This is a genomic window from Colwellia sp. 12G3 (genome assembly GCF_002836775.1).
In the GTDB taxonomy this organism is placed as follows: domain Bacteria; phylum Pseudomonadota; class Gammaproteobacteria; order Enterobacterales; family Alteromonadaceae; genus Colwellia.
Map to the genome: position 1 here is coordinate 173,015 of NZ_PJAQ01000065.1, position 108,584 is coordinate 281,598.

At 37.5% G+C, this 108,584-nt stretch carries 95 protein-coding genes and 1 pseudogene (1 of these 96 cut by a window edge); 49 read left to right on the forward strand and 47 right to left on the reverse strand.

All coding sequences use genetic code 11. The features are described from left to right. From CXF71_RS13855 to CXF71_RS13865, 3 genes are all read right to left on the reverse strand, one after another. Positions 1-3: the beginning of an ATP-binding protein gene (locus tag CXF71_RS13855; RefSeq protein ID WP_101233547.1), read on the reverse strand. It extends 1,314 nt beyond the left edge of the window; 3 of the gene's 1,317 nt are visible here — the first part of the coding sequence; it begins with the start codon at positions 1-3; its stop codon lies off the left edge, out of view. Positions 4-71: 68 nt separating this feature from the next. Beyond that, a complete protein-coding gene (locus CXF71_RS13860; protein WP_101233548.1) occupies positions 72-749 on the reverse strand; it encodes a response regulator transcription factor in 678 nt (225 codons plus the stop codon). A 76-nt stretch (positions 750-825) separates the two neighbouring features. Beyond that, entirely contained in the window at positions 826-1,095 is a 270-nt protein-coding gene (locus CXF71_RS13865) for a PepSY domain-containing protein (protein ID WP_232771481.1), read from the reverse strand. 251 nt (positions 1,096-1,346) lie between these two features. Between CXF71_RS13865 and CXF71_RS13870 the strand changes: the two genes are divergently transcribed. After that, on the forward strand, positions 1,347-2,312 hold the full coding sequence (locus CXF71_RS13870; RefSeq protein WP_101233549.1) for a choice-of-anchor H family protein: 966 nt from the start codon (positions 1,347-1,349) through the stop codon (positions 2,310-2,312). Between the two features lie 512 nt (positions 2,313-2,824). Then, a complete protein-coding gene (locus CXF71_RS13875; RefSeq protein ID WP_101233550.1) occupies positions 2,825-4,489 on the forward strand; it encodes a methyl-accepting chemotaxis protein in 1,665 nt (554 codons plus the stop codon). Positions 4,490-4,616: 127 nt separating this feature from the next. Here CXF71_RS13875 and CXF71_RS13880 read toward each other — a convergent pair whose 3' ends face one another. From CXF71_RS13880 to CXF71_RS13945, 14 genes are all read right to left on the reverse strand, one after another. Further along, entirely contained in the window at positions 4,617-5,843 is a 1,227-nt protein-coding gene (locus CXF71_RS13880; protein ID WP_101233551.1) for a class I SAM-dependent methyltransferase, read from the reverse strand. A gap of 37 nt (positions 5,844-5,880) precedes the next feature. Then, positions 5,881-6,717: a DUF1365 domain-containing protein gene (locus CXF71_RS13885; protein ID WP_232771482.1), complete on the reverse strand. Its 837-nt coding sequence runs from the start codon at positions 6,715-6,717 to the stop codon at positions 5,881-5,883. Beyond that, on the reverse strand, positions 6,710-7,984 hold the full coding sequence (locus tag CXF71_RS13890) for an NAD(P)/FAD-dependent oxidoreductase (RefSeq protein ID WP_101233553.1): 1,275 nt from the start codon (positions 7,982-7,984) through the stop codon (positions 6,710-6,712). The genes CXF71_RS13885 and CXF71_RS13890 overlap by 8 nt, the downstream gene beginning before the upstream one ends. Next, on the reverse strand, positions 7,981-8,721 hold the full coding sequence (locus CXF71_RS13895; protein ID WP_101233554.1) for an SDR family NAD(P)-dependent oxidoreductase: 741 nt from the start codon (positions 8,719-8,721) through the stop codon (positions 7,981-7,983). Before CXF71_RS13895 ends, CXF71_RS13890 begins: the two co-directional genes overlap by 4 nt. Beyond that, positions 8,721-9,206 carry a nuclear transport factor 2 family protein gene (locus CXF71_RS13900; protein ID WP_101233555.1) on the reverse strand — a complete coding sequence of 162 codons (486 nt, stop codon included), beginning with the start codon at positions 9,204-9,206 and terminating at the stop codon, positions 8,721-8,723. Before CXF71_RS13900 ends, CXF71_RS13895 begins: the two co-directional genes overlap by 1 nt. 47 nt (positions 9,207-9,253) lie before the next feature. Beyond that, on the reverse strand, positions 9,254-10,651 hold the full coding sequence (phrB, locus tag CXF71_RS13905) for a deoxyribodipyrimidine photo-lyase (protein WP_101233556.1): 1,398 nt from the start codon (positions 10,649-10,651) through the stop codon (positions 9,254-9,256). A gap of 88 nt (positions 10,652-10,739) precedes the next feature. After that, entirely contained in the window at positions 10,740-11,699 is a 960-nt protein-coding gene (locus tag CXF71_RS13910; protein WP_101233557.1) for a YbgA family protein, read from the reverse strand. 49 nt (positions 11,700-11,748) lie between these two features. Beyond that, entirely contained in the window at positions 11,749-12,435 is a 687-nt protein-coding gene (locus tag CXF71_RS13915; RefSeq protein WP_101233558.1) for a ChrR family anti-sigma-E factor, read from the reverse strand. Beyond that, positions 12,428-13,045: a sigma-70 family RNA polymerase sigma factor gene (locus CXF71_RS13920; protein WP_101233559.1), complete on the reverse strand. Its 618-nt coding sequence runs from the start codon at positions 13,043-13,045 to the stop codon at positions 12,428-12,430. Before CXF71_RS13920 ends, CXF71_RS13915 begins: the two co-directional genes overlap by 8 nt. A gap of 112 nt (positions 13,046-13,157) precedes the next feature. Then, the gene (locus CXF71_RS13925) at positions 13,158-13,748 is read right to left on the reverse strand and encodes an LON peptidase substrate-binding domain-containing protein (protein WP_101233560.1); all 591 of its coding nucleotides are present in this window, start codon (positions 13,746-13,748) and stop codon (positions 13,158-13,160) included. A 186-nt stretch (positions 13,749-13,934) separates the two neighbouring features. Then, positions 13,935-15,779 (reverse strand): fasciclin domain-containing protein, encoded by a 1,845-nt coding sequence (locus CXF71_RS21830; RefSeq protein WP_101233561.1) that lies wholly within the window; start codon positions 15,777-15,779, stop codon positions 13,935-13,937. 428 nt (positions 15,780-16,207) lie between these two features. Beyond that, positions 16,208-16,774: a DUF3833 domain-containing protein gene (locus tag CXF71_RS13935; protein ID WP_101233562.1), complete on the reverse strand. Its 567-nt coding sequence runs from the start codon at positions 16,772-16,774 to the stop codon at positions 16,208-16,210. After that, positions 16,767-17,327 carry a chalcone isomerase family protein gene (locus CXF71_RS13940; protein WP_101233563.1) on the reverse strand — a complete coding sequence of 187 codons (561 nt, stop codon included), beginning with the start codon at positions 17,325-17,327 and terminating at the stop codon, positions 16,767-16,769. The genes CXF71_RS13935 and CXF71_RS13940 overlap by 8 nt, the downstream gene beginning before the upstream one ends. Further along, entirely contained in the window at positions 17,320-17,826 is a 507-nt protein-coding gene (locus CXF71_RS13945; protein ID WP_101233564.1) for a DUF2878 domain-containing protein, read from the reverse strand. Before CXF71_RS13945 ends, CXF71_RS13940 begins: the two co-directional genes overlap by 8 nt. A gap of 209 nt (positions 17,827-18,035) precedes the next feature. Between CXF71_RS13945 and CXF71_RS13950 the strand changes: the two genes are divergently transcribed. The 3 genes from CXF71_RS13950 to CXF71_RS13960 all read left to right on the forward strand — a co-directional run bounded on the left by CXF71_RS13950 (position 18,036) and on the right by CXF71_RS13960 (position 21,233). Beyond that, positions 18,036-19,427, forward strand: coding sequence for an MATE family efflux transporter (locus CXF71_RS13950; RefSeq protein ID WP_101233565.1), 1,392 nt, complete (start codon positions 18,036-18,038; stop codon positions 19,425-19,427). Positions 19,428-19,764: 337 nt separating this feature from the next. After that, a complete protein-coding gene (locus CXF71_RS13955; protein ID WP_101233566.1) occupies positions 19,765-20,628 on the forward strand; it encodes an alpha/beta hydrolase in 864 nt (287 codons plus the stop codon). Then, positions 20,628-21,233, forward strand: coding sequence for a TetR/AcrR family transcriptional regulator (locus CXF71_RS13960; RefSeq protein ID WP_101233567.1), 606 nt, complete (start codon positions 20,628-20,630; stop codon positions 21,231-21,233). The genes CXF71_RS13955 and CXF71_RS13960 overlap by 1 nt, the downstream gene beginning before the upstream one ends. A gap of 259 nt (positions 21,234-21,492) precedes the next feature. On the opposite strand, the gene CXF71_RS13965 is transcribed toward CXF71_RS13960, so the two are convergent. Continuing rightward, complete coding sequence (locus CXF71_RS13965) at positions 21,493-23,097, reverse strand: ABC-F family ATPase (protein WP_101233568.1); 1,605 nt, start codon at positions 23,095-23,097, stop codon at positions 21,493-21,495. A gap of 809 nt (positions 23,098-23,906) precedes the next feature. On the opposite strand from CXF71_RS13965, the gene CXF71_RS13970 reads away from it, so the two are divergent. Together CXF71_RS13970 and CXF71_RS13975 are read left to right on the forward strand one after the other, a co-directional pair. Continuing rightward, complete coding sequence (locus tag CXF71_RS13970) at positions 23,907-24,953, forward strand: GGDEF domain-containing protein (RefSeq protein WP_157826764.1); 1,047 nt, start codon at positions 23,907-23,909, stop codon at positions 24,951-24,953. 743 nt (positions 24,954-25,696) lie between these two features. Continuing rightward, a complete protein-coding gene (locus tag CXF71_RS13975) occupies positions 25,697-28,906 on the forward strand; it encodes an ATP-binding protein (RefSeq protein ID WP_101233570.1) in 3,210 nt (1,069 codons plus the stop codon). 127 nt (positions 28,907-29,033) lie between these two features. Here the strand turns inward: CXF71_RS13975 and CXF71_RS13980 are convergent, their stop codons facing one another. After that, positions 29,034-29,978, reverse strand: a complete 945-nt coding sequence (locus CXF71_RS13980; protein ID WP_101233571.1) for a LysR substrate-binding domain-containing protein — start codon at positions 29,976-29,978, stop codon at positions 29,034-29,036. 133 nt (positions 29,979-30,111) lie between these two features. On the opposite strand from CXF71_RS13980, the gene CXF71_RS21445 reads away from it, so the two are divergent. From CXF71_RS21445 to CXF71_RS21700, 6 genes and pseudogenes are all read left to right on the forward strand, one after another. Continuing rightward, positions 30,112-30,273, forward strand: coding sequence for a hypothetical protein (locus CXF71_RS21445; RefSeq protein ID WP_157826765.1), 162 nt, complete (start codon positions 30,112-30,114; stop codon positions 30,271-30,273). A gap of 65 nt (positions 30,274-30,338) precedes the next feature. Then, positions 30,339-31,847 carry a dipeptidase gene (locus CXF71_RS13985; RefSeq protein ID WP_232771483.1) on the forward strand — a complete coding sequence of 503 codons (1,509 nt, stop codon included), beginning with the start codon at positions 30,339-30,341 and terminating at the stop codon, positions 31,845-31,847. 335 nt (positions 31,848-32,182) lie between these two features. Continuing rightward, positions 32,183-33,139 (forward strand): hypothetical protein, encoded by a 957-nt coding sequence (locus CXF71_RS13990; RefSeq protein WP_101233573.1) that lies wholly within the window; start codon positions 32,183-32,185, stop codon positions 33,137-33,139. 8 nt (positions 33,140-33,147) lie between these two features. Beyond that, positions 33,148-34,050: a radical SAM protein gene (locus CXF71_RS13995; protein ID WP_101233574.1), complete on the forward strand. Its 903-nt coding sequence runs from the start codon at positions 33,148-33,150 to the stop codon at positions 34,048-34,050. 565 nt (positions 34,051-34,615) lie between these two features. Next, positions 34,616-34,711 (forward strand): annotated as a pseudogene (locus CXF71_RS21965) (zf-TFIIB domain-containing protein); the annotation flags it as partial. Positions 34,712-34,729: 18 nt separating this feature from the next. Next, the gene (locus CXF71_RS21700; protein WP_232771484.1) at positions 34,730-34,873 is read left to right on the forward strand and encodes a hypothetical protein; all 144 of its coding nucleotides are present in this window, start codon (positions 34,730-34,732) and stop codon (positions 34,871-34,873) included. Between the two features lie 61 nt (positions 34,874-34,934). Here the strand turns inward: CXF71_RS21700 and nhaR are convergent, their stop codons facing one another. After that, positions 34,935-35,840, reverse strand: coding sequence for a transcriptional activator NhaR (gene nhaR / locus CXF71_RS14005; protein ID WP_101233576.1), 906 nt, complete (start codon positions 35,838-35,840; stop codon positions 34,935-34,937). Positions 35,841-36,110: 270 nt separating this feature from the next. On the opposite strand from nhaR, the gene CXF71_RS14010 reads away from it, so the two are divergent. The 13 genes from CXF71_RS14010 to CXF71_RS14070 all read left to right on the forward strand — a co-directional run bounded on the left by CXF71_RS14010 (position 36,111) and on the right by CXF71_RS14070 (position 49,935). Further along, positions 36,111-36,422 carry a hypothetical protein gene (locus tag CXF71_RS14010; RefSeq protein WP_101233577.1) on the forward strand — a complete coding sequence of 104 codons (312 nt, stop codon included), beginning with the start codon at positions 36,111-36,113 and terminating at the stop codon, positions 36,420-36,422. Further along, entirely contained in the window at positions 36,422-36,895 is a 474-nt protein-coding gene (locus CXF71_RS14015) for a Na+/H+ antiporter subunit E (RefSeq protein WP_101233578.1), read from the forward strand. The genes CXF71_RS14010 and CXF71_RS14015 overlap by 1 nt, the downstream gene beginning before the upstream one ends. Continuing rightward, positions 36,895-37,188: a monovalent cation/H+ antiporter complex subunit F gene (locus CXF71_RS14020; RefSeq protein WP_101233579.1), complete on the forward strand. Its 294-nt coding sequence runs from the start codon at positions 36,895-36,897 to the stop codon at positions 37,186-37,188. Before CXF71_RS14015 ends, CXF71_RS14020 begins: the two co-directional genes overlap by 1 nt. Beyond that, positions 37,189-37,530 carry a monovalent cation/H(+) antiporter subunit G gene (gene mnhG / locus CXF71_RS14025; protein ID WP_101233580.1) on the forward strand — a complete coding sequence of 114 codons (342 nt, stop codon included), beginning with the start codon at positions 37,189-37,191 and terminating at the stop codon, positions 37,528-37,530. It abuts the gene before it with no gap. Positions 37,531-37,553: 23 nt separating this feature from the next. Beyond that, positions 37,554-38,546, forward strand: a complete 993-nt coding sequence (locus CXF71_RS14030) for a Na(+)/H(+) antiporter subunit B (protein WP_269800816.1) — start codon at positions 37,554-37,556, stop codon at positions 38,544-38,546. Next, positions 38,546-38,938, forward strand: coding sequence for a cation:proton antiporter subunit C (locus CXF71_RS14035; protein WP_101233582.1), 393 nt, complete (start codon positions 38,546-38,548; stop codon positions 38,936-38,938). Before CXF71_RS14030 ends, CXF71_RS14035 begins: the two co-directional genes overlap by 1 nt. Next, the gene (locus tag CXF71_RS14040) at positions 38,935-40,413 is read left to right on the forward strand and encodes a monovalent cation/H+ antiporter subunit D family protein (protein WP_101233583.1); all 1,479 of its coding nucleotides are present in this window, start codon (positions 38,935-38,937) and stop codon (positions 40,411-40,413) included. The genes CXF71_RS14035 and CXF71_RS14040 overlap by 4 nt, the downstream gene beginning before the upstream one ends. Further along, positions 40,410-41,942 carry a monovalent cation/H+ antiporter subunit D family protein gene (locus CXF71_RS14045; protein WP_101233584.1) on the forward strand — a complete coding sequence of 511 codons (1,533 nt, stop codon included), beginning with the start codon at positions 40,410-40,412 and terminating at the stop codon, positions 41,940-41,942. The genes CXF71_RS14040 and CXF71_RS14045 overlap by 4 nt, the downstream gene beginning before the upstream one ends. A gap of 3 nt (positions 41,943-41,945) precedes the next feature. Then, the gene (locus CXF71_RS14050) at positions 41,946-42,281 is read left to right on the forward strand and encodes a hypothetical protein (RefSeq protein WP_232771485.1); all 336 of its coding nucleotides are present in this window, start codon (positions 41,946-41,948) and stop codon (positions 42,279-42,281) included. Continuing rightward, positions 42,268-43,968, forward strand: coding sequence for a Na(+)/H(+) antiporter subunit D (locus tag CXF71_RS14055; protein WP_101233585.1), 1,701 nt, complete (start codon positions 42,268-42,270; stop codon positions 43,966-43,968). The genes CXF71_RS14050 and CXF71_RS14055 overlap by 14 nt, the downstream gene beginning before the upstream one ends. A gap of 557 nt (positions 43,969-44,525) precedes the next feature. Next, positions 44,526-45,248 carry a class I SAM-dependent methyltransferase gene (locus CXF71_RS14060; protein WP_101233586.1) on the forward strand — a complete coding sequence of 241 codons (723 nt, stop codon included), beginning with the start codon at positions 44,526-44,528 and terminating at the stop codon, positions 45,246-45,248. Positions 45,249-45,655: 407 nt separating this feature from the next. Next, positions 45,656-46,111, forward strand: a complete 456-nt coding sequence (locus tag CXF71_RS14065; protein ID WP_101233587.1) for a hypothetical protein — start codon at positions 45,656-45,658, stop codon at positions 46,109-46,111. Positions 46,112-46,758: 647 nt separating this feature from the next. After that, complete coding sequence (locus CXF71_RS14070) at positions 46,759-49,935, forward strand: bifunctional diguanylate cyclase/phosphodiesterase (RefSeq protein WP_101233588.1); 3,177 nt, start codon at positions 46,759-46,761, stop codon at positions 49,933-49,935. Positions 49,936-49,937: 2 nt separating this feature from the next. Here CXF71_RS14070 and CXF71_RS21970 read toward each other — a convergent pair whose 3' ends face one another. Beyond that, on the reverse strand, positions 49,938-50,162 hold the full coding sequence (locus CXF71_RS21970) for an ATP-binding protein (RefSeq protein WP_101233589.1): 225 nt from the start codon (positions 50,160-50,162) through the stop codon (positions 49,938-49,940). 261 nt (positions 50,163-50,423) lie between these two features. Here CXF71_RS21970 and CXF71_RS14080 point away from each other — a divergent pair, with 261 nt between their 5' ends. Further along, entirely contained in the window at positions 50,424-51,095 is a 672-nt protein-coding gene (locus CXF71_RS14080; protein WP_101233590.1) for a peptidylprolyl isomerase, read from the forward strand. A 214-nt stretch (positions 51,096-51,309) separates the two neighbouring features. On the opposite strand, the gene CXF71_RS14085 is transcribed toward CXF71_RS14080, so the two are convergent. Continuing rightward, positions 51,310-52,095 carry an oxidoreductase gene (locus CXF71_RS14085; protein WP_101233591.1) on the reverse strand — a complete coding sequence of 262 codons (786 nt, stop codon included), beginning with the start codon at positions 52,093-52,095 and terminating at the stop codon, positions 51,310-51,312. A 72-nt stretch (positions 52,096-52,167) separates the two neighbouring features. Further along, complete coding sequence (locus CXF71_RS14090) at positions 52,168-53,499, reverse strand: aldehyde dehydrogenase family protein (protein ID WP_101233643.1); 1,332 nt, start codon at positions 53,497-53,499, stop codon at positions 52,168-52,170. Between the two features lie 160 nt (positions 53,500-53,659). Here CXF71_RS14090 and CXF71_RS14095 point away from each other — a divergent pair, with 160 nt between their 5' ends. Further along, on the forward strand, positions 53,660-54,016 hold the full coding sequence (locus CXF71_RS14095; protein ID WP_101233592.1) for a winged helix-turn-helix transcriptional regulator: 357 nt from the start codon (positions 53,660-53,662) through the stop codon (positions 54,014-54,016). Between the two features lie 160 nt (positions 54,017-54,176). On the opposite strand, the gene CXF71_RS14100 is transcribed toward CXF71_RS14095, so the two are convergent. Continuing rightward, positions 54,177-56,213, reverse strand: coding sequence for a glycoside hydrolase family 97 protein (locus CXF71_RS14100; RefSeq protein ID WP_101233593.1), 2,037 nt, complete (start codon positions 56,211-56,213; stop codon positions 54,177-54,179). A gap of 225 nt (positions 56,214-56,438) precedes the next feature. On the opposite strand from CXF71_RS14100, the gene CXF71_RS14105 reads away from it, so the two are divergent. Beyond that, the gene (locus tag CXF71_RS14105; protein ID WP_101233594.1) at positions 56,439-57,722 is read left to right on the forward strand and encodes a lytic murein transglycosylase; all 1,284 of its coding nucleotides are present in this window, start codon (positions 56,439-56,441) and stop codon (positions 57,720-57,722) included. Positions 57,723-58,567: 845 nt separating this feature from the next. After that, positions 58,568-59,434, forward strand: a complete 867-nt coding sequence (locus tag CXF71_RS14115; protein WP_232771486.1) for a hypothetical protein — start codon at positions 58,568-58,570, stop codon at positions 59,432-59,434. 90 nt (positions 59,435-59,524) lie between these two features. Here CXF71_RS14115 and CXF71_RS14120 read toward each other — a convergent pair whose 3' ends face one another. Continuing rightward, on the reverse strand, positions 59,525-59,911 hold the full coding sequence (locus CXF71_RS14120) for a carboxymuconolactone decarboxylase family protein (protein ID WP_101233597.1): 387 nt from the start codon (positions 59,909-59,911) through the stop codon (positions 59,525-59,527). A 360-nt stretch (positions 59,912-60,271) separates the two neighbouring features. On the opposite strand from CXF71_RS14120, the gene CXF71_RS14125 reads away from it, so the two are divergent. Both CXF71_RS14125 and CXF71_RS14130 read left to right on the forward strand, forming a co-directional pair. Further along, positions 60,272-60,976, forward strand: a complete 705-nt coding sequence (locus tag CXF71_RS14125; RefSeq protein WP_101233598.1) for a VC0807 family protein — start codon at positions 60,272-60,274, stop codon at positions 60,974-60,976. Positions 60,977-61,228: 252 nt separating this feature from the next. Next, entirely contained in the window at positions 61,229-62,254 is a 1,026-nt protein-coding gene (locus CXF71_RS14130; protein ID WP_101233644.1) for an endonuclease/exonuclease/phosphatase family protein, read from the forward strand. 66 nt (positions 62,255-62,320) lie between these two features. On the opposite strand, the gene CXF71_RS14135 is transcribed toward CXF71_RS14130, so the two are convergent. Both CXF71_RS14135 and CXF71_RS14140 read right to left on the reverse strand, forming a co-directional pair. Continuing rightward, positions 62,321-62,968 carry a substrate-binding periplasmic protein gene (locus CXF71_RS14135; protein ID WP_157826766.1) on the reverse strand — a complete coding sequence of 216 codons (648 nt, stop codon included), beginning with the start codon at positions 62,966-62,968 and terminating at the stop codon, positions 62,321-62,323. 569 nt (positions 62,969-63,537) lie between these two features. Beyond that, positions 63,538-65,088, reverse strand: a complete 1,551-nt coding sequence (locus tag CXF71_RS14140) for a DEAD/DEAH box helicase (protein ID WP_101233600.1) — start codon at positions 65,086-65,088, stop codon at positions 63,538-63,540. Positions 65,089-65,777: 689 nt separating this feature from the next. Between CXF71_RS14140 and CXF71_RS14150 the strand changes: the two genes are divergently transcribed. The 4 genes from CXF71_RS14150 to CXF71_RS14165 all read left to right on the forward strand — a co-directional run bounded on the left by CXF71_RS14150 (position 65,778) and on the right by CXF71_RS14165 (position 69,768). Beyond that, on the forward strand, positions 65,778-66,116 hold the full coding sequence (locus CXF71_RS14150) for a GIY-YIG nuclease family protein (RefSeq protein ID WP_101233602.1): 339 nt from the start codon (positions 65,778-65,780) through the stop codon (positions 66,114-66,116). Between the two features lie 131 nt (positions 66,117-66,247). Further along, positions 66,248-67,357, forward strand: a complete 1,110-nt coding sequence (locus CXF71_RS14155; RefSeq protein WP_101233603.1) for a c-type cytochrome — start codon at positions 66,248-66,250, stop codon at positions 67,355-67,357. A gap of 498 nt (positions 67,358-67,855) precedes the next feature. Further along, complete coding sequence (locus CXF71_RS14160) at positions 67,856-68,986, forward strand: methionine aminotransferase (RefSeq protein WP_232771492.1); 1,131 nt, start codon at positions 67,856-67,858, stop codon at positions 68,984-68,986. Beyond that, positions 68,974-69,768, forward strand: a complete 795-nt coding sequence (locus tag CXF71_RS14165; protein ID WP_101233605.1) for an amidohydrolase — start codon at positions 68,974-68,976, stop codon at positions 69,766-69,768. The genes CXF71_RS14160 and CXF71_RS14165 overlap by 13 nt, the downstream gene beginning before the upstream one ends. Before the next feature lie 48 nt (positions 69,769-69,816). On the opposite strand, the gene CXF71_RS14170 is transcribed toward CXF71_RS14165, so the two are convergent. The 3 genes from CXF71_RS14170 to CXF71_RS14180 all read right to left on the reverse strand — a co-directional run bounded on the left by CXF71_RS14170 (position 69,817) and on the right by CXF71_RS14180 (position 73,353). Beyond that, positions 69,817-71,145 (reverse strand): M20/M25/M40 family metallo-hydrolase, encoded by a 1,329-nt coding sequence (locus CXF71_RS14170; RefSeq protein WP_101233606.1) that lies wholly within the window; start codon positions 71,143-71,145, stop codon positions 69,817-69,819. A gap of 381 nt (positions 71,146-71,526) precedes the next feature. Further along, entirely contained in the window at positions 71,527-72,144 is a 618-nt protein-coding gene (locus tag CXF71_RS14175; RefSeq protein WP_101233607.1) for a DUF5610 domain-containing protein, read from the reverse strand. A 426-nt stretch (positions 72,145-72,570) separates the two neighbouring features. Beyond that, positions 72,571-73,353, reverse strand: a complete 783-nt coding sequence (locus CXF71_RS14180; RefSeq protein WP_101233608.1) for a Crp/Fnr family transcriptional regulator — start codon at positions 73,351-73,353, stop codon at positions 72,571-72,573. Between the two features lie 390 nt (positions 73,354-73,743). Here CXF71_RS14180 and dnaK point away from each other — a divergent pair, with 390 nt between their 5' ends. Further along, on the forward strand, positions 73,744-75,651 hold the full coding sequence (gene dnaK, locus CXF71_RS14185; RefSeq protein ID WP_101233609.1) for a molecular chaperone DnaK: 1,908 nt from the start codon (positions 73,744-73,746) through the stop codon (positions 75,649-75,651). A gap of 363 nt (positions 75,652-76,014) precedes the next feature. On the opposite strand, the gene CXF71_RS14195 is transcribed toward dnaK, so the two are convergent. Next, positions 76,015-77,403 (reverse strand): aminotransferase-like domain-containing protein, encoded by a 1,389-nt coding sequence (locus CXF71_RS14195; protein WP_101233611.1) that lies wholly within the window; start codon positions 77,401-77,403, stop codon positions 76,015-76,017. A gap of 116 nt (positions 77,404-77,519) precedes the next feature. On the opposite strand from CXF71_RS14195, the gene CXF71_RS14200 reads away from it, so the two are divergent. The 3 genes from CXF71_RS14200 (at position 77,520) to CXF71_RS14210 (ending at position 80,629) form a co-directional block, all read left to right on the forward strand. Then, complete coding sequence (locus tag CXF71_RS14200) at positions 77,520-78,128, forward strand: LysE family translocator (RefSeq protein ID WP_101233612.1); 609 nt, start codon at positions 77,520-77,522, stop codon at positions 78,126-78,128. Position 78,129: 1 nt separating this feature from the next. Beyond that, entirely contained in the window at positions 78,130-78,606 is a 477-nt protein-coding gene (locus tag CXF71_RS14205) for a GNAT family N-acetyltransferase (protein ID WP_101233613.1), read from the forward strand. Positions 78,607-79,387: 781 nt separating this feature from the next. After that, the gene (locus tag CXF71_RS14210; protein WP_101233614.1) at positions 79,388-80,629 is read left to right on the forward strand and encodes a cation:proton antiporter; all 1,242 of its coding nucleotides are present in this window, start codon (positions 79,388-79,390) and stop codon (positions 80,627-80,629) included. Between the two features lie 167 nt (positions 80,630-80,796). On the opposite strand, the gene CXF71_RS14215 is transcribed toward CXF71_RS14210, so the two are convergent. Then, complete coding sequence (locus tag CXF71_RS14215; protein WP_101233615.1) at positions 80,797-81,870, reverse strand: type 1 glutamine amidotransferase domain-containing protein; 1,074 nt, start codon at positions 81,868-81,870, stop codon at positions 80,797-80,799. A 661-nt stretch (positions 81,871-82,531) separates the two neighbouring features. On the opposite strand from CXF71_RS14215, the gene CXF71_RS14220 reads away from it, so the two are divergent. Further along, a complete protein-coding gene (locus CXF71_RS14220) occupies positions 82,532-85,171 on the forward strand; it encodes a hypothetical protein (protein WP_101233616.1) in 2,640 nt (879 codons plus the stop codon). Between the two features lie 245 nt (positions 85,172-85,416). Here the strand turns inward: CXF71_RS14220 and CXF71_RS14225 are convergent, their stop codons facing one another. After that, positions 85,417-86,529 carry an efflux RND transporter periplasmic adaptor subunit gene (locus CXF71_RS14225; RefSeq protein WP_101233617.1) on the reverse strand — a complete coding sequence of 371 codons (1,113 nt, stop codon included), beginning with the start codon at positions 86,527-86,529 and terminating at the stop codon, positions 85,417-85,419. A 90-nt stretch (positions 86,530-86,619) separates the two neighbouring features. Beyond that, positions 86,620-89,685: an efflux RND transporter permease subunit gene (locus CXF71_RS14230; protein WP_101233618.1), complete on the reverse strand. Its 3,066-nt coding sequence runs from the start codon at positions 89,683-89,685 to the stop codon at positions 86,620-86,622. Positions 89,686-90,254: 569 nt separating this feature from the next. Between CXF71_RS14230 and CXF71_RS14235 the strand changes: the two genes are divergently transcribed. Together CXF71_RS14235 and CXF71_RS14240 are read left to right on the forward strand one after the other, a co-directional pair. After that, entirely contained in the window at positions 90,255-90,524 is a 270-nt protein-coding gene (locus tag CXF71_RS14235) for a hypothetical protein (protein WP_101233619.1), read from the forward strand. A 127-nt stretch (positions 90,525-90,651) separates the two neighbouring features. After that, a complete protein-coding gene (locus tag CXF71_RS14240) occupies positions 90,652-91,362 on the forward strand; it encodes a DUF4097 family beta strand repeat-containing protein (RefSeq protein ID WP_101233620.1) in 711 nt (236 codons plus the stop codon). A 502-nt stretch (positions 91,363-91,864) separates the two neighbouring features. Here CXF71_RS14240 and CXF71_RS14245 read toward each other — a convergent pair. The 3 genes from CXF71_RS14245 to CXF71_RS14255 form a co-directional block, all read right to left on the reverse strand. Beyond that, positions 91,865-92,347, reverse strand: a complete 483-nt coding sequence (locus CXF71_RS14245; RefSeq protein WP_101233621.1) for an FKBP-type peptidyl-prolyl cis-trans isomerase — start codon at positions 92,345-92,347, stop codon at positions 91,865-91,867. A 290-nt stretch (positions 92,348-92,637) separates the two neighbouring features. After that, positions 92,638-92,988, reverse strand: a complete 351-nt coding sequence (locus CXF71_RS14250) for a helix-turn-helix domain-containing protein (RefSeq protein ID WP_232771487.1) — start codon at positions 92,986-92,988, stop codon at positions 92,638-92,640. 94 nt (positions 92,989-93,082) lie between these two features. After that, positions 93,083-93,895, reverse strand: coding sequence for a sulfite exporter TauE/SafE family protein (locus CXF71_RS14255; RefSeq protein WP_101233622.1), 813 nt, complete (start codon positions 93,893-93,895; stop codon positions 93,083-93,085). 302 nt (positions 93,896-94,197) lie between these two features. Here CXF71_RS14255 and CXF71_RS14260 point away from each other — a divergent pair, with 302 nt between their 5' ends. Beyond that, entirely contained in the window at positions 94,198-95,187 is a 990-nt protein-coding gene (locus tag CXF71_RS14260; protein WP_101233623.1) for a DUF1852 domain-containing protein, read from the forward strand. A gap of 54 nt (positions 95,188-95,241) precedes the next feature. Then, complete coding sequence (locus CXF71_RS14265) at positions 95,242-96,285, forward strand: methionine synthase (RefSeq protein ID WP_101233624.1); 1,044 nt, start codon at positions 95,242-95,244, stop codon at positions 96,283-96,285. A gap of 317 nt (positions 96,286-96,602) precedes the next feature. On the opposite strand, the gene CXF71_RS14270 is transcribed toward CXF71_RS14265, so the two are convergent. From CXF71_RS14270 to CXF71_RS14285, 4 genes are all read right to left on the reverse strand, one after another. Continuing rightward, positions 96,603-97,682 carry a tetratricopeptide repeat protein gene (locus CXF71_RS14270; protein WP_101233625.1) on the reverse strand — a complete coding sequence of 360 codons (1,080 nt, stop codon included), beginning with the start codon at positions 97,680-97,682 and terminating at the stop codon, positions 96,603-96,605. A gap of 310 nt (positions 97,683-97,992) precedes the next feature. Beyond that, the gene (locus CXF71_RS14275) at positions 97,993-98,460 is read right to left on the reverse strand and encodes a YybH family protein (RefSeq protein ID WP_198559890.1); all 468 of its coding nucleotides are present in this window, start codon (positions 98,458-98,460) and stop codon (positions 97,993-97,995) included. 60 nt (positions 98,461-98,520) lie between these two features. Further along, on the reverse strand, positions 98,521-99,447 hold the full coding sequence (locus tag CXF71_RS14280) for a copper resistance D family protein (RefSeq protein ID WP_101233626.1): 927 nt from the start codon (positions 99,445-99,447) through the stop codon (positions 98,521-98,523). A 15-nt stretch (positions 99,448-99,462) separates the two neighbouring features. After that, complete coding sequence (locus CXF71_RS14285; protein WP_101233627.1) at positions 99,463-99,810, reverse strand: copper resistance CopC family protein; 348 nt, start codon at positions 99,808-99,810, stop codon at positions 99,463-99,465. 674 nt (positions 99,811-100,484) lie between these two features. On the opposite strand from CXF71_RS14285, the gene CXF71_RS14290 reads away from it, so the two are divergent. Then, entirely contained in the window at positions 100,485-101,414 is a 930-nt protein-coding gene (locus CXF71_RS14290) for an AEC family transporter (protein ID WP_101233628.1), read from the forward strand. A 486-nt stretch (positions 101,415-101,900) separates the two neighbouring features. Continuing rightward, positions 101,901-102,536: a sulfotransferase gene (locus CXF71_RS14295; protein WP_101233629.1), complete on the forward strand. Its 636-nt coding sequence runs from the start codon at positions 101,901-101,903 to the stop codon at positions 102,534-102,536. A 147-nt stretch (positions 102,537-102,683) separates the two neighbouring features. Here CXF71_RS14295 and CXF71_RS14300 read toward each other — a convergent pair whose 3' ends face one another. Together CXF71_RS14300 and CXF71_RS14305 are read right to left on the reverse strand one after the other, a co-directional pair. Further along, positions 102,684-103,679, reverse strand: a complete 996-nt coding sequence (locus CXF71_RS14300) for a HEAT repeat domain-containing protein (protein WP_101233630.1) — start codon at positions 103,677-103,679, stop codon at positions 102,684-102,686. A 562-nt stretch (positions 103,680-104,241) separates the two neighbouring features. Beyond that, on the reverse strand, positions 104,242-104,514 hold the full coding sequence (locus CXF71_RS14305) for a DUF4242 domain-containing protein (RefSeq protein WP_101233631.1): 273 nt from the start codon (positions 104,512-104,514) through the stop codon (positions 104,242-104,244). A 213-nt stretch (positions 104,515-104,727) separates the two neighbouring features. On the opposite strand from CXF71_RS14305, the gene CXF71_RS14310 reads away from it, so the two are divergent. Together CXF71_RS14310 and CXF71_RS14315 are read left to right on the forward strand one after the other, a co-directional pair. Next, positions 104,728-104,976: a type II toxin-antitoxin system Phd/YefM family antitoxin gene (locus CXF71_RS14310; RefSeq protein WP_101233632.1), complete on the forward strand. Its 249-nt coding sequence runs from the start codon at positions 104,728-104,730 to the stop codon at positions 104,974-104,976. Continuing rightward, a complete protein-coding gene (locus tag CXF71_RS14315) occupies positions 104,966-105,253 on the forward strand; it encodes a type II toxin-antitoxin system RelE family toxin (RefSeq protein ID WP_101228821.1) in 288 nt (95 codons plus the stop codon). The genes CXF71_RS14310 and CXF71_RS14315 overlap by 11 nt, the downstream gene beginning before the upstream one ends. Positions 105,254-105,367: 114 nt before the next feature. On the opposite strand, the gene CXF71_RS14320 is transcribed toward CXF71_RS14315, so the two are convergent. From CXF71_RS14320 to CXF71_RS14335, 4 genes are all read right to left on the reverse strand, one after another. Beyond that, positions 105,368-105,748, reverse strand: coding sequence for a hypothetical protein (locus tag CXF71_RS14320; RefSeq protein ID WP_101233633.1), 381 nt, complete (start codon positions 105,746-105,748; stop codon positions 105,368-105,370). Positions 105,749-105,880: 132 nt separating this feature from the next. Then, positions 105,881-106,186, reverse strand: a complete 306-nt coding sequence (locus tag CXF71_RS14325) for a hypothetical protein (protein WP_157826769.1) — start codon at positions 106,184-106,186, stop codon at positions 105,881-105,883. A 135-nt stretch (positions 106,187-106,321) separates the two neighbouring features. Then, positions 106,322-107,191: a hypothetical protein gene (locus CXF71_RS14330; protein ID WP_101233635.1), complete on the reverse strand. Its 870-nt coding sequence runs from the start codon at positions 107,189-107,191 to the stop codon at positions 106,322-106,324. Between the two features lie 304 nt (positions 107,192-107,495). Further along, positions 107,496-108,476, reverse strand: coding sequence for a transposase (locus CXF71_RS14335; RefSeq protein ID WP_101233636.1), 981 nt, complete (start codon positions 108,474-108,476; stop codon positions 107,496-107,498). Positions 108,477-108,584: the final 108 nt, after the last annotated feature.

Here is a 108,584-nt window from a genome sequence, read left to right on the forward strand (position 1 = left end):
CATCAAACGGAGTTTGAGGGAATTCAAAAAAGAGCGAGAAAGTACAATAAAGAAATGATTCAAAAGTAAACCTAGTTGGAGAAATTAACTAAACGATAGCCTTGGCCTCGCTTAGTTTCGATAAAATTGTGTTTACTGTCCGGATCGAGTTTTTTTCTCAAACGCCTAATAAAAACTTCAATCACATTAGAGTCTAAATCAAAGTCTTGATCATAAATGTGCTCTGTTAACGTGGTTTTTGAAATAACTTCTCCCATGTGTAACATCAAATATTTAAACACCTTAAATTCATGGGCACTTAAACTAACACTATGCTGTTCAACTAAAACCTCTGATGTTGCGGTATCTAAACTAAACGGGCCATTACTGATCAACGCACTCGCTTTGCCTGCACTACGTCTTATTAACGCATTTAAACGTGAACTGAGTTCTTCAACATGAAAAGGTTTAGTTAGGTAATCATCTGCTCCTGCATCTAACCCGGCAACTTTATCTTGCCAGCTATCACGTGCAGTTAGAATTAATATAGGAAAGTCTCGTCCATTTTCTCTTAACCTTTTAACGACGGTAGAGCCATCAATTTTAGGTAAACCTAAATCGATTACGGCAATATCATAATCATGTTCAAGACCTTGAAATAAAGCAATTTCACCATCACTGGCAACATCAACTGAATAGTTTTGTAACAGTAATTGTTGTTGAAGTTCTTTTTGTAAGGCCTGATCGTCTTCAACTAAAAGTAAGCGCATAGCTGTTTCCCTTTTTGTTAGTACCTTGCACGATAATTATTTCCAAGGTCCCTCTTATTCATTAACCCTTTTCAAATCAGTTCTTTTCTATTTTGCCCGTTTTAGCATCCACTTTTTTAGAGACAACTTGTCCATTCGGTTTAACAATTTTTACTTTGTAGCCGCCATTGTTCTTTTGTTTGTTCACTTTTAAAACCTTACCGCCATATTGTTTTTGCACTATTTTTGCCGCTTGTTTTGAGCTGGTAACTTTTTTGTTATCTTGTTTATCTGCCGGCAATGCAGTCGCTGCGCTCAAAGCACTGACATTCATTAATAGTGTTAATAACAGAACTCGTAACATCATCTCGATACCTAATAAAGATAAAACCTATATATACCCATGATACATCAAAATACGTGCTTCAGGATACCTGAGCGATTCATGTTTAACGTTTAACGTTTAACGTTTAACACGATCATACATAACGCTAGCTGAACGGAGTCTGAATACGAAAACAATTTGGTGAATGGATATTTTAGCGGTTATTAACCCGTTCAGCTTGAGTTCATCTAGCGTGCGCTTTAATAGCATTAAATCAACCTAAGAAGGATTTAATGATGAATCATTTTATCAAGAAATTAACATTAAAAATCACGTCAATAAATGCAGATGAAATCACCTCAAGGTTTTCACCCATATTACTAACCAGCTTGCAGTTGAGCTTAATGTTAACGCTCATGCTATTGACACTACCTAGCTTTGCGGAACAAGCTGACAACGCTACGAATATTGATAACACAGCTAACACTGACCTCATTCAAAGTTACTCAAGCGGACAATTAGCCAGTGCAACTAACAAGTCATCAAAAGAGAAAATATTAGAGGACATCAGTCAAAGAGTTCTATTTGATGATAGTGATCAAGCAAAACATAAAGCATTAAACATAACTCGCGACGAGGTCATTACTCAAAAATATCAACAAGCACGTAAAATCATCTCCACTAACTTATATAAAAGCATGGCTAACATACCAAATATAAGCGCTACCAGTAGAAGCTTTAGCGATGGTAGCTTTGTCATCTATGAAGGTTACTCACAGTTAATTGAGGACATAGATGCAGATGGTTATTATCAGACTTTTAGTGTCACTTTTGATGCTGATTTAATTACTGCTAGCGCCCATGATGAAGCAGTTGTTTATGCTGAGTTATATTTAAGTGAAAATGGCGGACCTTGGGAGCACTACTACACTACCGATAACTTTATTATCCATGGTGAAAGTTCTGATGATGAATTTGAAGTGTATAGCACCTTAGCTCAAGGATTTAATGCTAACAATTATAATGTCCTCATTGATCTTTACGAAGATGGTTATCCAAATATAGTGGCATCTTACAGCAGTGATGATAGCAATAGCCTATATGCCCTGCCCTTAGAGAGCAGTGATTATGACGTGGAATATATAGCGTATTACAGTGAAGAGCATATTCATGGTGGTAGTAGTTCACTGATCGCTTTATTAATCCTTGGAGTTTTTATGTTAATGCGTCAGTTCCACCAAACACATCACAATCATTAAACGCTATTAAACTAAATTAAAGCAAAAGTGAATCCCCTACTCGGCAATTTATATCCGTAATACCAGTGCCATTGAGTTTGTGCTCTTGTTGTGCCCAGTAAAAACAATTCAAGGCTAGCCACTTGATTGACCAATAGCTTGCTATTGAGATTGAGAGCAACGCCGCCTTGGAATATTTTAATCAGCACAAATACACCATAACTTAATGGCCTTGCTCTAAATTCACTTTACTACCATCTTACTAATTTACTCCTAATACTTGATTGATAGGCTATTTTTTTGAATAACGATAACTTAGCTATTAACTAACGCAAACTTGTAGAACAAAAAATCTAGCATATACTCAAATCAAATTAGTTATTATTTTATGCTACGTTATGTCAACAAATAAACACCACTACTTTATTGATTTATATCTAAATAGTTAACATTTATTTGCTGCCCATCTAATTAATAATATATACAATGAATTAAATGCGTTTGTTCAAACGTTGATAGCAGAGGAAAGATAGATGATTAAAATGGGCCTTAAAAATAAATTATTGTTATTAGCGTTATTACCACTAACTTTATTACTCGTTAGTTTAATGGTTAGTACTTACTATTTAGAGTCAAAAAACCTTGAGGAAGATTTTCAATCATTTGAAGCTAAACTTCTCGAAGGTAAAAGGAATTTATTAAAAACAGAAGTTGAAATTGCGATAAAAGTAGTCAATTACCAATTATCGTTAGGCGAAAAAGGTAATGTTAAAGACGCGTTAAGGGGGGTTACTTTCTCAAATAGTGGTTATTTTTTCATTTATGATAGTGAAGGAGTCAATATATTTCATGGTCTTAAACCTGAAGCCGAAGGTGAAAATCAAATTGATGCTACAGACCCTAATGGCAAAAAATTAATTGTTGGTTTGCTAGATCAAGCAAAAAGAGGTGGAGGCTTTTTCTCATACCACTACCAAAAACCTAATGTTAGCCAATTAGTTGAAAAAATGAGTTATGCCACCATGATTCCAAACACTAACTGGATGATAGGGACTGGTACCTACCTTGATGATGTTGAAAAAGAATTAACGAGTTATCACCAAACCATGGCTCAGCACATGCGCGATAAAGCCATAACGATAGTATCAATTGCTGCCTTTTGGTTTTTGTTAACCGTTTTTTGTGTGTTATACGCAGCGGGCTCTATGGTAAAACCTATTACTAATATGCTCGATAATTTGCAGAGTATTGCAAAAGGTGAAGGTGACTTAACTAAGCGCTTACACGTTGATGGTAATGATGAAATCAGCCAATTAGGCGTTGCTTTTAATGAGTTTATCGAAAAATTACAAAATATTATTAAAAATGTGGCGAATGTCACGCAAGATGTAAAATCCGCTTCTGCTGAAATTAATCAACAAACACAATTAATGGAAGGACAGCTTGGCCATCACAATAATGAAACAGAGCTGGTTGTCACTGCGATAACTGAAATGTCTGCTACTTCAAGTGAAGTTGCTATGAACACTACTCAGGTTGCAGAGTCGACACAATCAGCAACTGAAGATGTTGCAAAAGCCCAAGAGTGTGTTGATACCTCATTAACCGAAGTCTCAAACTTAATGACTGAAATTAATACCGCGGCAGAGCAAATAAACTCGCTTAGCGAACAATCAAAGAAAATTAATAATGTTTTAACCGTCATAGGTGGTATCGCTGAACAAACAAACTTATTAGCCCTCAATGCTGCTATTGAAGCAGCTAGAGCGGGTGAGCAAGGGCGAGGATTTGCGGTAGTTGCCGATGAAGTTAGAAACTTAGCCAGTAGAACACAAGAGAGTACATTAGAGATAAATGAAATGTTAACTGGCTTGCATAATTTAGTCTCCGCTGCAGTGAGTACTATGGATGCAAGTCAGCAAAGCTGTAACCGGTCGGTTGAATCTTCTAGAGCTATTTCTGAGAGTTTAGGTGCTGTGACTACATCGGTCACTTCGATAAATGATATGAGTACTCAAATCGCTACGGCAGCTATGGAGCAATCGAGTGTTACAGAAGAAATAAATCGCAATGTGTTTGCCATCCAAGAAATTGTCAATGAATTAACAACATCTAGCCAAAGTACTTCAGCTATTGGTCAGAAACTAGCTCAAGATGGAGACAACCTTAGTGAACTTGTTGGCCAGTTTAAAGTTTAATTAATGGCTAATCTATCAATTAAAAAAGGTTTATAGGTAGCTATAAACCTTTTTTATTTTGTGACTTAGCCCTATTAAAGTCTACGACTAAATCCCTTAACAAAGCAAAAAAATCAATAAACTGTCGTTATTTTCTAGCAACTAAATGAACTGTACTGGTTGAACGTTCTAAAAACGCACCTTCGCTGTAAGCAAAGTAATAAAGCCATAATTTTTTAAACGTTTCGTCATAGCCCAACTGAGATAGCGTAGACCATGACGCTAAAAAGTTATCTCGCCAATGCGCTAATGTTTTCGCGTAATCAAGGCCAATATCATCAAGGGACTCAACAACCAGTTCACTGTGGTCAGTAAGGTGTTGAGTAAGCACATTAATAGATGGTAAAAAACCACCAGGAAATATGTAACGTTGGATAAAATCAACATTACTCTTGTAGTAATTAAAACGCTGATCAGCAATAGTGATCGATTGAATAAGTAATTTCCCGCCTACTTTTAGTCGATCATTGCACTGCTTAAAGAAGCTAGGTAAATAATCAAAGCCAACAGCTTCTATCATCTCGATAGAAACCACTTTATCAAAGCTCCCCGTTAAATCGCGGTAATCCTCTTTAAGCAAGGTTATCTTATCACTTAACCCTAGCCCTTCTACACGCGTTTTTGCATAGGAATATTGTGCATCTGAGATAGTGGTTGTCGTTACACGACAGCCATAATGCTGAGCTGCGTAAATAGCTAAACCACCCCAGCCAGTGCCAATTTCAAGTAAATGATCATCGGCATTTAGTGATAATCGTTGGCATATTGTTGCTAACTTATGCTGTTGAGCCTCATCTAACGATGCATTTTCTGTTGGATAGATTGCAGATGAGTACATCATGTCAGGGTCTAAGAATCGCGTATATAACTCATTACCTAAATCATAATGCGCCAATATATTACGCTTTGAACCTGATTGAGTATTTCTATTTTGCCAATGGCTAAGCGTATTTTTTAACTTATTCAACCATGACTTATTACTTTCCAGTGCATCAGTTTGCTGCTGTGCTTTGGCAAAAATTCTAATGACATTGGTCAAATTAGGACTGCTCCACTTGCCATCAATAAATGCCTCGGCAGCTCCAATACTGCCGCCTTTTACAAAGTCTCGGTAAACGCTCGGATCGTGTATGTGTATTTTTCCTTTAATACTTTGCTCATCAAAACTCTGGGGGAAGTAAGAATGAACAGAGCCCTCAATGACTTCTAATTGACCATACGTAAACTTTGAAAAAAACCCCAAGACTAAACTACGGCAACGCTTATCTAACCAGTTAGCCTCTTTTAATAATGTCACATCCTCAATATTTTCCATTTTTATTCCCTATAGTTAGAGTTTTAACATCTACGAACTAATCCGCTTTTTGATAACCAATAAAAGGTACACGTTTAACGAATAGTTTGAGTGCTTGCCAATAAATACTAACGACTACTTGCACCGTCATAACCGGTAATTGACACCAAATTCGCAGTAAGCTGCTTTTAGTGAAAGGCTTTTTCCTCATCACTAAATTTACATCAAATAACTTAACTACCTTGCCACTTTTGTCATCAATACTTTTGTTTTTAATATTAATTTGTAACTTATCGTCAATATGACACGGCGGTGTTACCTGCCAAAAATAAGTCATTGCTAAGTCCATAAACGGTGAAACTTGAAACATCTTTTTTGTCGTTTTATCGACTTCTACATTTAGCAAATCGATTAAATAATAATGACGTTCATTCCACGGTGTATTACTGACTTCTGCGAGCATTTGTGTGCATTTATCATGATGGTCGTAGCAAAAATAAAAATTAGCGGGACTAAAATAAATACCAAAACATCTAACTTGTGCCAGCATAACAATTCTTTTTATATCGGCATGACCCGCTAATTCATGTACCTTACTTTTTATACGGTGCCTCAAAGGATAAGGATCACCTGCACGATTATCTTTTATAGAACCTTTTATAGAACCTTTTGGAGAATCTTTTGGGGAGCTTTTCAGATAATCTTTTTCCACAAAACGTAATGGTCGATACCAAGAAAAGCCAAAAACACCAAAGCCACCTTGAGCATTTTCGACATCAGCAACATCAAGCGCCAGCATAAATAATCGATAATCAAAACTGTGCTTTTTAGGACTAAAGCGTCGATGTATCACATTTCCGAGGTAAATATGACTATGACTAAACGAATTAGGCATCTTCATAATCTACCGCTAGATAGCAATCAAAGCGCTTAGCCACCTCAACTGCGCTTCTGACACCGTCTTCATGGAAACCACTGTGCCAATAAGCGCCAGCAAAATGGGTATGATTATGTCCACAGATGGTATGCCTTTGCTGCTGTGCTTTTATTGAGCCGGCAGAAAATACAGGATGGTGATAGGTAAACTCCCGTAATATCTCTTTGGGGTCAATGTCATCTTTTTGATTTAGGGTAACGCAAAAGGCATGTTTACTTTGAATGCCTTGCAATATATTCATGTTGTAAGTAACGCTAGCGGCCTTATTACGGTCATGGCTTAACTGATAGTTCCAACTTGCCCAAGCTTTTTTCCGTTTAGGTAACAGTTTTTTATCCGTATGTAATACCACCGTATTTTCGCTATAAGGCATTGCTGATAAAACCGAATTTTCCTCTTGGCTTGCATCCTCTAATAAGGCCAGTGCTTGATCTGAGTGACAAGCAATAACAACTTCATCAAAAGTCTGGCTAGTTGCCTTTTTAAAGTGTAAATGGACTTTATCATCACTGCGAGTAATACCTGTGATGTCGGCATTAACGTGAATATTATCCTTAAAAGGTGCACACAATGGTTTTAAATAACTACGAGAACCTTCAGGAACGACATACCACTGGGGTCTGTCTGCAATATTTAACAAGCCATGGTTATGGAAAAACTTAACGAAAAATTTAAATTCAAAATCTTCCATTTGCGCTAATGAGCTAGACCAAATGGCCGCCCCCATGGGCAAAATATAATGCTCCGCAAAAAAATCGCTAAAGTCATGTTCAGCTAAAAATGTGCCTAACGTTAAACCATCAATATATTCATCTTGTTCAAAAATACTTTTACACAGTTTATTGAAGCGTAAAATCTCTTTAACTAACTTCCAAAACGTTGGCTTGAAAATATTACGTCGCTGGGCAAATAAGGTATCCAAATTATGACCATTATATTCCAGCCCTGTTTGGCAATTGTGTACCGAGAAACTCATTTCAGTTGGGGTTTTTCCTATGCCTATTTCATCAAGTAAAGCTAAAAAGTTAGGATAGGTTTTATCATTAAAGACAATAAATCCGGTGTCTATGGCAAAATTTTCACCTTCTTTCTCAATATCGACCGTTGCCGTGTGTCCGCCAATACAGGCATTTCTCTCAAAGACGGTAACCTTATACTTTTTTGATAATAAATAAGCCGCGGTCAATCCGGAAATACCTGAGCCTATAATCGCAAAGTGCTTCATACGCTGTCCTTATTGGTGCTATGTTTTCGGGTAATAAGTGCTTGCCATAAAGACGAAGGTAAAAAAGAAAAAAACGTCATAATAAAAGTCATTCGCTTGGGGAACTGAAGGTAATTTTTACGCTTTTCAATACCAATAAAAATACGCTTTGCCGCGGCTTCGCTGGTTAATAAAAAAGGCATGGTAAAGTTGTTTTTATCGGTTAAAGGCGTACTAACAAAACCTGGGTGTACCAAGGTAACGCCAATGCCATGCTCCACTAGATCAAGTCGTAAACTATTGGCTAAATAGTCCATACCTGCCTTTGAAGCGCCATAAGCTTCACTACGTGGAAAAGGTAATATAGTGGCACTTGAACTGACAAAAACCACTTGCCCACCTTTTTGCATTTTCGGTAAAAAATATTGCAATAATGCACCTAAAGAAGAAAGATTGGTGTTGATAATATCGGAAAATAATTCACCATCGAAATTTTTTGCATCATCAATATAGCGACAATCACCCGCATTTAAAATGAGTAGGTCTAGGGCTTTAATATCTTCAGCCGCAGATGCTATTTGCGTTGGCTGAGTAATATCAAAACAAAATGTTTTAAAAGCGCTTGAGTGAAGGTCAGCAAGTTTTTCTTGGTTTCGGCCACAGGCAATCACGTTAGCACCTTCCATAGCGTACTTTTCAAACAGTGCTAGGCCAATGCCTGATGTTGCACCGGTAATCAAAACAGTTTTAGTACTCATTAGTTCGCTGCCTTGGTTTTTATCCACTTAGTTATCTTACCCAATATCGGTAATTGTTCATAAAGCATGGCACCTAAATCAAGGTAATCACGATGATAAATAACCTTATCATCTGCTCCCTTAATATGTGAGGTACCCAGAACAACTACAGGTTTTCCCTTATTCAACTTAGGGTGTTGATAAGTCATGGTCCAAAAAAGTGACGCTTGCGAATCTTGCCAAATCACACCATCAATAACAAAATCACAAGAAGACAGGTTCTGATAAAGATTTTTAAAGTACTGATATAAATTATCATAACCTTCTACTTGATGAATAGGATCAATAAATGTCACCTTGTCATGGTAAATTTCTGACAATAATTCCAAGCTATCCTTTGACAATTTTTGATAAACAACCACAAAGTTACTGAGCCAGAAAGGTGCATTTTGAAGGGTAAGTGCTAACGTATTACACTCTGTATCAAGTTCTGTATTACATTCCATTTTAATTACCTTAAAAACGGCGATTTTATCCTGTTAATAATCGCTAATTACACTTTATAAAAAGCTAACGCTTTTATTCTTGCTTCTTTATGATCAACAATAGCTGGCCAATAAATATTAAGCTTATTATCATCGATAAACTGATGAGGAAAATGAATTTTCTTATCAGGAATACTTTCAAGTTCCGGTATATATTTACGGATGAACTCGCCCTTTGGATCAAAACGTTCACTTTGTCTTATCGGATTAAATATTCGAAAATAAGGTTGAGCATCACAACCCGTGCTCGCCGCCCATTGCCAACCACCATTATTCGATGCTAAATCACCATCAATTAAGTGCTGCATAAAATATTTCTCACCTAAGCGCCAATCAATTAATAAGTGTTTGGTCAGAAAGCTGGCGACCACCATACGAAGCCTATTATGCATCCACCCTGTTTGGTTTAACTGTCTCATTGCTGCATCAACCAGTGGATAACCAGTTTTTCCCTGACACCATAAATTAAATAATTTGATGTCGTTATGCCACTGTAACCCTTGGTAATTCTCTTTATAACATTGATGTTTACATAATCGTTGCTCATGAAAAATCAGATTTCGATAAAACTCACGCCAAATAATCTCATTCAACCATGAAAATTCTTCACTGTCAGATGCCAGTAAAATATCAGGATATTTATTAAGTAATAATCTAAGTACATAACGAGGACTAATAACACCAGCAGCTAAGTATGGCGAAATACCCGATGTCCCCTTAATTGATGGAATATCTCGATGGCTTTGGTAAGTACTAATTTTTTCTTGATAGAAAGTAGGTAATATTTGCTGCTCAAAAACATGCGCTAATGGCCAAGCATCAGATATGCGTTCTGGTTTTTCACTCTCAATATCTGTATTCGTTAACGTTGAGGTGGTATTACAAACTTTGCCTAAATAGTCAAAACCGGCTTGTTGTAAATAGGTTAACCAAGCACGCTTAAATGGTGTGAAAACTTTATACATAATACCTGACTGATTAAGGACTTTACCTTTGGGTACAATCACGTCAGCTTCAAATAAGGTTAATGCAGTACCACTAGCCTTTAATTCCAAATATAGCGCATTGTCACGTTGTTGCTCATTAAATTCAACCTCGCTATTAGCCACTATTTCAGTAATGTTATGCTGTCGACAATAACGCTTTAAGTAATCTTTTTGTGTAATAAAATTATCTGCATCAATCAATTCGAGTTCAATATTGAGCAGTGCTAACTCTTTAACCAATGCGTAAGCATGACGTTTAATAAAATCTATTTTTATCGGCGACCAATCGTGTTGTTGCCATTGTTTTTCAGAGACAAAAAAAACGGCTTTACGTGATTGTTCTGAGTCAAATTGACTCAGAAAGTAGTGTAAAGCCGGATTATCATGTGTTCGAAGGTCATTACGAAACCAAAGTAGCAATTTATTTCCTTAAATATCTGACTGTTTCTAATTAACTACATAACTTGTCTTTTAATTCACCACTTTTTAAGATGATGATTAATAACTGTTAATAAGCGTATCTTAATCTTAAAACATCTGGGTACGGAGACAAATATGCTTGCTTGGTTAAGTAATCTTTCGGGTGATTCAATAAGTAATGTTTAATCAACGTTAAGGGTGCCATTAACGGGATAAGACCTTCACGATAAGCATCAATTTGTTCACATAACTCTTTTCTTTCATTGGCTTGTAAGTGCTTTGAAAAATACCCTTGGATATGCGCAAGAGTATTAGCATGCTTTTTACGTGTCGCAATAATTTTCAGTGCTGTCATTAACCCCAATATATATTGTGAAGCTTGCTCTTCAAGGGCTAAGTCGGCTCTGGCTAATAATTGTCCTAACTCTTTATAAGCGATTAAATCATGACTCATCACAGTATATTTGTAATGGCTATGAAAAGTGGTTAACTTGTGTTTAGTTAGCCCTGATTCAACGATCAATTGCCAGTGTTTATAAGCAAATACTCTGGCGACAAAGTTTTCACGAATTAATGGATCATTTAAACGACCATTTTCTTCACAAGGTAATAATGGATTAGCGTCCATAATCTCCTTCGCAAAAGCGCCTATGCCATGTGAAGGTAAAGCATTACCTTCAGGGCTATAAATCTTCACTCTTTCCATACCGCAACTAGGGCTTTTAGCACAAAAGATGTAACCCGTTAATGACTTAGTCATACTCGCTACCTTCTTGCCATAAGCCTTTAATGCCTCAGTTACATCACCACTACCATCTTTTTGAGAAACATGAATCATATCACCACGCTTTATTTGACGAATAGTGGGTCTAGGAATAGGTAAACCTACCGCAACTTCTGGACAAAATGATTTATAGGTAACATGTGCCGAAAATTCTTTAATACAAAAATGAGATGGCTTATTACTGGCATCGAAACGAACTTTTTCACCAATTAAACAAGCACTTATACCAATTTCAATATCTTTCTTATCAACTGAATAAATCATTATTATTTCCTTATCATTTCTGACTGTTAACTTTTAATAGCTTAATGAGCTAATAAATAAAAGAGCCTATCGGGTTAAGTAGTTTGTTTATACCTTGCGTGAAGTGAAGTGCATCATTAGCCACGGTATAACAAAGACAGCCATTAGTAGATACTGGGTGATGCTGATCAGAGCCATCAAGCATGATAAAATCCCCCTTAACATACTCACCACTTTCATCATGAAATGATCCGGCTAATAACACGGTAAGCTCAAAGCCTTTATGAGTATGTTCAGGAACACCACCACCGGGTTTAATATGTAATAAACTGGTGTGAATTTCATCTTCATTAAGTTGAATACGCGTTCTCGTTAACTTACCAATGTTAGCTTTTTTACTTAATACCATATTGTTTAGTACCGATGGCAACATGTATTTCACACCATTAAACTCAATCGACTTTTCAGTTTTAGGTATCGCAATATCAATATCAGAAGACTGCACAATATCATCAATCATGTGATCAAAATTTATTGCTGCGATACTTTCTAGTGCGTCATTATCATCGACAATGAATCGGTCTAAAAACTCTTCTTCAAAACTATTTTCTGCCACTTGTTCAGTAAACTGAGCAATTTTCTGCTGACAAACAGCACACATATCTGCATGAATAGCGATACCAGCGGATAAAGATGCAGGTAAGTCACCGTTAACAAATGCTTGAATTAGTTCAAATTTAGGGTGATGGTTAATCATGTTTTTCTCCTAACTGTACTTTAAGTTTACCAAGGGCTAATCGTAATCTAGATTTAACGGTACCTAGTGGTAAACGAAGATGTGTGGCAAGTTGCTCTTGTGACATCTCCCTAAAATAAAAACCTTTTACTACGTCTTGTTGAGCTTGTGGTAATGCTTCAATAACGCTTAATAGATTCTCATTTTCTAAATGATCATCAAAGGTTTCACCTTCACTGCTCATGTTTTCAGCAACAGGCCAAATATCGTCACTTAGATTATCTTCTTTATTGCCCTGTATTTTACGTAGCATATCAAAGGTAACGTTACGCATTACGGTATAAACCCAAGTGGTCGCAGCGCCTTTATCTTGATTAAAAAGGTGAGCTTTTCGCCATACGTTACTCATAGTATCTTGTACTACTTCATTGGCTTGCGCTTCATTGGGGAACTTAGCACGAGCAATACGTAAAATTTTTGGTGCGAAAAATTGAAACAAATGGGTAAAAGCTTGTTTGTCTCTAGTATGCGCAACGGAATTAAGCCATTGGCAAAGCTGTGGGTGATTTATTTTATCTGTCATACTAATAGATTTAGCATTAGTCGCTATGCTTAGCAAGTTAGTCTGCATCACTTTCGTTCCCCCTTTTATTAAACATGATTAGTTATACGTTCAATAAAAGAATAAGATCACTCTACTGATAAATAATTTAGAATAAACTTAAATTTAAGTTTAAGTTTATCTAGAGGCTAGAATCAAAAATAACAGATTCGACAAACGCTTTAGCCTCTTTGAAGTTGTTGTTGACGACAAACTTATTTTTTACTCCCAAATCCAGTGGCAATATTTCTAACCATCTTGCTAAGACCCAAGGAGTATTATTTAACGATTTTTTCGTGTATAAATCATTGAGCCTTTTATTCTCAGAAAAAACAGTCTCTAATGATTTTGAGAGCTCTGCACCAGCATTATCAATACTCGTTTCTGACCAGTGCTTAATAATACTGACTTCACCAAAATGTAGATTATCGCTATCTTGCTCTATGCTGTTAATTTCGATCAGTGACTTACATTTGACGTCAACTTCTAATACTCCGTCCTCACCTTGGTCAAAATTAATAATATCAACCCAACTTCCCCATAGGATTTGATCAACGATCGCATTGTCCTTAACTTTTTTGTCTTTTAACCAAATAACAAAACCTTGGCCTGATGAGGCAATGCTCACCATCTTTAAATAGCGAGGTTCAAATATTCTTAGTTTTGTAACCCCGCCAGGTAGTAAGAATATGGGTAACGGAAAAATAGGTAGCGTAATATTTGTCTGCTTCATCGGTATGCCACTTCTAAGTTGTATTGGTGATAACTCTATATACGCAGTGAAGGGGGAAAATGATCAGTTTTAGAATAAAAAAAGCCTCTGAAGACAGAGGCTAAAAGTTGGTCACATTAATCAAACGCTTAACAGGGTAAAAGTAAGATAATGAACCAACAAAAAGCAAACTAACTAGCAGTTGCTCTAATCAAGAATAACAGTATCAATGACGTGGATAACCCCATTAGTGGTGTAGATATCAGTAATTATCACTTTTGCACCGCCAATCATTAACATGCCAGTTTCAGCATCAATACTGACATCAATCATTGAAGAAGATGCCGTAGTTAATGAGCGACCATTAGCAGCATAGGCATCTAAAGCACTTAACGAACTTTCAGCAATAACATGCGTTAACAATACTTCAGTAAGCATCTCGGTATCAGCTAATAGCGCAGTTAAAGCATCAGCGTCAATTTTAGCAAAAGCGGCATTAGTTGGTGCAAATACAGTAAACATACTGTCTTCATCAGACAAAGTAGTCACTAAATCAGCAGCAGTAAGCGCGGTAACAAGGGTAGAGAAATTATCTGGGTCAGCTAAAGCGACTTCAACAATATTCATGGTGGGCTCAGCCATCATTCCTGGAGGCATAATCACGTTATCAATTAAATGTACAACACCATTATCGGCAATCACGTTAGCAGCACTTATTTTAGCGCCATTAATGAAAAGCATTCCATCACTAAAAGAGACTGAGGCTTTACTTTCATTAGCCATTACCGCCATATTATCCATTGATTGAGCAAGGGTAATAGCACCATCAGATAGAACTGTTCCAGCAATTACGTGATACAACAAGATATTGCTTAATTGATCGCTAGTTAAGCTTTCTACAGTACCAGCAGGTAATTTAGCAAAGGCCGCGTTAGTCGGTGCAAACACAGTGTAATCATTATCAAGGTTGGCTAAAACAGTATCCAGACCTGTTGATTGCAACGCTGAAACGAGTGTAGATAAATCACTATTGCCACTAGCCACTTCAACTAAGCTCATGCCTGGTTTAGGTAATTCCACATCACCAAGAATAACTGCGTCAATTACATGAATAATGCCGTTGGTTGTATATATATCTTTCATTACAATATTAGCACCGCCAAACAATAATGTGTCGGTTGCCATATTAATGTTAAGTGCTACTTTCGCCATAGACGCAGTGTCAACCATAGCGCCACTCAACGCGAACGCATTAACTGAATTTACAGCAGCGTCTGGTACAACATGTTGCAGCAGTACTTTTGTTAAGGTATCGGTATCAGCTAATAATGCAGCTAAAGTATCAGCTGCAATTAAGGAAAAAGCGGCATTAGTCGGAGCAAAAACAGTAAAGGTAGCGTCTTCGTTTGACAAAGTAGTCACTAGATCAGCAGCAGTGAGCGCAGCAACTAAGGTAGAGAAATTATCTGGGTCTGCTAAAGCTACTTCAACAATATTTGCTGTTGGTTCCATCATAGCTTCAGGAGGAAGCAATACCGCATCAATAACATGAATAATGCCATTGTCTGTTTGAATATCAGTAGTAATGACTGTGGCTGTATTAACCAGTAAGTTATCTCCATTCAGAGATAAACCGACTAAATCGCCATTAACCATACTAACGTTAGTTCCCGCTAGTGAAATAGCAGCTTCAGCATTAACTTCACCGCTAATAACGTGGTATGTCAAAATATCTGACAATGTATCAGTATCAGCCAATAGTGCATTTATTGTGTCTTGCCCTAAAAGAGCAAAGGCAGCATCTGTAGGTGCAAACACAGTAAAAGTAGCGCTTGTATCCGCTAATACATCATCTAACCCTGTCGCTTGCAGTGCGGCAACGAGTGTAGTGAAATTTCCATCAGCTACAGCAACATCGACAATGGTAGTAGGCATCACAACCTCTTCGACTGTTTCGATCACTTCAGTAATCACTTCCTTATCGTCATCATTACAACCTTGCAATAAAACTACACTTAATATGGTTACACTTAGTATTTTAAAATATTTCACTTTGCTACCCTCATTAATTAATTAATTACACATAAACTTACGGCTAAAAAACAAACAAGGATCAATCTTTATTAATAAAAAATTTAAATTTTAATCAGTGATCTTTAGATAGATAACGTCGTATTGATTAGGTTAATTGAAGAACAGATATGGTGAATTCGGAGGGAGTACTATTACCGATAAATCTCATTCTCTGAACTTATATAATGTTAACGAGTAGTGATTATCGCCTTTAAAAGACAACAAATAACCTTCCTATATTTTTACGTTAAGGAATATTTTGCACATGGGGAATTGGTTTTACACTAAAAACTTTGAGGAGTTACTTAAGGTGCGACCATCATGAGGATATTACTTCAGCTGTTATAAATGCATTAATTTAAGGTAAAGTGTCGCTTATTTTCCAGTGAAGCATTAAGTGATAGTGCTTATATCGCATCGGCAGTTGGACATTCCTGTACTTGCGTCTGCTTATCAAAAAACAATGTTACTTCTGCTACTTTAACACCAAGCTTACTCATTGAGGTCTTATTCATTACTCGATGTTCATCAAGTTGATACATCCAATCGTCCATAGAAACTTGATAAGTATCCTCTTCAACAACAAGCGACAACTGATATTGAAACTGAAAGGCAAAACCTTGATGCTTCCCTATAGCTGTACCCACAACATCTTCAGCTTGTCCTTCATAGCTACCATCAGATTTTTTAGAGAGTTGCCAATTTCGGTAAGTAATTTCGCCATCATTAAAATAGAACTTTTCAGCAAGCACTCCCTGGTCTCCCTGCCACGTACCTTCTAACTCTACACAGAAACGTCTGCTCACTTTATTAGAATAATCTTGAACAATGCCATAAGCAATGACATTACCATCAAAATACTCTTTGATATCAAATGGTTTTTCAACCTCTTGATAATCATCTAATGCCGTAGAGCAACTTGAAATACCAAGACAAGTCATCACTATCAGTACAAATATTTTTAGCTTAATCATGGGTAATACTTCCTAATAATTCGGCCCTTAAGCTGGGTTGACTGGTGTTCTCAGATAACCAAATAGCGAGAAAAAGCGGTCCAAATTCTGGCGCATTAATAACGCCAATATATTGCTCATTAAAATAAAATACGCTGCGTCCTTCATGAATCAGCAATGACAAGCTGTCGCCATCTTTAGTATCTGGCCAAATATTTTTTAGTACGGGTACATAAGGTAGATATTCTTCAGGTGTTAGCCCTAAGTGCTCCCACTGTTCGATGGTTCTCTCTATCAGATCTTCACTCGAAATATCGGCTAAATAGTTGATATCAAACAGTAGGTTTTCTTTATTTATTTCAATAGGATATTTTCCTGACGTTGTCAGTAATTCACTTTTATAGAGATCCCAAAATAGAATAGAAAAAGTTGTTTCACCAACCGATACAAAAGTAGCCGTATCAAGGCTATTTTTTAAACTGCTTGGCAGAGTGACTTCATCGGTCAATTTGTTTGCAAAAGCCCCGTTCATTGACATAAAAATTAAAACCACAAAACAAAATAATTTAAACATGTTTAACCTCTACTTTGACCAAAGTCTCTTTTAAAGCGAAAAATAAAACGAACAACAATCCCCAGACTAATCCTAGTATCAAATACGTCGACATTACAGTTTGTCCAAACTCAACTGCTTGGAGTTTATGCCCTGCGAGATAACTGAACGGTGCTAATAAAGCTCCCACCAGTATTTGTAACACTTTCGAGCTAGCCAAAAATCGCAAGCTATGACATACAGTTGCCCCAAAACAAGCCCAAAGCGTCATCAACCAAAGCGGAATATGACTAGTATTGCTAAAAATAAAAACAGTAAAATATTGCAGTAATGAATCAACAAAAATACCGATAAGCGTTATTGTCAGTATCAGCTTTACTTCACCGCTTACTTTTACCATAAAGCGAACGTGAGCCAGCAATAATAAAAGACTAATGGGTATAAAGTTATTTCCCCAATAAACTAAGCCAAACCAGGCAAAGTTGAAACCGACTAAATTTAACACCACTAAATGATTCAAATAGCTTCCCCGTTGTACCCGTTAAGCTTATATACGTTGAAGGTTAAGATTTAGATTAATACCAGAGACATTAAGTTTCTTTAAGGCCTTTAATGCGATATGTTATCGCAAGAAAACCCTAGTGAGCTTCAGTAACTTTCTACGCAAAATCACTCACCAAGTATCAAGCTAATTATTTACCCTTTAATAACCAACGGATTTCATCAAAAATGAAAGATCTCACCCAAGGCTCAATCCCTAAACATCTGATCTCGATGGCATTACCTATGATGATAGGCATGCTTATTCAAACACTCTATTTTATTGTTGATCTGTATTTTGTTGGTAAGTTAGGCTCCGCCGCGCTCGCCGGATTGAGCTTAGCGGGTAATGCTATGTTTTTAATCTTCGCGCTCACGCAAATACTCAACGTTAGTACCGCAGCACTTGTCTCGCATGCCGTAGGAGCAAAAGATCAACAAGACGCAAACCTTACCTTTAATCAATCTATGATGTTATCTACTGTGGTTGGGGTTTTTGTTTGTATCATTGGCTACTGGTGTGCAGAGACTTACCTTGACTTAATATCCCAAGACTCAGAAACCGTGATGATGGGCTTAGCTTACCTGCACTGGTTCATTCCATGTATGGCGTTGCAGTTTATTATGGTTTCTATCAGTTCAGCGCTACGTGGAACAGGTATTGTTAAGCCCACCATGGTGATTCAAACCTTGTCTATTTTGCTCAATATTATCTTGTCCCCGATATTAATTGCTGGCTGGGGCTCAGGCTATGCCATGGGTATTGCCGGTGCAGGTTTTGCTAGTTCAATATCGGTTGTTTTTGCGGTAGTGCTTTTATGCTATTACTTTATAACAACAGATAGATACGTCAGCGTAGATTTCTCGCTGTGGCGTATTAATATACCGCGCATTAAAAAATTACTCGCCATTGGTCTACCCGCTGGCGGAGAATTCTTTTTAATGTTTGTGTATATGGGCGCTATATATTGGCTAATTCAACCCTTTGGCGCTGATGCACAAGCAGCATTTGGTCTTGGCTCACGGGTAATGCAGGCACTATTTTTACCCGCTATGGCTATTGCCTTTGCGGCTCCTGCAATTGCTGGGCAAAACTTTGGCGCACAAAATTACCAAAGAGTGCGAGAAACCTTTACTTGGACAGCCATTATGACCTGCTCGTTAATGGCTGTGATCACTGTCGTTTGTTTAACCCAAGCTGAGTTGATGCTAGCAGGATTTTCTGATGATAAAGCAGTGATTTTGATTAGCGTGGCCTTTTTACAAATGATTTGTTGGAACTTTGTACCCGCAGGTTTGGTTTTTACTTGCTCTGGAATGTTTCAATCCTTAGGTAATACTATGCCAGCTTTACTCAGTACCGCTACCCGTTTAATCACCTTCATATTGCCTGCTCTTTGGCTATCAAAACAAAGTGACTTTCAAATAGAACAGCTTTGGTATGTTTCAGTAGCGACGGTTTGTATTCAAGCATTGGTGAGTTTTTCCTTCCTTAGGCGAGAGTTTAAAAAGCGTTTACCCCGTGATAACGTGCCAAATGATCATTACGATGATCTTAATAAAACTGAGGCTATCAGCTAACTATACGACTAAACAGCTCTGTTAATGCTCAAAGTAACCATAATTCCTCCATTATGGTTACTAATAAAACTGAAGCCCGAGCACACTTACCGCGTTAAAATAAGCCAACACTCTTACCCTTCTGCTAAGTATCCCTTGCATCGCCACGGAACGTAAGCTGTGTATTTTAAAATGCCTGAGCAAGGTTTTCTCACTGTGATTTTCTTATAAATTATTAATTATGCCATTGGCGATATTATCGTTAAGAATAAAGCCCTTTACAAAATAGTACAGTCGAACTATTATAAAAACACAGTCGTACTATTTTAGTGCGCGAATATTAATATGGATGTGAATAATGAAATTTAGTTATTTTAATAAAGGGAGATCTCGCTTTGGTTTGACCTCAATTGCAAGAGGCTTCACTGCGACATTGAGCACATTAGCCCCTAAATTTAGCGCCTTGCTAGGCGAGAATGTCTTGATGAAACCTTATAGTCGACGTAGCTATGACTTTGAGCACATCAAGCCAAAAAAAGAGCTAAACCTGCTCACATCGATGGGCGTAGCTCATGTTAATTTATTTGGTTCAGGCGAGCGGGTTGTCATCGTCAGTCATGGTTGGGGCGATACCAGCAATAGCTTTGAGCAAATGATCCTTAGCTTAACCCAACAAGGTTATACCGTTGCTGCCATAGATCATATCGGTCATGGTAAATCCTCTGGAAATAATTCACATTTACTCAGTTTTATCGAAACCCTTGAATTGCTGCTTGAGCAGTTTAATGAAGAACGTATCAAAGTTGACGCTATTATTGGTCATTCTATGGGCGCTATTGCGGCGTTAAACCTACCAAATTATTTATTAGAAAGTAAAAAGATAATTTTAATTTCCTCTCCTATTAAATTTTTTGAATTAATGTTTGAAAAAGTAGAGCAAGCCGGCATTTCAAGAAAATTACTGACTCGAGTATTAGAGAGTATTAGCCATAAACACGGGAAAACATGGCAACAATTAACCACTGAAAATAATCGCGATAAGTTGGCATTAAATTTAACTTTTATTCATGACCGCCAAGATAGATATGCCCCATTCGAAGATTTGACACAGTATTTACAACAAGAAAAAAACACCTTGATTGAAACACAAGGACTTGGTCACAGAAGGATTTTAAGCGATACTAGCGTTATTAATAATATTGCACAGGTTTTGTCTGCTTAATGAATAAAGGCGAACGTACCCGTTTAGAAATACTTAAACAAAGCATAATACATAGCAGCCAGTACGGCCTTGCCGATATAACTATCGGCACGGTTTCTAAGTTATGTAATTTATCAAGAACGGGGGTAATTTCTCACTTTGATAATAAAGAAGATATGCAAATAGCCATACTAGAATATGGTGAAGAATTATTTAGAGCGCGAGTGGTAAAAAAAGCATGGCGAGAAGATCCCTTGGATCACGTCATTGCATTACTAGAAAACTGGGCCGATTGGACTAGCGAAATGTTTAAAGAGCACCAAGTAAGCTGCCCTTTTATTAAGGCTGTGGTCGAGTTTCAAAACAGACCCACGTCAAAAGTTAGAACCTTTACCATTGATCAACAAAATAGGTTGATCAACTATCTCACCCATAGAATTGTGCGTTGTGTTGAAAAAAATAAATTAACAGCTGAAGTTGAAAGCTTCGCCATTGCTTATGAACTTTATAGCTTATATTTAGGTCATGCTATTACGCAGCACACTGCGCCAATAAATACTGCGGACTCATTATTTAAAAAGAGTGTCGCTAGGCTATTGAAGCAATACCAAGTGATTAGTGATTAGTGATGAAGTTAGCTTTAGTTAAATGTTAAAGCCAAAGCCAAAGCCAAAGCCAAAGCCAAAGCCAAAGCCAAAAATAGTTTACCCTCCTATCTAAACACCAATAAACAATTGTTATATTTCCCCAAACGTAAACGAAAAAAAGTTAAGGTGTTATTAACAACCTTAACTTTTTAGTACTTATTTTACTTTATGAAGCTTTATTTAACGAAACGTACTTAAATAAGCGTTTCTAAATAACCGCCATAAAAAAACCTGATGCCTACGCTCTTTTTTGAGCCTGCATTTGGCTATCAAGGTATTCGTCTAACGAGCCTTGGAAATCAACTAATTTTTTATCTTTAATATCAATAATGCGCGTTGCTAATGATGAAACAAACTCGCGGTCATGACTAACAAAAATTAACGTGCCTTCAAAATCTTTCAACGCATTATTTAATGCATCAATTGCTTCGATATCCATGTGGTTAGTTGGTTCATCCATGATTAACACATTAATATCAGCCATCATCAACATACCGAATAACAAGCGATTCTTTTCACCACCTGAACAGTTACGTGCTTTTTTATTCGCATCGTCGTCAGTAAATAACATACGACCTAACATACCACGAACACTTAAATCGTTGTGACAAGGTCTACGCCATTGTGACATCCATTCCATTAGCGTTAGGTCATTATCAAAGAATGAACCGCTATCTTGTGGGCAATAACCTACAGACGCATTTTCAGACCATTTAACAACACCTTCAATGTGCTCTAATTCGCTCATTAAACAACGTAATAAGGTAGTTTTACCCACGCCGTTTTCGCCGATAATCGCTAACTTAGCACCAGCTTCTAGTAATAAGTTGCCCTTTTTAAACAATACTTCGCCATCAAAACCATGACTGAGGTTTTCAAGTTCTAACGCTTGACGATGCATTTTTTTACCCGGAGCAAAAGCAATCTTAGGGGTAATACGACTAGATGATTTAACATCATCAAGTTTAATTTTATCCATTTTCTTAGCACGAGAACTTGCTTGTTTCGCTTTTGAAGCGTTAGCACCAAAACGGTTAACAAAGTCTTGTAGTTCAGCGATTTCAGCAACTTTTTTATCATTACCCGCTAATAACTGTTCACGTAATAAACCAGACTGAGCTAAGAAGAACTCATAGTTACCTGGGTAAACACGTAATTCACCGTAATCAATATCTGCCATATGCGTACATACAGAGTTAAGGAAATGTCTATCATGCGAAATGATAATCATGGTGCATTTACGCTTGTTCAATTCACCTTCTAACCAACTGATGGTATGAATATCCAAGTTGTTGGTAGGCTCATCGAGTAACAAAATGTCTGGGTTAGCAAACAAAGCTTGGGCAAGTAGAACTCGTAGTTTCCAACCTGGCGCAACTTGCTGCATTGAACCGTAGTGAAAAGACTCTTCAATACCCGCTTCTAATAATATTTCGCCCGCACGACTTTCTGCGGTGTAACCGTCCATTTCTGCAAATTGGCTTTCTAAGTCACCAACACGCATACCATCGGCTTCACTCATCTCTGCTTGTGCGTAAATAGCATCTCTTTCTTGCTTTACTTTCCACAAAGGCATATCGCCCATGATCACAGTATCAATTACATTATGTTGTTCAAAAGCGAACTGATCTTGGCCCAAAGTACTTACTTTGTTACCTGTACTTACTGATACATTGCCAGAGCTTGGCACTAAATCACCACTAAGTATCTTCATAAATGTTGACTTGCCACAGCCATTTGCACCAATCAAACCATAGCGGTGACCGTTGCCAAATTTAGCCGAAATGTTTTCAAATAACGGCTCTGCGCCAAATTGCATTGTGATATTACTTGTTGTGATGATAAGCCTATACTCCGAGCTAGAATTGTTTCATGGATATTTCAAGGCGCGTAGTATATATGATTTGCCGGTTTAATGATAATGATAATTAGATTAATTGTATAAATAATAAACGAGTTGTTGATGACATATTTTGCGGAATTGTCGCGATATTTTATTGCGAGACATAGGCTTATCCCTTTTCGAATAAGTCTATGTCAGTTGCACTATTACTGATGTGATATCAACTGAATCTATATCAGTAATATGAACAGAAACGCCTTTTGTGTCATTTCATCTGTTGACGCCATAACATTCTACATAATGATTATTGATAATAGTGAATATTATAGGGTTCTCGTAGATAGATATGATTAGCTCACTAAGTGCGCTAAGCGGAAGTGATATTTGAAAATTGTGAGTGTTTATCAAGGTCAATTGAGCACCCGTTAGTTGACTTTAGCATTTTGGTAGCTAACTTGATAATCATTGGCATAGCAGACGTTACAAAAAGACTAATATAATGATAAAAAACAGTTATAAATTGATAACAATATCAATGATTGCTGAAAGCTCATTGCTGCCGTGGATCTTACATCATTCAATGTTAGTTGTGAGCCTAACTTAGTCATTCGAAAGACCAAACCCAGATGAAAAGTTTTTGTATTCCCTTAGATAACCTATACCTCTGCCCGTTCTGATTATCATTACTAAGTAAAAGCGAATGTAGATGGGAATATCACCAATATGAAAAAATAAAAATTAACTTTAGTGCTAAGCTTCTTATAGAATAGAAGCCTAGCTGCGCTGTTAAAAGATAGATGGTATTATTTATGTCAAATGAAGACTACAGTATATTTGAATCTGTTATTCATATTACCGAAGAGCGCGATAAAAGATCTCTTGAAAAAGCATTAATAGAAACTATTTCTGAATTTATAGATTTTGATGAGCTTATACTTTTACGATTACCAAGAAATTCTAATAGTGAATATTTGGAAGCTGCGGTGTCTATTCCAGAGTCTACAGTTGAGAATAAATTGATATTTATTCCACATGAATATGGGGATCAACGTGTACTCTATGATGAAGAGATAGCTTTATGCATTGACAGTAAAGCAACTATTTCAAGCAAAGAAAATATGGTATTACGTTCATTATTTCCTATTATTGTAAATAATAAAGTGTCTGGTATTTTGGATATCTATGGCTATCAAAAAACAGATATCACATTGAAACTCATTAGTGGATTTATTCGAATTTATAGTAACTTTCAAGCTATTATTGATGACAATGAGCATGATACTTTGACTGGTCTCCTTAACCGTAAAACATTTGATGCTCAACTTTCAGGCTTGCTATCAATTTCACCTTCAAAATCCTCCCCTATAAAAACTAAAGTAAAAGAATGTCGCTCAGCAAAAGTTAACTCACATCATTGGATTGGCATTTTAGATATAGATTTCTTCAAAAATATTAATGACAAATATGGACATGTATATGGCGATGAAGTTTTATTATTATTTGCAGGATTGATGAAAAAATCATTTAGAAGTAATGATTTCTTATTTCGATACGGTGGAGAAGAATTTGTTGTTGTTTTAACATCCGTTTCTGATTCAGATGCTTTGAAAATATTTGAGCGTTTTAGATGTCAATTAGAAGCCTTTAATTTCCCACAAGTAGGAAAAGTAACTGTTAGTGCTGGTATTTTAAAAATTGCGATAGAAGAGCATCTTACAACAATAATGGAACGTGCTGATAAAGCACTTTATTATTCAAAGGAGCATGGTCGCAATCAAGTACGAGATTACAATAAATTAATAGAAAAAGGTTTATTAACGAATCAGTCTGTTGAAAGTGATATTGAGTTATTTTAAATGTTCAAGTCCTAAACAATTAAACTGAAAAAATTTGTTTATACAATTGAGTGTCAAAGTAATTTATACAGTAATCCCCAAATACTCATCTACTGGGAACGTCCGCTGTCAGGAAACTGCTAGCGTAATGTAGTTGCTTATTCATGTTCGCTCTAGATCAAAACATACAAAATATTTCAATATAAATTATAAAATCCTAAGGTCAGTAAAGTGGCATTAGTGTGGCATTAGATAATGACTTTACCGACCATGATGATGTTCTGCTGACAAGGTCTTCTTGGCGCAAAGGGGCACGAAGCGCCATAGAAATCATGAACACTTTGTGCGAATAGGATACGTTTATGGATAATTTTCTAACGACAGATCATCCGACAGAAACTAAACCGTTCGCGCGGTAAGCATCAATGATTATCTTATGATTTCTGGTCGCTATATACATGCAGATTTAATAGAAGAAAGTCTCGTTCTAGAGGATTATTATTTTATCGATTACTCGAATAATCAGTAGCAACTAAACCGCTCACTTACAAAAAGATTAAGAACAGGTAAACACAACATCAGGGGTTGCTCTAAATGGATATTCCTTGCTAATAAACAGTAGTTAACTACTGCCCCCTAATCTAACCCGACAAAAAATTATTTTATTATTTGATTTCACAAGTTTAAGGTGTATGTTTAAATAAAAACAAATAATTCAAAAACATAAAACATAAATATTGCCATTGGCTTGAGGAAAATTATTAATGCAAATATCTATGTTTAATAGATTCCTTGTGATTTTTTTAGCAACACTCACTGCAATAATACTTAATTACCTTCCTGTACCCTTATTTACAGGGGCCGAGTTAGTTTTTGGTAACATTATTGCTGTCGCTATTACGCTTTTGTTCGGCCTTAGAGCGGGACTTTTTTGTACACTATTAAGTAGTTGGGTTACCTTTCTAAGTTGGACAAACTTTATCGCAATCACGCCTTTTGCTATAGAAGTATTTGTTATTCACTTTGCTGTTAAGAAAAATAAAAATCCTTTTATTTTAGGCATATTATATTGGTTAACGCTGGGTTGGCTAATCGCTGCAGTTCAATTAGCTATTTTCACAAACTATTTAGAAATAACCAAAGTTGCCATTACATTAAAGTACCTTTTAAACGGTATAATAAATATAATGTTTGGCTATTTACTCGCTTTTTTATTCACAAGGTACAAAACAACAAAATGGCGAGAAAAATTTAAAATTCATCGTTTTATTTCTTTCACTGTTTCTGTTCTTTTAACGACCGCAATATTCACACATTCATTTTTTTGGCTTAAAAACATACAAGCAGAGAAGTTAGAGCAGCTAAACATTTCACTCTTATTAGAAGCTAAGATGACGGCAAAAGAGTTAAATCATCATATTAACAATCATGTTGATGTGCTTACTTTAGCGTCGAAACTAAATCATAATCAGCGTAATGCACAAACTTGGCAAAACGCTCTTGCCGATATACGTAATACTTACCCAAGTATATTAACGATGCTCGTTACTGAAAAGTCCGGCAATATTATTGCTACAGCGCCTAGTACCTTAATCGATAAAATAAAGTTACCTGGTAATGACTTTGTTAATGTTAATACCCGACCTTATTTTATACATAGCAAAAAAACCATGCAGCCATTTGTTTCTGATGTTTTTCAAGGTAGAGGTTTTGGTAATGCCCCCATAATTGCTATTTCGGTTCCTATTTCTGATGACAGAGGTTTTGTAGGTATTGTGGAAGCATCTTTAGATTTAAAGAAAATGAAAAGTCTAGATATAAAGTCATTAAGTAATGAGCAAAGTTTACTCATTTTTGATGAAAACAAAAAAGTAATTTACAGTTCTGAACACCTTCCTTATAGCTTTTTACAGGTACTCGACAATCTTCCTGTTAGTAAATACATAACTAACCCCGAGTCTTATTATTATATGGATTCATCGGGTGAATATCGCATTGGTATGTCTCAAAAGATTACCGGGCTGAATTGGACTGTATTTGTCTCTGTGCCTAGAGTTCTTTACGAAGATCAAATTGTTGAAAATGTTTATTTCTCAACTAAGTTATTTATTATTTTTTTGATTATTAGTGTTTTTATCACCACGAGGTTTGCTAAATTACTTAGCCGACCTATTGAAGATCTTAATGAACACCTCTTGCATGTGAATAAAACAGGTGATTTCAAAAAGCTTAATTTAAATATTAAGCCTTCAATATTTATTGAATTAAACAGTATGTCGACAATCATTGAAGATTTTTCACATCGATTAAATGACACATTATCTTCATTAGATAAAGCGAGAGAAAATACAGAGGAAGCAAATGCAGAACTTGCCTTAGTTAATACTAGTTTAGAAATAATTATCAAAGAAAAAACACAAAACTTACAAGACGCATTAATAGATGCAAACAATGCTAACAAGGCTAAATCTGAATTCTTAGCAACCATGAGCCATGAGATCAGAACACCACTTAATGGCGTTTTGGGGATGCTTGAATTGCTTTCTACTTCTGATGTTTCATTTGAACATTTAGAAAAAATAAATATCGCGCAATCAAGCGCTAAAATATTACTCAGCCTCTTAAATGATATTTTAGATTTTTCAAAAATCGAAGCCGGTAAGTTAGAAGTTGAATCCATTGAGTTTAATCTTTTAGAGCTATTAAGTGATGTTGTTATATCGCATGCCCTTTCAGCTGAAAGTAAAAATTTACAACTATTTCTAGACACCGAAAAGGTAGATCATATCTATGTAATTTGTGACCCAACAAGATTAAAACAAATATTAACCAACCTTATTGGTAACTCAATAAAATTTACACAAGAAGGACAAATAACAGTTACCTGTAAAACAATTCAAGTAAACAACCAGATACAATTGGTGACATCGGTACAAGACACCGGAATTGGTATTGCAGCGAATAAGCTAGAAACGCTATTTACTCCTTTTATTCAGGCCGACTCATCAACTACACGAAAATTTGGCGGAAGTGGACTTGGGTTAACAATTTCAAAGCAACTTTGTAAACTAATGTCTGGCGATATAATTGCAACAAGCGAGTTAGGAAAATCCACAACATTTATCGCCACAGTGTTAGCTAAACCTGCAGAAACAAAAGCAAAGTGCTCATCATTGAGTTCTGAATTTGATGAGGCCATATTAATATCCTCTGAATCATCAGCTATTGTTGAAAACTTATTAAAACGTTTGGATATTCAAAGTAGAACGATCTATTTAAGTGACTTTCAACAAGTAACTATGCAGCTTGAAGAAGAAAAAACACGGCCTAAAAAACAAAGCAACAAACCCAAAATAATCATCATAGATGAAGATTACTATAGCGAAGACTTACTGGAATTAGCGAAACAATTGAAAGCGATGAAACATCATATTTTATGGTTGTCAGCTTTATCAACAAGCCTTGAAGATACATTAAAAACGAACTCATTTACGCTGTGTAGAAAACCAATTACCCCTATAAATTTTTATAACATATTGGAAAGATTAGCTCACGGTATTAAAAAGGTACCTAAAATTGCTGAGACAGTAAATATTCCAACCGATTTATATGCGCTTATTGTAGAAGATAACCGTATTAATCAAAAAGTTGCATCAAAGATGTTATCAGCACTTAATATTCCTTCGGACATTGCAAATAATGGTATTGAAGCTTTAGACATATTAAAAAATAATCCTTCAAAATACAATGTTGTATTAATGGATTGTCAGATGCCCGAAATGGATGGTTTTGAGGCAACAAAAAATATTAGAGCCGGTAATGCTGGGAGCACTGTAAAAAACATTCATATTATTGCGCTTACAGCCAATGCAATAAAAGGTGATAAAGATAGGTGTATTGAAAGCGGCATGAATGATTATTTACTTAAGCCACTGGCTCTTAACAATTTAAAAGAAGCATTGAAAAAGCGATAAACATTAAATTTAGGTCAGCAATATGGCATAAGTGAATATCAGGACATTACATAATACTAATGATAAAACCTAAAATACATACAGAAATTGAAATGGCTTTAGTAACTAATATAACCCTTTATATTTTTTACAAACTACCGTAACTTATCGCTTCTAATGTACTTTTCTCGTCTTGCAGAGTTTCTTCTTTAAGCCAAGTAGTAAAAACATTAACCCGCTCTTTTTTCGCTGAATTAGGATCAAAAACAAAATATCGTTTAAAAGAAATGGGATGTTTGATATTAAACGGGATAACCAACTGTCCTGTAATCACATATTGAGAGAAAAGCGCTTGTGATGCCAAAGTAAAACCATGGCCACTCAGTACTGCACTTAACGCCAGATCTCCAGTGCTAACCTCTGTCCATTTTTTATGGCTTCGATAGTTTTCAACACCCGCAGCCTTAAACCACGTAGGCCAGTCAATACTACCTTGGTTTTCTAAGCTAACTAACCAGCACTGCAAAACATCCTGTGGCTCTTTAAAGTTATATTCTTTCAACAATTGTGGTGAACAAGCGGGGTAAACATGATCTTCAGCAATAAATTCATAGGTCATTTCATCACTGGTATCGACTTCTTTATTGGTAATAAAACGAATAGCTAAATCGATATGACCTTGGCGAAGATCTTCAAGACCATTTGAAGAAACAACTTTTATTTTGATTTCAGGATGTTTAATTGAAAACTTATACAACCTAGGCATAAGCCATAAAGAAGTAAATGCTTGGGTGGAGGTGATGGTTAGGCTTCCAGCAATGTCTTCTGTTTGAATACTATTAAACCCTTTTAAAAGTGTATCAAACGCTGTATGAGTTGCCATATATAGCTTTTCACCACTTTCGGTTAATTCCATTTTTCTACCGTTACGCATAAACAATCTGCTGCCCATAGCAGCTTCTAACTGTCTCATTTGTTGGCTGACGGCCGCTTGTGTAACAAACAATTCTTTCGCTGCTTTACTGTAACTTTGATGACGAGCTGCACTTTCAAAACTTCGTAAATTATTTAGCTGTTTTAATCTTTTATCCACTTTAACTTTCCTTTAATCAAATTCAACCCTAACATGCATAAGCTGAGCTAATGGGGCGGTTAAATTCTTATTGTTGGTTTCATCTCGATTTTATAGGCAATATACCTCCAAGCAATATAAAGAGGTAAATAAGATGAACATAACAATAGCCACACAAACCAATAAAACAGAGAGCAAACAAGTAAAACTAGAAAATTGCTGTAAAAATATAGCTAACTCTCTAAGTACTTTCAACCTAATGCTTGCTAATATCTCAAATAAGCTAGGGTTATCAAAAGCCATTTATCAAAAATAATAGCAATATAAAATCACAGAAAAAATTTTCGTTGTAAACGTAAATAAAATAATAGGAATATGCTCATGCCAAAATCTAACTATTTGATGTATCTACTGGTCTCTTGTGCGGTATTACTGCCCATGCAAACATTTGCTGGTGTTAGTGACGTTGCCACCAAGGCTGCACAATATGCTAAATCAACATATCAAAGTGAAATGCTCGAAAGCTTGCGTCAATTAATGACGTTTAATACCGTAGCAGTAGAAGGTTTAAACTCTCCAGATAATCCTGAACATCAAAAATTTAAAGCTGAGCTTGCCAAACAAGCAAAAAGTTTAGGCTTCGATTATACAGATTATGGTTATGTGGTGGTTATCGGCTTAGGTGATAACAAAGAACGTGTCGGTATGATCACACATGGAGATATCCAACCTTTTAATCCAAGTAAATGGGCACAATCGCCTTTAATGCTTGATCAAACCTCTGAGCCAGGAAAACTTATTGGTAGAGGTACAGAAGATGATAAAGGGCCAATAAGTAATGCTCTATACGCAATGAAATCAATCAAAGATTTAAAAATAAAGCTAAATAAGCGTATCGAATTATATGTTTACATGGCTGAAGAGTCAGATTGGGAGCCATTGCGTCAACATATCAAACTGCACTCTCTACCACAGGTCAACATCACCCTTGATTCTGAATACCCGGTAGTAACGGCAGAAAAAGGTTATGGCACTATAAGCATGACTTTTCCTAAAATAAACTACACATCGAGTCAATCCTATATCAGTGAATTTACCGGTGGCTTTTTTGGTAGTCAAATTCCAGAAGATGCTCATGCAAGCATTGAGAATGCCAATGAAGAATTGCTGAGTAAAATAAAGCAAAGAGCTAAGTCTCACCAAGGAATGAGTTATCGCTACCAATGGCAAGATGAACGTTTAAGCATTAGCGCACTGGGTAAATCTGCTCATTCTTCAAAACCTGAATATGGCGTAAATGCTATTACTCATTTAGCTGACTTATTAGCGGTAAATCATTGGCCAAACAATGCTAGCGGTGCATTGGTTAATTTTCTAAATGATAACCTTGGCTTAGGTTTATATGGTAAGAAATTTGGTGATATCGCTTATAGCGATGATTTTATGGGACCAATGTCGGTTCAACCGACCGTGCTTAAAGCTACAGCTAAAGGTATACAGTTAAATATCAATATCCGCCGACCGAGCGGTAAAACCACCAAGCAACTGGAAGGTGAAATAAACGCAACCTTAGTTACATGGCAACAAAAAAACCAAGTTAAACTTGAAGATGTTAGCAATGAAATCAATGAACCTTTTGTGCAAACAAATGCGCCACAAATAGAGACCTTACTCGACGTATTCTCATTTTACACCAACATAGTTGATGCAAAACCTATCTCTATTGGTGGCGGTACTAATTCAAGACTTTTCCCTAATGCAGTCAGTTTTGGTCCTTCAATGCCTGGAACTCAATACACAGGGCATTCAGAGCATGAATTTATTACCATGGAACAGTTTGAATTAAACCTGAAAATGTACACTGCGGTACTGATTGAGTTAGCAAAATAAATCCCTCCCTACAAAGTTAAAATAGAACAGAATAAGAAACGAGCTTATTCTGTTCTAACCCGTTGAGTTGAGAGTAATAATGCGATAAATATCTAACGGTCAACTCAACTTAAAACAGATAAATGCGAAATCACTTATAAAAACTCAACAAAAAAATTACACGTAGATTAAGTTTTCCGTGCTATTTTAGCGGAAAATTAAATCCATACGTGCATTTAAGAAAAAATAAAGCCAATAATTTGCTAATAATCATTGACGAAAATGATGGTAACAATATCTATTAAAATGAACTTTGGGTGCTTTGGTTAAAGTGTTTAACTTTACTTGGAAAATTAATGATAAAAAGATCGGTTTACGCGATAGCGCTCATTAGCTGTGTAGTCCTGCTAATACTAACGTTGACTGCCACTCATCAGCTTTACAGTAGTAAATTAGTTACTTTAGACAGTAAACTTAAAGAAATTTCGGGTATTGAAGTCGACAAGGCGGGTAATTTTTGGGGTATTAATGATGGCGGAAATTCAGCGGAATTACATCAAATAAAGAAAGATGGAACGATAAGCAAATCAATTACTATTACCAATGCAAAAAACCTTGATTGGGAAGATATGACCCAAGATGACTTTGGTCACTTTTTCATTGGTGATTTTGGAAATAATGACAATATACGTAAATGGTTAACTATTTATAAAATTGAAAATCCCATCGATATTAAGGGCACTGAAACTCAAGCTGAAATAATTAAATTTACCTTCCCTGAACAGTTAAATTTTCCACCTAAAGCCTCAGAAAAAAACTTTGATTTAGAGGCCTTTGTTTTTTATAAAAAACATTTATACCTATTTTCAAAAAACCGTACTGAGCCATTTGACGGTGATACCAACTTATATAGAATTGGCGACCATGCCGACAATTATCAGGCGGGTTTTGTCAGTAACTTTAATACCTGTACCACGCATGAAAAACTCTGTTGGATAACGTCTGCCGCGTTAAGCCCTGATAGAACGAAACTAGTGTTACTAGACTCAGAACGGTTATGGCTATTTGAAAACTGGCAAGACGATGATTTTTTCTCAGGTGATGCCTATAAAATTGATTTAGGTATCGTTACCCAAAAAGAAGCAGTGACTTTTTTTGACGACAATACTATTATTTTTACTGATGAAGAGTTTAATGGCATCGGCCGAAACTCCTATATGATTAAACTAGATCAAGTCACTAAAAAACGAGTCACAAAGCAACCAACAAAGATCAGACCTAAAAATTTGCTGACCGCTGTCCGAACTAAGTAGAAAATATTATGTACCCTTTAAGCTATATAGAACCTGTATTTCGACCACCGAGTGAATGGCAAAGTTTAATTTTGCAAGTCACTAATGGTTGCTCATGGAACAAATGCACCTTCTGCGATATGTACACCAGTGAAGATAAAAAATTCAAGCCCAAGAAAATTGACTTGATAGAGCAAGAAATTATCAAAGTAGCCATGTCAGGTATCACCACACGACGGGTATTTCTTGCTGATGGTGATGCAATGATGTTGCCTTTTAAGCGCTTAAAAGAAATTCTTGAGTTAATAAAGCTGCACCTGCCACAAGTTGGCCGAGTGTCTAGTTATTGCCTACCACGAAACCTTAGCAATAAAACGGTTGAACAGTTAGCTGAGCTAAAGTCATTAGGTCTTAAGTTAATGTATGTTGGCTGCGAAAGTGGTGATGATGAAGTACTGGCGCTCATTGAAAAAGGTGAGACCTATCAAAGCTCATTAATCGCGTTGAATAAAATAAAAGCCGCGGGTATGAAAAGCTCAGTGATGATTCTCAATGGCTTAGGGGGTCCTGAGTTATCACGTCAACATGCCATCAATTCCGCTAAATTGATGAATGAAGCCCAACCTAATTTTTTATCCACCTTAGTGGTTTCTTTCCCGTTAGGTGAAATTCGTTTTGCAGAAAAATTTGCCCAAGGAACATTAAAGCCTTTTCGCCAATTAACACAACAAGAGTTATTTAGTGAAATGGAAATATTGTTATCTGAACTTCATTTAGAACGCACTATTTTCCGCTCTGATCATGCCTCTAACTACCTAGTACTTAAAGGCGTGTTAGGTGATGATAAAGCAGCACTGTTGGGCCAAGTAAGACAAGCACTACAACAACCAAGTAATGCTAATTTAAGACAGGAATGGCAGCGAGGTCTATAGAGAGTCTGTATTAAAGTGTGTGACTGCGCATAATGATTGATATTAGCAATCACCAAATGAGATTGATCACTTTTGCCACAAAACGGTCCTTATTTTCATGTCAATCATCACCAATATTATGTCGACTATCATTAAGGACAGCTGACATTAGCAGTATTTTTCTATGAGGCGGACCATACATATCGCCCCTAATATAACTTCAATTATCTACATATCAGTCAGTACTATACTGTGTAGACATGCACTCATTTTGTACAAGTTATGAAGCTACTTAGTTTGCGTCGTAAACGTATCTATTTAGCTTAGTAATTTAAGATGTTTTCTCGCCTGAAATGTTGAAAACGTTTATTTTAAGAAGAAATAAACGTATTGCACCACAATAATTAACGACCCATTAATCTAGATGAGACTCATTAATTGTGATTATTTTCTTAAAATGATTCAATACCAAAAAATCATTGGTCTTCGTTAAATTCGAATTAACTATCATCTTTATTCGAATATATAATACTTAACTTATCTGCTAATTTTATTGTATCGCTCACTTTAACAGATAGAAATCACGATGAAATGTCCTGAATGTCAACTCTCTTTTATTATTATCCAGCGTCAAACTTTGCAAGTGAACGAATGCCCTCAATGTCATGGGGTATGGTTAAAGTCTGAGGATATAGCAAAAATGACAATTGAAACTGTGTTGATTGAGAAACCAGAACAAAACAAGTCAAATAGCTTAACTAGTAAAGAGAGCGCAAAACCGGCTAAAAAAAGAAAAATACAACACTTTCTTTCAGGTGCGTTTGATATTGGTGATGACTGGTGATGACTGGTGATGACTGGTGATTTTGTATTTATTTAACGATCAATAACAAGTAAAGTGTTTACTAATCTTTAGATTGAAACTGTTTTTTTGCCGCGGTTACAATTTCAAGAATAGCAGGATGTTTTAATCTTCTTTCTGGAGAAATAATATAATAATTTTCTTCAATTTCATCGCTACGTCCGATAATTTTCACATCATATTTATCAACAACATAATCTTCAATTAGCGTCGGACTACTAAATATTCCAAAACCGGCTTGTCCAAAAGACTTCATGAGTGCGCTATCGTCAAATTCTGCAACAATGTTCGGCGATATATTATTCTTTTCAAACCAAGAAAATAATCGTGTTCTTACGGCTGATTTTTTGCTCTGTATTAGCCAAGGTAACTCTGATAAAGATTGAGGGAAATCACTGTGACAGTTTTTTAATAGGGAGTCAGACGCATAAAAAGTAAAACCACTTTCAACCAGTAGATGATTATAAGCTTTAACATGACTTCCCAACTGAAGTGCTTGATCTGTCAATATACAATCTAACTTGTTAACAGCTAAGTCTGCGAGTAAGCTATTTTGATCTCCTTCTACACAAATTAAACGAACCCGCTCTTTCATCATTAATACAGGAGCAAGCAACTGATGCGCTAATACTTTAGGAATTACTTCTGTTATTCCTACTGTAAAGGTATGCCACATTACTGGTTGCTGTTTTTTTAGTATATGTTTTACTTCATCACCCAGCTGAAAAATTTCTTCGGCATAGCTATAAATTAATTGTCCCATTTCTGAAAGATATAATTTTTTTCTTTTACGATCGAATAAGGTAACACCCATTTGAGCTTCAAAACTGGTGATTTGCCCACTGATGGTTTGTGGTGTTAGATTTAACCTTGTACTTGCTTTACTAATACTCCCTTCAGTGGCAACGATATAAAAATAGAAAAGATGATTGTAGTTAAGTGGACTCATAAATTATTACACCAAGTTTTTTCGATGATAAAATCAATAATATTCGAATTTACCTTCAACAACAAGTGAGCTATAAATTTAGTGTACTTGAAGATCATATACTTAAATAATTAATATTTTATTTAAGGGAAATTTTTATTTTTGTGATAAATATACTATACCGTTAATTCACCTGACCAATGAATGGTCTATGGGGATATCAGTATTTTTTATACCTATTCTTATAAAATAAATATTCCAATTTAATGAAAGTAACAATGAGTAAATTAGATGAAAATCGATATTCAGAATACTTTAGTTGATTACGACCCTACATTAGAAGCTGATATTCAGCGACGATTAATGCTCGCCTTTTCAAACGTAAAATCACATATATCTTCCGTTACTATTATCCTTACAAATGTGTTGAGTCGAACTGCGCAACATACGAAGCATTGCTCGTTAATTATTACACTTAAACAATTTTCAGAAATTTTGATTGAAGACTCTCAAGTAGATATATATAGCGCTATAGATCGTACAATCCAAAAAGCAACTCGACTTATTTATCGTAAAACTTCATCACAAGCGAATACAAGATAATGAAACTTCACACCATCAGCTTATTTTTAACCTTAACCGCTTTTTGGTTACTCAATTCAGGTCACAATACCCTGCTAATTTTACTGCTTGGCCTTGCTTCTGTTTTATTGGTTTTAGTGATTGTTCATAAAATGGATGTGGTTGATCACGAATCACAACCGCTTCATTTAACGCGTAATCTCTTTAGTTACTATTTATGGCTTACCAAAGAAATAATTAAAGCCAATATCATTGTGGTAAAACACATTTGGCTTGGAAATAAAAGTATATCGCCAACGCTAAGAAGAATTAAAATTAGCCAAAAAACTGATATGGGTAAAGTCATCTATGCCAATTCTATTACCCTCACCCCTGGCACCGTAGCAATTGACCTTATCGATGACGAAGTGGTTGTGCACGCACTCCTAAAACAAGATATAGAATCATTACTCGCTGGCGAAATGGATCGCCGCGTTAGTCAATTGGAACGCTAATGCTTATTGCTGCCACACTCGCTATTTTTGTCGCCATGATTTTAGCCATCATACGCGGGATTGTTGGTCCTACACTTTATGATCGTATACTCGCGGTCAATATGTTTGGGACAAAAACAGTATTACTGATCTCTTTATTAGGTTTTGTCATGGGCCGTCCAGAGTTTTTAGATATAGCAATAGTCTACGCACTCATCAATTTCATCAGTGTTATCGGCGTTTTACGCTACTCAGATACTAATAAATTTAAGCACACTTCTGCTGATGAAAAACCTTTGGATAAGGAATATTAAATGGACATAATTATAAATATTAGCGGTGCATTGTTTTTACTCATGGGTAGTTTTCTTTGTATATCTGGCGGTGTGGGCTTATTGCGTTTTCCTGATTTTTACACACGTATGCATGCCGTTGGGGTTACTGATACCTTGGGAGCAGGAATGATATTAATCGGGCTCATGTGTTATAGCCCTGACTTTCTAACATTCTCAAAATTAGTCATGATTCTGCTTTTAACGTTATTAATAGGCCCTACTACCAGCCATGTGTTGGCAAAAGCGGCCATGCATAACAACTTGATGCCAAAATTACAGCAAGAGGACAATATTGAGGAGACAAGCTCATCGAATTATTAATTGATATCGTTTTATTAACCTTATTGGTAATCGTTGCTTTTGCCATTATTAAAATGAAAGACCTCTTTGCTGTTGTGATGTTATTAGGTATTTACAGCTTATTATCTGCGAGCTTTTTTGTCGCTATGGACGCTGTAGATGTTGCTTTTACTGAAGCCGCTGTTGGTGCTGGCATTTCTACCTTACTGATGTTGGTCGTCATTACGATGACAGGCCGCAGTGAAAAGACTACCAGACATAAACCCTGGCTTGCACTATTAGTGGTTGTGTTTACTGGCGGTGTATTGATCTACGGTACGTTTGATATGCCTTATTTTGGCATCGCTGATGCCCCTATCCATAGTCATGTAGCCCCTCGATATATTAATGAGTCAATGAAAGAGATTGGCATACCAAATATTGTCACTTCTGTTCTTGCAAGTTATCGCGCATTTGATACTTTCGGTGAGGTTGTCGTTATTTTTACTGCTGGCATTGGCGTTATGGCACTACTCTCTGTTGGTCGTAGACCAGAAGAAGACGAAAAAACAACGGCTATAGATGATTCTATGCATGAACAGTATCTTGTTATTCGCATCGTCACCAAAATGTTGATTCCCTTTATATTATTGTATGCGCTTTATGTACAGTTTCATGGTGACTTTGGTCCTGGCGGTGGTTTTCAAGCGGGCGTGATATTCGCAGCTGCTATTATTTTATATACCATGTTATTTGGTTTAACTACCGCAAGAAAGGTTATCAATCAATCCTTTATCCAGTTCATCGCAGCTGCTGGTGTTTTGTTATATGGCTGTGTTGGCATAGTTTCAATACTTAACGGTGCTAATTTTTTCGATTACAACGTTTTAGCCAGTGACCCCGTTGCCGGACAACATTTAGGCATATTATTAATTGAATGGGGCGTTGGTTGCACGGTTGCCTCAGTCATGATTATGATATTTTTCAATTTTGCTGGACGTAAAGAGATGCAACAAAACAATGAAAAAATTAGCAATATAGAAGGAGAGTCACCGTAATGATAATAGGACTTTTTAATGACTGGGTTGTTGTTGTGCTAATGATGAGCGGGCTTTACATTGTTATTGCTCACGGTAATTTAATTAAAAAATTAGTAGGACTCGCTATTTTTCAAACGTCAGTATTTATTTTATATATCAGCATGGCAAACGTTGAAGGTGGTAGCGCCCCTATTTTGGCTGAAGGTATAAAACAATTCTCTAACCCCCTCCCCCATGTGTTAATTCTCACTGCAATTGTGGTTGGTGTTGCAACTACGGCTTTGGGTCTTGCGTTAGTGGTTCGCATTAAAGAAGCTTATGGCAGTATTGAAGAAGAAGATATTCAGCATTTAGATAATCAAACGCAAGACGAAACTGAGATTCAGGCAACAGAAGGTGATCAATCGTGATATCTCATTTGCCAATTTTACAGGTAATTGTGCCGTTAATGGCAGCACCTATCTGTTTGTTATTAAAACGTTCTCAGCTAGTTTGGTTGTTTTCACTTTTTGCTAGCGCTATCGCATTTATTATCAGTGTTTTGCTGTTGCAACAAGTAATGACCTCGGGAGTGATTAGTTATGAATTAGGTGGTTGGGAAGCCCCTTGGGGAATTGAATATCGAATTGATAAACTCAATGCCTTTTTATTATTAATAATTTCAGCTATTAGCACAGTGGTGTTAATTGCCGCGCAAACCAGCATAGAAAAAGAAATCCCCAAAGAGAAGCACACACTTTTTTATATTCTATATTTGTTATCCCTAACGGGAATGCTGGGTATTGTCTCCACTGGAGATGCCTTTAATGTTTTTGTATTTCTTGAAATATCCTCCCTATCAGCTTATGCCTTAATTGCTTTAGGGCAAGACAGACGGGCACTTTGGGCTTCTTATCAGTACCTGATTATGGGCACTATCGGCGCAACGTTTATATTGATTGGCATCGGCTTGATGTACCAAATGACGGGTACGCTCAATATGCAGGATCTCTCTCAACGTCTGCCAGAGGTTGCTCAAACACGAACCGTATTTACTGCCTTTGCTTTTGTTATTGTCGGTGTCTGCTTAAAGTTAGCACTATTTCCTCTTCACTTGTGGTTACCTAATGCCTACGCCTATGCGCCATCTATTGTCACTGCTTTCTTTGCGGCAACGGCAACCAAAGTTGCCATTTATTTACTGATTCGTTTCACTTTTACTATATTTGGACTGTCCTTTTCTTTTACCACATTACCTTTGCAAGGCTTATTTTTAGTACTTGGTTTAACCGGAATATTTGTTGCTTCTAGTGCGGCTATCTATCAAAAAAATGTAAAGCATGTTTTTGCTTATTCTAGTATCGCGCAAGTTGGTTACATTATCGTTGGACTCAGTACCAGCACCATTACAGGTTTAACCGCTACGTTACTTCACTTGTTTAACCACGCGCTTATGAAGAGTGCCATTTTTCTAGCACTCGGCGCTGTAGTTTATCGACTAGGTAATGTTCAACTGAGCAGTTTTAATGGATTAGGCCGTCAGATGCCGTTAACCATGGCGGCAATTGTTATTGGTGGGTTAAGCTTAATCGGTGTGCCTCTCACTGTTGGTTTTATCAGTAAATGGTATTTATTAACCGCTTTACTAGAGAAAGGCTGGTGGCCAGTAGCCATACTTATCTTGTTAGGCTCATTGCTCGCCGTTATTTACGTGTGGCGTATTGTCGAAGCGGCCTACTTTAAAAAACCGTTAGCTGGCAGTGCGCCGGTAAAAGAAGCGCCGCTGTTTTTCCTCGTTCCTATATGGCTATTAATTACAGCCAATATCTATTTTGGCATAGATACCCGCCTTAGTTTGCAAGTTGCTAGTGCTGCGGCGCAAAGCCTGTTTGGAGTATCTCCGTGAACTATTCTTTAGAAGTAATGTTGCAACTAACCATTGCAATACCGTTGTTGGCGATTGTAGGTATTATCCTTGCTCAGAAAACGCCAAACATTCGTGAAGGCATAACAATTTCCGCCAGCATACTCTTGCTATTTATTGTAGCGAGTTTATATCAGAGTCTACTCTCGGGTAAAAACGTTAATGTTTTTTGGTGGGACATCATGCCCAACTTAAGTATTAGCTTCTCCATTGAGCCGTTAGGCATGTTATTCGCTTTAATCGCTAGCTTTTTATGGTTGATCACTACATTTTATGCCATTGGTTATATGCGTAGCCACCAAGAAGAAAACCAAACCCGTTTTTATAGCTGTTTTGCCTTAGCTATTAGCGCTGTAATGGGCATTGCATTCTCTGATAATCTATTTACATTATTTGTATTTTACGAAGTATTAACCCTCTCTACCTACCCGTTAGTTACCCATGCAGGTACCGAAAAAGCCAAACAAGGCGGCAGAGTTTATTTAGGTATTTTATTAAGCACTTCCATTGCATTCTTCTTATTGGCTATTGCCGGTACTTGGTTTATCACTGGCACTCTGGACTTCAAGCAAGGAGGCATATTCAATGCTGATGTTGATAAAACAATTGCCGGGGCACTACTTGTCTTGTTTATTTTTGGCATTGGTAAAGCGGCGATAATGCCTTTTCACCGGTGGTTACCTGCCGCGATGGTAGCACCAACACCCGTAAGTGCATTATTGCATGCTGTGGCGGTGGTAAAGGCGGGTGTTTTCACTATTTTAAAAGTCTGCGTATTTATTTTTGGCTTAGATTTATTAGCCATATTACCTACCACTCAATTCCTACTCTATTTAGCAGGGGCTTCGGTTTTACTGGCCTCGATTGTAGCTATGCGACAAGATAATTTAAAAGCACGGCTCGCCTACTCAACCATCAGTCAATTAGGCTACATTACTATAGGTGCACTATTAGCGACTTCTTCAGGTGTTATTGGTAGTTCTATGCATATCGCTACTCATGCCTTTGGTAAAATCACCTTGTTTTTCTGTGCTGGCGCTATTTTAGTTGCTGCACACAAATCTAAAATAAGTGAAATGCGCGGGCTTGGCCGTCAAATGCCGTTAACAATGATTGCCTTTTTTATTGCCAGTCTCAGTATTATAGGTGTTCCGCCAACAGGGGGAACTTGGAGTAAATGGTTTTTGTTAATGGGAACAATTGAAACCGAGCAATGGGTATTGATGGTAGTGTTAATGGTCAGTTCTTTGCTTAACATCGCTTATTTATTACCTATACCCTTTCATGCTTTTTTCTCTACCCCTTTACCCGAAAAACATGATGCATCATCAAGTAACCACGAATCAGTAGATTTAGCTTCAAGCGTAGACCAATCACAAGTACAAATAAAAGAGGCTCCATGGCCTTCTTTACTCGCTATTGGAATAACCACGTTCGGCTGCTTATTCCTGTTTATCTATCCACAACCTTTATTTGATTTGGCAACGGCTATTTTAGCCAGCGGGCAATAATTCATGAAAAATGAGAAAAAGTACTTATTTGATGATCCCAAAAATGTAAAACGTGTTTTATACATTCTATATAGCTGTTGTGCACTATTACTTATATTGGACTTTGTTATCCATCGCCATGTTATGCACAGTTGGGAAAATTTGTGGGGGTTCTACCCACTTTATGGCTTTGTGGGTTGTGTGATCCTTGTTTTGGTTGCCACTTGGATGCGCAGTTTCCTTATGCGTGATGAAGATTACTATGAAAAAGCAGACATGAATGACTCAGCTGAAACAACCAAAGAGCCCTTAACTAAAAATATCGCATCAAAAACAGGAGGTCATCATGTGGATGATTGAAATACCTCCTTTTATCCCCTTCTTTATCGGGGCATTAATTGCTGCCTTTACCCGTGGAGTATTACGTAACACTCTGATGATAATCGTGCCTATTGTCAGTGGTTTGCACCTTTGGATGGTACCAGAAGGTATTCATTTACAATTTGCTTTTCTTGATTACCAACTTAGTCCTTATCGCGTGGATAAGTTAAGTTTGATGTTTGGTTATGTCTTTCACATCGCCGCATTTATTGCCATTATTTATTCGCTTCATGTTAAAGACACTGTGCAGCAAGTATCGGCAATGCTATACGCAGGTAGTGGTTTAGGTGCTGTATTTGCCGGTGATTTACTTACCTTGTTTGTTTTTTGGGAACTATTAGCATTTACCTCAGTTTTTCTAATTTGGGCGAGGCGTACTCCGAGTTCCTATGTTGCAGGAATGCGCTATTTGATTATTCAAGTGCTCTCAGGGGTTATCCTCTTAGTTGGAGCACTTTTTTATGCTGTTGAAAATGGCACGTTAGATTTTGGTTATATTGGACTCAATGGCATTGCTGGCTGGCTCATTTTTATAGCTTTTGGTATTAAATGTGCTTTTCCTATCGCCCATAACTGGCTTACCGACGCATATCCTGAAGCAACGGTTACTGGTACTGTTTTTCTTAGCGCTTTTACCACTAAAGTTGCCGTATATGCGTTAGCTAGATCATACCCAGGTACCGAGCTATTGGTATACATTGGCGCGGCTATGACCTGTTTCCCAATCTTCTTCGCTGTTATTGAAAATGATTTACGCCGAGTATTAGCTTATAGCCTGATCAACCAAGTTGGTTTTATGGTTGTTGGCATAGGAATAGGCACCGCACTAGCGATTAACGGAGCGGTATCTCATGCATTTAACGATGTAATATTTAAAGGCTTATTATTTATGTCAATGGGCGCAGTATTGCACATGACAGGAAAGATAAATGGCTCTGATTTGGGAGGCCTTTACAAAACCATGCCTAAGACTACAATCTTATGCATTGTTGGCGCAGCTTCTATTTCAGCATTCCCTCTTTTTAGCGGTTTTGTTAGTAAATCAATGGTGATGTCTGCAGCACTTGAAGAAGGTTATGATTGGATTTGGCTAATGTTATTATTTGCTTCAGCGGGTGTATTTCACCATGCAGGCATTAAAATCCCTTATTTTGCCTTCTTTGCACATGACTCGGGTCTAAGAGCAAGTGATCCACCTAAAAATATGTTATTTGCAATGACAATCGCTGCATGTCTTTGTATAGCCATTGGTATATATCCATCAGCTTTGTATGCCTTGCTACCTTACGACACTGGTTACAATCCATATGATGCCACCCATGTTTTAGCGCAGACACAACTATTGTTCTTCTCTGCTTTAGCGTTTGTTTGGCTCAACTTAAAGGGCATGTATCCGCCGGAGCTTCGCTCGACAAATCTAGATTTTGATTGGATATATCGCCGTGCTATGCCGATAGTTTTTCAAAACATGTTCAGTATTATTTGGAAAACAGATCGTATAGTAAGAGATAAGATAAAAGAAAAACTCAGTTACTCTTTTGCTTACCTGGCAGGTAAAAATAACCGATTGAGTGGCTTACTTTCACGAAACCACCCTTCAGGTAGCATGGCTATGTGGGTTGCTGTGATGCTTGGTATCTACTTACTTCTTAGCTTTGTTAAATAATATTTGGTTTATTATACCCATCACACTTCAAGATGCAGATTTCAGCAAGTCGAGAAAGGGTCACATACAAGGCATGATTGAGGAGAATAGTTATTCTATTCCCTAAATCAATAACGCAGTAGGTGGCCCTTTCTGGGCTTGCCCGTAGGGAGCTAAATAATATAAGAGATCAGAGTGCAAGATTAGTAACATATTGAATTTTAAACTTTATATTTTTTAATTTAAAATAATTTAACCTAACTTACTCAAGTAATTAATACTCTGCACAGGAGTATTAGTTACTTTATTCGTTCCGGTATTCATTTGCCCTATGTTGTTACCAGCGATTTACTCAAAAAATAAGTCCCCATACCTAATGGTGTTTATTAGCTCAATATTTCCTCGAAGACTCCCACTTATCCCATCACAACAAGTATCAAAATTTCTATAATATTTCTATAACGACCTATTATAAGTTTTTTATAAGACTATTTTCTAAAACCTTGTTTTAATCTTTCCAAATAAGGCGTCACAAGAAAAACGATTAAACCTAAAACAAAAAATTAAAGGAAGTATTTATGAAAAAACTCTTATTACCCCTACTTATCGCTTCAACATTAAGCTCTCCGGTACTTATTGCTGCCGATTTTTCTGAAAATATTAAACAAGCGATGTCGGCTGATATTCGTACCGACAAAGAAAAAGATCGCGATCGAAACCGGAAACCAGTAGAAACGCTTAAGTTTTTCGGCATAAAAGATGATATGAAAGTATTGGAGTTGGTTCCTGGTGGTGGTTGGTATTCAAAGTTGTTAGCGCCTGCACTTCGAGACAATGGACAGTTTTATTTAAGTCTGGGTACTAAAAATCTTAAAGACTCTCTACTGAAGAATGCCGCTTTTGATAAAGTTAAATTAGTAGGTAGTGAAGAGTACGATTTTATAAACCTAAACTTTAACGTTAACGATCTTGATGCGGTGCTGACATTCCGTAACTATCATAATTTTGATGAAGCTGAACGTATCAGCGTTAACAAAGCCGCTTTTAAGGCATTAAAGCCTGGTGGCGTTTATGGCGTAGTTGATCACACGCGCAGACATATGCAAAAAAACAACGATGAAAATGGTCGACGTTTTGATCCTGTATTTGCGATTAAAGAAATTCAACAAGCAGGTTTTGTATTAGTTGATTATTCAAATCTACACTATAGAGCCGACGATGAGTTGCGCTTCGAAGTGGGCCGAAAAACGATTAGGGGTAACTCAGACCGTTTCACTTTATTATTTAAGAAACCTGAATAACACCCTTCCCTGCTTTTATCACTGTGATTAATTGGTTAACGGTTGCAAGCCTTGCCTTCAAAGCAGCAAGTAGCAGACCCTCACTCATTTTACGGGATGAATAGGCTCAATGAAAATAAGTAGCTGATGAATAACCCGTTACTTTGTTAAGTACATTTAACTCTCGTTAAGAGTAGTTAAGTTAAGCTGATATTAATGATTTATATCGTTCAAAGGGCCTATTAGCGTAGGTTCTTTAATTTGATTAATATATTTCAAGGTAGTGAATAAATATTATCTAATTAGCTAAAAACGCATCAATTACTGATGTAAATCAAAACATGAAGCGCATTGCTGTGTTCCACTTCATTACACAATTTTAGTAATTAACTTTGTCTTTCAACTGAGACAAACAAGTGCGAACTATTATGAATAAAACAGCAAAAATCATCTTGTTATTATTAGCCTCCTTATTTGTATTTCTCGGTATAAAGAGTTATCAACACTCAAAACCTTATGCTGAATTAACCAATATTCAAACAATTAAAGGCACTGTATCTCAACTACATTGTCCACCAAAAGGCGCTGCATCATTAAGCCTTACCGACGCTGATTTAACCTATAATTTATCAATTAAATTTAGAACTGATTATTGTGATGAAAAAAAATCACCAGTACTGTTAGGTAAAGAAGTTACTGTGCAATCGGTGCAAGTAAATGGCAGTTTTTATCAAGTTTATCAACTTGAAGATAATGGTCAGGTAATTTTAAACCCTAGTGATGTAGAAGCAGACCAATCAAGTGCTACCTTAGGTTTGTTTTTCTTAGCGTTTTTATTGATTACTTTAGTCGCTTATAAAAGTCGCCCTGTCAGCAATAAATAAGTAATACCCATTCCTTAAGTATTGCCCACTTGTACTGGTTAAAAGACAACAAACCTTCTATGTACTCAATCCCAATAGCCAACGATTGGAATTGAGTGTCTTACCTTAATTTATTTTCTCTACGCACAACAAAGCCACAAACTTAATGAAAGGGCGACAACTCATTTTTTGCTTTGCCTCTCTGCTGACACTAGAGTTTAGCAGCCCAATATTTATTAGACGTATGTTGTTTTTATATATTGGGCCATTTTAACTTACCACCTTTTAGGTACAAATGTTCGTATTGTCGTGCTTAACTGAGGAGTATCTTTTTTATTCTCACGTTTATTTTACTCCTCTTTTTTTCTTACCTGCTAAAATTAATTAACAGGTAATTAATACCAAGTTGATTAAGTTCTTTCCCACTCAGCGAGAATTAAAAGGCTTAGAGGCAAGGCATTGATTGAAGAGAATGGTTATTCCCTTATCAAAATCAATAACGCAGCATGTAAACCTTTTAAACTCGCCCTCTGGGAGCTTTCTCGATGTTCATTAACATCGTTAAGTTTATTTGATTTAGAATGACTAAACCGAAACAAATTTGCCTTGTTATTGAACATCGAGCAGAGCTCTGAGTTGGGAAGAAATTTAATCAAATTGGTATAACAATGGTTTTTATTGAAATGCCCACATATTTTTCCAAAGATATACTGCCAACAATAACCCTTGCGCTTATCTATGTTATTTCTGCAAAAATAGGTTTACTGTTTGTCTTTGAACAAGCTAATACCAGTCCTATATGGCCAGCTACGGGTATTGCAATAGCAGCAATACTGATAGGTGGTTTTCGTCTATGGCCCGGTATTTTCATAGGCGCTTTTTTGGTCAACTTGTCTGTTTCGTTTTCCTTTTTACTGAGTGTCAGCGTAGCGGTAGGCAATACCCTCGAAGCAGTTAGCGCCGGTTACCTTATTTTACGTTTTTCCAGCGCTAAACCTTTCTCTAAAACCACCGAAACAGCTGTTTTTATACTCGCCATTTTTGCTGCCAGCCTGATTAGTGCTTCTATTGGTATAGGTAGCCTACTTGTCGCTGATGTAATTACTCAGGAACGTTTTTTACTTTTATGGGAGACGTGGTGGATTGGGGATTTTGTCGGGGGAGTCATCGTCGCGCCATTTATATTAACCTGGTACCATTTACCTAAAAATAGCTTTACCAAAAATCAATTGCTTGAAGCTATTCTTATCTTAACAACCACTCTAGGTATCGTTAGTCTCGTTTTTGGCCAATGGATAATGTTAGACCTGTATAAAGAGTTGATGATGTTTTTTTTATTACCGATTATAGTCTGGTCTTCTTTACGTTTTCATCATCATGGCGTGACGCTGGTTGTTATAGTGATTGCAATCGCGGCTATCATTGGCACAAAAAATGGTTTTGGCCCTTTTATTTTGGCGAGCGAAAGTGAGTCACTGCTCCTTGTTCAAGCCTATATGGGCGCAACCATGTTTACAGCCTTATTGTTAATGGCTGCCCTAGAAGAAAGATTACAGGCTCATAGAGAAATACGTTTAAGTCAAAAAAATTTAAAAGACACCATTACAGCCCGCACCCAAGAATTAACAGCGTCTAATGTGCTCCTAGAAAATGAAATACACCAGCAGAGCCATCTTACAGACTCTTTAAAAGATCTTTTATATTATATTGATCATTCCTCAGCCGAAGACTTTTATATTAACTGCGCTAAAACCTTAACGCAGACCTATAAAACACAATTTTCATTTATTGGACTCTTTGCCGATAGAAAAAAGACCCGTATCAAAACGCTAGCGGTCTGGGCAGAAGACGGTGCAGCTGAAAATTTCACTTACAACCTTAAAGGCTCTCCATGTGCCGACGTATTAGACCATTCGATGGAATTTATTTGTAGTGGGGCAGCACAGCTCTATCCTGATGACGAATTACTTATTCAAATGGGTATAGAAAGTTACTTCGGTTCACCTTTAAAAACAGTAGCAGGGGAAGTTATTGGTATCATGGCCGTGATGGACACCAAACCTTTAACTATCGATACCGCGTTAAAATCAGTATTGGGTTTATTTTCAAATAAAGTGGCCCAAGAACTTCAAAGAAGAGTATCGATCGAAGAACTTGAATTGGCGGCTAGTGTCTTTGATGAAAGCTTAGAAGCGATAATGATTTGTGATGTTAATGCCAATATTATTCGAGTGAATCCTGAGTTTACCGAAATTACCGGATACGGGCTAAATGAAGCGTTAGGCAATACCCCAAAATTATTAAAATCAGGACATCATTCAGAAGATTTTTATGCGCGTTTATGGTCAAGCATTAAGAATAAGGGCTATTGGAAAGGAGAGGTAACCAATAAACGCAAAAATGGTGACCTATTCATTTGTTGGCAAATTATCAAAGCGGTTAAAGACAATGTCGGTAATGTTCAACAATACATTAGTATTTTTTCCGATATTACCGAAAAGAAAAAGGCAGAAGAGCAAATATATAAACTGGCACATCACGATCTAATTACCCAATTACCTAATAGGCTGTTTTTTCAAAAAAGGCTTAATGATTCAATCATACTTGCTGATAATGCAGCGCACCAACTGGCCGTCATGTTTATCGACCTAGATCATTTTAAATTAATTAATGATACCTCCGGTCATTCCGCGGGCGACGAGTTATTACAAAAAGTGGCATTGAGACTTAAAAAAATCATCGGTATTAACAATGTTATCTCTCGGTTTGGCGGAGATGAATTTACCGTATTACTGCCTTATATTAAATCAACTGAAGAAGTAGCGGCTGTAGCCGCTGACATACTAGACTCTTTACTCTTACCTTTTTCTATCTTGAGCAATGAAATAACCATTGGTGCGAGTATTGGTATTGGTATTTTCCCTGACGATGGCAAGGACGCTTCAACCTTACTTAGCTGTGCGGATAATGCCATGTATAGTGCAAAAGAAGGTGGTAGGGCGAGTTGTCATTTTTATACTAAACAGATGAGAATTGACACCCATGAAAGAGTGATGATGGAAAGAGAACTTAGGGATGCTCTTAAAGATGGTGAGTTTTTTCTGCATTATCAACCTCAAATTGATATACGAACAAATAGCGTTATTGGCACTGAAGCATTGATAAGGTGGCAGCACCCTACTAAAGGTCTAATCCCTCCGGATAAGTTTATTCCCGTTGCTGAAGCGACAGGATTAATTGTACCTATTGGTCAATGGGTCATTGAAGAAGCTTGCCGACAACTACAGCTTTGGATAGACGATGGATTTGACGATTTGACCATGGCTATTAACCTTTCAGCTAGACAATTTTTTCAAAAAGATTTACTAGAAATCATCGAACAAGCCATAGAAGTATCCGGTATTCCGCCGTCCAAATTAGAATTTGAAATTACCGAAAGTATGATGATGGTAAATATTGAAGAAACCATTGAGACTCTTCATAAAATAAAAAGTATAGGGGTGCAATTATCCATAGATGACTTTGGGACAGGGTATTCGTCATTATCATATTTAAAAAGATTTCCACTGAATAAAATCAAAATTGACAAGTCATTTATCGATAATATCACTGATAACACAGACGATTTATCCATAGTTAAGGCCATTATTGGCATAGCACATTCACTTAACTTAACCGTCATTGCTGAGGGGGTTGAAACAGTAGAACAATATCAACTACTTACTCAATATCAATGTAATGAAATTCAAGGCTATTATTTCAGCAAGCCTTTAGCCGGCTTAGAAGCAGGAAACTTTCTTATAGAAATGAAAAATGTACAAGTCAATTTTGGCTCATTAACTTAACACTAAACTGACTTTACTATTAAGGGTAAAGTAATACAGAACATGATGCCTTTACCTTGCCTAGTTTTACATTGAATATTGCCCTGCATAAGCTGCACAACGAGGTTATATATTATGCTCAGCCCTGCCCCTAAACTCTTATTTCCCATATCAGTAGTATCAAATGGTTCAAAAATATCGGTTAACCCAAATAAAAAAGGTGAATAAGAAAAGTGAGATGACGACAAATACCTGCTTAGTTATTAGCATGGAGTCATAAACCAGTAGATATAAGTATCAGAATTTAATTATAGTTGTTAATTGCCTTATAGATGCGTAATAGTGAACTGGACATATTCGTGTTAACGAGTGATAGTCTCGATAATAACTGTCAATAAAAAATCATGCCTTAATGCTATTACCTAGCGCTTGATACCTGATAACATCTGACAACACCCAATAAGTTAAAAAACTTACAATAAATTTACATAAACCATAAGACATTAGATATGAATAATAAGAAAAAAATCATTGCTAGCCTATTGCTAATAATCACGCTAACGGCTTGTTCTGGAGGCGATGCTGCCATTAAAAAGGCAAACGACTTTATTACTAAACAAGCAGTAGATAAAACTGATGCGGCTTGGAAAACCAAGTTAAGCCAACCACCATTACTTACCTTTACCCAAGGAAAAGATTATTTTTGGGAACTGCAAACAAGTCAGGGCAATCTCACGATAAAGCTGTTAACCGATTCAGCACCTATGCATGTTTCTAGCACCGTTTATTTAACTAAATTAGGTTTCTATGATGACTTGATTTTTCATCGCGTTATCCCTGGGTTTATGGCGCAAGGTGGTGATCCTACCGGAACTGGTGCTGGTAACCCTGGTTATAAGTATGATGGCGAATTTAGTGATAATTTTGATGGTGAATTAGGTCACAACGAAGCCGGCACGTTAAGTATGGCAAATGCTGGCCCTGGTACTGATGGCAGTCAATTTTTCTTAACCTTTAAACCGACGCCTTTTTTGGATGGTAAACATACTGTTTTTGGTCAAGTCGTTGCAGACTTAGAAGACAGCTTAACTAAAATTGAAGCGTTAGGCAGTCGAAGTGGCAGAACCAAAGAGGCGATTAAAATTATTAAAGCATCTATTCGTATCGCTGACAGTAAATAATCGAGTAACCTCAACTTAGATTGCAGCGCAAACAATATGATATGGGGAACTATCGGTCCCCTTATCAATTTCCTGAGCAATAGCCTTACAATTATGTTGCATGACTAACTCAACTTTATAGACTTTTTATGCTTGGCATCGTGGTAATAACGAAAAGCGAACAAACATAATGATGTTATGTTCGTTTTTATTCAATGACAAAAGCGAACTATGCTTACAATTCAAATAAAACATCGCTACGAATTATATATTTAATACCATCAGTAATAGGTACTGAACTATGAATGCAATGTAATGGATGCATGCCGTGAGGGAAGCATAAAATACCGCCTGCAGGGGTTCGTACATCAACATTTTTAACCTTGTCATCACGTGTAGCCGGTTGAGTCGGATCTTCACCATTCACTAAGAAACGCGTTTCTCCCCCTTGAAAATTTTCACTTAAAAAGATTAAAAAGGTCATTTGGCTATAACGATCAGGATAAGCATTAGCAACCAACTCGTTATTAATAACACGACTGCCCGGCCAAGAGCCATCAGAGTGAGGCTTGAAATAATCTTCTGGATTATAACGATAGAAACGAAAACGTGCATTGATACCCAACGCTTTACTGCCAGCAAAGATAGCTTGCCTATCATCCATTAAATGCGCAATACGTTGCCAAATAATGCCATCAGTTTGTTCATCAACAATCCAGGTTAAGCTATCGTTATGACGAACACTACGTGGTAGGGAAACAGCGGCATCGGGTAAAAAACCCAACTGTTCACTAATACTAATTAACTTTTCACATTCATCTTTTGATAATACATTTAATAGCTGAAAGGCACCGGGCACCTTCGCCAATTCGTGTCGTTCAATACTGCTTACATCAAATTGTTCGCTCAAACTTGCTGGGTTTACTTTACGATTACCCCATGCGGGTAAAGCTGGATGTTCTGCGCCTTGCTCTAACGCAGCGACAAAAAAGTCTGTGGATGTGTCTATTTTTTCATTCATATTTTACCCTCTCAATAACTGATTTATCGGTATTGCTGCGTGATCTAAGTTAAGTGCTCGCGGTTAATTGTACTATTTGTTGATAATTCGAAGCTGGGAAAACTGGCGATGACCGGCAGCGGTACCATGAAAACCAAAACCACTTTGCTTAGCGCCGACCCAAGGACCAAGACCGCCAGCGCCTTGATTAATCGCCACCATGCCAGCTTCCATTTGCTCTGCAACCGCATTTGCGCCAGCGCCACCAAATACCACAGCACCTAAACCGTATGGACTAGCATTAGCGCGTTCAATCGCTTCAGATAGTTCAGTAAAACGACTAATAGCCACCACAGGACCGAAGGTTTCATCTTGCTCTAACAGCATATCTGGGGTGATGCCAGTCACAACCGTAGGCTGTATATAAGGCAAATCATAATGGGGATTTCCTAATAAAAATGTTGCTCCTTTAATTTGAGCATCTTCAAGCTGAGACAATACCTTAGCATGCTGCTTAGGGTTAACAATTGGGCCAATATTAACATTATGTTGATCCCAAGGACCCGCTTGATAACGACGAGCTAAAGCAACCACTTTTTGCTCAAACTCATCAGCTATACGTTCATCAACATAAATACGCTCGGTAGAGGTACACATTTGACCGGTATTTTCAAAAGAGCTAGCCACTGCAAACTGAACCGCTTCATCAATATTTGCGCTTGCCATAACGATAAGCGGATCATTGCCGCCCAATTCCATCACTAAACGTTTAAGTCCTGACGCAGCACTTGCCATAATGTCTTTGCCAGCAGCGAGAGACCCAGTGAAAGCCACCATATTGATGTCGGCATTAACCAACGCTTTACCGGTATCGGCATCTCCATGCGCTATTTGTAAGACATTTTCCGGCAGCACCTGATTTAATGTTTTCACAAAAAGTTCAGCAACCAAAGGCGTTTCTTCCGACGGTTTTACCACCACACTGTTACCCGCAACTAACGCTGGTAATAACAAATTATTCGCCATCGCTAAGGGATAATTCCAAGGTGAGATAACGGCAACAACGCCTAATGGTCGGTATTGCATTTCACCATTGTGCCCCATTGATTCGGTCTTTAACGCTTGCGCTATTTCCTGAGTAAAATAGGCCGCATTCTGCACTGTACCTGTGACTTCGTAATCCGCTCTACGATAATCTTTACCCATCTCTTTACTGATCAATAATGCTAACTGATCCTCTACCGAAGTAAGACGCTCGTATGCCTGCACCACTTTTTGTTGTCGCTCATCAAGAGAAAGTGCCGACCATGCTTTTTGCGCTTTTTTAGCACGTAAAATAACCGCTGGCATTTGTGCCGGCACAGTAATGGGAACATCACCCAGAGGTGCTCTATTAATGGGATCATAAGAGGTGAGTATTGGCATAAAATGTGGTCCTAAAATTGCGCTAAAGTTCATGTGAGCGTTAGTTGCTAACGCCAATGCAGCTTTATTAATAAGGTATATAAAACAGTATTATGCTAGAGTGGTTTATTAAAGCAACCAGTATACTTTTAGTAACCACTAAGTTAGAGCTACCAATACAATGAAAAGCACAACAAAAACAAATAGTAGCGGTAAAAAAATAAATTTAGAAAGCTGTGAGCAACCTTGCCTTATTGAGCGGGGCATGCGAGTTTTAGGGGGGAAATGGAAAGCGTCTATTCTCTGGCATCTAAAAGACGGTCCAGTACGTTTTAATGAATTATCTCGTATGTTAGGTGGCGCCAGTAAGAAGATGGTCGATCAGCGTTTAAAGGAATTAGAAGTTCAAGGCTTAGTCACGCGTGAAGTGATCAGTGATCGCCCTATAGCTGTCGCCTATGAAATCACCGACTTTGGCCGTACTGCCTTAGATATTTTAGAAAAGCTTAAAGATTGGACTGAAGATAACGGTCTTTAGTCTTGGTTTTGAGAAGTCAGTGGCGCCCTCCTCACCATACTATTTAATCACCCATTAATGTAACGGCGGTGGCTGCCCATTTATTATCCATAGTTAAGAGCAACCATCTGCATTTGTACACTATATTGCTACATTATTTACTAATACCATCATGTCCCTATTAATCTAATGCTTTAAATCTAATTGCCGCACCACCGCTAGTAGCTAAAGGCAATAACAATAAATCTGAAGCGGTAACCGTTTTTTGTTCAATAATCATCTCATAGGGATTATCTATCCAGTTTGCTTCTTTACCATCACGATAAATTTGCGCTTGATACTTTTTACCTTTTTCTAAAAAGCTTAAAGATAAGCTAATATCGCGCGCTTCTTCATTCGTTAATGCGCCGACAAACCAATCTTTTCCATCGCGTTCTTGGCGAGCAAAGGCGACAAATTTTCCAATTTCACCGGCAATAGCTTTACTTTCTTGCCAGTCAGTTGGCACATCACGAATAAATTGAAAGGCAGGTAAGTTAGCTTCGTAATTACGTGGTAAGTCAGCTGCCATTTGAATGGGACTATAAATCACCACATAAAGAGCTAATTGTTTCGCCAAGGTTGTTTGTGGACGATTAGCCTTTTCGCCTAAACCGTTAAAACCCATATCGAAGATGCCTGGTGTGAAATCCATAGGTCCTGATAACAATCGAGTAAAGGGTAATATTGCCGTATGCTCAGGCGGATTAGGTGGTGATCCCCATGCATTAAACTCTTGTCCTCTAGCGCCTTCTCGCGATAACCAGTTAGGGTAAGTACGGCGAAGTCCAGTATCTTTTATTGGCTCATGTGTATTGATGCTAATTTGATATTTTGCCGCTTCTTTAACATTATGAAGATATTCATTAACCATATATTGACCATCATGCCACTCATGGCGAACAATGCCATTGTCATCAATACGTTTAATGTTTCCACCATCAGCAACGTAACCTGTTTTCACTTGACGTACACCATGCTGTTGATACATAGCAAAGGCATCAGCCATTTGGTCACGATAATTAGTCACGTTCCCTGATGTTTCATGATGACCAATAAGGCGAACACCACTGGCTAAACCATGCTCGGAGATTACTTTAAGATCAAAATCATCATACGCTTTGGTAAAATTAAAGACATCACCATTATAAAACCAATCGCCATCCCAGCCAATATTCCAACCTTCAACTAATACGCCATCAAAACCATATTTGTCGGCAAAGTCCATATAACGCTTCGTCTCACTTGTGGTCGCACCATGTTTATCACCACTGCCCCATGTGGTTTCATTAATGTGCATACCCCACCAAATACCCACGTATTTACCGGGTTCAATCCATGACGTATCAGCCAATTTACTCGGTTCATTGAGATTTAAAATAAGGTTTGAATTTAGCAAGCCAACCGCATTCTCACTCATTTGAATAGTGCGCCAAGGCGTTGTGAAATTTGGTTTTTTCTTCACTAAAATGCCATCAGACCACGGCGTTAAGTCAGCTTTTAATACGCCACCACGCATTTGTTTTAAGGTCATGCCCGCATAGTCAACTAAGGCAGCTTCGTGAATACTTAGGTGAGTACCTGAGTTAAGTTTAAAGGTGAAAGGTGTATGAACTTGGTCAACTTCAGAAAATGGAGTTGTTTTATACATGTATTCATAACGGTTCCATCCGCGCGAGGGTATCCACCATGCGGTTGATTCATTGGCATTATTAATTGAAAATTCGGTCAGTTCATTGGTTATTTCGATGCTTCCATCTAAGCCCTTTTGTGCGGGTACTTCATATCTAAAACCAACACCGTCGTTAAATACTCGAAATTTCACGTTGAAAACATTGGCACTTTCTCGATGAGTTGAAAAAGTGACGGTCAGCTCATTATGGTTATCACGAACATGCTTTCGCTCGCCCCAAGGTTGTTGCCAAGTGCTATCTTTGCTAGCCTTTGCTGAGTGCTTTATTGAAAAACCTGCACCTAATTCTGCCGCTTTTTTAAAACGTAAGCCAAGACGAGAATCAGCGATAACCATTTCACTATTTAGCGTAATGCTGTAACTAGGTATTTTATCATCGTTTATTGAGACGATAATTTTTCCATCTGGTGAGGTTACTTGCACTGTTTGTGCAAATAACAACGGCGATATTAAGTATGTGGTTATAACCAACAGTATTTTTTTCATTATTATTCCTGACTATCTTCAATATTATTAATAGCATAAGAGTAGTGAGAATGAATTACAGCTACTTGCATACGTATTCAATGAGTTGATTGCATAATCTTTAACTTAAATTATTTAATGAAAACGATGATTAATACTGGTTATCAAGGTAACATTTAGCGATAGCATTACTCATGTTGTGCTATTTTATTTTCAGCTTTAATTTTAGCCAAGGAATGCTCATTTATGCACTCGTCACACAATTTTGATAAACAAAAACTTAATTTCTTTAATGTTAGGAAATTAATGTTCATCTGCTTATTTATCCCTATCCTTGCTAATGCAACGATTGCCGATCCAGACTTTTCCCAATGTAAGATAAATTTAGTTGAACGAGCTAAAACAGCAGGTTTTTCTTCTTATATTACGCAAAAAGTTATTGGTGATATTTCGCCTATTGAACGCGTGATTGCTTTAGATAAAAAACAACCCGAATTCACCCAAACGTTTGAGCAATATATTAAGGCGAGAGTTACCGATTACCATGTTCGAATGGGTAAGGAAAAGTTAAAACATAACCAGGAACTGTTTGATAGCTTAGAAAAAAAGTATGGTGTACCGCGCCAGTACTTAGTCTCTTTTTGGGGCTTAGAAACAGTTTTTGGCAAACACAAAGGTAAAATGTCGGTACTTAATTCCTTGGCAACGTTAGCCTGTGATGAGCGCCGTAGTGAGTTTTTTACGCTTGAATTATTAAACTTATTCACTTTAATTGAAACAGAACAAGTTGCGGTTGAGCAATTACAAGGATCTTGGGCTGGAGCGATGGGGCACATGCAATTTATGCCTACCGCGTTCTTAAAGTATGCGGTAGATGGTGATAATGATGGCAAAGTAGATGTTTGGAAAAGTGAAGCTGATGCCTTAACAACAGCGGCAAATTACCTAAATAAAATCGATTGGCAATCCAAAGAACGTTGGGGCAGAGAAGTTAAATTACCAGAGAACTTTGCCTTTGATAAAGTCGCTTTTGATCAATATTACCCGCTTGATTATTTTCAGCAGTTAGGTGTTAAAAAAACAAATAACCAAGCATTACCTACTTATGATATTCAGGCTGAGCTTTATTTACCTTCTGGATACCAAGGTCCTGCATTTTTACTATACCCAAATTTCAATGTCATTATGACCTGGAATCTTTCAAAAAGTTATGCGCTATCAGTCGGCATATTAGCCAATAAATTAGTGGGTGCTAAAGAGATGTCTTTTTTACAAAAAGCGCAAACTGACGTGAAACCTTATAGTACTGCTGACATGAAAAATCTACAAAGCCAACTCAACGCATTAGGGTTTGAAACAGGTGAGCCCGACGGCATTTGGGGACCAAAAAGTAGAGATGCCATTCGATCATTTCAACTACAGCATCAACTTATTGCCGATGGATACCCAAATAAAGAAGTTTTTTCAACGATTACGTTCGTGCAGAGTAAAACCAAAACTATTACGCCGAGCATCAATCAGGAAGGTTAATTGAAGAGTGTTATGTATTGGACAAAGGAGCATTAGCTGCATATTGCGTGTATTTTACTTCTTTTTCCAATACTGTAATTGTTTATTAATAATTTGTCTCACTGAATCCGTCATCCGCGCCAATAGGTCATCGTTTAAATCATTCACTAAAGGATGCTGATGTTCTTATTCTTTAGTGCCGGTATAAAATTTATTAAATTATTCATTAAGTTACCGGTTATTATTATAATTAAGATTATTGGTATTGGTATTGATTTAGGTACAACAAACTCAAGTGTAGCGGTTATGGAGAATGGTTCTTTGATTTTAAAGAGCTATCACCGATTAGATTTGTATCCATAACTACTTGTTCACCATAAAGTCGGGCTCAAACTAAGTGATTTACCCTGTCTAATTACGAGCGTTTATTCTCAAACAGACATAGCGCTTGTTAGGTCTTTAAGTCAATTGTGTTGTATTTCTTTTCTTTTCTTTTCTTTTCTTTAGATTCATAGACGTTCAGACAGTTAAAACGCTATAAAGATGGCCTGTTACTTAAAATAATTATTGTTTTAATCTAAGCTGTTGCCTAGATAAGAAATCGCGTTTATTATTCTCATACTTTTTGATATAACTATAATAACAATTGATTTTTTAGTGAGTTAACTATCGTACTAATAAAATTTACCCTGCTTACATTCTTACTACTCTGGTGCTCAATAACCTTTGCCGTATCAACGTCAGACTGGAAACAAGTCATTCGAGATACCCCTTACGCTTTTAGCAAAGGGGCATCCCATAATTTAGCCGAGTTACGCCGCTGGGTATTACTGTCGAATGGTTATTGCGAGGTCCCTGACCGACATGTGTTTTTTGATCAACGAGGCCGATTCTTAACCTGGATGGATAATGATGATACGGCGATAGAAACACAGGCAAAGTTAAATAAAGTTCGTTTGCAATTACACCAGAATAATAAAGTTAATAGATGGATTGAAGGAAGTGCTTCTACCGTAGGTTACCCCTTTGCTTTGAGTTGTGATCAACCATGGGTCGACATTCGGGCAGCTATTGATCGCGTAAAAGGCACCGCGCCGGAATCGAAAGTATGGGGTACTTGGGACGGTGTTAAAGCGGGCACAGAGTCAAATCCTATTAGTTTGGAAGCATTGGTCAGCTTAATGTATCAACACCGGAGTTCGCAACTGGCTGAGCCAATAGATACATTGTCATTGGGATTATTTGTCGGCCAGTTAATTATTGAAAGCGGAGCAAAAAAAAATGTTCGTTCAAGCCAGAATGCTTTAGGTATGTTGCAGTTAAAACCTGAGGTTCTGCATGATTGTGGTATTGAAAAGCGCTTCTATCAACATCGTATGGCACAGGTAGATTGTGCAGTACGTTTATATGTCATGATTAAACGAAATCTTCAGCCCGTATTTTTATCGGTATTTGGTCACCTTGATAAGAGAAAACAACAAGCACTCTTCGATATACTCTTAGTACAATCTTACCACTCAGGCATTGGCGCGATGACAAAATTACTGACTGACACCGAGATGGGAAAAGCGGCCCGTTACTTTGCTGAACACCAGCAAGAGTTCTCTGCCGAAGATATTGCTACGGGTATGATATTTCATAATTTGGGTCGCCAACCTTGGGGCTGGGAGTCACTTTATTATGTAGTGGATATTATGATAGTGTCTAAGTCCTTATCCGCACACAAAAGATAATGCAGGGCTTTTGGGCACTTATCATAGAATTCAAGCTAACTAGGTAATTGCTGCTCTAAAGCATTATGCGTAGCACATTTATCAGAGAGTCTATTCCCAAGTATCAATCACTTCTCTAGCGGCTCTCATCGCCTCAATTGCCGCGGGAAAGCCACAATAAACGCTAGCATGCAGAATCACTGCTCTTATCTCTTCTTTAGTTACACCGTTACGTAATGCACCACGAATATGGCCTTTCAATTCATTAGGCGCTTTTAAGGCTATCAACATAGAAATAGTCACTAAACTTCGTGTATCTTTGGGTAAATCATCTCGACTCCAAGTACTTCCCCACGCATTTTCCATCACTAAATCCTGCAATGGTTGATCAAATTCATTAGCATTATTTAACGCGCGATCAACAAACTCATCACTCATTACTTCACGACGAACTTGCTCTCCATTTCGATAACTCTCATTCTGGTGTTTTATGGTCATGTTTATTGCCAATGTAATAAATAAGCTTTAATCATAAAAAGAATGGTCAAAAATAAACAGAAAAAAGAGTGAATGGTTACTATAGGTAGCAGTGATATTTAGCCGATAATATTAATAAAGTGAGTTTGGTATTAGTGATTAATGATTAATCACTAATCACTAATCAACTGAATAGTACTTGGCTTAGTAAAGCCAAAACATTCAATCTCTTTCTGGCTATAGCCATTTAAGAAGGCCCTTTTTTTAGCGCTAAAGAAAACAGTTACAATAAAAGACCTTTTTCATCTATGTCAGCTTTGTTATCTAATAGCAGATGAAATATACTGACCCTTCTCATTTATTCCTTAGTATGAAAGTATCGTGTCAATTCAAACAAAAGCTAAACGCCCTAATAACACCTTTTTAGAACTCATTTATAATATTGCTATTCCGTCGATTATTTTAATGAAATTATCGGGGGACGACTATTTAGGTTCTATGTATGCATTAATTTTGGCCTTATTCTTCCCCCTTGGTTATGGCTTGTATGACTTTATTAAAAACAAGTCGATGAACTTTATTTCGTTACTTGGCTTTTTAAGTACCTTGCTAACCGGTGGTATTGGTTTATTTGAATTAGATGTGGAATGGCTGGCAATTAAGGAAGCGGCAATTCCATTAGCGATAGGGTTAGTCGTGCTCATATCTGGTTTTTGGGGCAAACCTTTAATCGCTAAAATTTTGTTAAATCCGGTGTTGTTTAATTTAGATTTAATCTATCAAACGCTATTAGATAAAAATAAAACTAATGAGTTTAAAGCTAAAATTCAGCGAGCAAACCACCTTTTATCAGTCACTTTTGTTTTTTCTGCGACGATGAATTATCTCTTGGCTAAATGGATTGTAGTTAGCCCTGCCGGTACCACAAAGTTTAATGAAGAGCTGGGTGAAATGACCATGTTGAGCTATCCGGTCATTGCCATACCCTCAACGATAATGTTAATTGCGATCATGTTTTATGTAGTAAAGAGTGTGATGAAGTTAACGAGTTTAAAGTTGGAACAAGTATTACACGCTGATAAATAACGATAACATCATCCCCTATCCTCAAATATATTAGTGCTATGCTAATTTAAATTACTGTTTTTTAATGGGATAATTTTATAAATGATGAGGTATAATTATGCTTCATCGTTTAGTAGAGCTATCATCATCAATCATATTGATAACAAAGATAAAACAGAAAACAATCAGATACTCCCCGCTATTTCTGTATCAAAAATAGCGACATCAGATACAGCTGTAAAAAATTTAAAACTTAAAATTGCTACCTTCAATTTGTTTAACTACCTTGAACCACCTAATGCTTATTATGAGTTTGAACGTATTTATAGTGCCGAACAATGGAAAAAAAAGCAGAATTGGATTAGCGATTATTTACGTGAATATCAGCCTGACATTATTGGTTTTCAAGAAGTATTTAGTCCTGAGTCGTTAAAAGAATTAGTGAGTACTCAAGGCTATGATTATTTTGAAGTGGTTGATCAACCCCAAGTCATTGATGATTTTATTTATAAACGTCCTGTTGTTGCCATTGCATCTCGTTATCCTATTGTTGATATTCAAGCGGTAAAACCTAACAGTGAACTTGCTACAACATTAGGTTTAGCTGATGACTTTTCTTTTAGCCGAAAGATACTAAGAGCGACGGTTGATATACCCCACATGGGCAACTGTGATTGTTATGTGGTGCACTTTAAATCTAAACGTTCCATGATTGAACTTGATGAGAAAAATAATAATTGGTCACCAGAAAAAACGATCATTGAAAGCCTAAAAGCCACTGTAGCGGGTGGTTGGGGATCAACAATAAAGCGTGGTAGTGAAGCAACGTTATTGATGATTGATATGATTGAACGCCGTGAGACTACCGGTTACCCTATGGTATTAATGGGCGATTTTAATAATAACTTAGCTGATGGGGTATTGAGTCATTTAACGACAAACACCCTACGTTTTGTGTCACGTATTGACAGTGATGCTTACCTAGCTAAATATTGTTTAAATGACTGCTGGGATTTATTTCAAGCGGCGTTAACTAATGATGCAACTGATGCAGACAATCTCGGACTAAATAGAAAAGAGAAAGCACCACGTACTCCAACCCATTATTTTGGCGCGGGTAGCTCAGTACTCGATTACATTTTATTATCGTGTGAGTTTGATGCCAGTTATCACGATAGTCTCTATCAGGTTAGTGATTATCATACTTACGACCGACATTTAATTAATCCTATTTTCGATCGTGATGGCGAAAGTACCGATCATGGTATTGTCTTAGTGACTTTAACCTTAAGATCTTAATTAGGAGCAATAACTGAACATTTATTTGGGCTGATGAAGTCGAAAGTATGAAGTGCGCGGGGATTGTTATTTGTTAAAAAGTTCTTTAAATGAAGGCGCTTGTTTAACACGTTGTAATGCGGATTTTAGCTTATCTATAACTTTTTCATCGGTATTTAAACTTACCGCTACATACAATTCAAAAGTTTCGATAACGGGTCCTTGCTCCTTAAATAGACACTTATCTACATTAGGCTCGAAAAAAATGGACGTATTAGCATACGTAATATCCGCTCTACCTTTTTCTAACATTTTCCATACTGTTTTGTCGTCAACAACGAGGTACAAATTAACCCCCTCCTTGAATCCCATGCGTTGAAGTGAGTTGGCTTCAAAACTATCACGTACGGTTACCACCCTATAATTGAGTGCATCACGGATCGTTTTAATATTTATATCTTGATTATATTTAGTCGAAACAAAAGTATAATTCAAGTGCTGTAGTTGACCAACCCACCGAAATAACAACTCTCTTTCTACACTTCTCGTTATTGAGTAAATGATGGTGTTATCTCTGCTGAGTCCCATTTTATATGCGCGTGCCCAAGGTAAAACCTCATGAGGGGCTTGTATATTTGCACGCTTTAGTACTTCTTTCATAATCAGGTAAGAAGAACCCCCAATAACTTGTCCTTTTTCGACAATCTGATAAGGAGGAAGATGCTCTGTGACCACTCGAATATCATCTGCACTCGCCTGCCAAGGACTGAAAACATAAAGTAAACATAATAATTTGAGTATTATACCAAGTTGATTAAGTTCTTTCCCACTCAGCGAGAATTAAAAGGCTTAGAGGCAAGGCATTGATTGAAGAGAATGGTTATTCCCTTATCAAAATCAATAACGCAGCATGTAAACCTTTTAAACTCGCCCTCTGGGAGCTTTCTCGATGTTCATTAACATCGTTAAGTTTATTTGATTTAGAATGACTAAACCGAAACAAATTTGCCTTGTTATTGAACATCGAGCAGAGCTCTGAGTTGGGAAGAAATTTAATCAAATTGGTATTAGTCTTCGCATTATAAATGGCGATTTATCTGGAAGTTATAGATAAAGTGACTATAGCTATGTAACCTTTTTTTTACAAATTGGCATCGAAAAAATGTTCATAGTGATCATTAACCATGGTACTACCAAGTTATTTTCCCTATGCATTCAATAGAGATAAATAGACCTTAACTCAACTCATAATTAGGGCAAAAAAAAGAGCCGTTAAGCTCTTTGTTTATTGATATACCCGATGTTTATGCCTTAGCAACCACCTCTGTGACGGTTAAATCTTGCATTGCTATTGCCGTTATCAAATTACTCACTTTAGGTAATAAAGCTCTAATTGATTGGTTTTGAGCGTGCATTGTTTCGACTAACTTAGTGCAACTATCAACTAAAGCATCACTGTAAGCAAAACCTATCAAGGCAACGATCTTAACCATAGCCAACTCATCAAGCATCTTGGTATTTTCGTCTTGCTGTTCATAAACAATATTAACCAACTCGATAGTACTGACCAGTTTTTCCATTCTAGGGTTAAGCCTAACTAACGATTTAGCTCGCTTGCTCACCGTTTTATCAATAAGCTCCTTGCTGGCAGTTAACGTATTCTGAATTTTTTTGCGCGTAACAGGTGACTTCTTCTTGATAACTTTACGCTCTATTGATTCTCTGTAGCTGAACTCGCCATCAACAAACTGCGCTATGTTAGTCACACTCAATCTTTCAGACATTATCGCTGCAGACTTAGCCGTTTTACGGGTAAAGTCTCTATAATCTTCCGCAAAACCATGGGTAGAGATACATTGCGCTAAATCTAATATTAACGCATTAGCTTTACCTTTTGATGCACGTAAACATCGACCGATAATCTGTAAATACAACCTTAATATCTTAGTAGGTCGGGCTAAAACAACGCAATCGGTAGTAGGGTCATCAAATCCTATGGTAAGCATAGACATATTGATGATTAACCTCACCTCGTTTGACTTATATCTACGTATGCTTTCATCATTAGCATCTCCGGTGCGCTGAGAGTGAACAATTTCGTGTTCAACACCGAGCAAACCAAAAGCCTCAGATAGTGCTTCTACATGTTTAATAGAGTTAGCAAATAGCATAACCTTACGACCATGAGACAATGCGTCATCAATGGTCTGCTGAGCAACTAAGGAGCAATGTTCCAATAAGATACAATCTAAACCAGAAACACTAAAGTCACCTCGGTACATTTTGACCGTACTATAATCTATCTCTTGAGATAGGCTAGGTACTTTGTAAACAGGCTTGGCTAATTCACCTAATTCAATCAACTCTCTGGTAGTCGTCTCTTCGATCAATTTCATCGACTTATCAATATAGACGCCTAATCTATCAATCGGTGTGGCAGTGAGCCCTATAATCAAGTCAGGTGATAGCTCTTCTCGCATAGCGATATAAACACCACCCATGCACCCTACATGATATTCATCGCGAAGCAGTACATCACACTTTATATTTAGGTGCTTTCTTCTGGCAAATGACTGCTCCATAATTAAAGTCACATCACCGCCAGCTATATACTTATAGCCTGATTTAACGACACTCACAGTCAAGCCATTAATCGTGAGCGTGTTTAATAATTGAGGGATCAATGCAGCATTACGTAGACTTACCACTACATTTTTGTCGGACATTGCTTGGCATAATTTAAGTATGCAGATACTTTTACCGCCCCCCGTAGGTAGTGCAATAATGGAATTTTCACCTGCGCCAATAGCCTTACTAACGCTGTTAATCTGGTAATGTTTTTCTAATATCTGCATGCCATACTACTCGGGGTTTTTTCTTATATAGGTATTATTAGCGGTTTTGTTAAACCAATGATTTCTACGTTTAAGCTTCCTTACACGCAAGCCCTCTAAAATCAGCCTTATATGTGTTGCAACACAAGTATTATCCAGAGGGGGACATCATTATATACCAAACGACTTCAAGGTGCAGGATTCAACTCGTCATTTTATTTTGCGCACTGTACGCTATTGCTTGGCAATGACTCTATCGAGAACATTCCAAGCGTTATTAGAAGGCATTTATACCCGTTACCACTCATAGTGCAGGATTTCATTGGGCATTAAAATGACTTTAGGTAAGGGAAATACTTTAATCATAGTCATTCTATGGTTTAAGTATTTAACGCTGTATAAAGTCATTTTCAACCCATCGCAGAAGCGCTCTGAAACCTGCATCTTAAATGATAACAGGCATAGATTAACCTCAACCTTCATAATTCCCTGTAGCGACCCACTAAAAAAATAAATAATCATCACCTTTAATAACGAAACATTGATCCGTATCAACCTCAGCTTCAAATAGTTCATCAATAGATACAAAACAGAACAGGATCAATATTTTCAAGTTAAATACTCGATAATATTACCTTATTGATAAGAGACTTAATCATTAAAAAAGCTGAATAAACCTCAACAATTTATTCATCAATAAGAGCTTACTTATGCGTATCAAAAATTCACAGCAGTGCTTAATTCCTGACAAAGCTTCATTTGGCAATGTCTATATAATGACACATTCTATTTTTTCCAATGTGATTAAGATTGGTTGTACAACAAGTGATGCCGAGGAGTATGCCAAATCACTTTCGGCTAAAAGTCCCGGCGATTATAAATTGTTTTTTTCTTTGCCTTGCGATAACCCCTGTCAGATACAGAAACAGTTAAGAAGGCATTTCGATGCTCAACAATACGTTAATGAGTTTTATGAAGTTGCGCCAGAAATTGCAAAAAATGTATTAAAAAGAGAAGTAATGAAAATACCCGTGTTAAGCCTCCATTAAGCGCTTTAAATGCTACTAGTTGTAGAAAATATGTTACGAAACTTTTCACCTTCAAAGTAGCCATTGCTTCTTATCTTTATGCTCGATAGTCTATTAACTAATCCTGATCATAAAATATAACAAACATAAACATGATTCCTTCACTTTTACATAAAACATTACTCGTTGGCTGCTTGTTAAGTTTTATTTCGCCTATTGAATTATTAGCTCAAGAGCACGAATTAGGTACATTACCGCCACCAAGAACACTAACGATAACTCAAGCAAAGGTTGCTTCAACAAATTACCAGAAATACTGTTCGTTATGCCATGGCGAAGACCGACAAGGTCATGTTAATGATCACGCCCCCTCGCTACGCAGTAAAAGTTTATTCGAATCAGGTGTACCTCACGCTATTTTAAGACCTATGTCCTATGGAAGAAAAGGCACTGCCATGGGTGGTTACCTTGATGAGGTGGGCGGACCGATGACGCTAGATGAAACCTGGGACTTAACCTATTGGCTATTTGAACAAGCTGGTGTTGAACGATTAAAACTATCCACTAAGCCTGTGCAGGGTGATATTAAGCGCGGGGAACAAGTCTATTTAGCTAATTGTACCAGCTGCCATGGTGTTCAGGGTGAAGGGATTACCGCTCCTGCTTTGGGCAATCAATCAGCCCTTGCCCACAACACCGATGAATTTATTCGTCATGCAATACAAAATGGTCGCCAAGATACACCAATGCAAGCTTTTAAAGATAAGTTATCGGCAAAAGACATCAACAATATAACCGCTTTTTTACGCAGCAAAGCACTCGGTTGGAAAGAAGAGAGAACCATACTTAAAGCCCTGCCAACACCTGAGCAATATGTAATTAATAAAAAGGGTGATGATCCGAACTTTTCTTTGCAAGATGGCATGTACGTCTCATCAAAAGATTTAAACACCGCATTATTGGCCAAAAACAAAATGGTACTGCTAGACACACGTGTACCCTCTGTTTGGCAAACTGCACATATAGAAGGATCCATTCCTTTTCCATACTATGCTGATCTCGATGACACAGTGGCTGGCATTCCAAAAGATGTACAAATTATTGCTTATTGTTCTTGCCCGCGTGCTGCAGCAGATTACACCATAAAAAAATTAAGAGATCGTGGCTACACACGTACTGCAGTTTTATGGGAAGGCGTTTTTGGTTGGATGAATCTAGGCTATCCGGTCATGCGCGGTGATATTGAAAATGTTGCCGATTAAAAAATAGAACAACTAAAATTGAAGCCTCAAAAAATTCGTCTAAAAGGAGCTATCGCTCCCTTTTTTATCCGCTATTAAACAATCATTAAACGTGAACCATAACTACCAGAGTAATGACTACCGGTGACTTGATGCTATCCCCAAAAAACAGGTTGTTACTCGACACTTATACCAATTCGATTAAGTTTGTGATCTTGTTGTGCGCAGGAAAAATAATTCAAGGGTAGGCGCTTGATTGAGCAATAGGGAGTATTGGGATTGAGCGCAACGCAGAAATTGTAAATTAAGACCATTTGAAGATGGGTAATTAATGAGTACAATTGGTATAATAAGTTAACCTTTACATTCCACTTATCGGTTCACTGTCTATTTAAAAACAGTCACTTGAACAATGCTTAATTAAGCAATACGTACCTAATCAAAGTAATCAGGGAGTCTTTTGTGTCATCTTCTTTTACCAGTAAACTGCCCAACCTAGAAACCAGTATTTTCACTGAAATGTCGATAATGGCTAATCAGTATCAAGCCATTAATTTATCTCAAGGTTTTCCTGAATTTGATACCCCAGCTTTTTTGAAAGATAAAATTAATCAGGCCATTAGTGACGGTAAGAACCAGTACTCACCATCAAATGGTTTACCTGATCTGTTAACCCAAATTGCCAACATGATACATAGGCAGTATCAAGTGGATTTAGCCGATGAGCAAAAGCTCGATGGACTAAATAACATCACTATTACCTCAGGCGCTACCGAAGCATTATGGGTCGCGATACAAACGCTGGTGCGTCAAGATGATGAAGTAATTGTTTTTGACCCTGCCTACGATTCTTATGAACCTGCCATTGAACTTGCTGGCGGAATTTGTCGCCATATCGCACTTGATGCGCCAAGTTATGCAATAAACTGGACCGTAGTAGAACAAAACATCAATACAAAAACACGCGCCATTATTATCAACAGCCCACACAATCCAACAGGCTCAATATTGAGTCAGTCTGATTTGATTACGCTACAAGCGTTGGTTGAGAAATATAATTTATATGTCATCAGCGACGAAGTTTACGAACATATGACTTTTGATGGCTTACGCCATGAGAGTGTTTTGCGTTACCCAGACTTATTCAAACGCGCCTTTGTTGTTTCTAGTTTTGGTAAAACCTTTCATTGTACTGGCTGGAAAATGGGTTATTGTGCCGCACCCGATACCCTTATGGCTGAATTTAGAAAAATTCATCAATACGTTACCTTTTGCTCATTTACGCCGGCACAAATAGCCATAGCGCAAATGTTAAAAGAACAACCAGCGCATATCACCGCGTTAGCAAACTTCTATCAGCAAAAAAGAGACCTGCTCATTAACGCACTGAATGACTCTCGTTTTACGCTACTGCCTTCACAAGGCACTTATTTCTTATTACTCGATTATTCAGCAATATCAGTACTTAATGATCGAGACTTTTGTCAGTGGTTAACCAAGAAAATAGGCGTTGCCGCCATTCCACTCAGCCCATTTTACCCAGCAGAGCAACGAGAGGCTTATCATCAAAATAATAAAGTTATCCGACTTTGCTTTGCTAAAAATGACGATACTTTACTTAAAGCCGCGGAAATATTATGTCAACTTTAACCATAGCCGCAGTGCAATATGATATTCATTGGTTAGACCAACAAGCCAATTTCAATCACTTAGAACAGCTCATCGAAAATCACTTTACTAACAATGTGGCGGTCGACTTATTATTGCTACCCGAAACATTTTCGACTGGCTTTTGTATTAACAGCAGTGAAGTACAAGAGCCCGAAGATGGCGGCCTTGCCTTAGCCTGGTTAAAGAAAATAGCACAACAATATAACTGCGTCGTTGCGGGTAGTGTTTTAGTAAGTCAAAACGATAAAAAGGTGAATCGATTTTATTGGGTATGCGCTGATGGCTCCGTTGAACAGTACGACAAACGTCATTTATTTCGTTTGGGTAAAGAGCAAGACCATGTTGAACAAGGCCAAAACAGAAAAATAATTACGATTAACGGCATCAAGATACTGCCATTAGTTTGTTATGATTTACGCTTTCCTGTTTGGTCTAGAAATCGCCAAGATTATGATCTTATGGTCAATGTCGCTAATTGGCCTGCTGCCCGACGTAATGTCTGGGATACCTTATTAAAAGCACGGGCAATGGAGAATCAAAGCTTTGTTGTGGGCGTTAATCGTATCGGAGATGATGGCAGAAATACCCCTCACTCTGGTGGCACTACAATCATTGATTTTACCGGTGAAACCATTGTTTCTGCCGCTGATAACCAACAACAGATCATTACCACTCAACTCGATTTTAGTAAGCTTGAACAATTCAAAAATGACTTCCCTGCCTTTTTAGATGCGGATGAATTTACCTTAGAAAATCAGTAAAGTTAAACAAAATTAACACTGCATTTTGTTTAGCTTTATTGTTTAGCTTTATTGTTTAGATAAGCGATAAATCAAAATTGCCGTTTTTTCGATATTTTTATTTAATGTGGTTAAATCGGCAATTTCATTTTTAGTATGTGCCCCAGAGCCCATTAAACCAAGGCCATCCAGTGACATATCAACATGTTCTGCCGCAAATGAAATATCGGCTGCGCCTGCTTTTCGTGGGTTGGCAGGCTTTACCGCGTTATAGCCTAAGTCTTGACTAACTTGGCTATATAACGCCAATAAGCCTAAGTTACCTTGGGTGAGTGCCATCGGTGGATAACCCTCTTCAAATATCAGTTCAGCTTGCGTATGGTTTAAATTATTTTTAACTATATTTTGCATGATTTGTTTAGCACTTTTTAACTGCTTAGCTGAAAGTGCTCTTAAATCACCTGTCACTTTCGCTTTTTGCGCAATAACATTACTTTTACCAAATGCAGAACCAGATGATTTAGCGACATCAAAATCTATACTAGTACCACCTATGATCATGCCGGGGTTAAAAGTCAGGTTTTCTTCATGCTCTAATTGGGACCTAAACGTTTCTAAAATACGCGCTGTTTCATAAATTGCACCATAGCCTATTTCGTCATTAAATATTTGAGACGAGTGTGCTGGTTTTCCTTCAACGTTTAAAGTCCAACCGGTATAACCTCTACGTGCAGCCATCCCTGTATTTATATTGTTATCACCATTTTCATAACCTAGGGCAATATCAGCCCAGATAGCGCCATCAACAATGGCTTTTTTTGATAACGATAAAGGACGGCCACTGCTTTCTTCATCACCGGTTAACAGTACTTTGATACTGATATTATCAAGTAAATTAAGTTTTTTTAATGCCCGCATAGCAGAAATTATAATGGCATTACCGCCTTTCATATCAGCAATACCTGGGCCTGAAGCTTGTGTTTCATTAAGCATTGTAAACGTTTGGAAATCATCCTTTTTGGAAAATACAGTATCTAGATGACCAATCATTAAAATTTTAAGCGCGTTTGGATTACTACTTTGGTGAGTTGCTAAAATATGGCCTGCCCGATTAAAAGCACTACCGTCGAGCCATTGCACTTCAAAGCCGATTGCTGAAAGCTGTTGTTTGGCCAATAAACCAACCTGTGTTACGCCTTCAAGATTCATTGAACCACTATTTATATTTACCGCTTGCTCAATGTCTTTAAGTGCTTGTGGCAATAGTAATTCTACTTGTTTAACTATGTTTTGTTCATTGATATCTAAAGGTGTTTTTGCATAGGCACTATTTACTATAGAAGACGTTAATGAAGCGGCTAAAAAAACTAATAGGGATGTGTTGATTAATTTAAACATCGTTATCTGACATAGACTTAAAGGGCATTTAATATCTATTAAAAGCAATTTTATTGCAAATAAATAAATTTACCTACTATCAATTTATTTAGGTAATAAATTGATAGTATTGAAATTTAACATGCTTGTATCACGTTGCAATGGCGACTACATTTTCCTGTAATAGCTAACGATAAACTCAATAGTATCGCGTTTAGAATTTAATATGCCAGCCAAAATGATTAATCATTGATGAGAACACAGGTTTGCTTGCTTATTGTGCGCAGAATAATGGCATTGCTATTAAAACTAGCAAAGAAGATGCTCCGTTATTCGCTATACGCCACATCCTTGTAACGTATCAGTAGTCGTTATCAATTAACGTTCAAATGGCCGTGCGGATTACTCACTTTCTTTTTCACTAAAAGAATCCACAAAAGACTGTATGCCTTCTTGAATTAACGTATAAGTTTTATCAATATTACTTTCAATATCTCCCGCTAGTACTTTTAAACCGCCAAGTATATCTTTAGCTTCACCAAAACCTTGATCAATGCCACCACTAATAATATCAACAAAAGCCGTTAACGATTCCTCTTCACTCATCTCTGGATGCTGTTCTCGATAAGAACCCAAAAACTGGGTGCTAAAAGAAACAATACGTTCTGCCGTTGCTTCTGGACTGAAATCAACGCCAGACTCATAAGCATCTTCCACGTTACTATCAACTCCGCTTGCTTTAAGGGCTTCATTTATGCCCTGCAAAGCAGTTTTTAACATCAGTGACAGTGGTTTATCGCCAATTGTGTTGCTGAATTTCAATGACGATTCGATAATGGCTGCATTAAGTTGTTTTTTCTGGGTTACATGAATAGGCTCTTTTACTTCCCCTATTTTTTTCTCATGCGCAAGCTCAGATACTTGCTGCCCCATAGGGCCGTTCTCTTTTTTATCCGGTGCTTTTGCTAGAGATCGAACATCTTGGCTAAATGTCGTATTCGGGTTAATTGGTGAACTCATAATATTTACCTTAATTTATCAAAGCCGATATCCGTAACCATCCAATATACAGGTTTCAGAGTGCTCAAGCGCTTCTGCGATGGGGTTAAAATGTCTTTATACTGCGTTAAATAATGAAACCATAGAATAACTATACTTAAATTATTTCTCTTGCCTAAAGGCATTTAAACTCCCACTGAAATCCTGCACTTTGATTGGTAACGGGTATATATAAAAAGTATCGGCAAATTTAAGTATAACTTAAGAATTTAGCTGTATGTATTTTAGCCACAACTTTCCCAACTAAAGTAAACTATCAACGACATTGCTTAGCGGTCAGTTTTTTTAACCACGCAGCGCTTAGGTATACCAAAGCAAATGGAAATAGCAATCTTATTAAAATGCCCCTGACTCAACTCATTAGCAGACTTTAAAAAGAGTCAATTATTAACTTTTATTCTGCGGCTGGTTATTCATCAAAGGGGCATTAGGCAAATTCTCAGTGTATTTCGCTGCTTTTTCTAATGCTTCTAAATCTTTAATAATCAGTTGATTACGTTTTTTATCGATAGTGCCCTCTTTTTTCCAGTGCTGTAATTGCTTATTGATCACTTGTCTTACTGACCCCGTCATCCGCGCCAACGTTTCATCGCTTAAACCATTCACTAAATGATGCTCATGCTCTTTTTCTTTACGGCCGGTATAGAATTTAATTTTATTAATATGCTGTAAAATGATGCGGCTTAAACGTGTCGTTACATCGTTCAGAATTAAGCTACTTGCCTGTTGCTCTTTTTCGCGCATTTTTTTTGCTAAATAAGGCATAAATTGTTGGTTAAATGTAGGATAGGTCCACAACCAATGCCGCATAGTTGACAGTCTGACTGACAGTAATTTTACCGATGTTAGCGGTGAAATAATAACGTCATGCGGTTGCTCATCAAATAACACCATTAAATCAAAACAATCTCCGGCATACAGCATATCTAACGTTGCTTCTCTACCGGTATCGGGGTTACTTTGTTTTATTTCTAATTGTCCGTCAATAATCACAAAAAAACGTTGCATTAAAATATCTGAATTAATGTAATCACCTTTAAGCCATTCATTAATCTGAAATTCTTGCTGAAAATCTTCAATTAATTCTTCCGGTAAATCAGCAAAAAGATTAGCTTGTTTGACTAAAACAGGGCTGGCTTTTTGCGGTAAGTGGATAACATCTTCAGGCATAAATAAAATAATGTATTAGTAACGGAAACGAGTATTTTTATTCTACCTCGTTGAGTCTATATAGCAAAACCTTATATTTATTAGTCACTTTCATCTTAATAAAATCCAAGTTATGTCTTGATTTATAAAACAAAAACGACAGCCGATAATACAAAATAAACAAATCATCAATACTGTCATATTTATGACAGAAGCATTTTATTACCTTGCGTATCATAGCTCCATTAACCGAACAGCCAAGGTTAAACCAGTCAAGTTAGTTGGTTTATCTAAGGTGGTTTAGGTGGTCAAACTGCTTACTTGGACATTGTCGTAAGCGTAAGACTTTTTATTAAATTTTTTTATGAGATTCTTTCATTAGATTCTTTCATTAGATAATAGGTGATTATTATGAGTAAGATTATTGGTATTGATTTAGGTACAACAAATTCATGTGTAGCGGTTATGGAAGCTGGCGTGGCAAAAATCATTGAAAATGCAGAAGGTAGCAGAACAACCCCATCAATTGTTGCTTATGCAAACAATGAAACATTAGCGGGTCAACCGGCAAAAAGACAGTCAGTGACAAATGCTACCAATACATTATTTGCGATTAAACGATTAATTGGTCGGAAATTTGAAGATAAAGAAGTGCAAAAAGACATTAAGTTAGCACCTTATAAAATAGTAAAGGCAGACAACGGTGATGCATGGGTTGAAGTGAATGGTAAAGCATTGTCGCCACAAGAAGTGTCAGCACAAGTCTTACGGAAATTGAAAAAAGATGCTGAAGCCTATTTAGGTGAAACAGTGACAGAGGCCGTTATAACCGTACCCGCATACTTTAACGACTCACAGCGCCAAGCAACCAAAGACGCAGGTAAAATTGCTGGACTGAATGTTAAGCGCATTATTAATGAACCCACAGCCGCCGCATTGGCGTATGGCGTTGATAAAAATAATAAAGAAGACCAAAAAGTCGTGGTTTACGATTTAGGTGGTGGTACCTTTGATATTTCTATCATTGAAATATCCAATGTCGACGGTGAAAAACAATTTGAAGTGTTGGCCACCAATGGTGATACCTTCTTAGGTGGAGAAGATTTTGATTTACGCCTAATTAACTACCTAGCTGATGAATTCAAAAAAGAAAGCGGTATTGACATTCACCAAGACCCTTTAGCGTTACAGCGCCTTAAAGAAGCGGCTGAAAAAGCGAAAATAGAACTGTCATCTGCACTGCAAACCGACGTCAATTTACCGTACGTAACTGCTGATGCTAATGGCCCTAAACACTTAAATGTACAAGTTACCCGAGCGAAATTAGAATCATTAGTTGATGATTTAGTAAAAAGCACTATCGGACCTTGTGAACAAGCACTAAAAGATGCGGGTTTAAGTAAAGCTGATATTAACGAGGTTATTTTGGTCGGTGGTCAAACACGTATGCCAAAAGTGCAAGAAGCAGTTAAAACCTTCTTTGCTAAAGAACCACGTAAAGATGTAAACCCAGACGAAGCCGTTGCCATAGGTGCTGCCATTCAAGCGGGTGTGTTGTCGGGAGCTGTTAATGATGTGTTATTACTTGATGTCACGCCATTATCGCTCGGTATTGAAACCTTAGGGGGTGTTATGACCAAGCTTATTGAGAAAAATACCACCATACCAACGCGCGCTTCTGAAACGTTCTCAACGGCTGAAGATAATCAAGCCGCTGTAACCGTGCATGTGTTGCAGGGTCAACGAGAAATGGCGACAGATAATAAATCGTTAGGCCAATTTAACTTAAGCGATATTAACCCTGGCCCACGCGGTTCCGTACAAGTTGAGGTAACCTTTGATATTGATGCTAATGGTATTTTAAATGTCTCAGCGAAAGACAAAGCAACAGGCAAGGAGCAAAGCATTAAAATTACCGCCTCAAGTGGTTTAACGGAAGATGAAATTAACCGCATGGTTGATGATGCAGAGCAGCACGCTAGTGAAGACAAACAAAAACGTGAATTAGTTGACCAACGTAATCAAGCAGATCAATTAATTCATACCGTGCAAACATCTATGGAGAGTTTATCTGAAGAGCAAAAATCGGAGCTTAAAACATTAATTGAGCAACTTAAAATGACCGTTAATGGCGATGATAAAGCCGCCATTTTGATGCGAAAAAATAGCTTGCAAGAAGCTTACAGTAAAATGATGCAAGCTAGCCAATCACAACAACAACAACAACAAGCAGCACCGCATGAACATAACGCTGCCAACGATGGAGCTAATGAGGCAGATATAATTGATGCGGATTTTGAAGAAGTAAGCAACGGTTAATCATTGATGATTAACGGATAGATAATATATTTTTATATAACATTTTATTATCGATACTTTGCTTATAAAACCTAAAAATAAAACCGCTAGCATTGATTGTTGGCGGTTTTTTATTGCTTATACCCGTTCCATTGAGTTTGTGTTCAGTTATGCGACGGAAAAATAATTTAATGGTAGCCGCTTGATTGACCAATAGCGAGCTATTGGGATTGAGAGCAACGCCATTGTAGCGTACTTTAACCAGCACAAGTGGCCAATAACTTAATGAGATTAGTATTAGTATTAGTAAAGCATTGATTAGATTAAACAGTCATGGTGATTCTGACTTAACCATAACCATAACCATAACCATAACCAGCCGTTTTACATAAGAGCTTCTTTTAATAAGGGTCCTTGTTCCAATATACTTTTAAGTATATTTAATGCCTCAATTAACTCCTTATGAGTATTAGGCCTGCTTAAACACAGACGAACTGCGGGTAAAGGTATTTGTTGTCCTACCCTGTAGTCATCAGCGCTACGCACCAACACTCCTTTACTTTGTGCCTGTTCAACAAATTCATGGCTCAGCCATCCCTGCGGCAATACCAACCACAAGTTGAAACTACTTTTTTGGCTATATGGCGCCCACAGTGAAAGGCATTGATTCGCCAGTGCTTGTCTTGCATTCATTTCTGATTGCAACCACTTTTCCAGCCGGTCAAGTTCACCATTGTCCATCCATTCACATAACCAATGAATTAATAAAGGTGAATTGGTCCAAGAAGAGGCACGAAGTGATAAACGAATTTTATTAAATACATTCACAGAAGCGACCAAGTAACCAATACGCATGGCGCCGCCAAAACGTTTTGAGAAACTGCTCAAATAAATGCATTGCTCTGGGGCGAGTTGCTGCATGCTCACAAGTTTATCGGTACGGGCAATATACTGAACATCGTCTTCGAGGATCAACACGTTATGCTCACGACAAATATCGACCAACACTTGGCGTCGCTCGACAGAAAGTTGTGTACCACAAGGATTCTGGCTATTAGGGGTTAAATATATCATCCGGGGTTTGTGGCGCTGGCAAGCCTGCAACACTTTTTCAGGAATAATGCCCTCTTCGTCCATGGCAATTGAAATCACTTTTACGCCTTTATCTTGCGCCGCGGCTAACACCCCAGGAAAAACTAAATTTTCCGTTAGAATTGAATCGCCTTCTCGGCAGATAGCATTTATCGAAACACTTATCGCGTGTTGACCACCGTGGGTTATCAAAAAGTTACAGTCATCCAGCACCAGTGGCTCAGAGCTAAGCCAGCGCTGAAAACTACTCCTATGATTAGCGTGGCCAAGTTCGGGCGCATAGGGAAGTAAATGACTTAATAAGTGAGGATCGGTTGCCATTGATACCATAGCATCAGCAATCATCTTGATTTGCGGCCCTTCGGGTGCAAAAGCCGCGCGCATGTCGATTTTTCCTGGAAGATCTTGGTTCATATCATGGGCTAATGCATTGACATTATCCTTTCCTCGAACATAGGTACCACTGCCAACCTGTGCAACAACCAAACCTCGGCGTTCAGCTTCGCTATAACCGCGAGTAATTGTACCTATGGTAACTTGTAGTGCATCGGCCAAACGGCGTTGGGGCGGCAACTTTTCATCACAATGCAGTTCGCCGTTATTAATGGCGACTTCAATAGCATGGGCTAAGGCTAAATATTTAGCTTGATTCTTATCGAGTATCGGCGTCCAAATTGTCATGGTGACAATAAAATCCTTGAGTAAAAATAAAAGATCAATATGATATCAATCAAACATTGACACCCCAATAAAAACCAAATTGTACCCATACAATAGAGCGAGCACAAGGAATTATTATGAATGAACAACTGGCCGCACTCATATTGCCCTTAATGGTCTTTACTCTTACTGCCGCAACGACACCTGGCCCAAATAACATGCTGCTTTCAGCCAATGGCGCTCACTTTGGATTTCGTGCAAGTATGCCATTCGTGTTAGGTATACGGTTAGGTAACATACTACTGGTATTATTTATCAGTCTTGGGCTTGGTGTTTTATTTTCAAAACACCCACAAGCCCAGCAATTACTAAAAATTGGTTGTATTGGTTACATGCTTTATTTAGCGATGAAAATAGCCTTTGCCACTCCATTAAGTAATGTTGATAAAAAATCACAACCACTGAGTTTCTGGCATGGCGCTGGGTTTCAGTTCATCAACCCAAAGGCATGGATGACTGGACTCACTTGTATTTCTGCGTTTACCTTGGCAGGCGATGCATATTTTTACTCGGTATTTATGGTTATATTGGCGTGGAGCATAACAGGAACTTTCGGCAGTCTACTCTGGGTTTGTTGCGGTGTAGCGGTACAACGATTATTAAAAACACCGCGTCATTGGCAAATATTTAACCTTGTGTTGGCGCTGGCGACCTTGAGCAGTGTCATAATGATCATAAGGAACTAATATGCAAAAAGAAATTAATATTCAAGGTGAGGTTTTCTTATTATGTGATGATAAAAGCAATTTGCAGCTGAGTGTCATTCATGATTACTTAACAACGTCATATTGGTCCGAGGGAATATCTAGCGAGCTTATCGATCGGGCGATAGCCAATTCATTGTGTTTTGGGTTGTACCTTAACGCGCAGGAAAATGGGCAGGAAATTAGCAGACAACAAATTGGCTTTGCGCGAGTCACCACTGACAAGGCATCATTTGCTTATCTGGCCGATGTTTTTATTTTGCCAGCCTATGAAAACCTTGGCCTAGGTAGTGCTCTTGTGAGTTTTGTTATGCAACATAATGACCTGCAAGGATTAAGGCGCTTCATGTTATGTACTCGAGATGCACACGGGCTTTACAAAAAATTTGGCTTTACCGAAGTAGACAATCCTAAAATGATGATGCAAATATCTAAACAGGGGCTCTATTTGCCGACTTAGAGTGTTTCGAGTCGTGATGGCACATGCAGTCTAAGGCGGAATACATACACATTTTAGTAAATTATTCCCTTGGCAATCCCATAGCACTCGAACAGTGAAAACATAAATCATCAATTTTGTGCTTAGCGTAATACCTGCGATATTGATTAAGCAATGTCGTCCCTGAAAAACAGCAGTTTCTCCCACCGAGACAGATAATTATAACTAACCTGAACTCTGGATAATGAGTGCTTGATATTTAAGCGAAGAGACTGATTTATCCTATAAAACAAAGGTATAACAAGGTCAAGGTTGCTATATCCACTATCAATGTTTCATTCTATTCTATTATCAAGGCAAAACGTTTATGAATAGCTGGCTATTTATCGACGTTTTAACGCTGAGAATGGGATAAAAGGGAATATTGAGCAAGTGCTGCTTATCCAGAGTTCAGGTTAACTACTCAGCCCCATTTTATTACACCTTTATTCTTGCTCTCGTCGTGACCTCCTCCAAAAAATAAAAGAGTCTATCGACGAACAGGCTGGGAAATAAAATAGTACTGAGGTGTTCCTCATATTTTTCGATGTTGAACAAAATAGTTCACTACAAAAACAACCTTTTAATGCGATAAAAATTGAGAACATTGACCCAGCACAACGATATAGCGAGTTTGTTTTTTTGATATGTAATCTTTTAAAAATATGGTTTATAACTAAGTGAATGGTTTAAAAAACAGGCAGGTAGTTATCTGCCTGTTTTTATATTGATAACTTCTTTTACTTGGAGCTAAACCCAAAAAATGCATGATCTTACAATTTTAGCCATTATTTGGGCCAGTGTTTTCATCGCTGCTTATCTTGCTGATAAGACAAGGTTAACCCCTGTTTTATGGTATTTATTTTGTGGCATCATTTTAGTTAACACCACTATTTTACCAAAAGAAATGCCGGTATTTATTACCGACTTTGCCGACCTCGGTATCATCGTTATTATGTTTGCTTTAGGTTTTGAGGAAGATACCAATAACTTTATCTGCAGTATCAAACGCAGTTGGGGCATCGCACTTTTTGGCGCAATAGCCCCTTTTGTTATCGCCTACTTTACTGCCCTTTATTACTGGCAAGATCACAATACCGCTTTAATGTGTGGCTTAGCTATGACCGCAACCGCGGTTTCTTTAACCATGGTATCCCTTAAAGATGAAGGCTTACATGGCAGTCCAGCAGCAACAGGCATAATGACCTCTGCGGTGTTAGACGATATTGGCTCGCTTGCTTTAGTGGCAATTATGGTGCCTATTGCAACAGGAGAAGCCACCGCGACATTCTCTGGTATTGCTTGGGTGTTAGGCAAAGCTATCGCCTTTTTCGTCATGGTGGTAATTATTGGTAATTGGCTTTTTCCGGCCAGCCAAGGATTGTTGAAGAAAATCCCAGTGCTTGGTCAGATCAACTTGCGCGGGCTTTTATCCATGGGCAAAGGCGAATACACTATTTTGTCATTAATGCTTATTGCGGTCACTGTCGGTTTACTTGCCCATGAATTTGGCTTTCACCCCGCAATTGGCGCTTATATGGCAGGCTTAGTTGTTCATCGTGAGTATTTTGATTTTCATCAAGAGCAACAAGTTGATTTTTATCAACAAGCTAAAGAGATGATTGATAACGTTGCTTTTACCTGGATTGGTCCAGTATTTTTTATCACCTTAGGCGCTAAACTTATTTTTGACCTTGAAATATTCTTCTCCGTACTGCCTGAATCTTTATTCTTATTTATCGCGTTATTTATCGGTCAAATATCTTCAGCAAGTCTGGCAGCGCGGTTCACGGGGGGCTTTAATTGGCCCGAGAGCTTAATGATAGGTTTTGGCATGTTAGGCCGTGCTGAACTTGCTTTTGTGGTAATGAATATTGCCTTTGTTCAATACCAAATAATCTCAGTAGAAGCCTTTTATACCTTAATGCTGACTTGCTTCATGTTAAATATTTCAGTGCCATTAACCATTCGTTGGTGGAAGACCAAGTTTGCCCCTGACGGTTGATAATTCTATTGATTCGATATTTCAGTTGGCGTTTGATGCCTTCCTAAGCGTCCCATCGCCGCCAATCCTCTACATTCACTCTGGCCCCGTTTATTTTATTATTCCAGCTCAGTGAATAGAAAAAGCAACCTAATAAGCCAAAGAGAATTATTAGGTTGGTATAAGCGTTAACGCAACTGCTTTAGTTGATTTGCCAAACTTAACAGGTCAATGCCTTTACTGATATCGAACTGCATAAAGGCTAAAATACTGTGCATCACAATGAGAATACGTTGATAAGCTTGTGGTTTTTGTTTTAGTTCTTCTTTTGCTGCAGCAAAACCGTGTGAATCATAGGTCATTAAAAGCTCAACCGCATGCTCTTCAGCGGTCCATTCTCTAGCTTTAGGTTGGTAACCTAGTTCAGCCACTACTTTTTCCGCTAATGTCCATACAGACCAAGGGTTTTGACCGGTAATTAATTTTCCATCTTGAGTGACTTTTTCTAAATAGGTCGTACCTGCCTGAAATTGGGCGCCTTGTTCAATCAATTTATCTTCAAGTAAAAAGGGAAATATTTTCTTCGCTTCAGGAATTAATAAAAGTTCTTCATCGTTGGTAAAACCGCTGACTTTCTTGTTTGAAAGTAGCATTTCGCCATTATCTAATACAACGTTAACAAGTGCTGAAGGACCATGGCATACAGCACTGACTACTTTGTTGTTTTGATACAGTGTTTTGGCAATATTTTGCACATGAGCATTATCAGGAAAATCAAACATAGTGCCCTTTCCACCGACAAAATATACCGCTTCATAATCGTTCGGATTTACGTCTGCCAGTGCAATAGAGTTTGCCACTTTTTGTTGAATAGCGTCGTCATTTAAAAAAGCATAGTCATAGGATCCCATGTCCTCCCCATCGATCACTACCGGTGGCTTACCTCCCTTTGGACTAGCGATATCAACGTTGAAACCATTTGCCGTAAACACCCAGTAAGCACGAGCGAGTTCAGTGTGTTCATAACCAGTATCTTTATCTTCCCCCATTTTATCAACACTAGTAACCACGGCTAAAATTTTACCTCTGTACGCTGGAATATTTTGGGTAACGTAGGGTAAATCACTGACTTGTGTTTTCTTTATCGCTACAAAGTGTGCTTTTTCAGGTAATAAACTTTTGACCCAAGTTTTAGCGCCAAATAATGAACCCGCTACTAGAACAATTAAGGTGACTGAGATAATGACTATTTTCTTAAGCATGCGTGTTGCTCCTTTAATTTCGTTAGCACTAGCTTAAATAAAAGTAAGTGAAATAAATGTGAAATGGTTTACTTTAAGCAGAAATACTCTGGGTAGTATTTGATTTTTCGTTCAACCAGTAGGTTGTTATGATTTCGCCTTTAAGCAAATAATAAAGGTGATACATATCAATTGTACCGACCTATTTGCTAATTCCTTTTCTATTCATCCTTTTTAATAGTGAAGTGATATCTAAATGAGTAATAGCGCAAAAGCTCACTTTTTAAACGTTAATGTGCAATATTCGAGACTAATTGCCTAGGTTTACCTGGTCTTTGCTGTTACCTCGATAACACTTGAGTTAATTAAATAATTCGTTTGTTCGCTGAGGTGCTAATAAATAAAAAAATGGATACAGTCTATGCTTTCAGCTAGTTAACGTCATGCCAGTGACAAATGAATTAAATTTAGCCTGCCTAATTAGTACTGGCAAAAATCACATCAAAATCAATGTAACCTACTGTTTTATTATAGTTTATAGTCATACCCTATCGTGTTCTTCTTCGCGAGTTTATTGATATTTACTGCAATTATGTAACATGCAGTTACTTATCAGACTTGAATGTATACAATATACCTATATAGTGTATTCCATCTTTTAACACTCATTTTCAGGTTAAGTATGAACTTAAAACCAACGTTGTTATCACTGGTTATAGCCAGCGCGATTTTATCTGGCTGTAATAGCACCACAGAAACATCTCCTACTCTTTCTAAAGCAAGCTATGCAGAGTTAACCATACCGCAAGGCTCATTAATTCCCGTATCAAAGACAATACCTCATCCGTCTGAAATGAACGTTGATATTACTACCAGTGGCCGCGTGACAACGCTAAATAGTATCGAAGTTGTTAAGGTGGGTAAAAATATCCCTTATACCTACAGTTCTGGCAGGGTAAATAATACCCCTGGTTTTGACTGGTACGTAAGTAAACATTTTGCCCTTAAAAGTAATAGACCAGAAGATCAGGTTGTCTTGTATATGGAGCTATTAGAAAGCTCATTTCCGCATTACATTGAATTATTTGGCATGACACCACCAGATTTAGAAAATAAACGCATGGCGGCCGTGTACGGTTCAAGTAAAAGTGAAACGAAAATATTTGTTACCGACGATAATTTAACGCGAGGTATCAGCGCGGGTGGCGAAGCCATGTTCTACAACCTTGTGGGTTATAGTTTCCCGAGTGCGCGCGAGCAACATCAACGATACATTGTTGTGCATGAACAAGGGCATGTCTTTCAAATGTCGTTAATGGATTACCCTGGTTGGTTGCCTACTTGGTTTACCGAAGGTACCGCAGATGCCTTGGCTCATCATTATTACGATCCTGAGAAAAAACAATTAAAAGTGATGGTATTTGATCGCGCATCATCGATGGATTATATACGCCTAGGTTTAAAACAATATGAAGCGCTAAATAGTCCAAAAATTGAGGATATGACCAATAACCCGCAACTTTATCGTGGGATTAATTTTCTCATTGTTCACTTTATGTTGGACGATGCAGATAGATCTCATAAATTTAAAGCCTACCGTGATGAAATGGCCACCATGCGTCAATCTGATTATGGTGATGGCAAAGCATTGTCACACCAGTTGATGATGGATATTTTTGGCGATTGGAATAAAGTTGAAGCAGAGTTTGCTGAGTTTGTTGCCAGTATTGATAAAACTTTTAATGCTGCTGCCGGACCTTGGGAGCAGGACGGTAATAAACTATGGGTACGGGTATTAAATAATAGTTATGAACATGGTGCTCCTCGTATGGATGTTCGATTAAAGCCGGGACAACAGCCATTTTATAACGCATTTAAATTTGACCAACCTTTACCAGAAATGTCGTCTTTGGTTACTAAACCTGCCCGTGGTGTTGACAACCCAACGTTATCACTAGCGATTGACTACTTGCCTGATCATTTACACCGTGGTCATGCAGGTATTGGTTTAGGTCTGAAAATCAGCGAAGAAAACCAAAAAAGATTAACGGCCGACAAAAAAGTAGGCACATTTAAACAAAAATCTTATAAACCTGATGAAGATGAACTCCTGCAAATAAAAATTGTGAAGGGTAATACCCTTGTTATCAATGCAGAGTCTTTAGGTGGCGAAGGTATTAGTTACTCTTTACCTGTAGCAATGATTGCTGACTTAGAGTCACAGAAAAAACCTAAGTTAGGTTTGTCGGTTACCATTAATGATGATCATTTATTCATGGTACTTAACTCTGAAAACAGTACATATAAAGAGAAATTTTCAATATCAACTGCGATACGAACAAAGCTGCTAGATAGAAATATGGCGATACTGGCTGAAAATGCCGAGCATAGACTAACCGCGTTTTTTGACGAAGGCAGAGATCTTAATCCTGTGCCTAGAGACTTAACGACAAATCTGGAAGTTAATCCCTGGGCAAACCCTGCAGATCGCGCTATTAGTCGTTTATTTAGAGCAATGTGGCGCTTGGGTGACAAGGTGCCTAATGAATTAACTACTATGTATGAATTTATGGTGGCAGCAACGCCAAAAGATCGTGCAACGCAATTAGCCTCGTTAGATAAACTTAATAGCGCCAGCGCAAGTTTAGTTGCTGCTATTGTTAATTCAGGTGCTAGTAAAGATAAAATTAACCATGCCTTAAAAGAGCTTTCAGGTTTACACCTTCGCTTAGAATGGCGACAAGAAAAAGCAAATGGTGAGCAAGTAATTTCAGCCGTCTTGCGTAATCAAGGTGCTTCCGTTGCGAATGCAAAAATCACAGTGACTCAACAAGGGAATAAAGCATTAAGTAAAGAGCTAGTGTTAGCAAGTGGCGATAAAACAATGCAAGACTTAGTGACTACAGCGACGACTCGAGCAAGTAAACAAGCGATAAATGCCAAAGCCGTTATTGAGTGGCAAGGGCAGTGCATTGAGTTAACTGAGCAACAAGGTGCACGAGTATACCCTTGGTCATCAATGGCAATTGTCGATGAAGCAAAAGTGACTGATAACCAAGTATCAATTACCAGTGAATTTAGAGGACCACATGCGGGGACAACTAAAGGTAAAATAATGGTGCAAGCCTACCCTTCTGATATCTATGAAAGCTCATATTTTGAAGAAGAAGTTACCATGGCGCCGTACGAGATCCGCCAGTTTACTAACAAGTTCACGCTAAAGTCAGGCGCAGTAGCTAAACCTAGTGCGATTGATGTTACCTTTGAATTGGTGATTGATGGTGAGCCAGTATTGATCACCCAAAGATCAACGGTTAAATAAAAAGCGTACAACCTCAGTATTTGCTAGCTCCTCTCTTTATATCAATACAGAGGAGCTAGTTATCAAACATGGCATGAACTAGGTAAAAATATAACTAGGATGCCCTTTATTCAAATAGTGTTGGCTGCCCTAGTGTTTACCTTTAAATTTTCTCTGACCCCATGTATTGGTCTCTGGCTGCTAAAAGACAACCTGTGTGTCGTTAGTTGATTGCGCTTTATTTCATTATAAAACAACGGCATAGCTTACTGAACAAGCACGCTTTGTCCTTCTTTTAACCTTTCAGCACCACGAATGGCAACTTTATCACCACGTTGTAAATCACCTAAAATAGTTACTCTATCCAACGTACCTTTACCCACTTTCACTAACAAACGATGTGCTTTGTTTTCATCATCAACTTTAACAACAAAAATGCCCTCTTTACGTAAAATCAACGCATCTCGGTGAATAGTTAAACTAGGGTGTGCACCTTGAATTGGCACGGTAACTTTGACTAATTGACCTGCTGTCCAAAACTCATTTAAGTGTTCAGGTATCTGGATTCTTACTTCAAATGTTTGAGAGCGAGGATCGGTATTAGGGATCACTGACGTTACTTTGGTTGATATTTTTTGACCTATTGCTTGCAAATTCAGCTCAAGACCTTTGCGAACATACGTTAAATATTTAACGGGTACATATAAACGCACTTCTAAATGTTTAGTATCAAGCAGCTTTAATAAAACATCACTACGACTGATATCGGTACCTGCACGAACAACACGCTCAGTCACCACTCCGTCAAAAGGTGCTTTTACTGTTGCTCTTTGTAATTGATCTTCAATTTGTTGTAATTTTAAATTCGCAATTTCACTATCAGCTTGTGCTAATTCATACTGTGATTTGGTTTGATCTAATTGAAATTGTGAGGTTGAATTGGTCTTTTTTAATTTCTGTAAACGCTTTAATTCATTATTAAAATACTGCGAGTTAATACTAGCGCGTTTAATTTGTGCTTTTTGCTCAGCCTGCTTTAACTGTAATGGCAATAAATCCATTTTAGCTAACACATCACCTTTTGCTACCATCACACCAGGTTCTTGTAGCCATTCTAATCGCCCATTAACACTTGCCGTTATATTTACATAGGAACGACTATGTACTGTTCCCATTAAATCGGCCGTTGCCGCTAGCGAAATTTCAGTCACTGTATCTACTTCCACAGGGCTTGGCGGTGCATCAGCAGCATACGATAGCTGACTTGCAAATAGTACGCAGACAACCGAAGTAATCACACTGCTTTTAAACGTATCTTTCCATAAGCTTTTAAAGGGTTTTGTTGAGATAGTTTTTTTCAAAGTCATTGTTTTTAACATAATTTGCTCCTAGCCACGCTTTAAACTAATGCTGGCTTGTAATGATGGTTTTGCTTGTGCTGCAACGTGTAAATCTTCAACGTTATTATTTTAAGTGTTCTTATCATTCAATGCTTTTTCACCTAGCCTTAATAGACTTGGAAATAACACCAAGGTGAAAATTGCACTGATGAACATGCCACCAACAATCACAGTGGCAAGACCTCGGTATATTTCACTACCAACACCCGGCATTAGCATTAATGGCAACATGCCAAACAAACTCGTTAATGTGCTCATATATACCGGTCTGGCGCGGATACGAATCGCTTGAGCTACCGCATCTGTTCTTGATAAACCTTCCCTTTCAGCCTGTCTCGTTTGATCAACAATTAAGATGGCATTATTGACTACTAATCCAAGCAAAATGATAAAACCAATCATGGTTAATAAATCTAAAGACTGATAGGTCACTAAATTCAATAAATTTAAACCAACAACACCACCAGCAACAGCTAATGGCATAACCAATAACACTAATAAACTATCTTTAGGTGATTTAAATAATGCCGTCATTAACAAAAAGAGGATAACTAATGCCAAAGCAAAGTTTTTAATCATATCGTTAATTGCTGCGGACATTTTATTTGCATTACCACTAAGCTGAATGGACGCTTCAAGAGGCAATTTTTCATTCATTTTAGGAATAACTTTTTCATTAATTGCAGCTAAAGCCTCTTCCAAAGACATGGTAGCTGGGGGGGATATTTGAATACTAATAGTTCTTTTCCCATCAACACGTCTTAGGCTTGTTGGCCCTGCGGTTCTTGAAAGAGATGTTAATTCTCCTATGGTTTGGATACCTGCTAGAGGTGAATGAATTGGCAAAGCAGCTAACTCATCAGGTGTCTGCCATTGTTCACCTCGCAAAATAACATTTACTCTGTCATTACCATCAAAATATTCGCCAATAAATAAACCACTGGTATAGGCACGAATGGCATTAGCGACATCATGACGCGTTAAGCCCGCTTGTGTTATTCGTTGATCATTAGGCACTAGTTTTAGTTCAGGCTCAGATAAACTCAATCCTGGGTTTGGAAATGCCGTAGTATTAGGCATTGCTTCATTAATTGCATCAATTCCTACTTGTGCGACAGACATTAAGCTCTCAATATCAGGCCCTTGCACGTTAAGCTCTACCGTTCGACCATTGCCACCACCTGACACGTTAATCATTGATCCTCTGAACAAGAAAACTTGCGTATCAGGAAGTCCACCTAAAACATCAGTTCGAATGACTTCCATCAACTCTTCTACATGGCTTGGGTCGGCAGAATAGATAAAGCCGCCTGTGGCCCCTGAGCCAAAAGAGTAAAAATTATAGCTTTTTATTTTCGGTAATTTCTCACCTGAGAGATAAGGGGCTAATCGGTCTTTTACTAACGATGCCATTTCTTTTTCAATAAAATCAACATTACCACCTGGCGGCATATTTAAGCTGAAAAAGAAGCCATCGATCGGTGCACGAGGCATAAAGTCAGTTTTGGGTATCAATAAAGTGATAGCTAAAATAGACCCACCCAACAACAACGAAATCCAACTAAGCCGTTTAGTTTGAGTACTTGTTAAGCGCATGACTAAACGGGTTAATTTTTCCCAGTAATGTGAAAACGGATCAATGTCATTTTGGGACTTAAGCCAATACTGGCTAGCAATAGGTAAAATAGTAACAGCGGTAACTAGTGAGGCTATTACAGCAATAGAAAGTGTCAGAGCTAAATCAGAGAACAACTGACCTTCAATACCAGCCATAAATAGAATAGGTAAAAATATGGCGACACTCGTGGCTGTAGAAGCAAACAATGCACCAGTAACTTGCAACGCACCGCGCATAACGGCTTTTTTGCCATCCATGCCCAAACCGCGCAGCCGCACTATATTTTCTTGCACTATGATGGCGGCATCTAACACCAAGCCAACAGAAAAAGCCAAGCCTGCTAATGAGATAACATTTAAACTACGATCAAAAATGGCAAGTGCAACAAAGGCAACCATTAACGAGATAGGAATAGTTATCGCTATGATGAAAATACTTTTCCAACCCCGTAAAAATAACCAAAGAATGATTAACGCTAACACTATGCCTAAACCAAGATTATTCTGTACTAACTTCAATGCATTACGAATATGTACTGATGCATCAAAGCTTAACTCAATAACTAAACCTGCTTCTTTCATCGGTCCTTCATTAAGCTCTTTAATGGCAATATTAATTTCATCAAGTAACGCTACCGTATTAGCATCATTTTGGCGTTTCAAAGTGAAATAATAGGAAGGCTGCCCGTTTCGCATATTAAAACCAAAGCGATCCACCAGCGTATTCTCAACTGTGGCGATATCTTTTAAATAGATAGGGCGATCACCACTGTAGCCGATAATCATTTCAGTTAAGTTAGTGACATCGTATTGCCCTGAAAATCGCACTGTGTATTGTCGTCTGCCAACATTTGCAACACCAGCCGACACATCATTAGCGCGTGAAATTGTTGAACTGATATCTGACAGTGATAAACCTAATGAAGCGGTTCGAAGTGGATCAAATGTGATTCTCAATTCTCTAGGACGATGGCTTTGTAAATTAACTTGTCCCATGCCAGGAATACGAGAAAATCGAGGACGAACGACATCTTCAATCAGCTTTTGATATTGTCCTAAATCATGTGCTGGATTACTGGGCAGTGTTTTAATCATTAAAGAAGCGGTATTCGGACCACCTCTGCCACCGCCAGCAGATACAATTGGATCCATGGCATCAAGGGGTATAGGTGGTGCTTGGTTAAGATTATTAATAACATCAAGCATGGCTTTTTGCATATCAGCACCCACATCAAACGTGAGAGTTATATTGCCAAAACCACGTTGAATATTGGTAGTAACCTTAGTCACACCTTGGGTATTCTTAACCACATTTTCGATCGGCTCAATGATTACCGATTCCATCTCTGAAGGTGCAGCACTTGGCCAACCAGTAGAAATATTAATTTGTGGCTGTTCAATGTCAGGTGTCAATTGAATAGGTAGTTTGAAAACACTCATTAATCCAAACACCATGACCAAAACAACAATGACAATAACAGCAGCAGGATTTTTTAAAGCGGCACGGGTTAAGTTCATTTCCCATCCAAATAGTAATTAATTGCAGAATTTAAAGCATTATTAACATAAAGATGTCTAGCCTTAAGAAAGAGTAGATAAGATACATTTATTTTGCGACGAAATGTAACATTGAAATAAAACGTTACAAATAGAAAGGGTTTACCGGGGCTAGCTATTCGTAATGACAAACATCCGAACGCTCATTTGTTTGGTGCCTCCAGCATAAACTTGAGTTTTTTCCTGCTGGCGTCGCGGTGGCGACTACACAAAAAGGGGAACGACCGCTCTCATCTTTTACCATTTTGGTGGGCAGTTATTGATTTAATTGGCACTAAAGAGCAATTAAGCCTTATCACGTGTGTCCACTTACCGTATTAATGGACAGTACCGGACGGTAAATGTGTCCGTTCGTACACTCCTCCCTCCAAACTAAAAACAAATACAAATAAAAACAACGAATTAAAGATGATTTTCATCTGGCATGTTCATTGCCCTAGCTACATTGAATGATTAAAAATGCGTACAGTCAGGCTGAAAGCATTCCGCCAATTATAATCAGCAACAGTTTCAAAATATGGAGATAAGCAATGAAGTTATTGAATAATATGAAAGTTTTAACTAGCGTTATAAGCGTTACTTGTGCAACGATTTTGTCATTAGGCTATGTGAGTAATGCAGTAGCTGCTAAGAATCACTTAGTAGAACTTGGTTCAAATAAAATGATAAGTCTAGATTTACAATCAGGTGCTGACATTAATATCAAAGTTTGGGACAAGCAAAAAGTAGAAATTAAATACGATGATACGCCTCAAAATTTGGACAACTACAAAATAATACCAATTACATTAATTAAGTGACCTATTTTATACGTAGGAAAAAGTGATAAGTTCAAGGCATTTATTTAACTAACTAGTTGTTCTAATTATTAAATAAATAACGCAGTAATTATTACTTTTAACAAATAGAAATGATCACTTAGTTTGTGTGATTGGTATAAGTATTGATGAAAACAAGTCCGGTTTAAAAATCTCATCAAAAGCACTACAAAGCGGTGATATGAGTCTTTCATTTGATTTAAAAGTACCGCAGTACACCCAACTCTGCTTGGCCTCAAACGGTGGTAACATAAGAGTATCCGGTTTGAGTGGCGGCTTGAAAGTTTGTAATGCTTCTTCGTATTACAATAATGGTTCAGTCGTTATTAACTCCAAAGGTGGCAGCGTGCAAGTAACGAGTGCACCTGAAGGCGTAAATGTTAAAACTGGTGGCGGCAATATCAATATTCAGGACGCTACCAAATATGTTGTTGCCGAAACTGGCGGTGGCTCTATCGACATTCAGTTAGATAGTGGCGAGGTGAGCGCACGCACTAATGCGGGTGATATCGAAGTCAAAATTTCAAATGAGACAATACAATCAGGAAACATCGAACTAATAACAGGATTGGGTGACGTATGGCTTTATTTACCTAAAAATTATTCAATGAATCTAGAAGTAGAGATTGCTTATACGGCTGATACGAATGGTGATTATAAAGTAGATTCTGACTTTCCTTTACCGTTATCAACAAGCGATAAAAAAACATCTTCAGGAACACCAAAAAAATTCTTACATGGTGAAACTATGCTAAATGATGGACAACATAGTGTGAAAATTAAAACCACCAACGGCAACGTATATATTCGTGAAATATAAATGTCCTAAGGGATAAAGTTATTCAACTGTTCAGGTCAAATAGCATAAGTTTATTGTTATTATTACTCTCTTTTTTTTAAACACCTCAAGCTAAGAAGTCAATATTCCTTGCTTGAGGTGCAGATAATCGACACCATAATTAATCAATGATTGAATAAAGCTCATAGATAAAAAAAACACCAAACCTGCTTGAACAACGCTTTGTAGTGCATAACGCTAATGTATGTACCTTCTTAGGCAATGCAGACGTCACATGGATGTGACTTATAAGAAAATGCACGATACATATTCTCCTAATGCCCGTGCTACGCCTTTACTTTAAAGAGCCTCAAAATACTTGAGTGAATTGAAGAAGTCCTTTGTTGGCCGCTCCGATGATTTCAAAGGGGAAGCAACAGTGTAGGCAGTCTCCCTCTTTATTTTGGGTGTCGTCGCCACCGCGACAAATCAATTAAATTTACGCTGACCCCTTTATTTAAATGAGCCCATTTATTTCAACTGACTAGTCCTGACAACGTGCATCAACAAGTGTGATTTCCGAAATAAGTATACTATTAGGCGCAACGGATCCTGGTGAACCTCTGCTGCCATAGGCTAAATGGGGCGGTATATAAAGCTCCCAGGTTTCACCCACCTTCATCATAGGTACGCCTTCACGCCAGCCTTTAACCATTTTAGATAGCAGAAACTTATCAGGGTTACCTCGTTGATAGCTACTATCGATGGTTTTTTTCGATTTGGCTGACAACATTTTATAGTGCACAGTCACTTTATAATCAGGATCAGGTTTACAACCAGAACTTTGCGCTAAAATTTTGTACTGCAACCCCGAATCAGTAGCAACCACGCCCTCTCGTTTAAGGTTCCTGCTTAACCAATATGCATTGATTTCTTCGGGACTATACATACTCCCAGAATTATTTGAACTGGCGCAACCAACCATCAAACTACAAGCAAAACTGACGAACAACGTGCGTATTAACATCTTTTTACTCTCAACTAATAAGTAGGGGACTTTATGATTTATGGCATTAGGTCTGGCTTTGAAAAGATATTTTTCACATTACTATCACTAATATGGTAACTGATTTTATAGCTAAATTTTAGTAAAGTCATGGTATTAACGTTATCAATTTATTTTAACCAATACACTATTGTTTAAATTGGATAACCATCTCGCCATTTATTTAGAGGGGGGATTTATTCAAAGCATTTTTTGTTTATTTTCAAGTAGTAAGTTTCGGTATACTGTTGGACTAGAGCCCACTATTTTTTTTAAAAAGCGGTATTGAATGTCGATTTTGAATTGAAACCAACATCAAAGGCAATGCTAGTAACTAACTTGTCGCTATCCTGTAAAGCCTTCTTCGCTTCTTCGACTCGAAAGTTATTAACAAATTGGAAAAATTTAGTATGAAGAAATTGAGAGAGTGTTTCTGAAATGTGATTTTCGCTTTCAGAAATGGATTCAGAAAGCTTGTTTAGCGATAGGTTATCTTGCAAGAACAACTTGTCTTCATTCATTGCACCTTCCAGTTTTGACGCAATCAATTGCATTTTTTCAGCGCTAAGTAACGCTGCGCGACTACACGAAAAGGGGAAATACTGCTGCGTCCCCCTTTTCAATTCGCAGAGCTACTGCTCAGTGAAAACATAAAGTAGTCTATGAAAAGCGGCAGTATTCACCATCAGAAAAATATTGTCCTGATGGCCGGCTCCTTTAATTAATAATCATGTTTGCAGCCATAGCTAACAATAACGCCGCGAATATTTTTTTGATCAAAGGAACGGGTAAAGAATGTGTCGCTTTAGCCCCTAACGGCGCGGTAAACCAAGAAGTGCAAACAATACCAAATAAAGCAGGCAAATAGACGAAGCCAGCAAACCCATCTTCTAAAGCAAAATGAGTACTACCTGAGCTGATGTAACCTATCGAACCAAATAATGCGATAACAATACCGCAAGCAGAGGCACATCCTATGGCTTTTTTCATATCGAGTGAGAAAAACGTTAACAAAGGTACTAAGAGTGCACCACCACCAATACCTATCATGGCAGACAACCCGCCAGTGATCGTAGTAAAAACGGTTAACAGTCCTTTATTTGGCATTGCTCGATCTGGATCAGCGTCACTTTTAGTGCTGCTGTAAAACATCTTCACCGCAATGAGTACCACAGTCACGGCAAACACGATGCGAACAACTTGCTCTGGTAATAGTGCTGCTATAAAACCACTGATAAGCGCGCCAAGGGCAACGCCCGTCATTATCCAAGGGGCAAGGTTCCAGGGTACATTACCATTTTTATGATGCGCTATTGCGGAAGACGTTGAGGTGAATAATATCGACGCTAATGAGGTTGCAATGGCAACAATAACCACCTGCTCAGTTGGTAAAACATCAAAGTGAAGTAAAAGACTGCTCAGCACTGGCACAATAACTAATCCTCCGCCAATGCCTAACAGTCCTGCCAAAAAACCTACACCACTGCCGAGTAACGCGCAGTACATAATCAACAATATTAATTCACTCATTCAATTCACTTCTTTAGATAATCTAGGGTTATTTACTACATAACTACTGTTATGTTCGCATCAGGCTAATTAATATAACTGAAAAACACCCAAATATTCAATTAGATAGGACATGAATATTTCTCATGTACTATGTGAAATAAATGCGCTTTTCAACATGCATCGATCCAAGTATAAATCCTACTCAGCGATTAATTCTCGACAATATTACAATTGATTCTTAGTTAGGTTATAGGCACAAATCAAATAAGACTGTGAAGATTACTGATTAAGAACATTAGAAAATAGGATACCGGATCATTATGAATACAGACTTTACCTTTACTATTAAGAGCATTTGTCTCGATGAAAATTATCACCCATCAGACAAGACACGTATCACGACCAACTTTGCTAACTTGGCGAGAGGAAGCTACCGTCAAGCGAACTTACGCAACGCTTTAAAAATGATTGATAATAGTTTTAATGCCTTAGCGCATTGGGATAATCCCAAAGGAGACCGTTATTCTGTTGAACTTGAAATAATTTCTGTTGATATGGATATTGAAGACAACGGTCAGGCCTTCCCCTCGATTGAAATATTGAAAACCAATATTGTAGATCATCACACGAACAAGCGCATTGAAGGCATTGTAGGGAATAATTTCTCCTCTTATGTACGAGATTATGATTTTAGTGTCTTACTGCAGGCTCATAATAAAGACCAGCCAAAATTTAGCATTCCAGATAACTTTGGCGAACTGCATGGCAAACTCTTTCAGTCCTTTGTCAATTCAACTGTTTATAAACAAAACTTTAATAAAACACCGGTTATATGTCTCAGTGTTTCTGATACTAAGACCTATCATCGAACTGAAAATCAGCATCCGGTATTGGGTGTTGAATACCAACCAAATGAATCTTCTTTAACTGAGCAATATTTCAAAAAAATGGGCTTGCAGGTACGTTATTTCATGCCGCCAAACAGTGTTGCGCCTTTGGCTTTCTATTTCTTTGGTGATTTACTTAATGATTACACTAGCCTTGAGTTGATAAGCACTATTAGCACAATGGAAACTTTTCAAAAAATATACCGACCTGAGATTTATAATGCGAATGCTGTTGCAGGAAAATATTATCAACCCAATTTAAAGAACCTAGATCACTCATTAACTCAAATTGTTTACGACCGAGAAGAGCGTGGCCAATTAGCAACTGAGCAGGCTAAATTTACTGAGGAACACTTCATTAAACCGCACCAAACAGTGCTTGAGCAATGGTCTGCTAGTTACGTTAATTGTTACGCTCAATAGCGACATTAAATAGCTAGGTTCCAAAGTTAACCCCAATTTACGGCATCATTTATTATGAAAACTAATATCCTTAAAGCACTACTACCTACTTCAACTGCTGGCAGTTTACCTAAACCGGCTTGGCTTGCAGAGCCTGAAACACTTTGGTCACCTTGGAAATTGCAAGGTGATGAATTAACGCAAGGCAAACACCATGCATTACGTTTGTCATTGCAAGACCAACAACAAGCAGGTATTGATATAGTCAGCGATGGTGAGCAAACCCGCCAACATTTCGTCACTACCTTTCTTGAGCACCTCAACGGCGTTGACTTTGAAAAGCGTAAAACCGTTAAAATTCGTGACCGTTATGAGGCAAGTGTACCAACGGTAGTTGGCCCTGTTAGTCGCCAAAAACCTGTTTTTGTTGAAGACGCCAAGTTTTTACGTCAGCAAACCAAGCAACCGATTAAATGGGCCCTGCCTGGTCCCATGACCATGATAGATACGCTTTATGATGACCATTATAAAAGTCGCGAAAAACTCGCCTGGGAATTCGCCAAAATTCTCAATCAAGAAGCCAAAGAATTAGAAGCGGCTGGTGTTGATATTATCCAATTTGATGAGCCTGCATTTAATGTGTTTTTTGATGAGGTAAATGATTGGGGCATTGCTTGTTTAGAAAGAGCTATTGAAGGACTTAACTGTGAAACTGCAGTGCATATTTGTTATGGCTATGGCATCAAAGCTAACACAGATTGGAAAAAAACACTGGGATCAGAGTGGCGACAATATGAAGAAGCTTTCCCCAAACTGCAAAAATCTACTATCGATATTATCTCACTAGAATGTCACAACTCTCATGTGCCAATGGAGTTACTTGAACTTATTCGCGGTAAAAAAGTGATGGTCGGCGCTATTGATGTAGCAAGCAATACTATTGAGACACCTGAAGAAGTAGCAGATACCTTGCGAAAAGCACTTAAGTTTGTCGATGCCGATAAACTCTATCCTTGCACCAACTGTGGCATGGCACCTTTATCTCACGAAGTGGCAAGAGGAAAGCTGAATGCCTTAAGTGCAGGCGCAGATATCGTGCGAAGAGAACTCTCAGCTTAGGCTTGTTATCTGCCTTCAATTTCAACTAACGTACACAATGATCTCTGCCGCTGAGATCGGAATGGGAGTGTTTGACACAGCCACATAACCTAGCAGATGTCATCCCCGTGGTTACTTAGTCGGGGAGCTAGTTCTTAGTGACATAGATTCCGTACAAGACACTTACGGAATGACGAATCTTAAAAAGAGACCAGCGTCGAGGGATTCCAAAGGGGAGAAGAAAGAGTGGAGACAGCCTCCCCTTTCTTCTGAGTGTCATCGACACAGGGAAAAATGAATTAAATCTACTCTGACCGTATTTGATTTTACCACTGTTACTATTTTACTCGTAAGTTAGTGCCTGACTCCTTTAACCCACGATAAAACTCTTCAATACTGCAACTTTCTTCTAATTCACAAATCACTTGATATTTCTCAATGGCTGGCTGATAACCTTGCAAAGCAGCCTGAAAAAACCAATAAGCAGCCGTTTGAACATCGCGTGCTTCTTCTTTACCGTTGAAAGTTAAGTAGAGCTCAGCCAAGTTTGTTTGGCCAGGTGCATAACCTAGATCTGCTGAACGTTTCAGTAGCTCAAAAGCTCTATCGTATCTATTATCAATATAAGTGCCTTTAAGAAGTGCCAGCCCTCGAGTGTTTTCATACTTACCCGGAATAAAGAACCATTTTTCTTTTGCTACTGTCGGGTTTGTCACGGCATGACCATCAATCATGTAAACGGCGGTATTTCCACCGATAAAAGCAAATTCAGGTCGCACTACCCGATAAATAAAACCTTGGTCAAATAAGCTATTTAATTCCACGGATGAATAGTTCTGCCGTTGTTTTTCGAAATAATCAAAATTTGTACTTTGACCAAACAGAACGGCATCGTGCAACGATTTTTTTAATGGGTAAAAGTAATTACCATAAGTAAGTGACACTGTGCCGCCAGTGATATCTACAATTTTGGCAACACGGTAGTTGTGGAGCGGACGTCTTTCTCCAGCGCTTTTTCGATAGTCTAGATAATAAAAATCATTAACTTTAGGGGCATCAATATACACTTGGCTTTGACGGTGTTTTTCTTGTTCTTCAGAGAAGTAATAACTTAACAGCAGCATGATGATAATGCTGCCAGTAAAAGTGCTCAGCAAGCGTAACTTGTTGAAAATTGCCAACGTGAAGTTAGAAAAAATCAGTTTTAGATCCGAAGTGTTACCAGTCACTTCTGCAAGGTTATGACATTGTAAACACTGTAGTCGTGTATCTCGTTTTATCGGGAAAATAGGCAAGTATTCAAAAAAATAGAAGCTGTAAGTAATCACCGAATTAACGCGATGCTTTTTACTGCCACAACAAGGGCAAAGCAACTTGTCTGTTATGCCTAAACTCACTGTCGACTCGCGATAATCCATTATCAAAACCTATTATTAATTAATATTTTTTTATTGCTGCTATTTTTATAACACTTGAATATAAAACAAACAAGCAGTAGTACTAATAGCTTCGTAGTATGTGTTTGCTTATCTGCTAAGTTTCCTAATGGCGAGCAACTCTTGTTGGTACCCCAACATAAGATTGACCTTGATTCCCTGTATGGCGTCGCGGTAGCGTCGACCCAACAGAGGCGTTACACGCCACTTAGATTAAGTCGCGTGTAATAACGCACTAAATCTGCAGTTGTTCTAAGCTCTTTTGCTAGCTGTGTAACTTGCATTTTCACGCTTAGTTTGACCAATGGATATGAATTATTTTCCAATCACCATTTTGATTTTCTAATACCATGGTTTCCATGCTTTGATAGTCGCGTTCTTTGCCTTTAAAAACGCCTTTGGTATGACTACGAGAGGTTGATATCGCCGTATTACCAATGATTTTAACTTGATGCTCTAACGTTTCAGATGTCATGTCAGCAAGGTACTTCATGTCTGATAACATATGATGATGGGCATATTGGTCAGCACTTCTTTCAACATTACCACCTTCAAATATCATTACGTTATCGGCAAGTGCCGCTCGTGCTTGTTCTTTATCTCCTGATTTTAGTGCATTATGAAAAGAAGTAATCACCTGAGCCGCAGGTGTATCTAAGCCAGTCATCATTGCTTTATCTTGATGTTTTTGTTCGTTTGCCAATACTGTCGAACTTAGTGAAAATGAAACAAGAAATAGTAAAGCTGTTAATTTAGTCATGGGTGTACTCTTTATTTATGATTAGTTATATTTAGTTATATTTAGTTATATTTAGTCATTTTAATAGGTTCCCACTGGCCCCATTGTGCTCGTGAGAATAGAGGTAATGACAAGTATTGAGCCAGCTAAAATTGTCTCAATGTTTATAGATTGGTAAAGCGCATCTCGTCCTTCGTTTTTGTTTAAAATCGGCACTAATCTCAATTTGTGTTTTGCCGCTATAGCCAAAATGCCAACGACTAAAAGTATTTTTATTAGTATCGTTTGACCATAAATAGTAGTAAATAAAGCCTGCCACGAGCCAAGCAAAAGATATGCTAACCCAGAGCCTGCAACTAGGAGAATAGGCACAAATACAGTCGCTTGCTTACCAAATTTATCCATGACCAAATACAGTTCTGGATATGATAAATTTTTGCATGCTTTTTTCAGAGGATATAAAGAGCCAAACCACCAAGCCATAATCAATATATGGAACATGATAAGTAATTTGGCAAATGCGTCTAATTCTGCAACATGTCCAACCAATGTGAAAGAATACGCGATAAACATTAAACTACCCGCTCTAACAGCAAATATAATCACTTGCTTTTGGCTGCTATGTTTAGACTTTTCACTATTAAGCTGACTCGGGAGAAATAGAAGAACAACTAACAGCGTCATTGCTGATAACCTAATATTGAGCACATCTCCAATAGAAGACTCAAACATCATTTCAATCATCATTGGATCTAACATCCCAACTATTCCGTCTTCTGCCATCAGCCCAACATTAGCAAAGAACCAAATCAATACTGCGAATAAAGATGCAATAGAAAGAATTTTAGTGACTTTCAACACACCACTTTCACAGTGAAACTGGCTATCATCCACTTGCTGCTTAGCATGATTACTGATTGAAAATGCATAGCCGACTATTATCGAAAATCCACAATAAAACGTGAGTTTTGAGAGTACGATTAAGCTATTCCAGATATACATTTCCATTATATTTTCCTGACGTTAATGCACCATAAAACCAAATTTCCCTTTCATTTTGTGTCCGTCAGCGCCCATAATCGTCCATTCAACACGGTAATTTGACGGAATTAATTTAGGTAATGCCCAACTAAATTCGGCTGCACTGTCTTTGTTAAGTTTAAAGCCAAAATCAACCTCATTATCCTTACTATCTTTTAATATAACTTTTACTACACGCACCTCTTTTGTAAAAGTTAAGACAAGTGATTCCGGTGATTGCATCAACATTGCATTGTCTTTTGGTATCGAAATGTTTAACCCCACATGTGCAAATGCAAGTGAACTTACAGTAAAGCTAAGTATTATTAGTAGTTTGATTATCTTTTTCATCTTTATCTCTTATTTATTGGCCGTTTGGCGATTAACGTTGTTTTTAAAAATTTCTTATCCATTCGTAATAAATTCTAACTCAGAAACAGTGATAGTTTATAGCTTTCATATTTGGCATTCACATGACTAACTGACGAACCATCTCATTTTCGACGCGCTGAATCAATGCAATGTAACGTGGATGTAGATGCAAAGGCTCGAAAACAAGGCTTAACTCGATAAGTGTACGCCCGTTAATTAAAAAATTATTCTCAATTGACGCGGCTAGATAATCGATTAGCTTATCGTTATTTAACTGGCCCTAGCCAATTGCGAAATCTGCCAGTAATTAAAACCCATAAAGCTTTTTGGTTTTTCAAGTAAGATTCTTCAGTAATACCTTTGCTGTGATAGCTTACCTACACAGTTTTTTTTTGAGCTTTTCTGTATATCGCAGCCAACAGCGCACTGGTTATAATTAATGGCCTAAATGTTTGTGGTAATGCAACTGGTTTATTGGTATAAAATTACGAGCTAAATACATAAGACATTATAACAGGTTGAATTTCAACTGTATTTTTATGCGTACCCCATATTTCCCTATCCAGTATTTTTGCAATGTAATAATCTGTTAGAAGCAAACATTCATCGGTGGTGCATGAACAAATACAAATTACTTTTTTTTAGGATAATTAATGACACTTTTTTTCATTATATTAATTAAAATATTCCCACTGTATATAAACGTAATGTTAGGTTTTTTATCTTCAAAATTTTTACATGTTCAAAGAGAATCAATAGCCGCTTTGCTGATTTATATTTTGGGTCCTATTGTGGTTTTTTCAGCAGCCATCACTGTAAAAATTGATTTTGCAGTTGCAATTTTACCGATATTTTTGTATGTATTTTGTTCGATTTTAGCTTTTGCTTCACTTTTTATTTGGAGAAAATCCTGGGATAATCCCACGGGAAATATTTTAGCCTTCAGTGCAGGAACAGGAAACACAGGATATTTTGGTATTCCCTTGGCAATTATATTGTTTCCACCCAGCTTGGCAGACATTTATATTTTTGTCGTTATGGCATCTCTTTTATATGAAAGTAGCACAGGTTTTTATGTCACTGCAAAGGGAAATTTTAGCGTGAAACAATCGCTAAAAAAAATATCTAGACTACCAATACTTTATGCGTTTATCTTAGGAATTACTTGTAATTTGGCAGGCTTGAAAATACCAGAAGAAATCAGTGCTTATACTGCGCAGTTCAAAGGTGCATACGGAATACTGGGAATGATGATGTTGGGCATGGGACTATTGGGTTTAAAAAGCAATCCGGATAACTTTGATAAAAAATTCATAAGCATCACATTCATCATCAAATTTGTCTTTTGGCCACTTGCGATGTTGGGATTTATTTATGTCGATAAAACATATTTGCACTTTTTAAATGAAGATTTATACAAAGTACTTTTTTTATTCTCTATTGTACCACTGGCGGGCAATACGGTTACTTTGGCTGTATTACTTAATGCCAAACCTGAAAAAGCCAGTTTAGCCGTATTTTTGTCTACCGTGGTTTCTATAATCTTCATTCCGCTAGCTATCTATTTATACGGCGGTTTTTGAGTTGGACACAATATCAAGATACTTTTAATTTGGAGTAAAAAAATAATATATTACTTTATAATCCTTTGGGTCTTCCAGAAATGAGAACGCCAATAAGGGTTATCCAATCTTGAAATAATCAACAGCGGAAGATAAAAATTGGATATATCATTAAAAATAGTAATGACCAGCTTCATGATTAAAGCAAACACTCGAAGGCGCTATAGAAGTATGAATTTCATGTCAGCTGTATGGCATTAAAGTTGACCTTCACATTCGAGGAAGGTTAACGTCAGGAATGCGCACTTTGTTCGTATTTCGCGCTAGCTAACAAAAATCCAAGTTAAGTGATTATGGTAATCGTCACTATTGCCACAAAACGTTTCTAATTTTTATGTCAATTATCACCAATATTATGCTTGTGTATTACCTATTTTTTGATATTTAGCTCTACCTGTTGAGTACATGCGATTATAATGGCGACTTTTTCAATACGAGTAGTATCAGATGTCTAAAATATTTATTATTGGCTTGCCTAGAACGGGCACTACCAGTATTAGTGTTGCACTATTAGAACTAGGCTTAGCTGTAGCTCATACTGCGTTTACCAAGCGTACGTTTGAAGTAGCTGATGCGATATCTGATTCCCCCTGTTTTAGCGATTATCAACAGTTAGATGGTTTATTTCCCAAGGCTAAATTTATCTACTTAACAAGGGACATGGATAAATGGCTCCCTTCGATTACCATGTTACTTGAAAAAATGGCGCCTCATTTAGCACTGAAAACCGGGCGATTCAATCCCATTTTAAAACGCAGTTTTCATGATACATTCTCTGTCGAATTACCTTTAAACCATCATGAATTAAGCGATTGCTATCAGCGTCATCAGCAAAGGGTTTATTCGTATTTTGAAGGGAGAGATAACTTATTGACGATAGATATAAGTGAGCAAGGTAGTTTACTGAAAATGAAACAGTTTTTAGAAATGGAAGAGCAAGGAAGTATAGATTTCCCTAAACTTAATGTTGGACGCAATGTAGCTAACTGGAAAGACTATAAACACCCCAATAAAATCAGCTCTAACTTAGCTGGCGTAGATCATAGAAAATACTTTGATTTTTATTACGAAGCTAGCAAGTAAGACGCTGCTATGTCACAGCGCTATGTGGTTCCAAGGGGCCTTTGGCGTGGAACGCCCCTTGGGTGTCGTCGCCACTGCGACAACTTATTTAAAGTGTACTTGACCCCATTTATTATGGTTGGCCTGATAAATTAGGAAAATAGCGTATTAACGATAAAGCGATAGGATGCTTTTATTCCATTTTGCTTCTTTATCAGGTTTAGCTATTTTTGAAACTCTTTCCCACTCAGCGTCTACTATTGCTTTAGCTTCCGGTGTATTAATATCAGCTAACGCTTTTAAAGACATTGCCCTGTCTTGCCATATTTTAGCGCTAGTAAATATTTTATTCAGACGAGTTACTTCAGATTCGGCGTCTAATAAACCTAATGACGAAATTGCTGCTAATCTCACATAGTCATCTCTGTGGTCTAAGTAATTTATTATATAAGGAATAGCTGATTTATTATTACTGAAACCAAGTTGATAAACTTTGAAGTAGCGCGTTGTATCATCTGTTTTATCGTTGTTTATTTCATCGACTAAAGTCTTTATAGCTTGATCAGAGATTTTATTATTATCTAATCGTTGTGTGATGCGAGTTGCTAGGTCTTGAACGACTAAGCTGACAGGTTGGTTATAGGTATTTTCAACAATACCATCTTCTGTAATATACCAAATAGGTACTTTTGCACGTTTAACAAAACTTACAATGCGTTGCTTTTCGCCATTTACCCATAAATCACCAGCAAACTGTGTCAGAGTAATTAAAGGGGTAAAACCGTTTGTACGATGATTGATAATTTTAAAGTTAACCACATCAAGTTTAAAGTTTTCTTGGCCTTCAGAGGTAAATTTAACATCAGAGCCACGGTTTACTAACTCTGCAGCTAACGCTGTTTTTAACTCTTCAACTTCATTGATGTTTTTACCGTCAATTAAGATATTAAATTTTAGTGTACCTTCGCTGAATTTAGACTCTTTTGCTCGTTTATCTAGCACAGAAATTGAATGAGATTCACTCGATTTATTTTCATACTTTAAGTCTGATACTTCTGGTCTAGCTATTTCCATATTAAATGTAGGAGCAGCACAACTAGCAAGCATGGTAGCTGCTAAAGAGGCTAAGATAATTGTTCTTATTGTTTTACTCAGGTTCATCATTTATTCCTTTATGATTTTTATATTTTAAATTATTTTAGATTTTAATCAGTCTCTAAGTGGAAACTTAAAGCTTTGTTCAAATAAAATAACCGGAAGATAATACATAAACGACAATATATAACCAAGGTATTGTTTTAACTAATTTATAAAACGGAATAGCATCAAGTTTTTATGGGGTTACATTTCATTACTGGACGTCATTTTTGACATAACTGCAAAAATGCCACTTTCTCTATTTTTTTTTACAACGTTGAGTGACTGTCCTCGTTAATTCATTACAAAATTGAGATTTATGCACTGAGATGGGATTGGAAGATTTTGGATGCTCTGTTTTATCAAACTATTAGTAGAGCTTTTTACTCGTTATAAATGACACAAGATCAACAAACTCCAGTCTGCTTGAACAAACGCTGAAACGAATGAAAGTGTTCACGTATGTTCATCATGGATGATGAACAAAGCGATGTAGGATCATGACGGTACAGGATGTACCTTATTAGACAATGCAGGAGCAAAAACCAACTTTTTTTTGTCCTGCTTTATTGCCTTGTTAGTTTTGCCTTTACTCAGATGTTGTTGGATCAATGATGTTCCTAACTTCCGAGATAGAGTTAGCAGGAAAACCGCCCATATCTGCATGTTTTTGAACAGATGCTTTATCTGGTGCAATATATACACAATAGATTTTATTATCTGTAACATAACTATGAACCCATTGAACCTTCGGCCCAAGTTCTTCTAAAACACTACATGATTTCTGTGAAATTCCTTTTAAGTCATCTGATGATAACTTACCCGCACCTTCAATTTCTCTTTCTATTACATATTTTGGCATTATTAATCTCCTTCTACTTATAGAGATATAACTATAGTTGAAGGCGATATTTATAGGCAAACTAACGCCCCAATAAGGGGCTAAGTAATAGTTGGTTAAAATAAGCGACGCAGGAGCAAAAACCAACTGTTATTTGTCCTTTTGAGTGACTTGTTAAGTTTCGTTGTTTATACTAGCCTTAATTAAAGACCACTTTAACGTACTGAGTAAAGCATGACAACTAGAATATTAACTGAAGCAGCTGCAAGTATTAGTGAGCTTAAAGCAAACCCTATGAAGGTCGCATTGAGTGCTCACGGAGAAGCTATTGCTATATTGAATAGAAATGAACCTGCATTTTATTGCATACCAGCAGAGACTTATGAGTTCATGATGGATCATATTGAAGATTTAGAGTTACTTGCAATTGTTGCACAACGCAAAAACGAAGCAAGTATAAAGGTTAGCTTAAATGACCTATGATTTAGAATTTAAAAAGTCTGCACTTAAAGAGTGGAAAAAGTTAGGTGCGACAATTCAATCACAGTTTAAGAAAAAATTAACCGATGTTTTAAGCAACCCACATATTGAAAGCGCTAAGCTATCTGGCGGTAACGAATTATATAAAATAAAACTTAGGCAAGCGGGTTATCGGTTAGTTTACGAAGTAAATGATAGTGTAGTTACGGTCACCGTGATCTCGGTTGGAAAACGCGATAAAGGAAAAGTATATAAGGCGGCAATGGATCGCATCAACTAGAGAAACTTAACGCCGTTTTAATCGGCAAATTGCAGTTGGCTAAAAATAAGTGAGGCACGAACAAAAAGCCAACTGTAATTTGTCCGACTTGAAAACCCTTGTTAGGTGCAAAATTTAATATTGCCCTTTTAACCACCTTTTTGCTGTAAGCTTTTCAAGCTTTCTTCTGTATTTCTTAGGTGAAAACTCTTCAGTATTTCCCTTCATAACATCAAAAATATCTTCGGTGATTATTGCTCCAATTGCATGAATGGCATCATGCCGCTTCAGTCCTTGCCTTGTAAGCTTTGCAATAGTTTCAGGTATTAAATCAACCTCCATAGCTAATTGATTCTCAACTATCACATGTATTGATGAATGTAGTTGTAAACCATCTTCGGTTAATTCAAGATCTAATCTTGAGTGGAAATCATGAACCAAGTCAATTCGAGTATCTTCATCTAATGCTAACCAGCTTTCGGAGTCTACTGCTTTATTGGGATTATATGTATCCATTGTTGCCTCGAATGCATGAGTTGACTTTGCACCTAACGATCTAATAATGGGCAAAAAATTGTTGGCTAAAATTGTGTAGCGAAGCGAAACGTAGCCAACTGTTACGTGTCCTGTTGATTTACTTGTTATATTTTAGCAACTTAATTGATATTCTGACCAGTATAAAGTATTGCCTATTAGAACTACACTACCCGATACAATAAAGCTTAGAGGACCTATAAGTGCCAATGCAACAACACATCCTCCAAAGTCGCCATCATCACACATTTCCATGTCTTCCATTTCGGTCACTTTCAAAGTTAACTTGTTAGTGAAAGGTTCCCGTTTACAATAAGGCTGTTTAGTTGCTATTGATGGTTGATATGCACAACCTGTAATACATAAAGAAATTAAAGAACCAATTAATACTTGTTTGAAACTCATACAATCAACATCCATGTAAAATATAACGCCCGTTTAATGGGCAAATAATAGTTGGTTAAAATTAGCGACGAAGGAGCAAAAGCCAACTGTTTTTTGTCCTTGTTTAACAGCTTGTTAGGCATTTTTACAATGTTCTCAACTCTGATGGAACTAGTGCAATTTTTTTTTTGAAAAATCCAATTCGACAATAAACTTATTAAAGAAATCACTGCCCAACAAGCCATCTTTTGTGAACCTTGGATCTATTGGGTAGAGTAATATATTGGTCACAAAGTTATAGCCAGCGATATTTACCTTAGAAGTAAATAATTCACACTTTACATCAGGCCCTAAGTTGAAAGCACAATCAGTTAACGGCTCTTTAACATTTACCTTATTAACCGAGAATATTGAGCTTGTTGCCCCAGTATCCAGAACCATCTGATAGTTAGCAATAGGGCTACTCATTTGGATAGTAATACCTTCATCACTTAGCACATAAGGTTTAAACTTATGATTATTTTTAGATGCAACAGTGCCCGTTTTATTACTTATTATTAGTTTTTTATTAGCGTAATTAATAACAATTGTTTTATCTGCGAAAAAACCCTGACCTACAACTATTTGTTGGTTATCTTCCATACCTTCGGGCTTATCACCAATAGACGTTGCCCAAGGATTTAGCTCATATCCTGTTATATTTTCGAATGTCATACACTCAATTGCTAGCATTGGAATAATAAACTCTTTAGCTGAAAAAATTTCACCTGAAATATTAGTACTTTTAGAGGTTTCACCGGTGAATTTTACACCTGAGATGCTGGTAACATCTGAAATTGGTAAATGTATGCCTGCTGTTGAACCGAGATCAAGTAATACAAAATTACTCTGGCCATTGATTATTAGCTCAATTGTAGGTAATCCGTACTGATCAAAGGCAATTGGTACTTCTATGCTGTTACACTTATTTTCGTGAGAAAATACGTTTGTTGAAAAAAGTAATCCCGAAAAAAATAATAGTACAAACTTCCAAAATGTCATTTTAATTTCCATAGTGTGATACACGGTGATGAATGCCTAACGCTTATATTAAACGGCAAAGTAACATTGGCTATAATCGCGAAGCTATTTTAACTATGCCACCCATGATAAGTTCAGGCAATAACGGCGCGCTGAAACTTGCATTATTTGTTGTATCCTCATCGAATAAAAAGGTATTTTTCAAATCCCCATACATCTACAAAAAACTAACAGTAAATATGGTAAAAATAATCGGATTTCAAATACACTCCCCCCATCACTACAGTAGCAACTTGTTTATACAAATTAAGATTAATAAGTTGGGCTATGCGCTATTTAAGCAGGCATGCGCATTGGCTATACCATGAGCTCGCTGCAAACCCACATGTTCACTAAATTCACATAAGTGCTCAGCGGTGCCAACAGCGCCAGTAAAGATACCTTCAAAATCAGTGGTGAGTTTTAACCAGCTTTCATCGCTAATGTGCAGCCTTGCTAAGATGCTTTCTGCTTTAGCGCTAATAGCGCCACGTTTATCCTCACGGAGGATCCGTCCTGTTTCATCAACGAGGGTTAAATAGTCTTTTAAGCTAAAGCTGATACCTAATTTTTTGTGTTGACGTTCATTGCCGGTAAAAGCTAATAGCGATTGTGGCTGTGTACCTTTTATCGCGGCCTTGATACGTAATTGAATACTAGTGAAATCTGACTGCTCTGGTGTATCAGCAACCCTTGCTCGTACAGGGTTTAAATCAACATAAGCCATACACGATAATAAAGCACCTTCATCAAGCAGTGCTTGAGATTTAAATCTCCCTTCCCAAAAATGACCGGTACATTTATCTTCTTTGTTGGCTTGTCGCGCTATTGGCTCATTCAGTGAACGCATAAACCAACTGATATCGGTTAGTCGTTTTTTATAAATATCTGCTGAGCTTTCAACCATGGCTAATTGAAACTTATCAAGGGGTTGTTTGTTATGATATTGCCGGGTGAGATAGGTGCCTTTGAACAACTGATGCCAACGCTTAAGTACTTCATCAGTAGACCAATTTTTTACTTGTTCACTGTCAACATGCAGCACCAGGTGTAAGTGATTATGCATCACCGCATGGGCGCAAATATCAATAGAAAACACTCGAGCTAATTGAAAAATACGCTTTTCAATCCATGCACGTCTATGTTCAAAGCTGACACCTGTTTCTTTATCTACCCCACACAAAAACGCCTTTCGTACCGTGCGACTGCAAATGTGATAATAAGGAGTGTCGAGTAAACTAATTTGCTGTGAACGAGGTTTAGGCATAAGAATAACCGCACTTAACTATGATAAATTAAGTGTAGGTTATTGACGTAAATATGGGGAAGTTATTATGGGTGGCCTGATAATTTGCGATTAAAAAATATAACGCCC

Bases quoted from the DNA above. Each gene is read 5' to 3' on its own strand.
- CXF71_RS13860 (WP_101233548.1), bottom strand. From the start codon at position 749: ATGCGCTTACTTTTAGTTGAAGACGATCAGGCCTTACAAAAAGAACTT.
- CXF71_RS13865 (WP_232771481.1), bottom strand. From the start codon at position 1,095: ATGATGTTACGAGTTCTGTTATTAACACTATTAATGAATGTCAGTGCT.
- CXF71_RS13870 (WP_101233549.1), top strand. From the start codon at position 1,347: ATGATGAATCATTTTATCAAGAAATTAACATTAAAAATCACGTCAATA.
- CXF71_RS13875 (WP_101233550.1), top strand. From the start codon at position 2,825: ATGATTAAAATGGGCCTTAAAAATAAATTATTGTTATTAGCGTTATTA.
- CXF71_RS13880 (WP_101233551.1), bottom strand. From the start codon at position 5,843: ATGGAAAATATTGAGGATGTGACATTATTAAAAGAGGCTAACTGGTTA.
- CXF71_RS13885 (WP_232771482.1), bottom strand. From the start codon at position 6,717: ATGCCTAATTCGTTTAGTCATAGTCATATTTACCTCGGAAATGTGATA.
- CXF71_RS13890 (WP_101233553.1), bottom strand. From the start codon at position 7,984: ATGAAGCACTTTGCGATTATAGGCTCAGGTATTTCCGGATTGACCGCG.
- CXF71_RS13895 (WP_101233554.1), bottom strand. From the start codon at position 8,721: ATGAGTACTAAAACTGTTTTGATTACCGGTGCAACATCAGGCATTGGC.
- CXF71_RS13900 (WP_101233555.1), bottom strand. From the start codon at position 9,206: ATGGAATGTAATACAGAACTTGATACAGAGTGTAATACGTTAGCACTT.
- CXF71_RS13910 (WP_101233557.1), bottom strand. From the start codon at position 11,699: ATGATTTATTCAGTTGATAAGAAAGATATTGAAATTGGTATAAGTGCT.
- CXF71_RS13915 (WP_101233558.1), bottom strand. From the start codon at position 12,435: ATGATTAACCATCACCCTAAATTTGAACTAATTCAAGCATTTGTTAAC.
- CXF71_RS13920 (WP_101233559.1), bottom strand. From the start codon at position 13,045: ATGCAGACTAACTTGCTAAGCATAGCGACTAATGCTAAATCTATTAGT.
- CXF71_RS13925 (WP_101233560.1), bottom strand. From the start codon at position 13,748: ATGAAGCAGACAAATATTACGCTACCTATTTTTCCGTTACCCATATTC.
- CXF71_RS13935 (WP_101233562.1), bottom strand. From the start codon at position 16,774: ATGATTAAGCTAAAAATATTTGTACTGATAGTGATGACTTGTCTTGGT.
- CXF71_RS13940 (WP_101233563.1), bottom strand. From the start codon at position 17,327: ATGTTTAAATTATTTTGTTTTGTGGTTTTAATTTTTATGTCAATGAAC.
- CXF71_RS13950 (WP_101233565.1), top strand. From the start codon at position 18,036: ATGAAAGATCTCACCCAAGGCTCAATCCCTAAACATCTGATCTCGATG.
- CXF71_RS13955 (WP_101233566.1), top strand. From the start codon at position 19,765: ATGAAATTTAGTTATTTTAATAAAGGGAGATCTCGCTTTGGTTTGACC.
- CXF71_RS13960 (WP_101233567.1), top strand. From the start codon at position 20,628: ATGAATAAAGGCGAACGTACCCGTTTAGAAATACTTAAACAAAGCATA.
- CXF71_RS13970 (WP_157826764.1), top strand. From the start codon at position 23,907: ATGTCAAATGAAGACTACAGTATATTTGAATCTGTTATTCATATTACC.
- CXF71_RS13975 (WP_101233570.1), top strand. From the start codon at position 25,697: ATGCAAATATCTATGTTTAATAGATTCCTTGTGATTTTTTTAGCAACA.
- CXF71_RS21445 (WP_157826765.1), top strand. From the start codon at position 30,112: ATGAACATAACAATAGCCACACAAACCAATAAAACAGAGAGCAAACAA.
- CXF71_RS13985 (WP_232771483.1), top strand. From the start codon at position 30,339: ATGCCAAAATCTAACTATTTGATGTATCTACTGGTCTCTTGTGCGGTA.
- CXF71_RS13990 (WP_101233573.1), top strand. From the start codon at position 32,183: ATGATAAAAAGATCGGTTTACGCGATAGCGCTCATTAGCTGTGTAGTC.
- CXF71_RS13995 (WP_101233574.1), top strand. From the start codon at position 33,148: ATGTACCCTTTAAGCTATATAGAACCTGTATTTCGACCACCGAGTGAA.
- CXF71_RS21700 (WP_232771484.1), top strand. From the start codon at position 34,730: ATGACAATTGAAACTGTGTTGATTGAGAAACCAGAACAAAACAAGTCA.
- nhaR (WP_101233576.1), bottom strand. From the start codon at position 35,840: ATGAGTCCACTTAACTACAATCATCTTTTCTATTTTTATATCGTTGCC.
- CXF71_RS14010 (WP_101233577.1), top strand. From the start codon at position 36,111: ATGAAAATCGATATTCAGAATACTTTAGTTGATTACGACCCTACATTA.
- CXF71_RS14015 (WP_101233578.1), top strand. From the start codon at position 36,422: ATGAAACTTCACACCATCAGCTTATTTTTAACCTTAACCGCTTTTTGG.
- CXF71_RS14020 (WP_101233579.1), top strand. From the start codon at position 36,895: ATGCTTATTGCTGCCACACTCGCTATTTTTGTCGCCATGATTTTAGCC.
- mnhG (WP_101233580.1), top strand. From the start codon at position 37,189: ATGGACATAATTATAAATATTAGCGGTGCATTGTTTTTACTCATGGGT.
- CXF71_RS14035 (WP_101233582.1), top strand. From the start codon at position 38,546: ATGATAATAGGACTTTTTAATGACTGGGTTGTTGTTGTGCTAATGATG.
- CXF71_RS14050 (WP_232771485.1), top strand. From the start codon at position 41,946: ATGAAAAATGAGAAAAAGTACTTATTTGATGATCCCAAAAATGTAAAA.
- CXF71_RS14055 (WP_101233585.1), top strand. From the start codon at position 42,268: ATGTGGATGATTGAAATACCTCCTTTTATCCCCTTCTTTATCGGGGCA.
- CXF71_RS14060 (WP_101233586.1), top strand. From the start codon at position 44,526: ATGAAAAAACTCTTATTACCCCTACTTATCGCTTCAACATTAAGCTCT.
- CXF71_RS14065 (WP_101233587.1), top strand. From the start codon at position 45,656: ATGAATAAAACAGCAAAAATCATCTTGTTATTATTAGCCTCCTTATTT.
- CXF71_RS14070 (WP_101233588.1), top strand. From the start codon at position 46,759: ATGGTTTTTATTGAAATGCCCACATATTTTTCCAAAGATATACTGCCA.
- CXF71_RS14080 (WP_101233590.1), top strand. From the start codon at position 50,424: ATGAATAATAAGAAAAAAATCATTGCTAGCCTATTGCTAATAATCACG.
- CXF71_RS14085 (WP_101233591.1), bottom strand. From the start codon at position 52,095: ATGAATGAAAAAATAGACACATCCACAGACTTTTTTGTCGCTGCGTTA.
- CXF71_RS14090 (WP_101233643.1), bottom strand. From the start codon at position 53,499: ATGCCAATACTCACCTCTTATGATCCCATTAATAGAGCACCTCTGGGT.
- CXF71_RS14095 (WP_101233592.1), top strand. From the start codon at position 53,660: ATGAAAAGCACAACAAAAACAAATAGTAGCGGTAAAAAAATAAATTTA.
- CXF71_RS14100 (WP_101233593.1), bottom strand. From the start codon at position 56,213: ATGAAAAAAATACTGTTGGTTATAACCACATACTTAATATCGCCGTTG.
- CXF71_RS14105 (WP_101233594.1), top strand. From the start codon at position 56,439: ATGCACTCGTCACACAATTTTGATAAACAAAAACTTAATTTCTTTAAT.
- CXF71_RS14120 (WP_101233597.1), bottom strand. From the start codon at position 59,911: ATGACCATAAAACACCAGAATGAGAGTTATCGAAATGGAGAGCAAGTT.
- CXF71_RS14140 (WP_101233600.1), bottom strand. From the start codon at position 65,088: ATGCAGATATTAGAAAAACATTACCAGATTAACAGCGTTAGTAAGGCT.
- CXF71_RS14150 (WP_101233602.1), top strand. From the start codon at position 65,778: ATGCGTATCAAAAATTCACAGCAGTGCTTAATTCCTGACAAAGCTTCA.
- CXF71_RS14155 (WP_101233603.1), top strand. From the start codon at position 66,248: ATGATTCCTTCACTTTTACATAAAACATTACTCGTTGGCTGCTTGTTA.
- CXF71_RS14160 (WP_232771492.1), top strand. From the start codon at position 67,856: ATGTCGATAATGGCTAATCAGTATCAAGCCATTAATTTATCTCAAGGT.
- CXF71_RS14165 (WP_101233605.1), top strand. From the start codon at position 68,974: ATGTCAACTTTAACCATAGCCGCAGTGCAATATGATATTCATTGGTTA.
- CXF71_RS14170 (WP_101233606.1), bottom strand. From the start codon at position 71,145: ATGTTTAAATTAATCAACACATCCCTATTAGTTTTTTTAGCCGCTTCA.
- CXF71_RS14175 (WP_101233607.1), bottom strand. From the start codon at position 72,144: ATGAGTTCACCAATTAACCCGAATACGACATTTAGCCAAGATGTTCGA.
- CXF71_RS14180 (WP_101233608.1), bottom strand. From the start codon at position 73,353: ATGCCTGAAGATGTTATCCACTTACCGCAAAAAGCCAGCCCTGTTTTA.
- dnaK (WP_101233609.1), top strand. From the start codon at position 73,744: ATGAGTAAGATTATTGGTATTGATTTAGGTACAACAAATTCATGTGTA.
- CXF71_RS14195 (WP_101233611.1), bottom strand. From the start codon at position 77,403: ATGACAATTTGGACGCCGATACTCGATAAGAATCAAGCTAAATATTTA.
- CXF71_RS14200 (WP_101233612.1), top strand. From the start codon at position 77,520: ATGAATGAACAACTGGCCGCACTCATATTGCCCTTAATGGTCTTTACT.
- CXF71_RS14205 (WP_101233613.1), top strand. From the start codon at position 78,130: ATGCAAAAAGAAATTAATATTCAAGGTGAGGTTTTCTTATTATGTGAT.
- CXF71_RS14210 (WP_101233614.1), top strand. From the start codon at position 79,388: ATGCATGATCTTACAATTTTAGCCATTATTTGGGCCAGTGTTTTCATC.
- CXF71_RS14215 (WP_101233615.1), bottom strand. From the start codon at position 81,870: ATGCTTAAGAAAATAGTCATTATCTCAGTCACCTTAATTGTTCTAGTA.
- CXF71_RS14220 (WP_101233616.1), top strand. From the start codon at position 82,532: ATGAACTTAAAACCAACGTTGTTATCACTGGTTATAGCCAGCGCGATT.
- CXF71_RS14225 (WP_101233617.1), bottom strand. From the start codon at position 86,529: ATGTTAAAAACAATGACTTTGAAAAAAACTATCTCAACAAAACCCTTT.
- CXF71_RS14230 (WP_101233618.1), bottom strand. From the start codon at position 89,685: ATGAACTTAACCCGTGCCGCTTTAAAAAATCCTGCTGCTGTTATTGTC.
- CXF71_RS14235 (WP_101233619.1), top strand. From the start codon at position 90,255: ATGAAGTTATTGAATAATATGAAAGTTTTAACTAGCGTTATAAGCGTT.
- CXF71_RS14245 (WP_101233621.1), bottom strand. From the start codon at position 92,347: ATGTTAATACGCACGTTGTTCGTCAGTTTTGCTTGTAGTTTGATGGTT.
- CXF71_RS14255 (WP_101233622.1), bottom strand. From the start codon at position 93,895: ATGAGTGAATTAATATTGTTGATTATGTACTGCGCGTTACTCGGCAGT.
- CXF71_RS14260 (WP_101233623.1), top strand. From the start codon at position 94,198: ATGAATACAGACTTTACCTTTACTATTAAGAGCATTTGTCTCGATGAA.
- CXF71_RS14265 (WP_101233624.1), top strand. From the start codon at position 95,242: ATGAAAACTAATATCCTTAAAGCACTACTACCTACTTCAACTGCTGGC.
- CXF71_RS14270 (WP_101233625.1), bottom strand. From the start codon at position 97,682: ATGGATTATCGCGAGTCGACAGTGAGTTTAGGCATAACAGACAAGTTG.
- CXF71_RS14275 (WP_198559890.1), bottom strand. From the start codon at position 98,460: ATGACTAAATTAACAGCTTTACTATTTCTTGTTTCATTTTCACTAAGT.
- CXF71_RS14280 (WP_101233626.1), bottom strand. From the start codon at position 99,447: ATGGAAATGTATATCTGGAATAGCTTAATCGTACTCTCAAAACTCACG.
- CXF71_RS14285 (WP_101233627.1), bottom strand. From the start codon at position 99,810: ATGAAAAAGATAATCAAACTACTAATAATACTTAGCTTTACTGTAAGT.
- CXF71_RS14290 (WP_101233628.1), top strand. From the start codon at position 100,485: ATGACACTTTTTTTCATTATATTAATTAAAATATTCCCACTGTATATA.
- CXF71_RS14295 (WP_101233629.1), top strand. From the start codon at position 101,901: ATGTCTAAAATATTTATTATTGGCTTGCCTAGAACGGGCACTACCAGT.
- CXF71_RS14300 (WP_101233630.1), bottom strand. From the start codon at position 103,679: ATGATGAACCTGAGTAAAACAATAAGAACAATTATCTTAGCCTCTTTA.
- CXF71_RS14305 (WP_101233631.1), bottom strand. From the start codon at position 104,514: ATGCCAAAATATGTAATAGAAAGAGAAATTGAAGGTGCGGGTAAGTTA.
- CXF71_RS14310 (WP_101233632.1), top strand. From the start codon at position 104,728: ATGACAACTAGAATATTAACTGAAGCAGCTGCAAGTATTAGTGAGCTT.
- CXF71_RS14315 (WP_101228821.1), top strand. From the start codon at position 104,966: ATGACCTATGATTTAGAATTTAAAAAGTCTGCACTTAAAGAGTGGAAA.
- CXF71_RS14320 (WP_101233633.1), bottom strand. From the start codon at position 105,748: ATGGATACATATAATCCCAATAAAGCAGTAGACTCCGAAAGCTGGTTA.
- CXF71_RS14325 (WP_157826769.1), bottom strand. From the start codon at position 106,186: ATGGATGTTGATTGTATGAGTTTCAAACAAGTATTAATTGGTTCTTTA.
- CXF71_RS14330 (WP_101233635.1), bottom strand. From the start codon at position 107,191: ATGACATTTTGGAAGTTTGTACTATTATTTTTTTCGGGATTACTTTTT.
- CXF71_RS14335 (WP_101233636.1), bottom strand. From the start codon at position 108,476: ATGCCTAAACCTCGTTCACAGCAAATTAGTTTACTCGACACTCCTTAT.